72 protein-coding genes and 1 pseudogene (2 of these 73 only partly in view) are annotated in these 115343 nt (G+C 38.3%); 16 read left to right on the top strand and 57 right to left on the bottom strand.

Translation table 11 applies throughout. From position 1 onward, the window contains the following. From uvrA to M028_RS0123000, 7 genes are all read right to left on the bottom strand, one after another. A protein-coding gene (gene uvrA, locus M028_RS0123030; RefSeq protein WP_026575941.1) for an excinuclease ABC subunit UvrA crosses the window boundary here: on the bottom strand, positions 1 to 2479 show its 5' portion. 398 nt of this gene lie to the left of the window's left edge; only the first 2479 of its 2877 coding nucleotides appear in the window; the start codon lies at positions 2477 to 2479; its stop codon lies off the left edge, out of view. A gap of 7 nt (positions 2480 to 2486) precedes the next feature. Beyond that, positions 2487 to 4466, bottom strand: a complete 1980-nt coding sequence (gene uvrB / locus M028_RS0123025) for an excinuclease ABC subunit UvrB (RefSeq protein ID WP_026575940.1) — start codon at positions 4464 to 4466, stop codon at positions 2487 to 2489. Between the two features lie 369 nt (positions 4467 to 4835). After that, positions 4836 to 5069 carry a CsbA family protein gene (locus M028_RS0123020; RefSeq protein WP_026575939.1) on the bottom strand — a complete coding sequence of 78 codons (234 nt, stop codon included), beginning with the start codon at positions 5067 to 5069 and terminating at the stop codon, positions 4836 to 4838. A gap of 145 nt (positions 5070 to 5214) precedes the next feature. Further along, positions 5215 to 7629, bottom strand: coding sequence for a heavy metal translocating P-type ATPase (locus tag M028_RS0123015; RefSeq protein WP_026575938.1), 2415 nt, complete (start codon positions 7627 to 7629; stop codon positions 5215 to 5217). Between the two features lie 85 nt (positions 7630 to 7714). After that, complete coding sequence (gene copZ / locus M028_RS0123010; protein ID WP_026575937.1) at positions 7715 to 7921, bottom strand: copper chaperone CopZ; 207 nt, start codon at positions 7919 to 7921, stop codon at positions 7715 to 7717. Between the two features lie 256 nt (positions 7922 to 8177). Further along, positions 8178 to 9563, bottom strand: a complete 1386-nt coding sequence (locus tag M028_RS0123005; RefSeq protein WP_026575936.1) for a 4Fe-4S binding protein — start codon at positions 9561 to 9563, stop codon at positions 8178 to 8180. Further along, positions 9547 to 9951 (bottom strand): hypothetical protein, encoded by a 405-nt coding sequence (locus M028_RS0123000; protein WP_026575935.1) that lies wholly within the window; start codon positions 9949 to 9951, stop codon positions 9547 to 9549. Before M028_RS0123000 ends, M028_RS0123005 begins: the two co-directional genes overlap by 17 nt. Positions 9952 to 10176: 225 nt before the next feature. On the opposite strand from M028_RS0123000, the gene M028_RS0122995 reads away from it, so the two are divergent. Together M028_RS0122995 and M028_RS0122990 are read left to right on the top strand one after the other, a co-directional pair. Continuing rightward, entirely contained in the window at positions 10177 to 10878 is a 702-nt protein-coding gene (locus tag M028_RS0122995; RefSeq protein ID WP_026575934.1) for a response regulator transcription factor, read from the top strand. 12 nt (positions 10879 to 10890) lie between these two features. Beyond that, positions 10891 to 12255: a sensor histidine kinase gene (locus M028_RS0122990; RefSeq protein WP_035424554.1), complete on the top strand. Its 1365-nt coding sequence runs from the start codon at positions 10891 to 10893 to the stop codon at positions 12253 to 12255. Between the two features lie 45 nt (positions 12256 to 12300). On the opposite strand, the gene M028_RS0122985 is transcribed toward M028_RS0122990, so the two are convergent. The 10 genes from M028_RS0122985 to M028_RS0122940 form a co-directional block, all read right to left on the bottom strand. Beyond that, on the bottom strand, positions 12301 to 13224 hold the full coding sequence (locus M028_RS0122985; RefSeq protein ID WP_026575932.1) for a cation diffusion facilitator family transporter: 924 nt from the start codon (positions 13222 to 13224) through the stop codon (positions 12301 to 12303). 177 nt (positions 13225 to 13401) lie between these two features. Next, on the bottom strand, positions 13402 to 15471 hold the full coding sequence (locus tag M028_RS0122980; protein WP_081810859.1) for a heavy metal translocating P-type ATPase: 2070 nt from the start codon (positions 15469 to 15471) through the stop codon (positions 13402 to 13404). 36 nt (positions 15472 to 15507) lie between these two features. Beyond that, positions 15508 to 15891, bottom strand: a complete 384-nt coding sequence (locus tag M028_RS0122975) for an ArsR/SmtB family transcription factor (protein ID WP_026575930.1) — start codon at positions 15889 to 15891, stop codon at positions 15508 to 15510. Between the two features lie 149 nt (positions 15892 to 16040). Next, positions 16041 to 17237, bottom strand: a complete 1197-nt coding sequence (locus M028_RS0122970; protein WP_026575929.1) for a PDZ domain-containing protein — start codon at positions 17235 to 17237, stop codon at positions 16041 to 16043. A 259-nt stretch (positions 17238 to 17496) separates the two neighbouring features. After that, positions 17497 to 18936: a S41 family peptidase gene (locus tag M028_RS0122965; protein ID WP_026575928.1), complete on the bottom strand. Its 1440-nt coding sequence runs from the start codon at positions 18934 to 18936 to the stop codon at positions 17497 to 17499. A 155-nt stretch (positions 18937 to 19091) separates the two neighbouring features. After that, positions 19092 to 20375, bottom strand: coding sequence for a murein hydrolase activator EnvC family protein (locus M028_RS0122960; protein WP_026575927.1), 1284 nt, complete (start codon positions 20373 to 20375; stop codon positions 19092 to 19094). 91 nt (positions 20376 to 20466) lie between these two features. Continuing rightward, positions 20467 to 21360, bottom strand: a complete 894-nt coding sequence (gene ftsX, locus M028_RS0122955) for a permease-like cell division protein FtsX (RefSeq protein ID WP_026575926.1) — start codon at positions 21358 to 21360, stop codon at positions 20467 to 20469. Then, positions 21350 to 22036 (bottom strand): cell division ATP-binding protein FtsE, encoded by a 687-nt coding sequence (gene ftsE, locus M028_RS0122950; protein ID WP_026575925.1) that lies wholly within the window; start codon positions 22034 to 22036, stop codon positions 21350 to 21352. Before ftsE ends, ftsX begins: the two co-directional genes overlap by 11 nt. A gap of 300 nt (positions 22037 to 22336) precedes the next feature. Continuing rightward, a complete protein-coding gene (gene cccB / locus M028_RS0122945) occupies positions 22337 to 22699 on the bottom strand; it encodes a cytochrome c551 (protein WP_026575924.1) in 363 nt (120 codons plus the stop codon). 51 nt (positions 22700 to 22750) lie between these two features. Further along, positions 22751 to 23617, bottom strand: coding sequence for a YitT family protein (locus M028_RS0122940; protein WP_026575923.1), 867 nt, complete (start codon positions 23615 to 23617; stop codon positions 22751 to 22753). A 251-nt stretch (positions 23618 to 23868) separates the two neighbouring features. Here M028_RS0122940 and M028_RS0122930 point away from each other — a divergent pair, with 251 nt between their 5' ends. Beyond that, positions 23869 to 24624 carry a hypothetical protein gene (locus M028_RS0122930; RefSeq protein ID WP_026575922.1) on the top strand — a complete coding sequence of 252 codons (756 nt, stop codon included), beginning with the start codon at positions 23869 to 23871 and terminating at the stop codon, positions 24622 to 24624. A gap of 137 nt (positions 24625 to 24761) precedes the next feature. Here the strand turns inward: M028_RS0122930 and prfB are convergent. Together prfB and secA are read right to left on the bottom strand one after the other, a co-directional pair. Continuing rightward, positions 24762 to 25863 (bottom strand): peptide chain release factor 2 gene (gene prfB / locus M028_RS0122925; RefSeq protein ID WP_133333946.1). Its coding sequence is split into 2 segments (ribosomal slippage): positions 24762 to 25790 and positions 25792 to 25863, totalling 1101 coding nucleotides; the frame shifts between segments, so codons are not numbered across the junction. Between the two features lie 371 nt (positions 25864 to 26234). Beyond that, entirely contained in the window at positions 26235 to 28748 is a 2514-nt protein-coding gene (gene secA / locus M028_RS0122920) for a preprotein translocase subunit SecA (protein ID WP_026575920.1), read from the bottom strand. A gap of 545 nt (positions 28749 to 29293) precedes the next feature. Here secA and M028_RS0122915 point away from each other — a divergent pair. The 6 genes from M028_RS0122915 (at position 29294) to M028_RS0122890 (ending at position 37488) form a co-directional block, all read left to right on the top strand. Further along, positions 29294 to 30574, top strand: coding sequence for a cytochrome c3 family protein (locus tag M028_RS0122915; RefSeq protein WP_231510878.1), 1281 nt, complete (start codon positions 29294 to 29296; stop codon positions 30572 to 30574). Positions 30575 to 30600: 26 nt separating this feature from the next. Continuing rightward, positions 30601 to 31761, top strand: coding sequence for a cytochrome c3 family protein (locus M028_RS0122910; RefSeq protein WP_026575918.1), 1161 nt, complete (start codon positions 30601 to 30603; stop codon positions 31759 to 31761). 33 nt (positions 31762 to 31794) lie between these two features. After that, positions 31795 to 32502: a tetratricopeptide repeat protein gene (locus tag M028_RS0122905; RefSeq protein ID WP_026575917.1), complete on the top strand. Its 708-nt coding sequence runs from the start codon at positions 31795 to 31797 to the stop codon at positions 32500 to 32502. Positions 32503 to 32519: 17 nt separating this feature from the next. After that, positions 32520 to 33485, top strand: coding sequence for a 6-bladed beta-propeller (locus M028_RS0122900; RefSeq protein WP_026575916.1), 966 nt, complete (start codon positions 32520 to 32522; stop codon positions 33483 to 33485). 108 nt (positions 33486 to 33593) lie between these two features. Continuing rightward, positions 33594 to 35291, top strand: coding sequence for a cytochrome c3 family protein (locus tag M028_RS0122895; RefSeq protein ID WP_026575915.1), 1698 nt, complete (start codon positions 33594 to 33596; stop codon positions 35289 to 35291). A 307-nt stretch (positions 35292 to 35598) separates the two neighbouring features. Then, positions 35599 to 37488: a multiheme c-type cytochrome gene (locus tag M028_RS0122890; protein WP_026575914.1), complete on the top strand. Its 1890-nt coding sequence runs from the start codon at positions 35599 to 35601 to the stop codon at positions 37486 to 37488. A gap of 93 nt (positions 37489 to 37581) precedes the next feature. On the opposite strand, the gene M028_RS0122885 is transcribed toward M028_RS0122890, so the two are convergent. The 3 genes from M028_RS0122885 to hpf all read right to left on the bottom strand — a co-directional run bounded on the left by M028_RS0122885 (position 37582) and on the right by hpf (position 40577). Beyond that, entirely contained in the window at positions 37582 to 38145 is a 564-nt protein-coding gene (locus tag M028_RS0122885; protein ID WP_026575913.1) for a Uma2 family endonuclease, read from the bottom strand. Positions 38146 to 38307: 162 nt separating this feature from the next. Further along, positions 38308 to 39918 carry a gamma-glutamyltransferase family protein gene (locus M028_RS0122880; protein WP_026575912.1) on the bottom strand — a complete coding sequence of 537 codons (1611 nt, stop codon included), beginning with the start codon at positions 39916 to 39918 and terminating at the stop codon, positions 38308 to 38310. A gap of 110 nt (positions 39919 to 40028) precedes the next feature. Continuing rightward, entirely contained in the window at positions 40029 to 40577 is a 549-nt protein-coding gene (gene hpf / locus M028_RS0122875) for a ribosome hibernation-promoting factor, HPF/YfiA family (protein WP_026575911.1), read from the bottom strand. Positions 40578 to 40848: 271 nt separating this feature from the next. Between hpf and M028_RS0122870 the strand changes: the two genes are divergently transcribed. Then, positions 40849 to 41343, top strand: coding sequence for a spore coat protein (locus M028_RS0122870; RefSeq protein WP_026575910.1), 495 nt, complete (start codon positions 40849 to 40851; stop codon positions 41341 to 41343). Between the two features lie 46 nt (positions 41344 to 41389). Here the strand turns inward: M028_RS0122870 and M028_RS0122865 are convergent, their stop codons facing one another. The 5 genes from M028_RS0122865 to M028_RS0122845 form a co-directional block, all read right to left on the bottom strand. After that, positions 41390 to 42106 carry a ComF family protein gene (locus M028_RS0122865; RefSeq protein ID WP_026575909.1) on the bottom strand — a complete coding sequence of 239 codons (717 nt, stop codon included), beginning with the start codon at positions 42104 to 42106 and terminating at the stop codon, positions 41390 to 41392. 16 nt (positions 42107 to 42122) lie between these two features. After that, on the bottom strand, positions 42123 to 43595 hold the full coding sequence (locus M028_RS0122860) for a DEAD/DEAH box helicase (protein ID WP_026575908.1): 1473 nt from the start codon (positions 43593 to 43595) through the stop codon (positions 42123 to 42125). Positions 43596 to 44035: 440 nt separating this feature from the next. Next, complete coding sequence (locus M028_RS0122855; protein WP_026575907.1) at positions 44036 to 44875, bottom strand: DegV family protein; 840 nt, start codon at positions 44873 to 44875, stop codon at positions 44036 to 44038. A gap of 286 nt (positions 44876 to 45161) precedes the next feature. Continuing rightward, complete coding sequence (locus tag M028_RS0122850) at positions 45162 to 45845, bottom strand: response regulator transcription factor (protein ID WP_026575906.1); 684 nt, start codon at positions 45843 to 45845, stop codon at positions 45162 to 45164. 72 nt (positions 45846 to 45917) lie between these two features. Further along, complete coding sequence (locus tag M028_RS0122845) at positions 45918 to 47051, bottom strand: sensor histidine kinase (RefSeq protein ID WP_026575905.1); 1134 nt, start codon at positions 47049 to 47051, stop codon at positions 45918 to 45920. Positions 47052 to 47351: 300 nt separating this feature from the next. Here M028_RS0122845 and M028_RS0122840 point away from each other — a divergent pair, with 300 nt between their 5' ends. Next, on the top strand, positions 47352 to 47984 hold the full coding sequence (locus M028_RS0122840) for a YigZ family protein (protein ID WP_026575904.1): 633 nt from the start codon (positions 47352 to 47354) through the stop codon (positions 47982 to 47984). Positions 47985 to 48174: 190 nt separating this feature from the next. Continuing rightward, positions 48175 to 49179 (top strand): LCP family protein, encoded by a 1005-nt coding sequence (locus M028_RS0122835; protein ID WP_026575903.1) that lies wholly within the window; start codon positions 48175 to 48177, stop codon positions 49177 to 49179. Between the two features lie 86 nt (positions 49180 to 49265). On the opposite strand, the gene M028_RS0122830 is transcribed toward M028_RS0122835, so the two are convergent. The 3 genes from M028_RS0122830 to M028_RS0122820 all read right to left on the bottom strand — a co-directional run bounded on the left by M028_RS0122830 (position 49266) and on the right by M028_RS0122820 (position 52487). After that, positions 49266 to 50318 (bottom strand): glycosyltransferase family 4 protein, encoded by a 1053-nt coding sequence (locus tag M028_RS0122830; RefSeq protein ID WP_026575902.1) that lies wholly within the window; start codon positions 50316 to 50318, stop codon positions 49266 to 49268. Between the two features lie 194 nt (positions 50319 to 50512). Then, positions 50513 to 51619 carry a glycosyltransferase gene (locus tag M028_RS0122825; protein WP_026575901.1) on the bottom strand — a complete coding sequence of 369 codons (1107 nt, stop codon included), beginning with the start codon at positions 51617 to 51619 and terminating at the stop codon, positions 50513 to 50515. Positions 51620 to 51764: 145 nt separating this feature from the next. Then, positions 51765 to 52487, bottom strand: coding sequence for a WecB/TagA/CpsF family glycosyltransferase (locus M028_RS0122820; RefSeq protein ID WP_026575900.1), 723 nt, complete (start codon positions 52485 to 52487; stop codon positions 51765 to 51767). Positions 52488 to 52585: 98 nt separating this feature from the next. Between M028_RS0122820 and murJ the strand changes: the two genes are divergently transcribed. Beyond that, positions 52586 to 54109, top strand: a complete 1524-nt coding sequence (murJ, locus tag M028_RS0122815; protein ID WP_026575899.1) for a murein biosynthesis integral membrane protein MurJ — start codon at positions 52586 to 52588, stop codon at positions 54107 to 54109. A gap of 26 nt (positions 54110 to 54135) precedes the next feature. Here the strand turns inward: murJ and M028_RS0122810 are convergent, their stop codons facing one another. From M028_RS0122810 to galE, 21 genes and pseudogenes are all read right to left on the bottom strand, one after another. Next, entirely contained in the window at positions 54136 to 55452 is a 1317-nt protein-coding gene (locus M028_RS0122810; protein ID WP_051591209.1) for an O-antigen ligase family protein, read from the bottom strand. Positions 55453 to 55563: 111 nt separating this feature from the next. Then, positions 55564 to 56364 (bottom strand): teichoic acids export ABC transporter ATP-binding subunit TagH, encoded by an 801-nt coding sequence (gene tagH, locus M028_RS0122805; RefSeq protein ID WP_026575897.1) that lies wholly within the window; start codon positions 56362 to 56364, stop codon positions 55564 to 55566. Positions 56365 to 56381: 17 nt separating this feature from the next. Further along, the gene (locus M028_RS0122800) at positions 56382 to 57212 is read right to left on the bottom strand and encodes an ABC transporter permease (protein ID WP_026575896.1); all 831 of its coding nucleotides are present in this window, start codon (positions 57210 to 57212) and stop codon (positions 56382 to 56384) included. A gap of 267 nt (positions 57213 to 57479) precedes the next feature. Beyond that, entirely contained in the window at positions 57480 to 58679 is a 1200-nt protein-coding gene (locus tag M028_RS0122795) for a CDP-glycerol glycerophosphotransferase family protein (protein WP_026575895.1), read from the bottom strand. Further along, a complete protein-coding gene (tagD, locus tag M028_RS0122790; protein WP_026575894.1) occupies positions 58672 to 59070 on the bottom strand; it encodes a glycerol-3-phosphate cytidylyltransferase in 399 nt (132 codons plus the stop codon). Before tagD ends, M028_RS0122795 begins: the two co-directional genes overlap by 8 nt. Positions 59071 to 59324: 254 nt before the next feature. Then, positions 59325 to 61544 (bottom strand): SH3 domain-containing protein, encoded by a 2220-nt coding sequence (locus M028_RS0122785; protein WP_026575893.1) that lies wholly within the window; start codon positions 61542 to 61544, stop codon positions 59325 to 59327. A 62-nt stretch (positions 61545 to 61606) separates the two neighbouring features. Then, positions 61607 to 64102 (bottom strand): SH3 domain-containing protein, encoded by a 2496-nt coding sequence (locus M028_RS0122780; RefSeq protein WP_026575892.1) that lies wholly within the window; start codon positions 64100 to 64102, stop codon positions 61607 to 61609. 255 nt (positions 64103 to 64357) lie between these two features. Further along, on the bottom strand, positions 64358 to 66262 hold the full coding sequence (locus M028_RS33705; RefSeq protein ID WP_026575891.1) for a CDP-glycerol glycerophosphotransferase family protein: 1905 nt from the start codon (positions 66260 to 66262) through the stop codon (positions 64358 to 64360). A 78-nt stretch (positions 66263 to 66340) separates the two neighbouring features. Then, positions 66341 to 67501 carry a CDP-glycerol glycerophosphotransferase family protein gene (locus M028_RS0122770; RefSeq protein ID WP_051591208.1) on the bottom strand — a complete coding sequence of 387 codons (1161 nt, stop codon included), beginning with the start codon at positions 67499 to 67501 and terminating at the stop codon, positions 66341 to 66343. A 32-nt stretch (positions 67502 to 67533) separates the two neighbouring features. Continuing rightward, entirely contained in the window at positions 67534 to 68565 is a 1032-nt protein-coding gene (locus tag M028_RS0122765) for a ribitol-5-phosphate dehydrogenase (protein WP_026575889.1), read from the bottom strand. Continuing rightward, positions 68558 to 69274: an IspD/TarI family cytidylyltransferase gene (locus tag M028_RS0122760; protein WP_026575888.1), complete on the bottom strand. Its 717-nt coding sequence runs from the start codon at positions 69272 to 69274 to the stop codon at positions 68558 to 68560. Before M028_RS0122760 ends, M028_RS0122765 begins: the two co-directional genes overlap by 8 nt. 297 nt (positions 69275 to 69571) lie before the next feature. Next, positions 69572 to 70774: pseudogene (locus M028_RS0122755) on the bottom strand (CDP-glycerol glycerophosphotransferase family protein); the annotation flags it as partial. Between the two features lie 178 nt (positions 70775 to 70952). Then, positions 70953 to 72128 carry a glycosyltransferase family 4 protein gene (locus M028_RS30890; RefSeq protein WP_035424551.1) on the bottom strand — a complete coding sequence of 392 codons (1176 nt, stop codon included), beginning with the start codon at positions 72126 to 72128 and terminating at the stop codon, positions 70953 to 70955. A gap of 26 nt (positions 72129 to 72154) precedes the next feature. Then, entirely contained in the window at positions 72155 to 75385 is a 3231-nt protein-coding gene (locus tag M028_RS0122745) for a CDP-glycerol glycerophosphotransferase family protein (RefSeq protein ID WP_026575886.1), read from the bottom strand. 90 nt (positions 75386 to 75475) lie between these two features. Then, the gene (gene galU, locus M028_RS0122740) at positions 75476 to 76375 is read right to left on the bottom strand and encodes a UTP--glucose-1-phosphate uridylyltransferase GalU (RefSeq protein ID WP_026575885.1); all 900 of its coding nucleotides are present in this window, start codon (positions 76373 to 76375) and stop codon (positions 75476 to 75478) included. 246 nt (positions 76376 to 76621) lie between these two features. After that, entirely contained in the window at positions 76622 to 79948 is a 3327-nt protein-coding gene (locus tag M028_RS0122735; protein WP_051591207.1) for a CDP-glycerol glycerophosphotransferase family protein, read from the bottom strand. Positions 79949 to 80234: 286 nt separating this feature from the next. Beyond that, positions 80235 to 81269: an acyltransferase gene (locus tag M028_RS0122730; RefSeq protein ID WP_026575883.1), complete on the bottom strand. Its 1035-nt coding sequence runs from the start codon at positions 81267 to 81269 to the stop codon at positions 80235 to 80237. 368 nt (positions 81270 to 81637) lie between these two features. Then, positions 81638 to 82399 (bottom strand): DHHW family protein, encoded by a 762-nt coding sequence (locus M028_RS0122725; RefSeq protein WP_026575882.1) that lies wholly within the window; start codon positions 82397 to 82399, stop codon positions 81638 to 81640. A gap of 178 nt (positions 82400 to 82577) precedes the next feature. Further along, positions 82578 to 83294 (bottom strand): polysaccharide deacetylase family protein, encoded by a 717-nt coding sequence (locus M028_RS0122720; protein ID WP_026575881.1) that lies wholly within the window; start codon positions 83292 to 83294, stop codon positions 82578 to 82580. 103 nt (positions 83295 to 83397) lie between these two features. Then, positions 83398 to 84672 carry a serine hydrolase gene (locus M028_RS31655; RefSeq protein WP_051591206.1) on the bottom strand — a complete coding sequence of 425 codons (1275 nt, stop codon included), beginning with the start codon at positions 84670 to 84672 and terminating at the stop codon, positions 83398 to 83400. A 185-nt stretch (positions 84673 to 84857) separates the two neighbouring features. Further along, a complete protein-coding gene (gene galE / locus M028_RS0122710; protein WP_026575880.1) occupies positions 84858 to 85871 on the bottom strand; it encodes a UDP-glucose 4-epimerase GalE in 1014 nt (337 codons plus the stop codon). Between the two features lie 483 nt (positions 85872 to 86354). Between galE and M028_RS0122705 the strand changes: the two genes are divergently transcribed. Beyond that, a complete protein-coding gene (locus tag M028_RS0122705) occupies positions 86355 to 89522 on the top strand; it encodes an S-layer homology domain-containing protein (RefSeq protein WP_155925755.1) in 3168 nt (1055 codons plus the stop codon). An 81-nt stretch (positions 89523 to 89603) separates the two neighbouring features. Here the strand turns inward: M028_RS0122705 and M028_RS0122700 are convergent, their stop codons facing one another. The 4 genes from M028_RS0122700 to M028_RS30880 form a co-directional block, all read right to left on the bottom strand. Then, on the bottom strand, positions 89604 to 89852 hold the full coding sequence (locus M028_RS0122700) for a hypothetical protein (protein WP_026575878.1): 249 nt from the start codon (positions 89850 to 89852) through the stop codon (positions 89604 to 89606). Further along, on the bottom strand, positions 89849 to 90028 hold the full coding sequence (locus M028_RS33440; protein WP_026575877.1) for a hypothetical protein: 180 nt from the start codon (positions 90026 to 90028) through the stop codon (positions 89849 to 89851). The genes M028_RS0122700 and M028_RS33440 overlap by 4 nt, the downstream gene beginning before the upstream one ends. Positions 90029 to 90648: 620 nt before the next feature. Next, positions 90649 to 97629, bottom strand: a complete 6981-nt coding sequence (locus tag M028_RS0122680; protein ID WP_026575874.1) for an Ig-like domain-containing protein — start codon at positions 97627 to 97629, stop codon at positions 90649 to 90651. Positions 97630 to 97871: 242 nt separating this feature from the next. Beyond that, on the bottom strand, positions 97872 to 105050 hold the full coding sequence (locus tag M028_RS30880) for an Ig-like domain-containing protein (protein ID WP_197031461.1): 7179 nt from the start codon (positions 105048 to 105050) through the stop codon (positions 97872 to 97874). Between the two features lie 227 nt (positions 105051 to 105277). On the opposite strand from M028_RS30880, the gene M028_RS0122670 reads away from it, so the two are divergent. Next, positions 105278 to 106489, top strand: a complete 1212-nt coding sequence (locus tag M028_RS0122670) for a HupE/UreJ family protein (RefSeq protein WP_231510877.1) — start codon at positions 105278 to 105280, stop codon at positions 106487 to 106489. A gap of 120 nt (positions 106490 to 106609) precedes the next feature. On the opposite strand, the gene M028_RS30875 is transcribed toward M028_RS0122670, so the two are convergent. After that, positions 106610 to 111694, bottom strand: coding sequence for a bifunctional 2',3'-cyclic-nucleotide 2'-phosphodiesterase/3'-nucleotidase (locus M028_RS30875; protein ID WP_197031460.1), 5085 nt, complete (start codon positions 111692 to 111694; stop codon positions 106610 to 106612). Positions 111695 to 112021: 327 nt separating this feature from the next. Between M028_RS30875 and tagU the strand changes: the two genes are divergently transcribed. Beyond that, positions 112022 to 112948 carry a polyisoprenyl-teichoic acid--peptidoglycan teichoic acid transferase TagU gene (gene tagU / locus M028_RS0122660; RefSeq protein ID WP_026575872.1) on the top strand — a complete coding sequence of 309 codons (927 nt, stop codon included), beginning with the start codon at positions 112022 to 112024 and terminating at the stop codon, positions 112946 to 112948. Between the two features lie 42 nt (positions 112949 to 112990). Here the strand turns inward: tagU and M028_RS31650 are convergent, their stop codons facing one another. Next, a protein-coding gene (locus M028_RS31650) for a S8 family serine peptidase (protein WP_051591205.1) crosses the window boundary here: on the bottom strand, positions 112991 to 115343 show its 3' portion. It continues 53 nt past the right edge of the window; the window shows 2353 of its 2406 coding nt (coding positions 54–2406); its start codon lies off the right edge, out of view; its stop codon occupies positions 112991 to 112993.

Genomic DNA, 115343 nt, shown 5'->3' with positions numbered 1-115343 from the left:
TTGTTGCCGGCTGCCCTAATTTGATGTAGCCAAGACCTACATCCAAAATCGTTTGCAGCTTGCGGCTGATTTTTGGAATGTTCTCGAAAAATTGAACGGATGCTTCCACCGTCATATCTAATATATCGGCAATGTTCTTTCCTTTGTACTTAACTTCAAGTGTTTCGCGGTTATAGCGTTTCCCGTGGCACACTTCACAAGGGACATACACATCAGGCAAAAAGTGCATTTCAATTTTGATAATCCCGTCACCACGGCAGGCCTCACAGCGGCCGCCTTTAACATTAAAGCTGAAACGGCCTTTTTTATAGCCGCGGACCTTCGCCTCATTCGTTGTCGCAAAAACATCGCGAACATCATCAAATACACCTGTGTACGTCGCTGGGTTTGAACGCGGTGTTCTGCCGATTGGCGATTGGTCAATATCAATGACCTTTTCTAAGTAGTCAATCCCCTTAATGCTCTTATGTTCACCCGGCTTCGTTTTGGCACGGTTAAGCTTCTGTGCCAAGGATTTATGGAGAATTTCATTAATCAGCGTACTTTTTCCCGACCCGGAGACACCGGTAACCGCGATAAACATTCCAAGAGGAATCTTTAGATTGACATTTTTTAAATTGTTTTCCGACGCCCCTTTAATTTCAAGAAAACGGCCGTCTGATTTTCGACGTTCAAGCGGCAGTGGGATAAATTTCTTGCCAGCTAAATACTGTCCGGTAAGAGAATTAGGGTCAGCCATCACCTCTTCAGGTGTTCCGGCTGAAACCACTTCTCCTCCGTGTATCCCAGCACCCGGTCCAATATCAATTAAATAATCCGCTGCAAGCATGGTATCCTCATCATGTTCGACTACAATCAGAGTATTTCCGATATCGCGCATGTTTTGCAAGGTTCCAATTAAACGGTCATTATCCCGTTGGTGCAGTCCAATGGAAGGCTCATCGAGAATATATAAAACCCCGGTTAACCGTGATCCAATCTGGGTGGCTAAGCGAATCCGCTGGGCCTCACCACCGGAAAGCGTTCCCGCCGTTCGGCTCAATGTTAAATAATCTAGTCCAACATTGATTAAAAAGCCTAACCGCTCGCTAATCTCACGAAATATTAACTTTGCAATTTGCATCTCTTTATCTGAAAGATGCAATTCGGAGAAAAATTGATGCGTTTCTTCTATCGAAAGATCGGTAATCTGGGCAATATGCTTGCCGGAGATTAAGACAGCGAGACTTTCTGGTTTTAACCGATACCCCTTACAAGCCGGGCAGGGCTGCTGCCCCATGTATTTTTCCATCTGTTCACGAATATAATCGGAACTTGTTTCTTTATAACGGCGCTCAACGTTCCGGAGTACGCCTTCAAATTCAATATGTCCTTCACGGATTTGTCCGAAATCATTTTCATAGTGAAAATAAATTTTTTCACGTTCAGATCCATATAAAATTTTATCCATTTGGTGTTTTGGAATATCTATAACCGGAATATTCATGTCGATACCATAATGATCACAGACTGCCTCAAGCAGTTGTGGATAGTATTGCGAACTGGTCGGTTCCCACGGGGCAATTGCATGCTGTTTAAGCGTTAAGTCCTTGTTTGGAATCACAAGGTCAACATCGACCTCAAGCTTCGAGCCGAGCCCGTCACACTGAGGGCACGCACCGAATGGGCTATTAAAAGAAAACATTCGCGGCTCTAATTCCCCAATGGAAAAACCACAGTGCGGACAGGCGTGGTTTTCACTAAATAATAGTTCTTCCTCTCCAATAACGTCGACAATTACTTTTCCAGCGCCTAGTCCTAAGGCCGTTTCAAGGGAGTCAGCTACCCTTGAAGAAACGCCTTCTTTAACGACAATCCGGTCCACAACTACTTCGATGGAATGCTTTTTATTTTTTTCCAGCTCAATTTCATCACTGAGATCGAGCATTTCGCCATCGACCCGGACACGAACAAAGCCTTGCTTTTTAATATCCTCGAACACCTTTACATGTGCTCCCTTACGGCCAGATACAATGGGGGCTAGAATTTGCATTTTTGTGCGTTCCGGATATTCAAGAATTCGGTCCACCATTTGCTCGATCGTTTGTGACGAAATCTCAATTCCGTGAATCGGACAAGTGGGATGACCAACTCTAGCAAACAGCAGTCGTAAATAATCATAAATCTCGGTTACCGTTCCTACTGTTGACCGTGGATTTCGACTTGTGGTTTTTTGATCAATCGAGATTGCCGGGGATAATCCCTCAATCGCATCGACATCCGGCTTATCCATCTGTCCAAGGAATTGCCTTGCATAGGCGGAAAGGGATTCAACATAGCGGCGCTGACCTTCTGCATAAATCGTATCAAAGGCAAGTGAGGACTTTCCTGACCCGGAAAGCCCCGTTAAGACCACTAGTTTATCTCTCGGAATTGTAACATCTATATTTTTAAGATTGTGAGCCCTTGCTCCTTTTACAATAAGTTTTTCCATTGCCATGATAACGTTATCCTTCCGCTTTCAATTCTAAAATTAAATCACGAAGCTCGGCAGCACGCTCGAAGTTAAGCGCCTTGGCCGCTTCCTTCATTTCTTTTTCCATATCGGCAATTAAGCGCTCTTTTTCTTTTTTAGACAGCTTGCCAATTGCTGCTGCTGGTTTGTAGTCTTCCTGCTCCTCAGCCGCATGCGTAGCACGAATAACATCACGAATATCCTTCTGAATCGTCTGTGGTGTTATTCCGTGCTTTTGGTTATATTCCTCCTGGATCTCACGACGGCGCTTCGTTTCACTAATCGCCATTTCCATTGAATTGGTTATCCGATCGGCATACATAATCACTTGTCCGTTTGCGTTCCGGGCCGCACGTCCAATTGTTTGGATTAAAGAGCGTTCCGAACGGAGGAACCCTTCTTTATCCGCATCTAAAATGGCTACAAGCGAAACCTCCGGTATATCGAGACCTTCCCTGAGCAGGTTAATTCCAACGAGGACATCATATTTACCAAGACGCAGCTCGCGAATAATTTCAATCCGCTCAAGCGTTTTGACTTCTGAATGAAGGTATTGGACTTTGATGCCGATTTCTTTTAAGTAATCGGTTAGGTCCTCGGACATTTTTTTCGTTAATGTTGTAATCAGCACACGTTCATTGCGCTTCACCCGATCCTGGATTTCACCGATTAAATCATCAATTTGCCCTTCAATTGGACGAACTTCAATTGGCGGATCGAGTAATCCTGTCGGACGGATAATTTGCTCCACCATCTCTGGTGTGTGCTCTAACTCAAATGGTCCTGGGGTTGCAGAGACAAAAACGATATTGTGAATATGCTTTTCAAATTCATCAAACGTTAATGGCCGGTTGTCTAATGCGGATGGCAGGCGGAATCCGTGTTCAACAAGCACTTCTTTCCGAGCTTTATCCCCATTAAACATTCCTCTGACCTGCGGCAATGTCACGTGTGATTCATCAATAACCATTAAAAAATCCTCTGGAAAATAATCTAATAGGGTATAAGGTGTCGAACCTGGCGGCCGTAATGTTAGATGGCGAGAGTAGTTCTCAATACCTGAACAAAAGCCCATTTCCCGCATCATTTCCAAGTCGTAGCGTGTCCGCTGTTCGATTCGCTGAGCTTCAAGCAATTTATCATTTTCCCGAAGGACCTTTAGGCGTTCCTCGAGTTCTTTTTCAATGTTTTCAATGGCAATGCGCATCTTTTCTTCTCTTGTGACGAAGTGGGAGGCAGGGAAAATAGCAACATGATCCCGTTCTCCGATAATTTCTCCTGTTAAGGCATCTACTTCACGAATCCGGTCGATTTCATCGCCGAAAAATTCAACACGCATACAATGCTCATCCCGTGAAACCGGGAAGATCTCGACCACATCACCGCGGACACGGAATGTTCCCCGTTTGAAATCGATGTCGTTTCGTTCATATTGGATATCGACGAGACGATGGAGCAGCTGGTTGCGTTCAATTTCCATCCCTGTTCGGAGGGAAAGTACCATTTCACGATATTCCTCTGGCGAACCGAGACCATAAATACACGAAACACTTGCAATGATGATGACATCATTCCGCTCGAAAAGCGAAGAGGTTGCTGAATGCCGCAATTTATCAATTTCATCGTTGATGCTTGCATCTTTTTCAATAAATGTATCAGTCTGTGGAACATAGGCTTCCGGCTGATAGTAATCATAGTAGCTGACAAAGTACTCCACAGCATTGTTTGGGAAGAATTCCTTAAACTCACTGTACAGCTGGCCGGCCAAGGTTTTATTGTGAGCAATCACAAGGGTTGGTTTATTTACCTCTTTGATAACATTGGAAATCGTAAACGTCTTACCCGTCCCTGTTGCTCCTAAAAGGGTTTGATAACGTTTATTTTCATGGATTCCTTGCACTAATTGACGGATAGCTTCTGGTTGATCGCCCTGCGGCGAATATTTAGATACTAATTCAAATTGGTCCTTCATAAAAATTTCCCCCTAAATACAATAGGTTCGATTCATTACTTTTCTGCCTTTTTAAGAAAGTCTCGGACCGGTTGCGGCTGAAAAGTGATTCTTTCCATAATATATATTACCATGTTACCACAAAACACCAAAAACAAACCAATAATATGCGAACGAATATTCGTTTTTATTAAGAAATCCGTTATAATCTTATTTTTCAACTTACTTGATTCTCATACATGCGAAACTCCGTGTTTATTTGCAAATTTTATCTACTTATTTGCGAATCAAGCTGTTTTATTTGCGTATCCAGAAGGTTTATTTGCGAATTGCTCACTTTTATTTGCGAATCAAAACAAAAAGCCTGCCAAATCAAGTTTTGGCAGACTTCTAACTTTTTTTTATTATTCTCGGCCTCATTTTTGCAGCCAGCCAAAAACCGGCCGTTAACGATAGAGCATCGGTGATAATAAGCGGTAATGTGTGGGTATAACCTTTATAAGCAGAAGCAGCAATAAGTGCGACGGTTAATGCAAGTCCTATAATCCGATTGTAAGTGACCCGTGTAAAAAATAAAACGAGCAAGCCCGGCAAAATAAGCGCCGACAAAATTTTAATCACCAATGGGTACACCTCATTCATTTGATTCTGTTAATTAATTCTAAAAATTTATTCACAAAATTGCAACAGAAAAATAAATTTAGCTCTTGAAATTCCCTAATTCCTATAAGGATTTCACCATAAAAAGGAATGGATCATATCCACTCCTTTACAATTTAACCTTTTGCAAACGCAATGCATTAAGAACAACCGAGACAGAGCTGAACGCCATAGCTGCACCTGCAAGCCATGGTGCAAGGAACCCAAGTGCAGCGACCGGAATACCCAACGTGTTATAGGCAAGCGCCCAAAAAAGGTTCTGTTTAATATTACGAATCGTCTTTTTACTTATAAAAATGGCATCAGCGATACTATTTAAATCTCCGCGAATTAGTGTAATATCAGCTGCCTCCATCGCCACATCCGTACCAGTCCCAATCGCCATACCGATATCGGCAATAGCAAGAGCTGGTGCATCATTGATTCCATCTCCGACCATGGCAACCTTCTTACCTTGTGCCTGCAGCTTCTTGATTTCATCCGCCTTCCCTTCAGGAAGTACCTCGGCAATTACCTGGTCTACTCCAACCTGAGCTGCAATGGCATTTGCTGTTTGCTGATTATCCCCTGTAATCATGATTACTTCAATTCCCATATTTCTAAGGCGGCTGATCGCTGTTTGGGATGTTTCTTTTATCGTATCCGCCACGGCCACTATTCCTGCAAAATGACCATTTATTGCTGTAAGCATCGCGGTTTTTCCAGCCCTTTCTAATGCATCCATCTGATCAAGAGCATCATCCGCAGATACATTAAACTGTTTCATTAACTTTCTTGTTCCAACCAGCAGCTCTTTTCCTTCGACAATTGCCTTTATACCAAATCCGGGAATCGCTTCAAACTCCGTTACATCCTTTAAGGCAATTCCTTTATCTTTAATTCCTTGAACGATCGCTTGAGCAAGCGGGTGTTCTGATTGTTTCTCAGCAGATCCAACCAGTGATAAAAATTCTCCTTCTGGTTGAGATTTGTCTATGAAAACATCGGTTAAAACCGGCGTTCCATTTGTAACAGTGCCCGTTTTATCGAGGACAACTGTAGAAATCTTATGGGTCATTTCTAAGTGTTCGCCGCCCTTAAACAGAATTCCATATTCGGCGGCACGGCCCGAACCAGCCATGATGGAAGTCGGTGTTGCTAAACCTAGTGCACATGGACAGGCAATAACAAGGACCGCAATCAATTTCTCTAACGCCTCTGCAAAATCCCCAGGTGTGACGAAAAAATACCAAACAACAAAGGCTAGAACGGCAAGTGCAACAACAATAGGGACAAAGATTCCGGAAATTTTATCAGCTAGACGTTGGATTGGCGCTTTTGATCCCTGGGCTTCTTCGACAACTTTAACGATCTGTGCTAAAGCTGTATCCCTGCCAACTTTTGTTGCTTCCACTTTGAGAAATCCATTTTTATTGATGGTAGCTCCAATTACCTCATCACCAGGGCTTTTATCAACAGGCACGCTTTCACCGGTTAACATCGACTCATCAATAGCTGAACGGCCCTCTATTATCTTTCCATCGACTGGGATCTTCTCACCAGGTTTAATATGAAGGATATCCCCAACGATTACTTCCTCAATCGGGACCTCCTGTTCGATTCCTGCTCTCTCAACCATTGCTGTTTTCGCTTGAAGACCCATCAATTTTTTAATCGCTTCGGATGAACGTCCCTTTGCTTTCGCTTCAAACAGCTTTCCAAGAATGATCAATGTAATCAGGATTGAACTTGTTTCATAGTACAGCTCTACCGATTGTGAATGACCTCCAATCGAAGTAAACGATAGATACAAACTATAAAAATAAGCGGCAGAGGTACCTAGTGCAACAAGTACATCCATATTAGCACTCTTATTTTTTAACGCTTTATATGCTCCGATATAAAACTGTTTTCCGATGATAAACTGAACCGGGGTAGCCAAGGCCAATTGAACCCACGGATTCATAAACATTTCCGGAACCCAAATGAATGATGTAAAGCTGAAGTGCCCTACCATTGCCCATAAAAGCGGTAAGGAAAGGATAGCCGAAAAGATAAACTTCCCTGTCTGTTTTTCGATTTCCTTTTGGCGATGGTCAATCGTATCTTTTACATCTTCCTTTATATGAGCACCATAACCGAGTACTTCCACCTTTTTAATGATTTCTCCGGTTGAAAGAACGGCACTATTGTACTCCACTGTGGCTTTCTCAAGCGCTAAATTCACATTTGCTTTTACAACACCAGCTAACTTATAAAGACCTTTTTCAATTCGGGTCGCACAAGCGGCACAAGTCATCCCGGTGATATCAAATTCAGTTTTTTCATTGACAACCTCGTATCCTAAATCCTTAATCTTTTTTTCAATGTCTTCCACCTTGATTTTTTCGGGATTATATTTAACATTAGATTTTTCTAAAGCAAGATTCACATTGGCTCTTTCAACGCCTTCTAATTTATTAAGACCTTTTTCAATTCGAATGGCACATGCAGCACAGGTCATTCTAGAGATTTGTATAGTGGTCTCTTTTATATTTTGACTCATAAAAGCCAGCTCCTTATACCCTATATAGGTATATATTTTTGTGAAAGAGAACGTGCTAGGAGCTAGCACGTCTTTTTCACACTCTTTATTTCACATCATAACCTTGGTCATCAATGGTTTCCTTTATTTTATCCAATGAAACTTCATTTGGATTAAACTCCACATCCACTTTTTCTGCCTTCAAATCGACCTTAACGGAACTGACACCGTTAAGTGCACCGACACTTCCTTCTACCGCGTTTACACAATGACCGCAAGACATTCCTATAACATTTAATGATACCTTTTCCATTATGTTCATTCCCTTCGGATATTTTATTATATTTTCCCTTGTTTCTATAATACTATACCCCCCTACCCTATGTAAAGCCTGTTTTTTAATTTCTTTTATGCTGTTTTCACTTTTTCTAACAAGAATAACTTTATCAGATACATATCAAAAAAATACGCATATTTGATTTCGTCAAGAAATCGCCAAATTCTCAAGTAATTTAGGCAATTAAAAAACCTTAGCCCAATTGATATTACGGCCTAAGGTTTTTAGTGTTTTATACCCTATGCATCATTGGGAGTGAGAACAAATAAATATTTGCGACTGCAAGTATTAGCATTAAAGTATAGTACGGCATCAATGCCTTAAAAGATCCTTTGTTGCCAATTCGATAAGCTGTATAAATGGAACCAATCATTCCAATCACGATAATAATATACTGGAGCATTTGAACAGATGAAGCAGGAGCAAAGGCTAAATCCCCTCTCGTTACTTTCATACCGAATAATGCTGCCGTGTTATACCAGATTGCTTTTCCCTCCGTAATGATATGGAAAAGGTTATGTACAAGGTGACCTGCTAAATCTAATGGAATGATCGCATAACCGAATCGAATAAAGTTTTTCTTTACTTTTTCTGCAGAACCACCGGTTACGGTTGCAATTTTTGCTGTTCCTAATAATAGCGCTACTGGGATAGCCATTGAAATAATAAAGGCAACCGTAAAGTTAACATTATAATTATCTGTCCCGGTTATGGAACCAATTGCATTTAAAATATCCTGCCAGATGGATACCATTGTAATGTTTTGAACAAACACAATTCCCATAATGACGGCTGCCAAGAAGGTATGCTCAATCATCGGTTTTTTGATTCCCCATAATTCCGATGTAGGTACCCTCGGAGAAATCCGAATCGAGTCATTCGGACAAGATTTCACACAGTTTCCGCATAGGTTACAATCAGCCGATGAATCCATTGTCCTTACAAATTGAAACATTGGACAGCCTTCTGCCTTATCGCTTCCTTTAAAACAAGACTGGGTTTTACATGTCTTACATATTTCTAATGTGCCGCGAAGTTCTAATGAACCGGAACGTGAATAGTTACCAGATAATCCTCCTAGGAAACAAAGCGTCTTACAGAATGTTCTTCTTTCATAAAAAACGGATGTCCCAACCACCATCGTCACAAGTAATAGAAGCAAATAACCGGATCCTCTTGGTGATTCAACAATCCCCCAAATATGATCGCTATAGGTAATCGCAATAAAGAAAAGGTCAATCATCCAAAGCCCATATTTTCTTAAAAACTTCGGCATCGGCCGATTGCTGCCAATCGTTTTTCGAACAATATCGCTCAATTTGCCAAATGGACAAATCGCACACCAAAACCTTCCGATGACGAGGAAAAAGATTGGGATGAGCGGCCACCATAAAACCCAGGTTAACGAAGTTCCGACATTTCGTGTTGGGTCAACAGTTCCGGCAACTAATTCATAAACAATAACGGAAAAAACGATGAGGACGATCCATTGAAAAATGCCTGGATACCATCGGCTCTGAATAAATTTTTTTATAATCGGTATGGATAATAGATTATAAGGCTGCTTTTCTTCCATCCGTTTTTCCTCTTTAGTTAATTGATTACTTGGAATTGCCATTGGAACCACCCTTTCTTCTACACCACTTATTCCATATTCCAATCACAATAAACGAAAGATTAACTGCACCATAAGTACCCAACACCTTTAAATTGGCTGGTTTTTCAATTACCGGTCCATGGGAGTGTCCACTGCCCTCCATGTCCATTCCTTCCATATCATGATTGTCAGTGGTGTGTTCCCCGCTCATATCCACTCCTTCCATATCATGGCCGTAAGTGGTGTGTTCCCCGCTCATGTCCATTCCTTCCATGTTGTGCTCGGAATGTTCGTTTCCGTTAAGGCTTGATGTTGATGGCATCTTTTGATCCCCTTCATGTGCCATAGCCATTCTTCCACCGGAAAATACTATAACTAGAATAATCATAAACATCCATTTAGCTTTCAAGCTATTCACCTCATTCCCATAAAGAATAAAATAAGAGTATTGATTAACATGGTTTCACTTTAATGGAAAAGTGTGCAGAAACTATGGTTTTTCCTTGGACAAAGTTTGTCATTTATGAAAGCCGAGCCAATTGACACAAAATCGAAATAATAAAACACTTAATCTGCAAGGTTTCTTCATATTTTTCTTTTATAATGATCGTAACAAGGGTAAGGTGGGAGAGTTATGAGGACAATTTTACTAGTGGATGACGAAACCCGTATGCTCGACCTTTTATGTCTATATTTAACACCCTATGATTATAAATGTTTGAAGGCCGAATCGGGGAAAGATGCTTTAAGTCACCTGAAGAAGGAAAATATCGACATCGTACTCCTTGATGTAATGATGCCTGAAATGGATGGGTGGATGACCTGCCGAAAAATCAGGGAATTTTCAGATATTCCCATTATCATGTTAACGGCTAGAAGTGAAACAGTCGATGTAATCAAAGGATTCAAACATGGCGCCGATGATTATGTAACGAAACCCTTTCACGAAGCCGAACTAATGGCCAGGATTGAAGCATTATTAAGAAGAATAAGTCATTTAAAGAATCATCAACATATGCTTGTTTTCAACGGATTAGAATGGAATGAAGAAACTGTGGAGTTAAAATTTCAAAATCAACATATTCCCCTTACACCAAAGGAATTTGCATTAATTGGATTGTTTTTAAAAAATCCTAAGAAAGTGTACTCCCGAGATCATATAGTTACAGCCATTTGGGGCCTAAATTCAAATATCGATGATCGAACGGTCGATTCGCATATTCGGAATTTAAGAGAAAAATTAAGAAATGCAGGTTTTCCAATAGATAACCATCTTTATACCGTTTGGGGAATAGGATATAAGTGGGTAAAAGTGGGCTCTGAATTAAAATCATAATAGGTGGCAGGTATGAAGATTTCGATTAAATTAGGCATGTGGTTTTTTTTCTGTATTTTGGTGATTGAAATTTTTTCGATGTTTTTTTTACATAATAATTTAGTACATTCGCAGGTTCATCAGGAGCTTGGTTCGCTTCAAGCAAGGGGAAATAGTCATCGGGCTGTCTTGGAAATCAATTCAGATTCAGCCACACTTCATCACATCGGTTTAATGGAATCCCATACAGATACTGAAGTTGTTATCACGAACACAACCGGTGATGTCTTACTTTCCTCTAGTAAAATCAACCAAAGCATGAGGACTATCTTAAATAAACCGATCGATAACCTCCCAAGAAATGGACGGGTGCTGCAATCAGATTGGCAAAAGGAACAATATATTGCAACCGTTACCGCATTTAATAAGGGCGGAGAAAAAGCGGGATATGTATATATGTTCAAGAACACAGATGAGGTTCAGAAGTTAATTTCTCAATTAAATAATCATTTCCTTTTAGCATCTGTTTTAATTCTACTCTTCATGATTATAACGATTTTCTTTTTATCAAAGGCATTAACAAAGCCGCTGATTTCGATGAAAGAAGCAACAAAAAAATTAAGCAAAGGAGATTTTTCCGTTACACTTCCACCGCCCTCCCGAGATGAACTCGGAGAATTAGCACAATCCATACAGACTCTTGCAAATGACTTAAATTATTTAAAACAAGAGCGAAATGAATTTTTGGCAAGTATCTCTCACGAACTTCGAACACCATTAACCTATATCAAAGGATATGCAGATATTGCAAAAAGAAAGGAACTCGCTGAATCAGACCGTGATAAATACCTCGATATTATCCAAGAGGAAGCGGATCATGTCAGCCGATTACTTAAAGAATTATTTGACTTGGCAAAATTGGACCAAAATACGTTTTCTATTTCTAAGCAAAAAGTGAATCTCAGTGATTTTTTACAATCTATCCTCGTAAAGGTTTTACCGGCCTTTAATGAAAAAAAAATACTATTCAAATTAGAATGCTCAAGAAATTTAACTTTTGATCTGGATCCGATTCGTTTCGAGCAAGTTCTCTTAAACCTTTTAGATAACAGCCTTAAATATTCAAAAGAAAATACATGTGTGCATATAAAAGTTTTTGAAGAAAACGAAGCCGTTCATATGGTAATCACTGACCAAGGTATTGGCATTCCAGAGAAAGATCTTTCGCATATTTTTGACCGTTTATACAGAGTGGATAAATCTCGTTCAAGAGCAACTGGTGGGTTTGGATTAGGTCTTGCGATTGTAAAGGAGTTAGTTGAAGCCCATGGTGGGGAAATTTCTGCTGAAAGCGAGGCTGGAAAAGGAACGTGTTTTAGAATCTTTTTAAAGAAATAAGTCAGCAAAAAAACAACGAGTCATTCGTTGTTTTTTGCTGAGCAGTTAAATGGTATCAACCGGGGCTTGGGCACAGTCAAATGTCCCTTTTTCAATTTGAATGGTCGTATGTTCAATTCCAAAATGATCATGCAGCTCTTTTGTTAGCTGTTGCAGTAATTGATCATTATCCGTAATTTCGGAACGCACAAGGTGAACCGTTAAAGCCGGCTCAGTCGTACTCATTCCCCAAACATGCAAATCATGAACCTCTATAACCGTAGGTACGTTTTTTAAATAAGTTCTTATCTTATCTACATCAATTCCATTTGGAACAGCATCAAGAGATAAATTTAATGATTCACTCAATAAGCCCCATGTACCAAGGAAAATGACGATTGCAATAATCAGGCTTACAAGGGGATCAATCCATTGCCAACCGGACCAAAGCATAATGAAACCTGATATGACAACACCCAGTGACACTACCGCATCCGCCATCATGTGTAAATAGGCCCCACGAATATTTAAATCGTTTTTCCTTCCCGACATAAATAATAATGCGGTAACTGTGTTTATCACAATCCCTATAAGAGCAACAATGATCACGGTCTTACCCGCAACAGGAGCGGGAGAAGAAAATCGTTGAATCGCTTCCCAAGCAATCGCACCAATTGCTACAAGTAAGAATACTGCATTAAACAGAGCAGCAAGAATGGAGCTTTTTTTAAATCCATACGTTCGCTTAGCTGTAGGTGCTTTTTTCCCCAGCCAAACAGCAATCCAGGCAATGACAAGTCCGAGTACATCACTTAAATTGTGTCCTGCATCCGCAAGTAATGCTAAAGAGTCGCTTAGTATCCCATAAATGACCTCAATCAAAATAAAAATAACATTTAAGGTAATCCCAAAGCCAAAAGCAAAACCATAATTGGCCGGTTGGTGATGGTGGTGTCCATGGTCATGTCCATGGTGATGGTGATGTCCCAATTTATTCCCCCCTAAGAGCTCTCATTACAGTATGAAGTAAGGGGCTCTTTTGTTATCTATCCATTGAAGAACTTTGTATCCTTGGCTAAAACGGAAAATTCCGATTAAGTTATTTTTTCTCAACTTCCTATTTCGATTCATTGACTAGGGGGCTGGGACTTTTACCCGCAGCCGCCACTAATCTTTCACTCTTAACAACCTTAGTCCGTTTAACGTGACCAAAATCGTTGTCCCCATATCCGCAAATATTGCAATCCATAGGGTAAGCCAGCCAGGGACGACCAATAATAGCGCAACTAGTTTTATTACAATTGAAATTGTGATATTTTGCTTAATAATCTTTAATGTTTTCCGGCTAAGGTGAATCGTGAACGGAAGCTTCGTTAGGTCATCGTTCATTAAGGCAATGTCAGCCGTTTCGAGAGCTGTGTCCGTGCCCGCTCCGCCCATAGCAATCCCGATTGTTGCCGATGCCAATGCTGGTGCATCGTTCACACCATCCCCTACCATGGCAACCCGGCCAAACTGGTGTTTAAGGCTTTTGATCAAATTCAATTTATCCTCTGGAAGCAGTTCAGCTTCCATTTTTTTAATGCCGGTATACTGTCCGATTGCTTCAGCCGATGCATGATTGTCTCCTGTAAGTAAGATCGTCCGTTCGATTCCAAGTTGATGGAGACGTGAAATGACCTCACGGCTGCTGTCACGGACCTCATCTGCTACTGCAATCAAAGCTAAAACTTCTTTTTGAGTCCCGGCAATCATTACCGTTTTACCCTGACGTTGAAGAACTGTGATCTGTGTATGGACTTCATCCGGAATCACATCAAAGAGTTTCGAGTTTCCGAACTTATATTCAATACCCTCAATAGTTCCTGTTACACCTTTTCCAGTGGAGGAGATAAAATTTTCAACAGCAATGTCTTGATACCTTAACTGATCTGCCTTTTTTAAAATAGCGGCTGCAAGCGGGTGCTGGGACCGGCTTTCAAGGGCAGCAATGATGGCGAGCACCTCATTAGGTTCCTTTTCACAATAGTTAATAAAATCGGTAACAGTTGGTGTCCCTTTTGTTAAGGTTCCAGTTTTGTCGAAGGCAATAGCTTTGATGGCTCCAGCTTCTTCTAAAAAGCTTCCCCCTTTAATCAGCACGCCTTTTCTTGCCGCGTTTCCGATGGCGGTCACGATGGAAACAGGGGTCGAGATGACAAGTGCGCACGGGCAGCCGACAACTAATACCGCAAGCCCCTCGTAGATCCACTCTTTCCAATCTGCATGAAATAAAAGTGGAGGAAGAACAGCTGTCAAGGCAGCAATTAGGATAATAACCGGAGTATAGTATTTTGCGAAGCGGTCAACAAATCGCTGAGAAGGTGCCTTTTCTCCCTGCGCTTCTTCGACTAAATGGATGATTTTGGCAATGGTTGTATCTTCGCTTAATTTGGTCACCTTTACTTTTAGAAAACCTTCTTCATTAAGTGTCCCGGCAAACACCTCAGTTCCAACTGTTTTTTCAATCGGAACGGATTCACCGGTGATGGCCGCTTGATTGACGGTAGACAATCCTTCTATAACTACTCCATCCATAGCAATCCTGTCTCCCGGTTTGACGAGCATGATGTCCTCGATTTCTATATCCTCAGCTTGGAGAGTCATTTCCTGGTTGTTACGGATGACCAATGCCTCTGTAGGCGCCATTTGCATAAGCGAGCGAATCGACGCGCGCGCTTTATCCATTGAATAGCTTTCGAGAACTTCGCTGATGGCGAACAGGATCACCACAACCGCCCCTTCCCGCCATTCACCAATAATAGCCGCACCCACGATGGCTATGGTCATAAGGGTTTTCATATCAAAATCAAGCTGGATTAAATTTTTCAAACCTGTTTTAAAAAGGGAAAATCCACCTATTAAAATAGCAGCTGCCAACAGAAGGTTTTCGGAAAAAACAGACCCTGCAATCAGGAACAGCAGTGAAAGGCCAAGAGAAAAATATCGTTTCCAAAATGGGATTTTTGGAGCTGGCTTCTGTTTTTCTTTTTCAGGAAAAAGGTTTAGCTTTTCAAAAGCCCCTGCCTGTTCTAATTCTTCTATGCTGGCATTTCCATAGACTGTTAGCTTTGAAGCACCAAAATTTACACTTGCGTCCGTAACACCATCCAGGTGTTTTACGTTCTTTTCGAACTTTGCGGCACAGCCTGCTCAGGAAAATCCTTGCACACGGTAAATCGTTTTCTCTTCACTCAAAGCTGTCCACCTCTTTTCTCTGTTGTATTCAGGTGTTTACTTAACTGAAACTGATTCACGGTCAGCCACCTCTTCCTGATGGGCAAAGGCAATGTGAATGAGTTGTTTTACATGATCGTCATCAAGGGAATAATAGACAAGTTTTCCCTCTTTTCGATATTTTGCAAGACCTAAACCCTTTAAATTGCGTAGGTGATGTGAAGCAGTCGCGGTGGTTGCTCCGACAATATTCGCCACATCACATACACAAAGTTCTTCTTCCAGGGTCAGGGCATAAGCAATTTTCATTCTCGTTTCATCGGCTAACGCTTTAAAGATTTTCGCTACGTCTGCGATATTTCGATTCTGAAGATGTTGCTGAACACGAGTAGTTTTATCGGAATCAACACAGGTTATTTCACAAACATCCTGTTCTTTCATGCCTTCACCTTCTTATATTCAAATATTCGTTTGATTATATGATATTCAAACCACTGTTTGAATGTCAATCTTTTTCTTGGATGTCATTACCTTAAAAACTTGGACCAATGGCTGTGACACAAAAAAAAGAACCATTTTCAGGTTCTTTTTTAGCTGATTTTCTCATCGTCAAACTTCCGTTCATCCTGAACAAAAAGGATGCCGAGTTCGTGATGATCACCCTCGTATAAAGCTCTCTGGACAAAACGAATCTCTCCATTTGTATCGAGAACCTCGAGTTTACAATGAGCGCGGTTTTTTTGCAGCGCTTCATAAAAGGTCTTTTCGTTATAAGTAGCAACACTATTGACCTTTGTTACAAGTTCTCCCACCTTCAATTCCATTTTACTTGCAGGGGAATCCGGAATAATCCCAAGAATCATCAAACCATTATTCTTTTTTGAAAAATAAAATGGCAGACTATCATCCTTCAATTTTTGGATTAATGCTAATGACTCACGGGAAATCACTGCAAATGCAGCAACAATAATCGACAGAAGCGGATACCACCAGCCCACAATGGAAAGAATCGCGATTATCGATCCAAGTACAATTACACGTCGTCCATAAAGCTGAATGGCTGCTTTTGGAAGCATCCCTTGGATTTGCTGTTGAAAACCGATCGCAAAGGGAACAAGTATGAGCGAGTACTTTTCAGCACCGACATGAAAAACTGGCCACCAATCGAACGGGAGGCTAAGTGCATCCCCCGGCACGAGGAGAAATAACGGTAAAAACCATAATCGTTTTACCTCATGGGCCCCAACACTCTGACCCCGTTTACTTTTTACCAGTTTGGGAGAGGTCCCTTTACTGCCGTTCTTAGCAATCATGACTCCCTCGGCAATAAATAAAAGTGCCAATACTACCACTACTGACGGATATACCTTTTGGTCAAGCGAATGAAACGTTTGTGAAAAAACGGGTATTGACCATTTATTTTCTGTCATGATGATTAAAGCAAAAAATGCCGCACCAACTGTGTAAACGGGTGACATCAACCGAATATTTGCAGTAAAACTCCACAATAACGTAAAGGCAGCAGTGAGAACAATTGCAGCAAACGGAACTACAATGCCCGCCAAAATGGAAACAATCGAAAGTGAAAGACCAACCATGATCCCCAGAGGAAATAGCTGCCGAAGCTCAAAATAAGCATCATGCGCCCGAACATGGAAATTTTTCCGTTCCCGCTTTACTCTCATTACCCCTAAAATTGCTGATAAGAATAGAAGATAATAAAAAATGGGATGTAGAAATAACTTGCCAATTCCTTTTAGCAGTTCTACCAACCATATTTGCGCCAATTTTTTGCCACCTGCCTTTATAAATAAATCTCTCAATCTATTCTGCAAAGTCTCTTAAAATCTATTTTATCAAATTGCCGCTATAAAACCTATTGCTAGTTTCTTGAAATTGGACAAAAAATACAGTTCCGCCCATTAGTAAATATTTTATTTCATTCGGTTCTTACTATTTCCGCGGAAATTCCCTAGGATTCTCCAAAAGTTAATAAAATTGTCAAAAAATGAAAATAAAGAAACAACGACCGAGGTCGTTGTTTCTTTATTTGGCAGCAATCCTTAAAGCAATTTGAAGCTGCAGATCGTTTTTCTCTTTTTTCATTTCCTTAATAGCTGATTCTTCAAGCTTTGCTGCTGTGATGGAATCGATTTTTCCTGTTGCCTGTAAACCATTATATTGTTGGAATCCTTTTACGGCAGCTGTGGTTTCAGCACTAAAATATCCATCGTTACGTCCAGGAGAAAATCCCAGTCCGGTTAATATTTCTTGAGCATTCTTTACTTGTTCATTATTCATATCCTGCGCGAGCGGCTCGGTAACCTGAATCGGATGGGTATGGAATATTTCCGGCTGCTTAATCTCCACATCCGGCTTAATTCCTTTTTTATGAATCCAATTTCCATCTGGAGTCAGCCACTTAAATAGGGTTAATTTAATATTACTGCCATCCCCCATCGAAACGGGCTGCTGAACCGTTCCTTTTCCAAAAGTAGTTTCACCTACCAGTTGATACCCATCTGCCTCTTTTAAAGCCCCAGCCAAGATTTCGGATGCAGATGCGCTGCCTTTATCAACAAGAACAACCACCGGATATTCCTTCTTCTCTTTTAAAGAAGAGAAAAATCGTTCTCTATCGCCATTTCTCTTTTCAATTTGAACCATCGGCTTATCTTTTGGGACAAATTCCTTTAAAATAGTTTCAACACTGTTTAAATATCCGCCCGGGTTTCCGCGAACATCAATAATCAACCCTGCAATATGATTGTCTTCAAGTGAGCCCAATTCCTTTTTAAAATCCGCAGCCGTATTTTCAGAGAAGGAAGTTACCTGAAGGTAGCCAATCTTTTTCCCGTTCTGTTCCTTTGTAGAGGAATGTACGGTTTCAAGCGGAATTTCATCCCTCATGACTTCAATGGTAATCGGGTCTTTAAGCGATGGTCTAGCAATTTCCAATTTTACAGTTGTTCCTTTTTTGCCGCGGATTTTTAAGGTAGCTTTATTTAAGTCAAGCCCCTGCACACTCTTCCCGTCCACCTTCAAAATTTGATCATGCGGTTTTAATCCGGCTTTTTCAGCAGGAGAGCCTTTAAATGGGGAAACAATCACAATTTTCCCATCTTCCATTCCAACCTCCGCACCAATGCCTTCAAAAGAGGAGTCCAATGTTTGAGTAAATTGCTTAGCGGTTTCTTTATCCATATAAACCGAATATGGATCATTTAATGTCGAAAGCATCCCTTGAATGGCTCCTTCAACCAGTTTATTGCGATCCACCTTTTCGACATATCGATTTAAAATTAAATCGTAGGCCTGGTCTACTTTTTCTAGATTTTCTGTATCATTTGCCAGTGATGCATGATCCTTGTTATCAAGGACGGAATTCTCATTTGGCTTTTCTACCCATTGCATCGCAGCATAGGTCCCTCCTGCCCCTGTTAAAAGCGAACCCGTCATCATTAGGGCAATCCATTTTCGATTCAAGCTCTCGTCCCTCCTTTGGCGAAAACTGCCTGTCCATTTACATTTTAAAAGGCGCCACATTTCAGCCTATTTATTAACTTATATGATTCAAGGGGACAAGATATGATTTTAGATAACAAGAAACAAAAAAAATGGAAGAAGCTTAGCTTCTTCCATTAAAGTGGCACGATTCCCACAGGATTGATGGCGTTATGACGATCCGGCACCCATTGCCCTCTATGAAGTTCAAAATGCAAGTGCTGACCGGTAGAATCACCGGTACTTCCCATAATTCCAATTTGCTGCCCCTTCTTCACGACAGCACCTGTCTCGGCCAAACGAGCTTCCATATGGGCATAAACCGTTGTATAAACTTGTCCATTTATTGAATGCGAAATGAAAATACAGTTTCCATAACTGTTAGAATAATAGGAACGAATTACGACTCCATCTGCCGCGGCTAGAATCGGTACATTCGATGCATGATTGGCAATATCGACTCCGTAGTGAAATTCACCTGGGCGGAATCCAGGACGTGTCCCAAATCCGGAGCTTATGATGCCAGAAGCAGGTCTCGTGAAGGTGCCGCCCGAGATTGCCGGTGCTTTACCAGAAGCCCCACCGCCACTAGGCTGTGCAGGAGTTTGCGCTGCTTTGGCTGCTTGTGCTGCAGCTGCTTGGCGATCCTTTTCCAATTGAATAGCTTTTTGAACCGCTGCCTCCTGCCCGGCAAGGATTTGCTCTTCCTCTTCTAATGCTAGTTTTCCTTCATGAACTTCTTTTTCTTTCCGAACGAGTTTTGAAAGCAATTTATCTTTTTCAGCCCTCTGCGTACTCAATTGCTTATTCATTTGTTCTAATTCGCTCTTCATCTCTTGGAGATTGGCCAAATCTTCTTCTACCTTCGTCCGTTTTTCTTCCAATTCTTTTTTGTCCATCTCCGCCTGTTTTAATAATTCCTGGTCGGCTTCCATAATGGTTGCAACGGCATTGGCTCGGTCAATGAAATCGCTGAAGTTTTTTGCACCCATCAGCACATCAATATAATTGATCATCCCGCCCGTTTCTTGATAATTACGTGCACGCTCTTTTAATAAATTATTGCGTTGCTCCATCCGGTTCGCAATGACTTTAATTTCTCCCTGAAGCTGATTGATCTTGCCTTGGGTCTCGCCAATTTTATCCATCTTTTCACGAATCTTTGCATTGGTATCTCCAATGGCAAAATCGAGGCGTTTCATCTCAGACTTTACATTTGCCTGCTGACCTTGTAGATCATTGATTGTTGTATTGGCATCATTGATATCGGACTTTAAATTTGAACGTTTATTGTGAATTTCATTTTGTTTATCTTTTAAATTTGAAATAGAAGCTGCTTCTGTTACAAGGGGATTTCCCGTAAATAAACTGCCTATTCCCATTGAAGCTGCAACTGTAAATGCAACAACTGATTTTTTCATTGTCCTATCCTCTCCTTTCCCTTGCAATCTATGTAAATCTTTTTTTAATAAAGGAAGGAAGGGTGCAGTAAAGAACCCTTCCTCAAAAAATCTAAACCTTCAAGAATTTTCTTACAGACATAACGCTTCCCCAAATACCAATTAACGCACCCATGAGTATCAGCATGCCAGATACTTGGTAGACAAATGGTTTGTAAGGAAGAATTTGCATAAAATTACCGGCAAGTTTTGGAGCCAGATAATCATATGCGTTATAGTAGGCAATCGAAATCAAAATGATAGGCAAAATAGAGCCTAATATTCCCAGCCATAGGCCTTCCAAGAAAAATGGCCAGCGAATAAAATTATTGGTTGCTCCTACTAGTCTCATAATCTTGATTTCTCTTCTTCTCGCAATAATGGTAATTTTTATTGTATTTGAAATTAAGAAGATGGCTGTAAAAAATAGACCAATAATTAAGACGATACCAACGTTTCGGCTTGCCTTAATAAATTTAAATAACTTTTCTACACTGCCTTGTCCATATTTTACTTTTGCAACAAAATTAAATTTTTCAATTTTCTTTGCGACTAACATGGTATCGGTTGGATTTTTCGTTTTGACAATAAAAACATCATTAAGCGGGTTATCTTGTTCAAAAAGCTTAAATGCCTTTCCTTCTTCGCCAAGTCCCTTAATTAAGTCCTTTAATTCCTCTTTTTTTGATGAGAATTTCACACTTTTTACTTCAGGAATGGCCTCGAGTTCGCTCTGTAATTTTTGCTGATCGGCTTTATTTGCGGCAACATCGATGTGAACGCGGATTTGCACGTCTTCTTCAATCGTTTGGGCCACTTTATTGAGATTCATCATAATCACAAAAAAGACACCGACTAAAATGAGGGTAACAGTAACAGCACTAACGGATGCAAATGTCATCCATCCATTCCTGCCGATACTTTTTAAACTTTCGCGGGCATGACGGCCAATGGTTCTAATTTTCATAACCGTATTCACCCCTTTGTTCATCACGAACAATTTTTCCGCCTTCGATGGCGATAACGCGATGTTGGATTGTATTAACAATTTCTTTGTTGTGGGTCGCCATTACAACAGTGGTTCCGCGATTATTAATTTCTTCAAATATTTTCATGATTTCCCATGATGTATCCGGATCCAAGTTACCAGTTGGCTCGTCAGCAATCACAACCTTCGGTGAATTTACAATGGAACGAGCGATTGACACACGCTGCTGTTCCCCACCTGAAAGCTCTGTCGGAAGCATTCTTGCCTTATGCTTTAAATTAACGAGGTCGAGAACCTCCATGACCCGCTTTTTAATATACTTAGGCTGTGCCTCAATCACCTCAAGGGCAAAGGCAATATTTTCATAGACAGTCAAGGTAGGCAGAAGCTTATAGTCTTGGAAGACAACGCCAAGATTTCTGCGAAAAATCGGAACCTTTCTCATCTTTAATTTTGCTAAATTGACACCATTCATCGTGATCGTTCCGGAAGTAGGAACCTCTTCACGGTACATCATTTTAATGAAAGTGGATTTCCCTGCACCGCTGGGTCCTACCACATAGACAAATTCACCTTGATTAATTCGAACATCAATCCCATTAATGGCGGATACACCATTTGGGTATTTCTTGTATACTTCTTGCATTTCTATCATTTAATCACCTGTAGGAAAGTTATTGAGAATGAAGTTAATTCGACAATAATCTTTTATTTTTTGCAAAAGGCCGCAAAATACTATTCAAAACGTGCAAAATTTCGCATAGCCCTATTATAACATCATCAAACACTATTAAAAGCGATAAATATATTACAGTTTCTTTTCAAAGAATACAAGAATAGACGCTTTTCCCGCTAATTCTACAGTTTCAGGTGTAACAAACTTCGACATTTTTCTTCATATTTCTGCATAAAAAAAAACGCTCTGTGATAAAACAGAACGTTTTTCCTCAAATAACTATTTTTTTGACGCAAGCCATGTAGCCACTTTGTCAGCATCATCGCCGGAAATTAAGCCAGCAGGCATTCCGCCGGATTTCCCGTTTTTAAGAATGTCTAAAATTTGATCCTTTGAATACTTAGATCCAATCTTTGTTAAGTTTGGACCCACAGCCCCCTTAAGGTTTTCACCATGGCAGCTTGAGCATTTTTGAGCCGTGATTTTCTCAGCTGCAGCTGCAACATCATTTCCACCGCCACTTGTGTCTGTAGTTTTGGTCGTTGTATCTTTGTCTTTAGATGTGTCCGAACCGCCGCCGCATGCAGCAAGTCCCATTACTAGGGAAGTTCCCAATAATAATGTAAGTAGCTTTTTCTTCACTGCTACTCCCCCTTCAGAAAATTTTACCATTACCTAACTAGTATACCAAGTCTACGCGCGTTTGAAACCCTCTCCCAATACTTCCGCAGCATCCATAACCACGATAAATGCAGATGGATCAAGGGTTTTAACCAATTGTTTCAATTTTGTGAACTCCGTTTGGTCCACCACGCACATGAGAACTGGGCGTTCATGGTCTGTAAATCCACCATATGCTGATAGTTTTGTCACACCACGGTCAATTTTATTCAAAATTCCTGCGCGAACCTCTTCTTGTTTACTAGTAATGATCATGGCCATTTTTGATCGGCCAAAACCAACTTGAATTAAATCGATGGTCCTGCTTGTCACATACAAACCAATAAGGGCATAAAGCCCTTTTTCGATATCAAATACTATCGCAGCGGTTAGGACAATTAACCCGTCAATGAGTACCACACATGTCCCAAGGGTAAATCCCGTGTATTTATTAATAATTTGTGCGGCAAGGTCCGTTCCCCCTGTTGATGCTCTCCCTCTAAAAACAATGCCTAAGCCAAGCCCAACACCAATACCGCCAAACAATGCTCCAAGTAGAGCGTCATGGGTCCAAGGTTCCATATTTTTTGTGAAATAAACAACGAAAGGTAAAAAAATGGTACCAGCCAGTGTTTTTGCGCCAAACTGTTTTCCTAAAAAAATGATGCCCGCAATAAACAACGGGATATTGAAGGCCCATTGAACATACGCTGGCTCCAATCCAAGAACAGCATGTAAAATCGTACTAATGCCGCTTACCCCGCCGGAAGCAATTTGATTGGGCAGTAAAAAAACGTTAAAAGAAATGGCAATAATGGCTGATCCGATGAGAACAAAAATATAGTCAATGGCCACTTCGATTTTCGGATTCGTTTGTGTGAGTTTTAGAACTTTATTCATTTCATATTCCCCTTGTGTTTATCAATTTCGAGTGTGAGTATAGCATGGGTATTTTTTGGTGTAAATGGCATTGAGTTGAAGCGTCGAAGCGGAAATGGGGTAATAGAGATTGGAACATTTTCTTCTTCTTTTAAATCATTTTGTCCTAAAAGGCCCATTTTATAGATGTTTTGCTGGTACGACTGTTGGATTTCGTCCTTAAAATTGGTTTTTGGGACATTTCGCTATTGCTCCTGAAGGCGTGGATATCCTTGAAAACCTCCTTCATCAAGGGGATTGAAGGACGAAATATTGAGGATAGCCCTGAAAACTTCCTTCATCAAGGGGATGAAGGACGAAATACTGTGGATTTCCATGAAAACTTCCTTCATCAAGGGGATGAAGGACGAAATACTGTGGATTTCCATGAAAACGTCCTTCATCAAGGGGATGAAGGACGAAATACTGTGGATAGCCCTGAAAACTTCCTTCATCAAGGGGATGAAGGACGAAATACTGTGGATAGCCCTGAAAACTTCCTTCATCAAGGGAATGAAGGACGAAATATTGAGGATAGCCCTGAAAACCTCCTTCATCAAGGGGATGAAGGACGAAATATTGAGGATAGCCCTGAAAACGTCCTTCATCAAGGGGATGAAGGACGAAATACTATGGATAGCCCTGAAAACTTCCTTCATCAGGGGGATGAAGGACGAAATAACGTGGATTTCCATGAAAACGTCCTTCATCAAGGGATTGAAGGACGAAATACTGTGGATTTCCATGAAAACGTCCTTCATCAAGGGGATGAAGGACGTTTTACCGTGGATAGCCCTGAAAACGTCCTTCATCAAGGGGATGAAGGACGAAATACTGTGGATTTCCATGAAAACTTCCTTCATCAAGGGAATGAAGGACGAAATATTGAGGATAGCCCTGAAAACGTCCTTCATCAAGGGGATGCAGGACGAAATAACGTGGATTTCCATGAAAACATCCTTCATCAAGGGGATGAATTTTATCCTTAAAGTTTTTAGGACATTTCGCTATCGCTTCTGTTGGATTTCGTCCTTGGGGGACAATTTTTTTATTCTACCGCCAGGTTTTGTCCCTTAAAAATGAAAAAACCTTTACCGCATCCTAGGGCAAAGGCTTTTTTCATTGATTATGAAATTCTTGATCTTAAATAAGCATCAATAAACGGATCAATTTCCCCGTCCATTACAGCCTGCACATTTCCTGACTCGGTACTCGTACGATGATCCTTGACCATTGAGTACGGATGGAAAACATAGGAACGGATTTGGCTTCCCCAGCCAATTTCTTTTTGTTCGCCGCGAATTTCCAAAAGTTCTTTTTCCTGCTGCTCAATTTCGCGCTGATACAGCTTTGCTTTTAACATTTTCATCGCTGACTCACGGTTTTTAATTTGCGAACGTTCCGTCTGGCATGTTACTACTACCCCTGTCGGAACATGGGTAATCCGTACAGCTGAATCGGTCGTGTTGATATGCTGACCGCCGGCGCCGCTGGCACGGTACGTGTCAATTTTTAAATCCTCTGTGCGGATATCGATTTGAATTTCATCGTTAAACTCCGGCATAACCTCACATGAAACAAAGGAGGTATGGCGGCGGCCCGAGGAATCAAATGGAGAAATCCGAACAAGGCGGTGTACCCCTTTTTCTGCCTTCAAATAACCGTACGCATTATGCCCTTTGATGGCTAAAGTTACACTCTTAATCCCTGCTTCATCTCCCGGTAGATAATCAAGGGTTTCCACCTTGAAGCCCTTTTTCTCAGCCCATCTTGTATACATCCGAAGAAGCATTGAACCCCAGTCCTGTGATTCTGTACCGCCTGCACCAGGGTGAAGCTCTAAAATCGCATTATTTTTATCATACTCTTCGCTTAACAAAAGCTGTAATTCAAATTGATTTAAGCGTTCTGTCAACTGTCCCAGCTCTTCTTCCAATTCCGCTTGTAATTCCGCATCACTTTCTTCTTTAACGAGCTCATAAGTCAATTCCAAATTTTCATACGTTTCATTTAAATCAGTAAATTCATTCACTTGATCCTTTAAGCCGTTCGCCTCACTGATTACGACCTGCGCTGCCTGCTGATCATTCCAAAAGTCAGGATGAAGCATTTGATCGTCTAATTCGGCGATTCTTGCTTCCTTATTTTCAAGGTCAAAGAGACCCCCTAAAGTCCGCTAAACGTTTAGCTGTTTTTTCTAATTCATTCCGAATTTCTGCTAATTCCATTCTGGTCACCTCTATAAAATATTCATTTTGTATCGTAGTATATGCAAATAATTAAGGTCAGTCCTCATCTATTATAACGGCATACCTTCCAAAAATCCAAATCAAGCCGTTTTTATAAAAAAATGGGGATAACTTTTAAATGAGTAAAAAATAGATTGTGGACAACTCAACAACTTTGATAACTTATCAACAAGATGCACTGTTTTTTCCACATATTCAGTTAGTTACTAACAAATTCACAAAAAATATCAACAATTCAATAAACAATATCCACATTTACCAAAAAGTTATTCATAATATAAATTCACTCTTTAAAAGAAAAGCAAGAAGCGAAATCCAATATGATTTCGCTTCTTATATGAAAAAAACAATTATTTCCCTGCTCCACAGCAATTTTTGTACTTTTTACCGCTGCCGCAAATACATGGATCATTTCGGCCTACATCCATTTGCTTCACTTTTGGCTTCTGCTTAACGGGTTCTCCATCGTCCTTCGGATGAACCGCTTCGCCTTTTGCCACTTCTTGACGCTCTAAATTGTTACGAATCTCTGCCTTCATGATGTACATGGCAGCTTCTTCTTCAATTGAAGTAACCATTGCTTCAAACATTGCGAAGCCTTCTGCCTGGTACTCGCGAAGAGGGTCCGTCTGTCCGTATGCACGTAAATGGATTCCATCACGAAGCTGGTCCATTGCATCAATATGGTCAATCCATTTTGAGTCTACAGAGCGAAGCGTAACGACCTTTTCAAATTCACGCATTTGTTCTGGGAAAAGCAGCTCCTCTTTTTCATCATACCGCACCTTCACCTTGGCAAAAATAGCCTCGGTCATCTCTTCAGGGTCTTTACCGTTTAAATCGTCTAAAGTAATATCCCCTTCAGGAAGAAGATTAGCATGGACAAAGTCCACAACGCCCTGGAGGTTCCAATTTTCTTCATCATCCGCCAGTGACGCATGTGCCTCAACATTCCGCTCGATTGTTCGTAAAATCATGCCTTCGACAATTTCACGCAGGTTTTCAGACTCAAGTAATTCATCGCGCTGCGTATAGATGATTTCACGCTGCTGGCGAAGCACATCATCATATTGCAACAGCTGCTTACGCGCATCAAAGTTATTGCCCTCAACACGTTTTTGCGCTGATTCTACTGCTTTTGAAACCATTTTACTTTGGATCGGCTGGGTATCATCCATCCCAAGGCGCTGCATCATCGATTTCATATTGTCAGAGCCAAAGCGGCGCATCAGCTCATCTTCCATCGATAAATAGAACTGGGTAATCCCCGGGTCTCCTTGACGTCCAGAACGTCCACGGAGCTGGTTGTCAATCCGTCGGCTTTCATGGCGCTCCGTACCAATAACGGCAAGACCGCCCAATTCTTTAACCCCTTCACCAAGTTTAATATCTGTACCACGACCGGCCATATTTGTTGCAATCGTTACTGCACCCTGGTGGCCAGCTTCCGCAATGATTTCTGCTTCCCGTCCATGATTTTTTGCATTCAAGACATTGTGTCGGACGCCTTTTTTCGATAATAGCTTAGAAATTAATTCAGATGTTTCGATCGCAACCGTACCGACAAGTACAGGCTGTCCTTTTTGATGTCGTTCTGCAATATCCTCAACAACAGCTCGAAACTTTCCTTCCATTGTAGAGTAAATTAAATCGGCACGGTCATCCCTGGCAATCGGTCTATTCGTTGGAATCACGATGACATTCATATTATAAATGTTTCGGAATTCCTCTTCTTCCGTCTTAGCCGTACCCGTCATCCCGGCTAATTTCTCATACATCCGGAAGTAGTTTTGGAACGTAATCGTTGCCATTGTCATACTTTCGTTCTGTACCTCTAAGCCTTCCTTTGCTTCAATCGCCTGGTGTAAGCCCTCACTATAGCGGCGTCCCTTCATCAAACGACCGGTAAATTGGTCAACGATCACAATTTCGCCGTCCTGAACGACGTAATCCACATCAAGATGCATGCTGACATTGGCTTTTAACGCTTGATTGATGTGATGATTTAACGACACATGGGACATATCAAACAGGTTTTCAATACCAAAAGCCTTCTCTGCTTTGCTGATCCCTTCTTCAGTCAGCATAACGCCTTTTGTTTTTTCATCATACGTATAATCCTTTTCTTTCGTCAGCGTACGCACAAACGCATTTGCTTGAATATATAAAGCCGTTGATTTTTGTGCAGAACCGGAAATAATTAGCGGTGTACGCGCTTCATCAATTAGGATGGAGTCCACCTCGTCAATGACTGCATAAAAAAGCGGTCGTTGAACCTTTTGTTCCTTATAAAGGACCATGTTATCACGAAGATAGTCAAAACCATATTCGTTGTTAGTTCCGTAGGTAATATCCGCAGCATATGCTTCCTGCTTCTCTTCACTCGTCATACTATTCAGGTTCAACCCAACCGTTAACCCTAAAAATTCATAGAGCTGTCCCATTTCCTGAGCATCACGGCTTGCAAGGTATTCGTTGACCGTTACAACGTGAACTCCTTTACCGGAAAGAGCATTCAAATAAACCGGCATCGTAGCCGTTAACGTTTTACCTTCCCCGGTCTTCATCTCCGAAATGTTTCCCTCATGGAGAGAAATCCCCCCCATTAACTGTACATGATAAGGGTACAATCCAAGGACACGACGGGCCCCTTCACGGACGACTGCAAACGCCTCAACCTGCAAATCATCAAGGGATTCACCATTTTGGTAGCGTTGTTTAAATTCCGCCGTTTTTTCACGGAGTTGATCATCGGTTAATTTTTCAGTATCAGACGCAAGTGCCTCTATTTGATTCGCAAGTTTGTCCAACCGTTTTAACTCACGTTTATTCACATCATACAATTTATTTAAAATCCCCATCATGTGATTGAACTCTCCTTTTTATCGAGATTGCTATTATAAAGAATTCGCAATATTAGGTACTAAATCCTGCCAAAATGAATTGAATATCACTTTCCATCTTACCACTTCCGCTATGTGTGTGACAACAAAGTTCCCATTGAAGAAAAATTGTAACAATATCTTGTTTAATTCTTCTATTAATCGGTAGTTTCTCAGTACTGAAAAAAGGTGAATAAAAGTTCCAAATTACGTATAAAAATTAACACTCATACAACTAATTACTGTCTACAAGTTATTAATAAACCCCTTATTTTACAAGGTATTAACGTTGTTTTTATCATAAAAGTCTTTTAAAAAAATATTCACAAATTGTACATTGGAATATAAACATCCTATGTTAGATACTACCTTTAGAGAGGTTTAGATGGAAAAATAGAGAGATAGCTCAATCAAAAATGGGAAGGGTGAGCAAAATGGGCTTTTGGGGAAAAAAGAAAGATTCCGAGGCCGAACCCGATTCAAGAGAAAATAGAAAAAAATCGGGCCTAATAAAAAGACTCTGGCAAATGTGGAGAAATATAGATTGGAAAAATCCAGTTACCCGCTGGAAATTATTATTTGCATCCCTTGTTGGTTGTATCGTTGTTTTTGGCGGAGGATATGGCGTACTATCCATTACAAACTCGCCATCCTTCTGCTCCAGCTGTCACGAAATGGCACCGGAATATACAACCTATACAGCAAGCGCTCATAACCAAATCTCCTGTGTGCAGTGCCATATTAAGCCCGGGGTGACCAACATGCTGACACACAAGGTGAAATCTATGAAGGAAGTTTACTACCATGTTACTGGTGTGCCAAAACAGATCGTTCAAACGGAGGAAGAAGCTGTTTCAAACGAAAACTGTTTACAGTGTCACTCGAAAAACCGGCTTGTCACCGCATCTGGTGACTTAAAGGTCAACCATAAAGGACATATTGAAAAAGGCATTCCTTGTATCACCTGTCACGCAGGCGTTGTCCACGCGAAGATTGCTGCCCGCGGTTTAAACATTGACAGTGCCCGTGGAGAGTGGACGGAAAAAAATGCGCAAAAATTAATTGAAGAAAAATATGTGCGTCCGAACATGGGAACTTGTATCGATTGTCACGATAAAGTGAACAAAGGTGAAAAGCCTTGGAAAGATGTCGCATACAATGTTCCGCCAAATCCAGAAGAGCTTGAAAAACTTACAGACGGAAAAACCGAAACAGCATCCACAAAACCAGTCAAGGAAGGCGAAAATGCGGCAGAACTTGCAGGCAAACATGACCAAAAGACCCAGGAAATCATTTTACAAGCAATTGGAAAGCAAAAAACAAATGTGAAGGTTTCAATGGAATGTGGAACCTGTCATAAAAAGTTCAAAGTTCCGAAGACCCATAAAGTTGCCCAATGGAACCAGCAACATGGAAGTACAGCGGTTCAAGAGTTAAATAAATGTGTAAACTGCCATCAAGATTCCAAATGGGTCAGAGAAATACCAAAAGAGGACATTATCTCGATCCTTAAATTAGGTACAAAAAAATCACATTATCAACCTGATATCAAAGTGGTAATAGATCAGTCCCGTATTAATAAGTTTTGCAGTACCTGTCACAGTAAACGTCCTCCTGGACATACGAAAAGCGATCAATGGCTGACAGCTCACTCAACGAAAGCACTGACAGCTGAAGCGAAATCCCAATGCTTCGTCTGCCACGACCAGAAAAAACCAAAACCAGGTTCAACCGATACGAAAGCACCTACAGATATATATTGCGAATACTGTCATAGAACAGGCTTTAAAAGTCCTGTTAACAAATAAATTTTTTGAAATGGAGGGACTTATTTATGGAAGAAGAGCAAAATGAGCTGCCGGCCCCTCCCCGTTATCGGTATAAATTAATCAAATATATGACGATCACATTGTTTTTTCTTGCCATCTTGTTCTTTGCAGGTTTTACAGGGCTGGAAGCAACATCTAGCTCCAAGTTTTGCTCAAGTTGTCATGAGATGAAACCGGAGTATTATACGTGGAAAGCATCGACTCACAATGAAGTGGATTGTGTAAACTGTCACACCGACCCTGTATTTAAGAAACTGGCGAAAGATAAAGCGGAGGGGCTAGTTGAACAATTAAAAAACCATAATTCAAGCCTCACCGCTACTCCTATCCGAATGCCAAACGAGGTACCTAACAGTTCATGTGAAAAATGTCACAATTTAAAGACACGGGATGTGACACCATCGGGGGATCTGATCATCCCCCATGATAAGCATTTAAAAGAAGGAGTAGAGTGCGTGCAGTGTCATAGCAGCGTTGCCCACGGGAAAATCGCCGACAGAAAAATGACTTACCAGACAGATTATGCTAAATGGGATCAATCCGTTGGTACACAAGCAATGTCCGATTTAAAATTCACTCGTCCTGACATGGACACATGTATGGAATGCCATAAGGCTAGGAATATTTCAACAGCTTGCGAAACCTGTCATAAAACAGGAATGGAACCAAAGAGCCATAAAAATCCTGATTTTAAAACATTGAAACACGGTTTAAAAGCAGGCAAGGATCTTCAAAAATGTGACTCCTGCCATGGGTATATGTCGAAGGAGAAAATAGAAGGGCTTGAGACGATTTCTTCTGTTGAAAAGGTCCTGCAAAACATTAAAACGTCCAAACCACATATTACCGAATTGGATTATGCAAAGGAAAATACCTTCTGTAAGGATTGTCATAGCAAACGGCCGGCAAGCCATAATAGCAGCTGGATGTTGGAACATAAAATTCAAGCGTCTAAGGATAAGCAGAAATGTTTAGCTTGTCATGATTATCAGCAAACAAGTCAGTATCAAACTACAACAGCAGCCTGCTCTTCTTGTCATCCAGCTATGCACAAAGGATTTGACAAGAAAAGGCACCCTGTTCCTTTAGAATCAAATCAAAAGGTAACAAATTTTTGTTATACCTGTCACGTAAAAAGAACATGCTCTGCGTGTCACAAAGAATAATTGGTTTAAATCTGCTAGATTAGGAGGGTTCGTATGGAAGCGTATGAACAACCACTCAACCATAAGCCAGAGATTCCAACAGAAAAAACACCTGATAAAACATTGAAAAACCCTAAAAACGATAAATTCAAATGGTGGCAAACATTACTTATTTTGACCCTGACACTAGTTGTTGCAGTTGGGGCCGGTTATTTCGTAAGCAATAAGTACCTTTGGCCAAAATACAATACGGATCATTTAAAACAACAATTAGAAAGTGCAAAAGCCGCAGTAGATAGCAAGCCAAATGATCCTAAGTCCCATGTTGACCTCGGATATGCTAATTTCTTAAATAATGATAACGATGAAGCAATTAAAGAATACAAAATAGCTCTTGATTTAGATAAAAATTATTTTAATGCCTATTTCAACTTAGGACTTGTTTATAACGAAGAAAATCGACTTAATGATGCAATAAAAATGGCCCAAAAAGCCACTGATATATCACCAAAAGATTATAAGGGCTGGTTATTGAAAGGTATGTCTTTCCGCAAGCTAAAAATGTATAAAGACTCCATAAAGGCCTTGAATGAAGCAAATCGTTTAATGCCGACAAATACGGATATTATTTACGAAGTTGGCCGGGTTGCAGAGGACCAAGGTGATAAAAAGAATGCAGAAGAAATTTATAAAACAGCATTAAATTATGACCCTATGTACAAGCCAGCCTTGGACGGGCTGAAAAGAGTCGCTAAAAACTAGAAAGGGGTTGAAAACCAATGAAGAAAAAAACAGTGTATCGGTTGATGAGCGGTATTGTTGTTCTTACCATCGCAGCCTTTGCAGCAATTTACTTTTTTAATATGGAATCAGTTGTGAAGATGGTACCGAATGCGGTGAATCCGGATGGACCTCCTTCGTTTAGCCAAGCAATTTACGGTGACTTTGACAATTCACTGGACAAGCCAATGGATGTCGCAAAAATTGGCGAGTTCCTCTATGTTTCTGATACGAATAATAAACGGGTACAAGCTTTTGATACATCTGGAACACCAGTATTTAAGTTTGGTAAAGAAGGTCAAGGAAAAGGCCAATTTAAATTCCCATATGGTATTGCTGGCGATGAGGAAGGAAATGTGTATGTAGCAGATTTATATAATGGAAAAATATCTGTATTTGAACCAAAAGGGAAATTCCTAAAATATTTTGAAGATAAAAAGAAAGTACTGGAATCTCCTGCTGGGATCCGCATCTATGATGAAAAATTGTACGTGACTGATGTTCAAAAAAATAAGGTTTTTATCTTTGACCTTAATGGTAAAAAGCTATTTGAAATTAGTACCGGAGCAAATAAACAAGATACTTTTAAAGCTCCAAATGCAGTGGCAATCGACAAGAAAAATAATGATATCTTTGTTTCCGACTCTGGAAACCAACGGGTTCAAGTGTACGATAAAAACGGTAAATTTATTCGAACTATTAACGGTTCAAAAGATGGAAAAGGTTCCTCTGTTTTTGTAAATCCACGAGGAATTGGCGTAGATTCCCGGGGCATTCTTTACATTGTAAACAACCTTACTCACATGGTTTATGGATTTGACGAAAAAGGTTCCGAGGTTTTCCATTTCGGTACAATGGGTGATCAAAACGAACAATTCTATCTGCCAAACGGATTATACGTAGATGACCAGGATCAGGTTTATATTACAGATACCTTAAATGAACGAATTGCCATGTACAATTAAAAATATCACTTTAAGGAGGTGGTGTCTCAAACTAGCTCGGAAAATTATTAGATTCATCATTTTAAAAACAGAGAGAAAAAAAGAGAAGTAAAAAGGGAGGTTTTTGGAATGAGCAAGGTCAAATTAGGCTTTTCATTCCTGCTTACATTGCTTTTTGTAGGAATGTTTAGCGTCATAGCTTTCGCAGCAGGTAGTAATCCACCAAGCCCATATAATAATGGTGTAACTGCTGAAGGTAAAACAATTCAGGATGGAAAACAAGCAGATGATAAAGGTCTGGACAATAACTACAACACCATTGATAAAAGCAACGCAAATAAAACAGGTTCTGGTGCAGGTGGACAAAACGCTGATTTTAATAATGTTATCAAATCTGATGACATGGTTAAAAATGCAGATGGAACACACGGAACACAACGTACTCACGGATCATATATGAATAACACTAACTCTTGTGCAAGCTGTCACCAAACACATACAGGCGCATCTAAAAACTTATTGTTCAAAGACGGCGAATATGCCACCTGTACTGCATGTCACGATGGTACATTGGGTTTCTATAACGTATTCACTGGTTCTAACTCTGCTGGTACATTCGGCGGAACTCATGATGGCAATATGTCCGTTCACTTAGCAAATGGAACTGTAGAATTAAAAGCAGCTCCAGGTGGAAACAAAGATGGTACAGGCAACTGGGAAGAAGAATTCACTTGCGCAAGCTGTCACGCACCACACGGATCTTACTCTGATCGTTTATTACATGAAAATCCAAACGAAATGGGTAACACCCTAGTAAAAGATGGCGGTAAACGTCTAGAGAATGTTCCTGTTGTAACAGATATTTCAGCTAAAGTTACTTCTGCAGACGTAACTTACACTAATAAAGCAGGCGATTCAAAAACTATTAACTATGTTCTTTATCGATCAACAATTGGAACAACGGTTCCTGCTGCTTATTCTGCAAAAGGATTAACAACAGGTGATACTGTACTTCAATTAATGAAATGGAATGGTACCGCATATGCAAACGATACAGATCCATGGTTACATGGCTATGAATTCGACGATGCTCACGTAAAACACTACTGGACGGCATTTAAAGATAACAATAATAAAGAAGTATTCGATACTGACCAACTTAAAAAAGGAGAAATTTTAGGTAACGGTTTTGCTGGTGTACCTGCATCAAAAACCGCTTTAGTTGATACCGTTAATTCATTAGTAAGTGGTAACATTGCTCGTGGTTATGTGGTTAAGTTAGATGTTAGTCCTTTAGATGCCAACAACGTTGCAACAACAAACGTAGCTTCTCTATGGGCTAGCAAATTAGCTAATGGTTCAAATAACACAGCTTATGTATCAGGTAGAGGGGTTGCAATGTCTAACTTCTGTTCTGCATGTCACACAGATTACCTAGCCTCTTCCGGCTCAAATTCTGGTACATTTGATCATGCATACCGCCACACTACAACATCTGATAGTTACACTTGCGTACGCTGTCACTATGCACACGGTACTGACGTAACTGTTATGCGTGATGCTCGTGGTTTAACTTACCAAAATATCTTAGATGATACTACAAACTACTTCCCAGGTGTAACTGGTGGAGCCCGTACTACAATGGTTAAAGACTATTTACTTGATAAGAACCCATCTTCTGCTCTAAAACGTTATACGAACATGGCTGTATGTTGGGGATGTCATACTTCTTCTCACTCAGAAGGAACAAGAAACACTGACACCTATCAATATAACTCAACACCTGGTATAGATTCTGACCGTAACGGTATAGAGTTTGACTATTAAAAAAGAGCTAACAAATAGCCCCACTATTTGATAGCCCTATACCGAAAATTTAAGTTTTTGAAAGCAGCATACTTAGGTACGCTGTTTTCTTTTTTATTATAGGTGGGTGTTCACAAACCTGTCAATAATGCCTTCACAAAAGAGACAAATATTATTCACAGTTCTGTTATCCATTTACTTTAAGAATAAAAGTATAATAATAATGTAGATTTCTGAAATTTTTATATTAAAATTAATTAATTTGTTTGAATTAATAACTAAAATCTAAAGTAGCATTTATGTCGCAGCCTAAAGGAATGGACCAATTATGAAAGTTCTAAATAACAATAAACATATAAATATCCTTTACATAATGATTTTAGTCCTTATATACTCCCTTATCTTACCGATTAAAACTCATGCCGAAGATCCTCCTCCTAAATCCCCTCCTTCCCTTTTAATTAGCAATGTTAAAGTAGAAGGAGATGAAACTACGATTACTGGGACTGTATCTGATGATCAGACACCCTTAGAAAATATCACAATACAATTATTTGATTCGAAAGATCAACCACAATTTGATTCTCCTATACACCCATCTACAGATGGAAATTGGACAATGAAAAAAGTATTAACGGAAAAAGCAAGCAACTATTATATTAAAGCAAGCGACAACTTAACTGAATCTGACAAATACCCATTAAATGATGCCCGTCTTCATATAAAGTCGCTTTCCATTACAGCTTTTATTACGCAGAAAAAAGTAGTAGTGGATGGAAACGAAAAAATAGAAGAAGTGACAAAACCACTCGATGTCATGAAAAATGATGATTTAACCCATATCTCGTTGAACCCAACCATGACGGTGGAAGTCAGTAATAACGATGCTTTGAATCAGCTTATTCTTGACTATCCAAATCAATATTGTCCAATTACAGTTTTTAATAAAGAAAAGCAAGTTTCCGGTGACATAACAATAAATGCCCAAAACCAAATTGAGCTAAAATTGAAGGACTTATCACCAAGTACAACTTATTATATTCTCTACAATTCCTCCTATGTGGATGACGAGGGTAATCCTCCATATCCGGTTATTAGGAAATTCACTACAGTCAGTAATACAATTAATAATTTATTTTTATATGATCAAAAATACAAATCTGATTCGGGTGATTTTAAGGACTTATCTGATTGGACAGAGCAGCCACATGGATACTACACAAATAATGTAAATAACTGCTCCATTTGCCATAGTCCCCATTATGGGGATAACAAAAGCTTAGAGATTAAAAACAGAAATACCAAAAACTTAGAAAATAGTTATTGTATGGCCTGCCATGATGGTACCTCAGCGCCCGTCTTTGAAAATGTTAGTTCAGATATTAAGTCAAAGCATGAAACTCAGCAATTAAGCGGTCATGAAGAGAAATCAGGTACGTGTACAGCCTGTCATAACCCACATCTTACTTGGAGTGAAGGGAATCCAAATTTATTACAGGATCATTTTGTATATAAACATGAGGATAAAGATGAGGTTAATGCAGGAAAAGTTGGAGAAATTGACAGCAATAATCAGCTTTGCGAGAAATGCCATGAGTTAAACTCTAACTATTTTAAAAATCTAGCAAGACAATTAGCATCTGAAAAAGATCCAAAGGATCCGGATCCATATAAAATTTCTCATTATCAACAGTTTTCAGCCGTTGGGCAAAAGGAAAATTTCGACTTATGTTTCACCTGCCATAATAACGAAAAAGAAACGAAAGTTGGCACAAAGGATATTCTTCAATATTATCAGGATAGCGATTCTAAACACAAAATAACTGCAATTGACGGCAGTCAGCTGAATGGATACTTACCTTGCTCAGAATGTCATGAAACGCATAAATCCACAAATCTCATGCTGTTAAAAACAAAATTAGGTCACGAAGATCAAGATTCTGAACCTTTCTCCTTTATATCTGGAGAATGGAGTGCTAGCAGTGAACGCGAATTCTGTTTGAAATGCCATAATAGCAAAACTGCAATTTTTGGGGTAACGGGTAAAGCACTAGATGATTCAATTCAGGGTCATAAAATAATAAGTGAAGGAACAAAGGAAGAAATTCAAAAAGATATAGAAAGTAAGGCATGTTCAAACTGTCATGGCGGGGAAAGCAAGTCTTTTATCGAGGCTGCCCATGCTCCTAAAAAATCAACAGCACAAATTACACCATAAAAAATAACAAGTTCATATTCCTATACTCCTATTTACAAAAAGGAGGCTGTCATTCACTATGCAAACCATAGCTTTTTGACAGCCTTTTTGCTTTTAAGCAAGTATATCTTTAACGGAAAAAGAAAATTCCTGAAAAATATGCGAGGTGAAATGGTCCTCTTCATTGTATATCACAGGCGTCTTATAAAATTTTTCATCTAGGATATACTGCTCGATTATAATTTCGTTTGGGTATATCAAGAGATATTCTTTTACGCCATGTTTTTGGTATAGATTCATTTTTTCAATTCGGTCTCTTTGCCAAGTAGAAGGAGACAAGACCTCAATTACTAAATCCGGGGCCCCTTTGCAACCTCTATCATCCAATTTTGATTCGTCACATACAACACTAATATCAGGCTGCACAACGTTAAACTCCTCGTCATCCTCCGCTGCGGATAAGCGAATATCAAACGGGGCCGTGTACACTTCACATGTTTTCCCTTTTAAAAACAAATAAAATTCTCCTGCGAGATTTGTCACAATACGTTGGTGTTGGCGCGATGGTGCGGCTTGCATATAGGGAATGCTTTCAATTATTTCATAACGTGGTTCATCTGGCCAAGTTAGATACTCAGCATATGTTACTTTCTTGGGATGAGGTTGATTAATACTCATTCGAGACACCTCCACTTTATACATATAGTTTAACACCAATCCTTAATTGAAAAACATCGGAGAGATGAAAACTCCCATTGATTTTTCATACTGTCCCCTATCCTATCTATTACAGACACTTTCCGCTTGAAACCTCCCCAAACTAGCTTCAAGTGCACAATTCTACCATGCCACAATTGCTCCGTCGGTCCGCGACTCGGTACCTCCCATTAACACACCGGTTTCCGGATCGCGCCAGATGATTTGACCGCGGCCAAATCCCCCTGTATCTAATGCCATCTCGATTTGATGCCCCTTCCGTACCAGAGCATGGGCAAGATGCTGCGGAAAATGCGGCTCAACCTGAACCTTCTTCCCTTCCAACCACTGCCACCTTGGAGCATCCAACGTTGCCTGCGGATTTAGACCGAAATCAATCGTGTTCATAACAACCTGAAGATGCCCCTGCGGCTGCATATAACCGCCCATCACGCCAAATGGCCCGACGGCCTGACCCCCCTTTGTCAAAAATCCCGGGATAATCGTGTGGTATGTCTTTTTCCCCGGCATTAACGCATTTGGGTGTGACGGATCTAACGAAAAATCATGTCCGCGATTTTGCAGGGAAATTCCGGTGCCTGGCACCACTAACCCGGAACCGAAGCCCATGTAGTTGCTCTGAATAAAGGAAACCATGTTTCCTTCACCATCTGCTGTGGCAAGATAGACCGTGCCCCCGCTAGGAGGCTTGTACGGGAGTGGCAGCGAGGCTTCTTCAGCAATTTCACTCCGTCTGATGGACCCGTATTCGTCGGAAAGAACGTCAGCTAGGTTCATTTTCATAAAAGAAGGGTCTGTGATATGTGCCTTTCCATCTGTAAAGGCGAGTTTCATCGCTTCGATTTGTTTATGGTATGTATTGACGTTTTCCTTTTCGGTGAAGTTGAAGCCCTTGACAATATTTAATGCGAGAAGGGCAACAAGTCCCTGTCCGTTTGGCGGTATCTCCCAGACATCGTAACCACGGTAATAAACCCTGATTGGGGTCACCCATTCTGCACGGTAACCGGCAAGATCTTCTTGAGAAATGAACCCATTATAGTGTTCGGAAAAAGCGGCAATTTGTTCCGCGATTTCACCACGATAAAAGCTTTCGCCGGCTGTATCGGCAATAGAGCGTAAGGACGATGCATGACCTTCCGAACGCCAGATTTCCCCCACCTTTGGTGCTCGTCCCTTTGGGGCAAAGGTTTCAAACCAGTGCTGGAACTCGTCTCTTGTTAATATTTGTTTGTAGCGTTTATAGGCATAATCCCAGTATTTTGCCAAAATCGGTGTTAGCGGGTAACCATATTCAGCATACTCGATCGCTGGCTTTAAAACCTCATTTAAGGACAATCTTCCAAATTTTTTTGAAAGCTCCGCCCAGCCGGAAGGAGCACCAGGGACGGTAACAGGCACCCAGCCATAGGCAGGAATTTTGTTATAGCCCTTCGCTTTTACCGCTTCAATGGTCAAGGTTTTTGGGGCAGGACCGCTGGCATTTAAGCCATGCAGCTTATTCTTGGTCCATACGAGCGCAAATGCATCACCGCCAATCCCGTTAGAGGTTGGTTCTAACACGGTTAATGCCGCTGCAGTCGCAATTGCTGCATCAATGGCATTTCCACCTTTTTTGAGGATATCGAGTCCTGCTTGGGCGGCAAGGGGTTGGGAGGTTGCGACCATTCCTCGTCCCGCAAAAACGGTAGTCCGTTGAGATGGATAAGGATGATAATGAAAATCAAAGTCCATTGCCAACACCTCTTTACTTCTATTCACTCTATTATACTGAACATTCTGAAATTGATATATTAAAAAATAAAAACGCAGCCTAAAGATTCGGGGCTGCGTTTCTCTTTTTATTAGTGTGCTTCGATTAATCCATAACGGCCATCTTTACGTTTGTAAACAACGTTTGTACGGTTCGTATCTGCATTGGTGAACACGTAGAAACTATGACCAAGCATGTTCATTTGTAGGATCGCTTCTTCACTGTCCATCGGTTTTAAGTCAAAGCGTTTTGTACGAACCAATTCTAGTTCGTCATCGTCAAAATCGTGAGACTCTGTATTTTCAGCAGTTGCAAAGGTGATTGGAAAATCGCCTTTTTCGCGGAATTTACGGTTCACTTTTGTTTTATGCTTGCGAATTTGACGCTCAAGCTTGTCAGAAATGAGGTCAATCCCCGCATACATATCTAAATTTGTTTCCTCTGCACGAAGGACGAGATGTGGAAGAGGAATCGTAACCTCTACTTTGGAAGTTTTATCTTGATTGAACCTTAGGTTAACATTAACCTTTGCTTCAGGTGCTTCAGTAAAATACCTTTCTAATTTTGAAATTTTCTTTTCAATATACTCGCGAATTGCTGGAGTTACCTCAATGTTTTCACCACGAACGTTATAATTCATAAGTGAACTCCTCCTTTTTTTAAAACTATGTAAATACATTTCTATTTTACCCTATGAATATCCTGCTAAAACAGTACATTATTTTGTCGATTTGATGACAAAAACAATGCATATATAGTAGCAAACATGTGTTTAGCGGAATGTGTGTGGGTAAATTTGGGTAAAATGGATAATTTATTTTAATTAAATTTTAATATTATATAGGACAATTTACCACTTATATGCCCATAGAATAGGTTACAAAGGATAAAAAATGATCGGAGGCATCCAAATGGCTCAGCAAGAAAGAAAATTACTCGCATGGCATGAAACAATGGAATTACATGAAATTGTTGCGTTTCAATCCATTGGGTTAATGAAACTGAAAATGTCTTTTAAAAAGGTTGAAGACCAGGAATTAAGAGAGCTTTACAGAACATGCATTGGGGAGCTTGAAGGAAACTTAAATGAACTTCTTCAATTTTACCCTTCGGCACCGGGATATCAGGGGAGAGAGGCAGAAGCCCGTCAGGATGTCAGCTTTTTTGCAGCCGATTTGCTGGCTCTCTCTAAAGAGTTAGTCCGTTGCCTGGCAGCCGCCATTACGGAAACAGCAACACCTGCGTTAAGAAAAACCTTTACCAATCAGCTGATTGCTGCAATCCACGGGCATGAACGGGCCTATAACTACATGCACAAACACGGCTATTATCCTTCCTATGATTTAGGTCCTTTGCTTGGGCAGGATGTTCACAATGCACAGCACGCGCTTAGAATGAAATATTAGTGTTTTGAGGTGGCGACACACAATGCTTGCCACCTTTATTTGGCAACTATCTTCCAAGAGTCAGCGATTGAATACCGGCTGCTCCTTCTTTTTTAATAAGCTTTGCAGCATGTCTAAGGGTTGAACCGGTTGTGTATACATCATCGATTAATACAATGTTTTTTCCTTGGATATCAATTTGCCGATTAATTGCGAATACTTGTGGAAGATGAATCCGTTCGGATCTGCTTTTTTTTGATTGTTTTTCAGAGTGAACCCTAGTTAACAGCGGTGTTGATGTACAACCAGCCTCTAATAAAAGAGCCTCTGCTTGATTAAAACCTCGTTCATAGAGGCGCTCCTCGCTTAATGGAATTGGTACGACCACATCTGTTTTCATTCTTTGAAGCACTTCATGAATTTGGTTTGCAAATACCTTCGCAATGATATAATCACCGCGAAATTTAAATACAGCAATCACTTCTTTTAAAAAATCATTGTAAAGATATAATGATGTGTTTTTATCGAGATGCCCTTGCCACTCTGGATCCTGCTCCCACCGCATGCAATCATGACAGAGGTCCCCATGACGAAATTTCTCATCCAAATGACGGAATGGCCGGCAGCAAATTCTGCATGTTTCCCCAGCTATTTTTTCAAGTTTGCAGTCACAAACAGGGCACAGGTATTGATCTTTTTCTGGCGAAAAAATCGCCCTCCATCCAATGATCGGAGGGATTGGTTGATGGCAAAGATAACAACGTTCCTGTTGGAAAAGAATCACCGGAATTCACCTCTTTTTAATCGATTAGTCCCTTTTTAACTCCTTCTCGATTCATAAAAACAATTTGTTGCTTTGCTTTTAGCAACTCATCCGTTTTACCATAGTGAAAAAAGGTAACCACCCCTGTTGGATGGGCCGCACTTCTTCCTGCCCTTCCAGCAATCTGGACAAGCGCGCTTTCAGTAAAAATATCATCCTCAGCACCAACAACGGCGACATCGATGTTGGGAAAGGTAACGCCTCGTTCAAGGATCGTTGTCGTTAAAAGTAATGGAATTTCCTTTGCCCGCATTTTTTGTACCTTTTCCTTTCGTTCCGGGTCTTCTGCATGGACGGCTTCAATATTTGGGGCAAACCGGCGTAGGATCGGGAGCGCTTTTTCCATCAAAGGAATATGTGGAAAAAATATGAGTGATTGTTTATTACTTTCAATTCGATGTTTTATCCATTGAAGCACATTTGCGGGTAGTTTGTTATTATGGAGAGTCTTTTGCCAGTTCCCACACCAGACAAATTGCGGGACTGGAAGCGGATGTCTATGGAATCGGGCTGGAATCGTCGTATAGGCTCTTTTTCCCTGCCGGCATTCTTTCTGCCATTTTTGATTAGGGGTGGCAGTTAAATAAATCATCGCTGAAACTGGTTTTCGCGCCAGTACAGCCGCATGCTGGAGTGACTCTTCAACGGTATAAGGAAAAGCATCCACTTCATCAAGTATTAGGGTATCAAAGGCATGGTAGAACCTTAGCAGTTGATGTGTGGTCGCAATGGTGAGCGGTGCGTAAAGATGACGGTCCTTGCTCCCGCCATAGAGGGAGGCAACATCGATACTAGGAAATGCCGCTTGAAGACGGGGAGTAAGTTCGAGAACTACATCTGTTCTGGGGGTAGCAATGCAAACTCTTTTGCTTGAGGCTAGTGCAGTCTCGATCCCATGGAACAAAACTTCGGTTTTCCCCGCCCCGCATACTGCCCATACCAAAAGTTCATGATTTTGCTCAATTGCTTCAACCACCTTGTCGGATGCAGCTTGTTGCCCAGCTGAAAGTTTCCCTTGCCATTCCATGATCTTTCCGGGGAGTTTTATTTCCGGCGGGGGACCATTCCAGCCGATAAGAGGGGTGCATTCACTTATTCTTCCCATCATAATACAGTGGCGACAATAGAGGCATATTTCGCCGCATCGTGCGCATGGAAAGCGGGCGAACCATTGCGGGTCCTTGTTTCCACAACGAGCGCAAATCGGCTGTTTACCGAGGTAATCAATGCCTTTACGGTAGGTTACATAGCCTTGTTCATAGTGAACTTGCAATTCCTTCAATGGGATGTCGTCTGTGAGAAGCTGTTTGCCGGTAAGAAGCAGTTGCAGTTCAGGGTTAAAGTGAAAGTTTGGGTTAGGCGGTGGCTGCGGGATGTTGGGGATGCTGGAAATCGGCAAGGAATCTTCCTTTTGCGGGCAGAGGATATTGTTTTTCAATGCGAAACGCATGTGGGCACCTTCTTTTTGGGGATTTTGTTAAGGTGTTGTTGAGGAGAGTTCGATGAATTCATTTTACAAATTCGACAGGAACTGATTCATTCCTGCTTTTGTCGAACATTTTTTTTGAAGCTCCGAGTGCACTTGTTAAATGTTCCGTTTGACCCGATATATGTTCCAAGTTAAGCAATATATGTTCGCTTTTTTCGATTTTATGATCCAATCTTATTTTTAATAATCAAAAAGCCAGGCGAAAGCCTGGCTCTGGTAATTTCCCCTTCCCTTTAAGACGACGGGGCTCATTTTATGCAGATTCCCGGGTTTATTTATTACCAATTTTAGAAGAGGTGAAACTTTATGTTCCAAGTTGAACGTTTTATGTACCGTTTGACCCTATTTATGTTCCAATTTAACCAATATATGTTCCCATTGACTGATTTTATCTTCCAATCTTACTTCCGCATCCAGCCCATCCCCATTGCACCTTCGCCTAGATGGGTACCGATTACAGCTCCAAAATAGCCAATTAAAAATTCAACATTCGGATACATCGCTGATAACTCCGCTTTCCACTCATGCGCTTCCGCTTCGCGGTTGGCATGGATAATGACAGCCCGATAGGATGCACCCGTGGCCGCATCCTCCCCTAGCAAGTCAGCAATCCGCTTCATCGCTTTTTTGCGTGTACGGATTTTTTCAAAAGGCACAATAACCTTATTTTCAAAATGGAGCAGCGGTTTCACCTGAAGCAGGCTGCCGATAAAGGCTTGAGCGCTTGTAAGGCGTCCCCCTCGCTGCAAATGGGAAAGATCATCGACCATAAAATAAGCCTGGGCTGATTGCTTCAGGTCTTCAAGGCGAGCTATGATTGTATCCGCATCAGCACCTTTTGACGCCATTTCCGCAGCTTCAATCGCATAAAAGCCTTGAACCATACAGCTGATCTCTGAATCAAACGGATAAACCCTTATCCCTTCTACCATCGTTCCTGCCGTGACAGCCCCCTGGATGGTTCCGCTGATGCCACTTGAAAGATGGATGCTGATGACCGCATCATACTCCTTCGCTAGTTGTTCAAATAGCTCGACAAACTGGCCGACTGGCGGTTGTGAAGTAGTTGGCAAACCTTTTTCCTTTACTTCTTGGTAAAATTCCTCTGCGGTTATGTCAACCTCTTCCTGGTAAGCCTCATTTCTGAAAATAACGTTTAACGGGACCATATGTATATTCCATTTATCACGTAATTCCTTTGGGATGTATGCAGTACTATCCGTGACAACTGCTGTTTTCATAACAAAATACCATCCTTGTCTAGACTATTGTTTTTCCATTTTATCCGAAATCCGGCTATTTTGCATTAATTATCTAGGTATTAGAATGGCACAATGTGTAAATTTACACTTCAACCGCTATGGATCGGACTTTATCCGCGAATGTAGCCCTTTTATCCGCGAATCCAACTACTTTATCCGCGAATTGAAGCCCTTTATCCGCGTATCAAATATTTTGATATGAAACCCAAAAAAGAACACGCCCGAAAGCGTGCCCTCTCCAAATGTATTTTAACGCATCTATGCGTTATCGAACTTCTACCCAGCCATTTTTAATGGCAACGACAACGGCCTGTGTACGGTCGTTTACGTTCATTTTTTGCAGGATATTGCTGACATGGTTTTTAACGGTCTTTTCACTGATGAAAAGGGCTTCCCCGATTCCGCGGTTACTTTTTCCATCAGCAAGCATTTGCAGCACTTCACATTCACGGCGCGTTAACAAATGAAGCGGCCGGCGGATTTCTACCGTTTGAACGTATGAGCCTCCAAATACCTTTCCCGCTGTTAAACGGCGGTATTCATTCACTAGATTATGCGTAACCTTTGGGTGTAAATAGGAGCCGCCGTCAGCAACGACGCGAACTGCATCGATGAGGGCATCGGCATCCATTTCCTTTAAAAGATACCCTTGCGCACCAGTTTGAAGTGCATGTGTAACATAATTTTCATCGTCATGAATCGATAAAATAATGACCTTTGTCTCCGGGTATTTTTCTACAAGCTCTTTGGTTGCTTCCACTCCGTTCTTTTGTGGCATATTTATATCCATGATGACCACATCTGGACTGAACTCTTGGACAATACGAACCGCTTCGTTGCCGTCATCCCCCTCGGCTACAACCTGGAACGTTTTTTCGAATTCGAGAATCCTTTTTACTCCTTCTCTAAACAATTGATGATCGTCGATAATGGCAATTTTAGTCGTCAATTTCTTCGCCTCCCTAATCCTTGTAATAAGATTTTGTTGTTTAAATCGCTTTAAGTTCTGGTTAATTGATTCCTATTCAGGCAGCGGAACATGAATGGTAACAGCGGTTCCCTTACCAATTTTTGATTCAATCATAATTTCGCCATCCAGCAAGTCGACCCGTTCCTTCATACCCATAATACCAAAGGATTCAGGTTTCTTCTGACTCGTATCAAATCCAGCACCATTGTCCTTAATAAGTACTTTAATGGCTGTCTGAGTCATTTCTAATTTTACTTTTATTTCGCAGGCATTGGCGTGTTTTAAAGCATTCTGCACTGACTCTTGGATCATTCGGAATAATGCGACCTCGTACTTAGCTGGAAGACGATGTTCTAGTCCAATATTCACAAAATGAATTTTGGAGTGATTATGATATTCTTCGATAGTAAGCAGGTATTTTCTGAGGGTAGGAACTAATCCTAAATCATCCAACGCCATAGGACGAAGGTCGTAAATTATCCTGCGAACCTCGTAAAGTGCTGAACGGACCATTTTTTTAAAACTATGAATCTCTGAAAAAGCATCCTCGGGTCCGCTCTCCCGATACACCCGCTCAATTAAATCCGAGCGCATAATCACATTGGCAAGCATTTGCGCGGGACCATCATGGATTTCCCGTGACATCCTCTTCCGCTCTTCTTCCTGAGCCTCAATTATCTTTAAGCCGAAATCCTGCTTCGCTTTCGCATCCTCGAGCGCAACGCCCATTTCACTCATTAAATAATTCATTACAACGGAGATTTGCGATATCAGATGCTCGGCCCGGTCAATGGTATCATCCAGTGCCAGCAGTCTTCGTTCAAGATCATCTCGTTTATCCAATAGCTGCTTCTTGTATTGCCAATTAATAGTGAGGTCCATTTGAAGCTGGTGCGCTTTTTCGTACGCCTCCCTGACTTCGCCCTCCGAATAATGTTTAATGTTCATACTCACTTCAGAAAGCCTTGAACGCGCCTGCCTAACCTGTTCCTCAAGGGAGTCGCCTTCACCCGAGAGCTTCTCCACCATATGCTTAATGGCTTGGAGCTCATCCCTCATGCTGTCGTAATCCTGGCGGCACTGCTCTTCAATTTGAAATATATCCGTTTTACTGGAAGTAACGGTTTCAATCATTTTTTCACGAATCTCATCAATCGACTTCATATTAAGTTTTTTTATCTTCATAAAAATGCCTCCATTAAGAAGCTTTGTGTACCCTGTTATTTGTCCTTAGAACAAAGGCTATTTAACATATTTTACCTTGAATTGTATTAATATAGAAATTTAAAGGTAACTAACCCCTCAAATTTCGTAAAAAAGTTGTATAATAAGAATACTATTTCTAAAACTTTTTTACTATTAAAAATAAGCCCTAATCAGGTTTACACTATCAAACATGTCTTATTATACCATGCTAAGGTTACACATATATTAAAGTTATATTACACAAGTCATTTTTTCAGAAAAATTGAAGGAGGCTCACGTATGCTGTCCCGCTACTATACAGTAAAAGAGTCCGAAGAACATGAAATTGTTATTCAAAAGTCCCGTTTTATTGCCCATATAAAAAGAGTTGAAACAGAAGGAGCTGCACAGGATTTTATCCAGACGATTAAGAAAAAACATTGGGATGCAACCCATAATTGTTCCGCCTATCTAATTGGCGAAAACGATCAAATACAAAAAGCCAATGATGATGGCGAACCCAGCGGCACGGCTGGTGTACCGATCCTCGAAGTATTAAAGAAAAAGAATTTGAAGGATACAGCGGTTGTCGTCACCCGTTATTTTGGAGGAATTAAATTAGGAGCTGGCGGACTGATTCGTGCGTATGGAAAAGCAACTTCAGAAGGAATTGCTGCAACTGGTGTGGTTGAGCGGAAATTAATGAAAGTCATGCATGTTACTGTCGATTATACATGGCTTGGTAAATTGGAAAATGAACTGCGTTCTTCTGTTTATACGCTCAAAGAAATTCATTATTTAGATACAGTAGAATTTGAAGTTTTTGTTGAGGAAGGCGAAATTGAGCAATTCAGCACTTGGATAACAGAAATGACCAATGGACAAGGTAAAATTAGCGAAGGGGAAATACTTTACCTGGAGGAAGATATTTAAACGGCTGACCAATACTGGATTGGCCTTTTTTTCATCTGAAGTACATCTTTTTTACAAATTTCAACAATATACAACATTAAATTTACGATTTACAAAAAATTTCATTTTACCAATCTCCTAAAATATTATAGAATTAATCATGGTTCTGTATGTTTTCATACAGTATTTTACAATGAAAAGGAGATCATCTATGTCTGCAAATAGACAAGACCGTATAAATAAAAAATCTAAGAAGAAAAGAAAAAGACTTTTAGCCTGGATCTTATTGCCTATATTAGTCATTGGACTCGGCGGTGCAGCTTATGCCACTTTCCTTTATAACAAAGCAGAATCGGTAATGAATAAATCATATAAGCCGATTGATCGGGAATCAAAACGTGTATTTAAAAATGTGCCGGTAGAAAACACTTCGATCCTTTTTATTGGAGTCGATGACAGCAGTAAACGGAAAGAAGGAAACCCTCGTTCGGATGCTTTGATGGTAGCAACTTTTAACAAAAAAGATAAATCCATTAAGCTACTAAGCATCCCCCGTGATTCTTATGTTTATATTCCAGAAAAGAATATCTACACAAAAATCACGCATGCACATGCCTATGGCGGGGTAAAGCTTACACTTGATACCGTTGAAGAATTACTTGATATGCCAATTAATTACTATGTAAAAATGAATTTCAATGCGTTTATGGATATCATTAATGCCCTAGGCGGAATTGATGTTAATGTTCCATATACCTTTACGGAACAGGATTCTCAGGATCATAAGGGTGCCATTACCTTACAAAAAGGAATGCAACATCTGAACGGGGAACAAGCATTAGCTTTAGCAAGAACAAGACATTATGACAGCGATATTTATCGTGGAAAACGACAACAGGAAATTATGAAGTCAATTCTCTCACAGGCAACTTCCGTTAAAAATGTAACCAGTTATTCAAAGGTAATCGATGCAGTTGGTAAAAATATGACAACAGATTTAACATTTGATCAAATGTTATCGTTCCTAAACTATATTAAAGCAGGCGGTTTAGATACTGAGTCACTTACCTTAAAAGGTCAAGATTCACGGATTAACGGGATTTATTATTATCGATTAGATCAAACTTCATTAGATGAAACAAAGTTAATCTTGAAAAACCATCTATTAGGAAAAACTACTACGTCTTCAAGTGATACTACTGGAACAAGTCAATAATAGAAAAAACCCGGCTGACACCCTCAGCCGGGTTTTTTCTATTTAATTTCTCCAAAATAAAAAGGACCCGCTTAAAGGCCCTTTCATTATTGACGATTTCTTGCTAATACCTGGACAATTTTTAGTAAGGGTTTATAATTTGCATTGATTAAGCCAATGCTTTCAACGATCAATTCAATTGCCAGCAAAATGATAATCAGCATTAAAATTGATCCCCATACCGTTGTCATCGTAAAGATGACTGCGGCTAAGCCGAACATTGCACTCATGGCATAAATCAACAATACCGTTTGTCGGTGGGTGAAGCCCAGATTAAGTAAACAATGGTGTAAATGGGATTTATCCGGAGCCGATAACGGATTTTTATTGTAAAGGCGACGCACAATTGCAAAAAATGTATCTGAAATTGGAACGCCTAAAATAATAACAGGAACAACAAAGGAGATAAACGCTACGTTTTTAAAACCTAATAAGGAAAGAACAGCGATCATATACCCAAGGAAAAGAGCTCCTGTATCTCCCATGAAAATCTTCGCGGGATGGAAATTAAAAATAAGAAATCCTAATGTACTTGCTAATAATATAGCACCCATCGTCATGACGTACGGATCGCCCATGACAATCGCCATTGCAGAAATCGTGATTAATGCAATTGATGAAACACCAGCGGCTAAACCATCAAGTCCGTCAATCAGATTAATTGCATTGGTAACACCGACAATCCATATGACGGTAATCGGTACGCTCATGGCACCAAAATATAAATTCCCGCCGAATGGCAAGTTAATAAAATCAACTTGGACGCCGCCCCAATAGACAACAATGAGGGCTGCTGCAATTTGTAACAAAAACTTTAATTTTGCCGATAATTCATAGATATCGTCTAAAACACCCGTAGCTAATATGATCACACTCCCTACCACAATGGCTGCGTGATATTGACTATCTGGATGCATGAGGAGAAGCCCTAGAAGGAAGCTTACAAATATCGCCAAACCACCTAACCGCGGCATAATCTTCTGATGGACTTTTCGTTGGTTCGGGTTGTCTGTTGCTCCTACCTTAAAGGCCAATTTCTTAATAATTGGTGTGATAAGAATGGAGCATAAAAAACATAATAAAAAGGTCAAATAAAGCATAAAGACCCTCCTTATGAATATAATGCCCCTTTCTGAATTTTAGAACCAAGGCATATTTTTCTATTGATACAACGTGTATATTATAGCACATAGATTTTAGTTTGGTCTAAAAAAATCGTATTGTAAAAATAATGTCAAATAACCAGTTTTTTGAGCGATTTTTGTAACATAGGGTCCGTAATGGATCCTTTTTTTTATCCAAGATTTTTATATACAGCAAGGACGCTATTACGAAAATTTTCAATGGTGAATTGTGTGGAAGCATGGTTGTAAAGATTCATACCTATTTCCTTTAGCTTACCCTTTTCACGGAAGTGAATGGCTTCTTTTATCGAATAAAGCAATGGTTCCTTTTGATTAACCGGAACAATCCAGCCAAACTCTTTTGAAGGGATTAATTCACGAACACCGCCGACATCGGAGGTGATGATGGGTTTTTTAGCCCGAGCGGCCTCCAGCAAAACAAGTGGAAAGCTTTCACTAAAGGAAGCAAGTAATTTAACATCACAGATTTCGTATAAAGCATGAACATCCTGACGTTGTCCTAAAAAAAGAATATGGTTCTCAATTCCCAGCTGCGAAACAAGATGTTTTAGTTCTGTTTCTAAGCTGCCCGTACCCACAACGAGCAATTTGACATTGTCATGCAGACGGATTAATTCCTTGATAACCTCAAAAACAGTAGAATGTCCTTTTACCGGGCATAATCTAGCAACCATAATGATTAAGAAGTCATTGTCCACGAGGTTTAATTCATAACGCGAGATCTTTTCTGTCCAAAAGGTTTTTTTAAAATCAATACCATTAAAAATGGGGGTGATTTTATTTTCATTAATACCTTCGGCGACTAATAAATTTTTAAATCTTTCGGAAATGGCTAAAAAATGATCTGGTTTTTTTAATGCCCATAAATGAAGTGCTGTAAACATCACACCTGGCAATCCTCGGCCAAGAAAGTCATGGCGTGGGTTGCTATGGAGAGTAGTGACCCAGCGTAAGGCTTGCCTTTTTCTTTTTAAAAAGCAGCCGTAAAAATTAGCCCGCGGCCCATGGGTGTGAACAATATCAATCATCTCTCGATCAATTAATGATATGATTTTTTTAAGAAGGGTAAGATCCCATTTTGATTTTTGGTGAAATAGAACGACATTAATTCCTTTATTGATTGCTTTCTCATACATAAGGCCCTTTTCAAAAAGACCTAAAATGATTTCGGGTTCTTGATCATTTTCAAGCAAATCAAGAATATGAACCATTCCCCCGCCGGTTTCCACCCCAGCATTTAAATGAAGCACCTTCACCCTTCTCACCTTCTGGTTCAATAAATTGACGACTTTTTTCGATAAAAAGTTTCATCTATTATTGTTTATTACCATAATGGCGGAAAATCATGTACGTTAGATTTATCCAAGAGGATGATGCCTATAAAAGTCTTTCCAGTACCAATTACCTTTTTACCTTCAAAATCTCCACCAAGAACCTTGGTAAAGCCAGCATTCTTCTCCAACGGGATGGCTGTTTCACGAGCCGGTAAAACCATTCCAGGTTTAGCTTCTGCCAAACAAGAGGGGCACGCTTAACCTCCCCCGCAAGGACATCAATGCTTCCGCCAACCCCCATAAATATCCCCTTTGAAAACGTCGCATAATGAGCGGAAATCCACTTTTCCTGCCGCGGAAAGCCTAATGCCACAAAAACAATATCCGCATTGGCTGCTTTGATTTCGTCTGCAATCTTGTTCTCTTTCCCTTTAAAATACCCATTGTGGAAGCCGGCCATCACCAAATGAGGGTACCGCTCACAGATCGTAGCAACTGCCTTCTTATTCGTTTCCTCCTTGCCGCCCAATAGGTAAATACGCCAGCCATTCTGGTTGGCTAACTCCAAAAGCCTTATGGTTAAATCATAGCCAGTGACCCGTTCCTGAATCGGCGAATTTAAGATTTTAGCGGCTAAAATAATCCCAGATCCATCCGGAACAACATAATCGGCCTCCTGGACAATTTTCCAATAATCCTTGTCCTCTCTAGCATACATCACAATTTCAGGATTGGCGGTTACGACGAACGTTTTAACACCCTTAGCAATCCGCTCCGTTAGCAAATGAACAACCTCATTAAAGCCTTTATTTAAAAAATTGATTCCCAAGATATTTACGTTATTTTTCATATGTAATCCTCATTCTTTCATATCCTTACATATAACCTGTTCCATTATTGACCATAATGGCTAATGAACCATTTGGCAAGTCAAAGACGGTGACTTTTATGAAAATGATTAAATCAGTTGGAATTATAACGTTAATCGCGATTGTCAGCAAGATTCTCGGGTTCGGCCGTGACCTATTGATGGCGGCTTATTTTGGCGCATCAACCGTTACTGACGCCTTTTTTGTTGCCTCAGTTATTCCTGTCCTGCTATTTGCCGCTGTCGGAATGGCGATTACCAGCGGAATTGCACCGATTTATGCTGAAGCAAAGGAAAAAGGCAAGGAGGAAGCTAGCAACATCATTAGCGTCTTGGCAACACTGTTTATCACGTTGTCCGTTTTTCTAACGTTCGTATTCTATTTAGTGACACCCTTAATAACAAAAATGATTGCGCCAGGCTTCAGTATCCAACAAGCTGAACTTACCAACCAACTAACAATGATTATGCTGCCGAGTTTTTGTTTTTTTGTCCTATCAGCGATTATGACCGGGATCCTTGAATATGAAAAAGTCTTTGCACCACCAGCGTTTATTGCGATACCACAAAATTTATTTGTGATCATTACGATTATATTTTTAACCAAACAATATGGGATTTACGGTGTCGCAGTTGCAACGCTTCTTGGTGCCGTCAGTCAATTTTTCATTCTTTATCCTTTTATAAAAAAATATCAGGTTTTTTACGTTAATTTCGCCTTTAAAACGTATCAGAAACAAATCTTTAATACCCTTAAATTATTTTCACCTATTATCATTGCCTCTGGGGCCTATCAAATCAATGCAGTGGTAGACCGAATGGTGGCATCCCGACTTCCCGAGGGCAGCGTTTCGGCATTAAATTACGCCAATAAATTAATGTACCTGCCCCTTAGTATACTCCTATTATCCCTGATTACCGTGATCTTTCCATCGGTCGTTGATTCTGCAGTTAATAGGGGTGTGGAGTTTGTCCAATGGGTATTCAAAGGAATTTCATTAATCACCTTTGCAGCAATTCCAATTGCGGTTGTGATGCTTGTCGAGAGCGGAATCCTAGTGGAACTCGCCTTTAAAAGGGGAGCTTTTGATGAAACCGCAGCTATGATGACCAAACAGGCCTTTTTCTTTTATACCTTTGGAATGGTCTTTATGGCATTAAAGGAGTATTTGAACCGCTGTTTTGTCGCCCTAAAAGAAACAAAGGTGACGATGACATGCAGTATCCTCTCGGTTGCATTAAACATCGTTTTGAGCGTCATTTTGGCTCATTTTATTGGCGTTGGCGGGATTGCCCTGGCCACCGCGATTGCCATGCTGTTTCAAACTTTATTATTATTTTCCAGCCTTTCTAGTCATGTCCCAATTGAAAAAACCGCAAAGGTATCCTTTGGGAATGGCTTGTGGAAATTACTCATCCTTTTCGGGATTGTCTTTATGATTTCAAGGCTAACAGCGTTTATTCTACCGGTAACAAATTCAATTCTCCATCTAAGTCTCGTTACAATGGTTACATTTGCTGTATTTACAGCCTTTGCGCTTCTCCTAAAACCACAAGAAATTCTCGGATTGATTGCCATTGTAAAAAGGAGAAAACAAAAATAAAGGGAATCCGCTCCATGGCGGTTCCCTTACATTCCCTTCTCTCCACTCTGATCCTTAAGAATCGTCAATAAATAAGCCAGCAGCAGTCCTAAATAGATACTTACCCCGGGGGCCGTTAAAACGTGTCCCGCAGTAAAAGCAATCCCTAATCCCAAAACGGCACCTGACGCGATTAATACATTTCTTAACATAAAGCTTTCCGGAAGATTACGCAGGGCGTAACGTCCTGTTTGAACCATTATCCAAGCAAGCGGGGTAAAGTATAAAATAAACCCGAATATTCCCAACGAATAAAACACATCGTGGAAATCCATTTCAATCAGCTTTGGTTGTTGCGGATAATTTCCCCCATACCCCATTCCAAACAGCTTTTGCACGATGGGAGCGTCTCTAAAGTATTGTTTCTGTATGGATAGGAAATGTTCCCTGCCGCTCAGCACCAAATTTTCCATTTGGATAACAGGGGTTCCTGTGGTTCCAGGAGTCTCTGATTTAACCTTCTCCACATCCTTCGATTGATTCGCTTCAACCAAATTCAAATGCATATTCATATTTCTAGCGATAGAGGAAAACGGAAAATAACAAGAGATTCCAGCGAATAGTGCTATGAGCATAATTGGCTGTAACCAACCGGAACGATTTTTGACTAATCCAAACAGGGACATCACCAGGGCCAAAAGCAAGACGATAAGGATTGCCCCAAAACCAACCTTCGTCCCTAAGGCAAACAACGAGTATATGACAAGCAACACCGAAATCCAGGCCCAGTTTGTTTTTTGGAGGGCAGCCAACACCACTACAGGAAAACCCATCGCCAAGATCGCTCCGATTTCATTCCCGGCATAAAACCAGCCCACATGCCCTTCTTTTCCCCATGAATAACTGTTAAATGCGGTTCCGGTTAGTCCGGAAACAATCATGATTACTCCCACCATTGTCATCGCGATCACAATTACATCAATCGCCTTATGCCTTCGGATTCCTCCTTCCCGGCTAAATAGAACAAAAGAAAAGAGCAGTGCCATATTAAAATAAACAAGTTTAATTATGTATTTAACTTCAACTGAAACCGAAAATATGGGCTTATCATATTGATTGATGAGTAGGTGAATCACTAAAAACCCTGCTAGCAGGAGGAAGTAATATCTCACTCCTTTCGAAAAAAACATTGCATACAACCCCATAAATACAAGAAAAGCCAAACGAATCAATATTCCCGTGGTAAAGTCCTGTCCCCGCAGCCGTAGCGATAACGATGTAAATAGATCAAGGATGGGCTGTAAAACAATATAAATAAGGGTAATCGTGATAACAATTGAATTCTTTGAAGGATTGATTTTCAATCGCCCCCCTTTGCTAAGAAGTATTACTTTTAATATTTACATTTAGAAAAAGAAAAAACCTAAAACGGAAGCTAATCCCAGCTAACCATTTTAGGCTTTATGAAATATATTTTATACTGTTGCCAAGCCGCTTTGTTTTCGCATTACTTCTTCGCGGAATTTCTTTTGTTCTTCATTGGTCATCGCTTTATATTTTTTTAGGAACTTTTCGTAATTGGCTATAACCTCTGTTACCGTACCATATTCCTTAATTTCCCCGTACTCTAGCCAAATGGCTTTATTACAAAATTCCTTTATTTGTTTCATTGAGTGGCTGACAAAGAAAATCGTTTTGCCTTTCTCCTTAAATTCAAACATTTTGTTCTTTGATTTTTCCGCGAAGGCCTGATCCCCTACGGACAATGCCTCATCGACAATGAGAATATCGGGGTCAACGGTAACAGAAATAGCGAAACCGAGACGTGATTTCATTCCGCTTGAATATTTTTTTACCGGCTGATCAATAAATTTCCCAAGGTCCGCAAATTCAATGATTTGAGGCTCAAGTTCTAAAATTTCTTTCTTTTTAAAGCCAAGCATTAAACATTTTAATTCAATGTTTTCTCTTCCAGTTAATTGGTTATCCAACCCTGAGGAAATCGCAATAATTGAAGTAGTACCGTGCGATTGCACTGTTCCTGTAGTAGGCGGGATAACGCCGGCAATGATATTCGAAAGGGTTGATTTCCCAGAACCGTTCACCCCAACCAAACCAATTACATCACCTTGATTGGCTCTAAAAGAGATATCTTGAAGTGCATAAAAATCTTCACCGTAGCCTCCTGGTAAAATTACATCCAGCAGTTTTTCCTTTGGTGATTTATGCATTTTATATTTTTTAAAAACATTTTTGACAATTACCGTTTCTGTCATGTAGAGTCACCCCAATATTACAAGTAATCAACAAAGCGGTTTCTGAATTTCAGGTGTAGAACAGAACCTATTAGGAACAAAACAAGCGTAATGATCCAAAAATATAAGGTATATTGCGGATATTCCACCGGATACCAAGCCGTTCCAATTAATGAAGCCCTGTACCCTTCCACAATATAATACAAGGGATTTAATTTTAATAAAAAGGCATAGTCGACGCCTTTAATGATTAAATGGTCCGTATGCCACAATAAAGGTGTTAAATAAAGCAGCATTTTTAAAACGGATTGAACAACTTGCTGAACGTCCCTTACAATCGTCGAAAGTGTCGAGGTGATTAATCCTAGTGCCAGTAAAAACACCAGTGTCGCAATCATAAAATAAGGAAGTTGAAGAAAATACAGCGACAATTTAAATTTTGTAAACTGTAGAAAAATCGTAACAACAGCAACTAGCATTAAATGAGTATAAAAATTTGCCATAATAACAAAAGAGGGAATCGCGCTCATTGGAAAGCTCATTTTTGAAATAAGCTGGATTCTAGAATAGATCGACCTCGATGAAGCTGAAATCGCTGGGTTAATAAAGAACCAAACAATCATCCCCGTTACTAACCAAATAAAAAAAGGAACGAGTTCGCCATTATCCATTTTAACCTGTTGTCCTTGGCGTACCCCTACACCAAAAACGACCCAATAAATTGCAAGCTGAATGGTTGGATTTAGTACCTCCCACAGCCGACCAAGATAGTTATTCGTATTGGCGCTTTTCATTTCAAATGCAGATAGTCTCAAAATCAGATAAAAGGAACTTATTTGCTCCTTTATTATTGTAATCATTGACTTCATCAAAATTGTCCTTCCTTTTAAACAATAATAACCTTGTTCATTATACATTAATTTCCCCAAATGGGCATTATAAAATGAAACTCAATCAGTGGGGAATTTTTTCATCCCCACTGATTGTTAGTTGAATCAATCGGGCATTTACGAGCAGTTGACTAATCTTACCTTATTGTACCCTTAAATTGATAAATTAGGGGTCTTACTGCCCGTTAATGCGGGATAAAAACATAAAGCTCCGAGCAATAAATCTACCCGAAGCTGGTATCAATATTATTGTGCTCTTCGTTGTTGGATTTGCACACCTTTTTCACCAAATAAATAATGAACCAAATTTTGGCTTGAACGGCCATTGGAGAATTTGTTCCACTTTTCAGCATAATGATCAACAACTTTTTGATCAAAGCGATTATTTTGAACCAAATCAATAATTGAGTCAGTATCTTTCACAATCGGACCAGGAAGATTTTCTTCGAAGCCATTTAAAACACCGCGGTCCTTTTTGTATTCTTCTAAATCGTAAGCGAAAAAGATAATGGGTTTTCGTAATAAGGAAAATTCAAATGGAATGGAAGAATAGTCTGTAATCAAATAATCAGCCACCGCAAGTAACTCATTGATATCATACTGACTGGAGGAGAAATCAACGACAAAATCCGAGTGTAATTTAGAGAAATCAACCGAGTTTTTAATTGCTGGATGTAAACGCAAAGCTAAAATGTACTCATTTCCAAGTTCTTTGCTCATTTTTTCTACGTTTAGCTGAAGTGAGAAATTCTCCAGCTCATGGTCACGATAGGTTGGTGCATAAAGAATTACTTTTTTATCTTTTAAGACACGATGCGTGCGAGTCAGCTTTTGAATCGCTTTTTGTTTCTCCTTTTCGTTAAAAAAGAAATCCGTCCTTGGAACCCCTGTTGTTAAAATGTTTTCTTTTTTTAGATTAAAGGATTTCATAAAAGTAGCTGCCATAACATCTGAACCGACAACGACTTTATCAAATTGTTGGTAGACTTGTAAAAAACGTTGTTTTGCTCGTTCACTTCTGTTTTTAACGGACCCATCCTCAAGGCCAAATTTTTTAATCGCACCAGAGGCATGCCATAGCTGAACGCAAGTAACCTCTTGCTTGAATGTAACACTGGCAAGAAAACCAAAATAGTTATCTATAAAAATATGTCGGGATGTCGCTAAATGATAAATAGACTTTAACCAATTCATAAGGTTGTTGGTTTCAAATGGAACACAGGTAACATCCTTATAGTCCTTAAAAATGGCGATACTTTTACCTTTGCATAGGAAAACCACTTCATTTTGGACGTTTTGGCGGCGCATTTCCTCAAAGACATATTGGCTGTTATCACCAAAGCTGATGACAAAGGTAGTTTTGTCTTTAAGCGGCATTAAATTGAAAACAGAAAACACACACTTAAAGACAAACAGATACAAAGAAATGGCTAGTTCCCTAACCATTTGTCACCATTCCTAAGTCGTTTTTTATTTGAGATGTCGAAATCCCAATTGTTCTTGGTAAGTATATTACTTCACAATAGTCTTTAAGGAAATCGAATTTGCCTTTCCAATCGTCGCCCATAACGAAGATATCAACATCATGCTTGATTACATCCTGGATTTTCTGATCCCAAGTGTTCTCAGGAATCACTTCATCAACAAAACGAATCGATTCTAAGATTAATTTTCTATTTTCAAAGCTGTGATAAGCTTGTTTGTTTTTCCCTTTGTTGAATTCATCCGTAGAAAGACCAACAATTAAATGGTCACCTAAATCTTTTGCACGGCTAAGTAAATTGATATGTCCAAAGTGTAGTAAATCAAATGTTCCGTATGTTAGTACTTTTTTCATATATTATTTCCTCCTTATAATTAGAAAGAATTAGTTTCAATGTTTGTCATCTATCAAAAGTCGTCAATTATTTACAAAAAAAACAACTTAAATTTACATAAAATTAACTTACCAACTCATTATAAGACTATCAATCTTAAATTTCAATGCATATTCGTGATGTTTCCATCAAAATACCAGAATTGGATTAGGGTTTGTGATCACACATTAAAAAAGCTGACCACATCAATATATGATGCATGTCAGCATTTTGATTATTTAAGTTCTCTTGCAATATAGGCTGAACTTGCCCAGCCGATTTTTCCATTCGATAATTTGACTTTGTACCACTTGATATCATCTTTCGTCTCCGAAATAACTTTCTTATCTTTATCCAATTCCAATTCTACATAATTATTTAAATGCAAATAACCGATGATTTCTTTTCCTGGCTCTTTGCGCACATTCAATGTAGATATGGTAACTCGACCTAAATTTAATACAGAAATATAATCCTTATAGACGGAAAAACGAATATTATCAACCCAATATTGCTTGCCCTCTACAAGAACTTTTACCCAAAAATCATTTGTTTTTTCAAGCATGATAAAGTTGGTTCCCTTTTTAACCACACTAGATAAATCCTTTTTTGCAACCACTTGAATATTAGCAGGCAATTTATCGCTTCCGACTGGAATTCCAGGAGTTGCAGGAACAGAGGTATTGATAGCAGCTTTGCTATAATAGCTCTTATCAAAGGCCAATATGTTATTCATATGGCGTGCAATTCCATTCCCCCAGTTTGGGTCGCTTGCATACCAGTAGTTCATCCCAATACTTTTGCTTGTAATCCGTGTTCCGTTTTTATCATTCGTTCTAAATCCTAGGAAGGCCCCTTCAAAATGCGTTCCATTAGGATTTAAATAATCAGCTTTCATTTTTTGGGCAACATAATTGATGCAGGCCTCGACGGAAGAAAAACGATATGCGCCAAAGAACGGTGCAGCATCATAGGCACCATAACCAAATAAATTATTTTTACCTAAGGAAATGCTTGATGTCCCGAATGCACTTTCGTGGATCGCATGTGCGGCTAAATAAAGAGCATTTACACCATATTTATTCCCAGCGTCAATAAAAGCCTGCCCTTTACCTAAAAGCACACTAGGTCTTCCATTGACATTAGCAGCGATGTAATTATTAATTTGCCCTGCTGTTACAGAAGATTTGGAGCGTAAATCAATAAACCGGTAATCCGCATTTTGCGTATATTCCTTTAGGTAAGAGCCGTACACATAGCCCGTATTCCCTTTATACGTTACATTGTACCATTCGGACCCTGTTTTCGTTGTGGATTGTACCGTTGAACCATTTGGAATTACTGAAAGCCGATCAGATGATGAATTCTCTGATTTTCGTAAATTTAAATCAGCTGTTACCAAATAAGTTTTTGCAGCCTCGGTTACATTTTCCTCTTTAATACTGTTATTTACCTTTGGTGGTGTTTGCACAGCTGAGGCAGGAACATAACCCTTTTTCCCCTTATAGGTTACAGCATACCAAGAACCAACACTTTGCATGGTAGAGATCATAGCTCCTTTTGGAAGACTGACAAGATGTTTATAAGCACTTCCATAAGATGAATAAACATATGTACTTGTCTTCACCTGGTAATTCTTTTTCGCAAAGGTCTTGGTGGATGATTTACTCACATCACCACTATAGACATAAAGATTCTTGCCATTATACGAAACACGGTACCAAGTTTGTCCAATACTATTGACCACTTTTTGCGACGAATAAAAACCGTTATAAGCAGGAATGATATACATATACTTGTTCTTTTTATCTGCATGGGAATAAAGCTTCGTTGTTTTATTCGTAAAGTAATATGTTCCGCTTGTTTTTGTATAACGATAGTATTCCTTTAAATAGCTTCCACTTACCCAACCAGACTTGGTCACATGCTTCCCATAAGCATAGGATACTTTATACCACTTGCCACTTTTCTCATTTGATGTTACAGTTTTTCCTTTTTTAAGGGTCATGATCAGCTTTTTGCTCGTACTAGCACCAGTGCGCATATTTACATTGGCAGATGTATAGAAGGTTGTTTTTGTAAATTTAACAGTCTTAGGAACAGAGGTCTTTGCTAAGCTGACAGTTTTTTTCTTTAAATATGACCCGCTTGACCAACCTGTTTTCGTAACCGTCTTACCCTTGGATTTGTATGTGTAGCTTACTTTATACCAGTTCCCTAATTTTTGAGATGATAGAACCATTTTTCCTTTTGGAATGGTTATAATCGTTTTATACTTGGTTCCTGCACCAGACCGCATTTTTAAATTAGCAGTCGTTTGATAGGTTGATGTTTTGAAATGGACAAGGCTTGCAGCTTCAGCATGTCCCATACCGATCGGTGCTACTGGGGCAAATACTTCACCCCCTAATAACAGCCCCGTTGATAAAATAATCGCTTTCCCCATATTTTTCATTTACTACACTTCCTCATTACTTTTCTATAATTCTTTTTTATATCATCTACGTAACTATGATTCTATTTAAAATCCTTTGTATAGACGTAGCCTGCACTAACCCATCCAGTGGTTCCATTTGCCAATACTATCTGGTACCAGCCTTTAGTTGAGTCCATCGTTAAAGTCCCATCTTTTTTCAAAACAATTTGAACTAGATCGTTCAAAGATAAGGTCGCGATTGGCGTATTGTTCGTTGTCGCAGCAGGACGAACATTTAGTTTTGCTGTTGTCACTCTGCCTAGATTTTGCACAGATAGATAGCTTGCATAGGAACTAAATTTTATATCATCTGTCCAATACTCTTTGCCATCAACCTTTACTCTTAACCAGAAGTCATTTGTTTTTTCCAATACGTAGAACAATGTGCCTTTACTGATGGTTTTAACCGCATCATTCATTCCTTTTTTACTATCAAGAACAAGATTACTCTGGGCAATGGCCAGGATATTGCTAGGAAAAACGTCACTGCCCGCAGGGATGGACGGTCTTGTTGGGATCGTTGTATCTTTGCTTGCTTTTACATAAAAAGTTTTATCATACTGGAGAATATTCTCCATATGCTGAGCAATCGCTTTGCCCCAGTTTGGATCACTGGCATAGTAAAAGTTCATACCTTCACTGGCCTCATCAATTCTTGTGTTTGATAAGGTTTTCGTACTAAAACCAAGATAGGCACCATTATATTTCCAATTGGATGGATTCAAATAGGTAGCTTTGATCTCACGGGCAATATAGTCAATACATAAATCAACGCTTGTAAACCGGTAAGCGGACATAAATGGTGCTGCATCATAGGCACCAAAGCCAAACAGATTATTTTTTGCAATTGAAATGGCTGAGGTTCCAAACGCACTCTCATGAATCGCATGGGCAGCCAAGTATAAAGCATTTACCCCATATTCTTTACCAGTCTCAATAAACACGTTTCCTTTTCCATGAAGGATGCTTGTCTTTCCGCTTGTTTTTTCATAACTGGCAATATAGTTGTCAATTTGACTTGGGGTTACCGAGGATTGCGTCCTTAAATCAATGAATTGATAGCTGTTCCGATTTCCCATTGGATCTCCTGTAATCACTTGTTGAAGATATTTGCCAAATACATATCCTGTTTTTCCATCATAGGAAACCTTATACCATCCATCAGAAGTAAGGCTTATCGGAGTTACAATTGTTCCTTTCGGAATAACGTCAAGACTTTTAGACGCCGTATCATTGGACTCCCGAAGATTTAGCTCTGCCAAAACAACATAGGTTGCCTTGGCAATTGGGACCTCGCTTGAATCTTCTTTTACAGGAGGAAGATCCTCGGCCTTTTGGATAGAGCCTTCATTGATATAACCTGTCATCCCGTTATACGTAACCTTAAACCAGCCATTGGATGTTTTTGCGCTTGGAGAAAGCTTAGTCCCTTTTGGAATCGTCGACAATAGATTAGAGGAGTCATCGGGACCGACTCTTAATACCCCATCTGTAATCGCAAGGTAATCATCCGCTTCATTTAGCTTTTCCTCAGTGGGCAGGCTGTATTTAGTAAAATCCTTCGAATCAGCATAGCCGGACTTCCCGTTATATTTTATTACATACCAATCTCCCACTTTTTTACTTGTGGAAATAATCGTCCCTTTTGGTATTTGCCCTGCTTTTGAAAAAGCCTTGCCAACTGAAGTGAAAAGATTGGTATCTTTATTTGCTTGATAATTTGCCGCCGTAAAAGACTGAACCGTGGCTTTCGTAACATCTTTGCTATTAAGGTATAGCGTTTTTCCACTATAGGAGACCTTATACCATGTTTCGCTCAAACTGTTTACAACCTTACTGGTGATGAAAAAGCCATTCCCTGAGGCTAGACTATATACTGCTTTTTTCTTCGTGTCAGCACTTGGATAAAGACTGACCAACTTATTTGTAAAGTAGTAAGCACCCGTGAGGCTGGAAGTTTTGTAATATTCCTTTAAGTATGTTCCGCTTACCCAGCCTGTCGCTTTTACGGACTTCCCATTATTGATATATGTATAAACAACCTTATACCACGTTCCTGTCCTCTCAGTACTTGTGATTGTTTTTCCTTTAGAAATGGATTGTAAAACTTTATATTTCGTTCCTGCTCCGGAACGAAGATTGAGACTAGCTGTCGTTTGATATGTTGTTTGTTTAAACTTGACTGTATTGATTTTTGGCACAGCCGAAGTGATTTTCTTGATATAGGAGCCGCTTACCCAGCCCGTTTTCGTAATTGTTTTTCCCTTAGAACTATACCGATAGGAAACCTTAAACCAATTTCCTGTTTGTTCAAAAGCAGTGATTGTTTTCGCCTTTGGAATTGTTATAACAACTTTATTTTTGGTACTTGGGCCCGTCCTTAGGTTTACATTTGCAGTCGTTTGAAAGCTAATATTGGCAAGCTTTAAGGTGCTTGCTGCTTCAGCCTTATCTAAACTATATGGAGATAAAGGAGTTATTGCCCCGCTAAAAACCAAACTTGTCGATAAAAGAACGATTTTCCCGAATTCTTTCATTAAAATACACCCCTGTAGTATTTCTGAGCCTTTTTTACTACAAATCCTTCTATTAAACAGCAATTTTCTACAATACTATTATTATCGCTTATTAATAAAGGTTTTTAAATAGTTTCATGGAAATACTTGCTTAAAAATAGAATAAAAGGAAGAGTGCTGTAGGAAAATTCAAATATTTCACAGATTGCTGTTGACTAAAGGAATATCTAAATTCATAAAAAACACCCAAAGCTAAAATGCTTGGGTGTTTTCTCTTTATTCCTTATTGTCTTCGTTTGTTTCATCTTGTAATAATATATCATCAACAACTCGGGTACTTGATTTTCCGTCTATCTCGTCAAAGAAATAGCGAACAAAAGGTTCAACTTTTTCCATCTTGAAGTCTTTTTCTTCAATTGTTTTAATAATTTCCTCAGCGGAGCGGACCAGCGGACCAGGTATAAAGGAATGGAACTCATAATAAAAGTCACGGGTCCGAACATATTCTTCCACGTCAAAGGCGAAAAATAGCATCGGTTTATTCAATAAAGCATATTCAAAGCAAACTGATGAGTAATCGGTAATAAGAATATCCGAGATAAAGAGCAGGTCATTAATTTCCCGATAGGACGAAAAATCATAGTAAAAATCACTGTATTGATAAGGAATCGTTATATCGTTTTTCACAAATGGGTGAATCTTAAATAAGAATACATATTCATCATGAAGATCCTCATAAAGCTTTGCAAGGTCTAGAACTTCCATCGGATAATGGGCCGATTGCTGGCCGTTACCGCGGAAGGTCGGTGCAAACATAATTACTTTTTTGCCTTTTAAGAACGGATACTCTTCGTAAAGCCGTTCACGAACATTCTCTTGGTATTCCTGATCAAAAAAGACATCTGTACGCGGAATTCCGGTTGGAATAACTTTATCCAAATCAATCCCAAATCCTTCTGCATAATGCTTGGCAACATTTTTCGAGCTGACAATCGCCTTTGTATAGTTACGGTGATTAATCGATTTAGGTGACGGACCGCCCGGTCGGCCAAGTCGGCTGAAGCCAAAGGTTTTAAAGGCCCCGACTGCATGCCAGAGTTGAACCAAATCGGAACCTTCGCGGATTTTCAACGGATAAATCATTGGGTAAAAATCATCCAAAATTACGAATCGGGAAGTTGCAATCAGTTTGGCTAGTTGAACGATTTCACGGTAGGTTTTCTTCTCGTCCACTCCACGCTTTAACATAAAATGAATATCAAAATCTAAATTACGGCGGATAATTTCATCATAAACAAATTGGAAGTTACCGCTCATATCACTGCGGCTGTCAGAAGCAAATAGGATTTGCTTTTGTTTGATTGGCCGCATGCAATAGAAACGATATAGGAATTGAAAGACCGTTTTCGAAAAGAAACGGTAGAAGACCCCTCTTTGATAATCCTCTGCATCAAGCGCCATTTCTCTCGGATCCATATCCTTCAGTTTGCTCGATGTAATCTTTAATGTCTTCCTCGGTAAATCATAGGTGGCCAATAAATTAAATTTCATTTCCCTTTTCGCTGTGAAATACTCCATTTTTGCTGAATGGAAGCCTTTATCAAGGAATTTCTCGATATTTCCAAGTGGAAAGCTCTTACGATAGACCTTATCCCCTAATACATGAACTTCGGTCTCGATATAGACTTTGTATTCTCCCTGTGGAAGCGGAGCATTTTGATTTAATGTCGCAAAATTAATTTTCCCGTGGAATCCAGACCAATAATATAAATCACTAATCTCTTCATCATGTTCGATGTCTTCTTTTGAAATATCATATAGAGGAATGGTTACTTTAATCCCCGCTCCATCTAACAGCACAAGCCGTTTTTTTACGAGGTCCTCATCCTTAAGCGGCAGATTCTCGATGTAAAAATACCCGGCAATTTCTAAAATCGGACCATTCCATTTTAATGTCGTCACTTTTCTGCGGGGAATGAGACTTTCTTCCACCCCAGCCATTTCCGCAATCAACGGAAGCGACTCACCCAGGTTTTGTTTATTAATAATTATTTTTTCATCATCGACAATCATCGGCTGATCGGAAAACTTTCCGTACTCGATAACAGCCTCATTACTGTTTTGGGCCGTTTTTTTTCTAAACATGGCCCTTCTGATAAGCCTCTTCGCTCTTCTCAGCATGCTGTATCTCCAATCTGTAATTTATGTCCAAATATAAATATATAAGAAAAAAGAAGAGTTCGAAACCCTCCTTCAAATCTACTCTACTTTCCTTAACAAGTGGTCAACGATACGTTTCGATGCTTTCCCATCGGAGTAATCAAAGAAACGGTCACGAAACGCTTTAATTTTTTCTAAATCAAAGCTCCCCTGCTTCATCCACTCAGCCAATGATGTTGTATCATAAAAGATTGGCCCCGGTACCATCGATTGATAATCAAGGTAAAAGTCCCTTTCCTTAATGTAATCTTCTACATCATGGGCGAAAAAAGCCATTGGCCTGACCAATAAACTATAATCAAAAATAACGGAGGAATAATCAGTAACCAGAAGATCCGTTAATGTCAGCAATTCTTCAATCGTAAACTCATTACGAATATGGTAAAGAAATTCATGATCTGTTAAATCAGGAGCGCACATATACGGATGCAAATGGATAAGCATCGCAAAATCGCCGCCTAATTTTTCCTTCAACTGGCTAAAATCAATTGGACTTTTCCAATCTTCCTGATAATGACTTTTACCCCGATAGGTTGGAGCGTATAAGACTAACTGTTTTCCCTTTAATTCAGGATACTGCGAATAAAAGCGTTCTTTTATTTGGGCCATTTTTTCTCTGTCATAAAAATAATCCGTTCTTGGGACTCCTAATGGAAACACATTTTTTTCAGCCATTCCAAATGCTTCCGCAAAATGGGGTACGGCCACTTTTGAACTCACATAAACCCTTGAATAATTTGAGTGAAGCTTAATATGCTTTAAATATTCCTGGCTTGGACCAAATGGTTTTCCAACCGTGCTTAAACCAAATTTTTTAAAGATCCCTGCTGCATGCCATAACTGGATAATTTCTGTTCCATTTCTAGGGTGAATGGCGTAGACAGGGAAATAAAAATCATCAATGATAAAGAATCGAGATGTTGCGAGATAATATATCGCCTTAACAAGATGAAGAAAATATGCAATTTTTCCGCTTAATGAACTATCAAACTTTTTAAATAAGAGGTGATAGTTTTTATTCGGAAATTCTGCCTTCATTTCGTTATAAATATATAAAAGATTCCCTGTCATTTGATTAGACCGATAAGAAGCAAAGGTAATTCTTTGTGAATCCACTTTGAAAAGGAGGCAGCACAGGGAATATAGAGTGTTAATGACGAATTTCGTCAAGATAGTCGGTGCAAATTTTAAATACTGCACGTATAATGCCTTCCTTTCACAATACAGATCACTTATATCTTCCACTCCATGACGGTCTTGCCCCAAGATGAGGTCAAATCCTTTTCAAACGAGTTAACGATATCCTGAATTGTTTTTACTTCACAGACTTCTCCAATTAAAACACTGAAATATTCAAGAACATCCGGATGTTCCATCATAAAATTAACGGTGTTAACAAAGTCCTCACGACCACTCCGGCTTGAGCCAATCATCGTGATTCCTTTTTCTAAAATCATTCTTGTGTTCACTTCAACCGGGTATTCGGACACACCCATAATCGAAATGGAGCCCTCAGGTTGAATATGATCAATCATTTGATCAATTGCATACTGGCTGCCCTTGCCGCCAACACATTCAAATGTATGATCGACAAGAACATCTCCGGGAATATCGTTAATCAAATAGCTCTCATCGACAAACGAGAAATTCGCCAGCTTGTGCTCATTTTTACCAAAAGCAATGATTTTACTGTCTTTATATTTTTTCTTAAGAATCAATGACGTTATAAAACCAAGATTCCCATCTCCCCAGACACCGAGAACATCGCGGCGGGTATGGGACCTTCGTTCAAATCTTGATATCGAATGCATTGCAATCGTGATCAGCTCTGTAAAGGCGGCAACATGTGGGTTCATTTCCTCCGGTAGTGGAACAACCCGATCCCGATCTAAAAAAATATAGTCCTGCATGAAGCCGTCATAGCCGCTTGAACGGAAACGACTCGAACGCAAATAGTTCTCTGCAATAAATTGATCCTCTTCGGAAGGAGTGTTTGGAACCATGACTACTTTCGTTCCAGTTGGAAACTCACCTTTCGGATCGTACACAACTTTGCCGATTCCTTCGTGAATCAACGCCATCGGAAGTTTTTTGGCCATCGCTTCCTTCCCGCGTGAGCCTGTATAATAACGTTGGTCAGCTGCACAAATCGATAAATGAGTAGGGCGGATGACAATCGAATCTTTCTCAAATTTTAATGATTTGTCTTTGTAGGTTACTTCGAATTGTCTTGGAGACACTAATCGATAGACTTGATTAATCATTGTTAATTTTCTCCGTTATAATGGCATTTGCTACTTTTAGGTCATATGGAGTGGTAACCTTGATATTAAATACTTCACCGCGAACCAAACGCACTTTTTCTCCATTTAATGCAAAAATCTTTGCTGCATCAGTGAGAATCTCCTTTTGTTCATCAGTAAGGGCCTCATAATAGCCAACCAATTTTTGAATATTGAAGCTTTGCGGTGTCTGTCCTTGATACATGGTGTTACGAACCGGAATATCAGAAATGGATTCACCATCCACAGATTGAATAATCGTATCAATCGCTTCAATAACCGTATCCACAGCTCCATATTTGAGAGCAGCGTCAATATTTTCATCTATAATTCGATGGGTAAGGAATGGCCTGACTGAATCATGGGTAATAATCACATCTTCGTCAAAAATGCCATGGTTTTCTTTAATATAGCGGACACCATTCATAATCGATTCATTACGGTCGGATCCGCCTTCGAGGACGACAATTCGATCATGTTCTCCAATATTTTTTTTAATAATATCTTTCGTATGGTTGATCCATTCTTTTGGGGACATCACAAGAATTTTATCGAATCGATCATTTAATAAAAATTTTTCAATCGTGTGTATAATAATCGGCTTTCCGTTTAATGTTAAAAACTGTTTCGGCATATGGATATTTCCCATCCGGGTACCTTTACCGCCGGCAAGAATTTCTGCATAAATCATCTTTTTCAACACCTCTTATTTTTTGAGAAAGAATTTCTGTCAAAACTCAACAAAAACTTAACAAAAACTCATATAAAACTATACACTCTTTCATTTTTTCTATCAATAAAGAGCTGTATCTTTTAATATTCCGGACATAATCTTGTAATGTTTTATTTATGTTTTATTTATTTTTTATCCTATAGTCCTTATTTATTCCTAAATTTAACAACCATTTAACCTACAATCATAATTTGATTATTAAACCAATCTCAAAAAAAGACCATCAAACAAATTTGATGGCAAACCCTTTGTGACTTATCGATTCTTTAAAATCACTTCTTTTACAACACGTTCAGCTGCATAGCCGTCTTCTAAATAACAAAAGCGCTGATAAAACTCATTAAACTTCTCGGTTGAAATTTGATCTTTACCCATGTTTTTAATTGCGATAATGACTTCATCAGTCGTTTTAACTAACGGACCTGGAGCTTTTTTCTCAAAATCAAAATAAAATCCTCTAATATCTTCTTTATATTCATCTAAATCATAAGTAAAAAAAATCATTGGCCTCTTTAAGTTAGCATAATCAAAAAAGACAGAAGAATAATCAGTAATCAATAAATCGCTAATCAAGTAAAGCTCTTGAATGTCTTCATGCTTAGAAAAATCATAGGCAAACCCTTTATATGACTCAAGATTAAAGTTTTCAGCAACTAAATAGTGCATTCTTAAAATAATAATGTATTCATTTCCTAATTCTTTATTTAATTTGTCTAAATCCAAATGCAACTCAAATTTATATTTACCAATTTGATAATACTGATTATCCCTCCAGGTTGGGGCATAAAGAATAATTTTTTTATCATCAGGTATTCCATGTATTTGCTTAAATTCCCTAGCTATTTGGTATCGTTCCTGTTTATAGAAAATATCATTTCTAGGATAACCGGACTCGATAACCTCTTTATCAAATTGAAAGGCACGCTTAAAAATTTCAGTTGAATACCCATTGGGGGAGATTAAGTAATCCCAATTTCTAGATTCTATATAAAAATTTTGTTTATATTTTTCAGTGGTTGTTCCCGGCATCAGAACTTCCCTCATATCATTTGCAAGTTTCTTCAACGGTGTACCGTGCCATGTTTGCAAATAAATTGTATTTTTGGGTTTTGGAATCCATAACGGCATCCGACTATTTGTTACCCAAAACTTGGCTCTTGCCATCAAAAACAGCCATTTAAATGAAAAACGAATTGCATATGGAACCTTCTTATCAATGAATCCTTTTTCAAATCGGGGATCAACGCTCCAGACCATTTTATATTCTGGATGATGGTTCTTAAGGTATTCATAAATTGCCCTTGGATTGCAACTATATTGCTTGCCCAGAAAACTTTCAAATATAATAAGATTTTCCTTTGGTGGAAATAAAGAGACGAATAAAAACAACCATTTATATGTAATTTTAGTGAAAGATAATTTTTTTAGTGATGAAATCAATTCTTGGTATTCACCTCTTTAAAATCAAAGCAATTGTTTTATTTACTTGGCACTCATTTATTTATGATAATATAACTGTCATTATTCGACAACTACTTGTATAAAATGACTCTGGTATACCAGAGTCATTAGCAATCGCGTATAATAATGAAAGATTATTAAACGACTATTTCCTGTTTTGTTTCTTCCAATACATTTAAACAGATTTTAATTTCAATTGTTCTTTAATCAAACGCTCCCATTTTCCGCCAACAACATTAAAAGTATATCGTTCAACATTCTCTTTTGCGTTTTTGCCCATCCCTTTTCTTAATGTATCATTTTCAATAAGGGTTAGTAGTCCTTCAGCAAGCTTTTCAACGTCACCTTCTTCAATAAGCAAACCATCTACTTTATCCAAAATAACTTCTTTTGGCCCTGTACAGGCAAAACTTACACACGGAACGCCGACCGACATTGCCTCTATTAAAACCATACCAAAAGATTCCCTTCTCGAACTTAACGCATAAATTGATGAATTAATCATTTCCTTAATAATATTATCTGTTTTTGGCATTAAATAGATATTATTATATGCTTTTAGGTCAAAGATGAGATTTCGATATGCTTCCCCTTCAGAACCGACACCAAATATCTTCAATTTCCAATCTGGATGTTTACTAATCACTTTGGAAAATGCTTCGATTAACAAATCATAACCCTTTTCATAAGAATACCGCCCTGCAGCAATAACAACCTTCTTGTCTAATTCTGCAGTTTCTTCAGGTATATGAGTTGCATTTTCTATTTTATAGATTTTAACCTGACTACCACTTAGAACACCTTCATAGTCTGCTTTATCAGCACTAGTTAGACAAGTTAAACCATCGAGTTTTCGGTAGTACTTTTTAATTTTTCTTTGCAGACTTTCATCATGAGCTTCAAAAAATTTATGTTCTTGGCCTATTTTGATCACATTCTGATTCGAATACTTTGCAGATAAAATATTAAAAGATGGGATCGTTGTTATTAGAACACCACTACTGATTTTTTTTATTACAGATAATAACTTTAAGTCAATAAATAAGTTAAACATTTGATACAAATCTTCACTTTTATCCATTAGGAAGCTTGGCATTTTTAAAAGCATCTGTTTTAAAAATCTTTTGTAGCCTGGAGTATTCTTTGTAAACAACATACCTCTTCTAGCATCAAATAATGGGGTGAGCTTTATTTTAGGATCAAGAATAAATAGTGGTGTTTCACTCGTTCTTCTTATACTAATAATTTCTACCTTGTAGTCTTTGGAAGCAAAGTAATTAGCTGTATTTGCAACAGTCCTTACTGTACCACCCATCCCATAAATATTATAAACCAAAAATGTAATTTTCAAATCTTTCGCCTCTACTCTTCAGTGAATCATTTGTTCTTAAGTTTTTTAATCTCATTATAGATCCGTTTGGAATTTTGCCGATCTCGATATGAGTAGTATTTCTTAGATTTAATTTGATAAATCGGTTTGTATTTAAAATCATTATTAACATAATCAGTTATTAAATTTAATAACTCTGCCTTTGTATAAGCTACGTCACCTATTAAATCTTTTGTTAAATCTACATACGAGCCTCTGCGTTTTAAGTATTCAAAAATGTCAAATTGATAAAAAACAATTGGTTTTTTCAAATAGTTAAAGTCAAAAACAACACTCGAATAGTCAGTAACTAGTAACGAACTTTCCTGAATAAGATCTTTAACACTTTTCTCGTTGATATTAACAACTTTTATCCTTTCATTAAACGAGGAGAAATAATGCATATATTTCTTTTGAATTTCAATATGTGGGAAAAACTTTAATATAGCATTATTTTGTTCTAAAAGTTTATGCAAATGCTGATCATTCAATAAATCACTATAATGTAAATAAAAATCTGAAGTAAGAAAGTCCGCTTCAGAATCAATAATCCATTCTCTCCAAGTTGGCATTAGTAAAATTTCTTTTAATGTTTTTTTATTACTTTTATCACTTAAAGAGTCAAATCTTGCTAATCCTGTTACCATAATCTGTTTTGGCTTAAAATTCATTTTTTTAATTAAAATTTCTTTTTCATGCACCGATGAGACAACAAATTTTTTAATCTTTCCATTGTATGAATCCTTATTAAATTTCAACTTCTTCATGGCAATAATTCCATGTTGTAGGTAAATCATATTTTTCGGATTACTATTCATTTTATTGTGAACAATACTTGGAGTTACATCACGAATTCCATGGCTTACAATTAAATATTGACAAGCCCAATATAAAAAGTAATGTTTAAAACTATCATACAATAGGATATTCTCTTGATAAGGCTTCAGATTTTCTGCATTTTTATTTTCTTCCTTACTTACATAGTAATAACTTTCGCTCTTTTTGTTTTCTAAACAATACTGAAAGAATGCGAAGCCATTATCTTGAGCAATTTCTCCTAGGTTCTCTCCAATTAACCATACAGGCTTTTTAATAAACCTTCTTGTAGCTTTTGCAAGTCCCCTCGCTAAAAAGAATTTAATTTTTTCTCCAAATTTTTCATTTGCCCTTAAATCCCTTATCTCAAAATTTAGATTTTCACTTTTTCGGTCAAAATAAAGAGAAAAATATAACCCTTCATTCAATTTTATAGCCTTATTCTTAAAGGTGGAGTTAGCTTCAATTAACTCTGAAACGTGTCCTTTCACTCTTGTAATTATTATTTGTCCATTGAAAAGCACTTCAAAAAATATATCATAGTTACTAGCTGTTAGATCAAAATCCCCAAATTTACTTTTACTAATCCTAAAGAAATATGTTTTGCTTGGACTGATTTCCTCAGGCGAAATTTTAATTTCCTTTGCAGTACTTTTATTTTTTAAAACTAATTTCACATCATTGGAATTAATTAAAACCTTATCAATTTCAGCAGATACTTTAATTAAAAAGTCATTATATTTTCGATCCAAATCAATGCAATTTGCATTCAATGAATTATCAAGAGAAACTAGCAAATTGTTTTTTCTGTTATAAGAATGTTTAACAACAAGGGGATAACCATTATTAGAGACATATAATGGTGGATAAATAAAGATTTTCGATTTATTTGGAATATCATCGAAATTTGAAACTAATTCAAATAAATATTCCTTATCTTTAATAAGGATTTTAATCATAAATTGTAGGTTGGATTCTTGAATTTGACCAATATCGAATATTGACCAATCTATAAGTGCTGTAAAATTAAAAAGATTGTTCTCCTCTTTAAATTCGCTAATACAAGGAATCTGTTCATCCCCGTTAATTCTTTTAACATATATAAGTTTAGGGACGAAATCCAGTTCGTTAGTAAAAATGAAACCACTAACTTTGGTCTTCCCATTGTCTAACTCTAACCTTGTAATGTCACAGGTAAGAATGTCATCAGTTACGTGAAAAGCTAAATTATCATCGATTGTAATGTAGGACCTCATATTTTTTACAATACCGTATTTTTGATTAAAGAAAGGTTTTGAAAAACCAGAGAATTCTTCTCTATCTTCATTCGAATTCATTTTTATACGAATCAATTCAGTAATACCACTAATTTGAAGTGAAACGAAGGCGTCCCAAATTCCTGTTTCTTTAATAATGTTTTTTTCATCATCGAAGTGAATTCTAGCTAAAAATTCTCCGTTAAGATTCGTTTCAATTGGGAAACTGATTTGTTCCTTTGTGTTTCTGTTAATGAGAATAATTTGAGTTGCCCTGTCTTCTTTACTAGTTACTAGATAAAACTGAAGAAACCCCTTAATTATTAATAAATTTCTCTCTAAAGCAACATCTTTAATTTCAAACAAAACAAATTTATGTTTATTTTTCTTTATATGTAAAATAATTTGGGATTTTTTATTTTCATATATTTCATAAAAATAAAGTGAATTATTATATTCTAGGTAGTCCCCTTGAAGCTTAGGCTGATCAATAAAATAAGTGACATCCATTACTTTATCTACACCATTGAAATTCACTAGACAAAATAATTGCCAATCACCTTCATAAAAAGTAAAATTCCATAAATTGATTACCAGTTTGAATCCATTACCATTAGTTGTAAAATACTCAAAAAATATTTTTTCATTTGTATCTATGTTTTCTAAATAGAAACTTTTTATTTTAAGATTATTATTATGAAGCCCCTTATAGAGAAAACCACTAATTTCAAACCTTTTTCCCTTATAAGATTGAATTATATTTGCTTCTATCCTAGCCTCTTCCGAAAGTCTTCTATTAATTATTATATCTTCGGTACTTTTATCAATAAAAATAATTTCTTCACTAATTTGCAGAGAAAAGCTCTTTTTTAACTTACTAATAATTTTAAAATATTGATAATTATCTTCTGACTTTAAGACGAAATCCATTAAAGCTCCGTCACGAATTTTATTAAGTTCATTGTATGAAATAATTACCTCAATACTTTTATCTACAACTTGAATCTTGGTTTTTAACATAACGGGCTGCAAACTGTCAGTTCGGTAGGCAATGCCAAAATAATATTGTGCTATATCATTAATCTCTTGTGACTCAACATTTAAAATCATTTTAATACGTTTACTTTTTAAACGGTAAATTTTATCTAAAAACACATTAAACTTCAATTACCTCATCTCACATTTCTAAATGAATTCAAAGGGTTATATTCCGACAATAAATACACCCCTGAATTTTGCACGGGTGTAAACTTATTACTAAGGTTTAACGTTCGAAGGAGAAGGGTTCAGATGGTAAACAATTTCTTGCAAATATTTTAAAATATCCTCTTTTAGCTCGTCGTTTTGTAATGCGAACTCAATAGTCGTTTTAACAAATCCTAGCTTTTCCCCAACGTCATAACGCTTTCCTTCAAATTCATAACCAAATACGCGTTGAATCTGATTTAATTTTTGAATTGCATCCGTTAATTGTATTTCTCCCCCAGCACCCGTTTCCTGTTCATCTAAAAACATAAAAATTTCAGGTGTAAAAACGTAACGTCCGATTATGGCTAAATTTGAAGGAGCTTCGTTTTGTTTTGGTTTTTCAACAAATTGATTTACCTGGTATCGTCTCCCCATCTTTGAGGCAGGATCTATTATTCCATACTTTGAAACCTCCTCTTGAGGAACTTGTTGTACCCCTATAACCGAGGAAAGTGTTTCCTCATATTGACTTATTAATTGACTTAAACACGGAATATCACTTTGAACAATGTCATCCCCCAATAGGACAGCAAAAGGTTCATCACCAATAAAATTACGTGCGCACCAAACAGCATGTCCTAACCCTTTTGGTTCTTTTTGTCGAATGTAATGCACATCGGCAAGATTGGTTGAATAACGTACTTTTTCAAGAAGATCAAATTTTTCTTTTTCAATTAAGTTCTTTTCTAATTCAGGTGCAAAGTCAAAATGATCCTCAATAGCGCGCTTTCCCTTTCCAGTTACAATAATAATATCTTCAATTCCAGAAGATACTGCTTCTTCAACAATATATTGGATGGTTGGTTTATCTAATATTGGGAGCATCTCCTTAGGCATCGCCTTTGTAGCGGGCAAAAACCTTGTCCCTAAACCCGCTGCTGGTATTATAGCTTTCCTCACCTTTTTCAAAATACTAACGCCTCCGAACAAATGGATATATGGTTTCTTTTATCTTATTCTTTAAATATCATGGGATTTTATACCTTTTTGTTTTATCGGATAAAATTCTTTCGTTTTCCCGAAATTCCGACAATATTCATATTAGATTTTAGCAATTTTTTATCTATATGTATAGAATTTGAAAAATAGTTATAAAAAAAAACAAGATGTTGGATGGATTCCAACATCTTGTTTATTATTAATTTTTGTTCACCCCTAATTGTTAGTATCAAAAATCCGATTTACTACTCGTTCCGCAGCATATCCATCCTCTAACTGACAGAATTTATTGTAAAAGGTGTTATATTTTACTTGGTACCGTTCTTGAACTTTATCAATATTTTGAAGAGCATTTATTAACTCTTCATTTGTTTTAATCAATGGTCCTGGTGCTTCCTCTTCAAGGTCCATATAAAATCCACGTAATTGATCACGATAAAACTCCAAATCGTAGGTATAAAATAAAATTGGTCGTTTTAGGTTTACAAAATCAAACATGACCGAAGAGTAATCTGTGATTAGGACGTCTGTAATTAAATACAGTTCTTGTATGTCAGGGTATTTAGATACATCAAAAACAAAATCCTTATATTCTTCAGGAATCGTCACTTTATTCTTAATCACAACATGCATTCTTAGCAACAGTACATATTCATTCCCCAGCTTTTCTTTCATCAGTTCAAAGTCAAAAGGAATGTCGAAGGTAAACTGATTTGTTCCGTTCGTTTGGTTATCCCTGAAAGTTGGTGCATAGAGGATAACCTTTTTATTTTCTGGTAACTTTAAACTATTACGTATTTTACCTGCTAGCACTTTTCTTTCTTCACGGTAAAAAATATCATTACGGGGATATCCTATTTCAAGAATATTCCCTTCATAACGAAATGCACTTTTAAACGCATTGGTTGCATATGGGCTGGGTGATATCAAATAATCCCAAGTTTTTGTAGCTGCTGAGACACGCTCCACATAATCATCCGTTCTTCCCTGGACATTTTCTATATCAAAAAGCATTTTTTTTAATGGTGTCCCATGCCAAGTTTGAACATAGGTGGTACCCGGTCTTTTTTTGATATAAGTTGGGAAGTTTTGATTGTTAACCCAATATCCGGCTTTTGCTAAATAATAATAGTATTTAACACTTAGTCTTTTTACATATATAGTGTTACGATCTTTAAAGCGTTTCTGCTTATTATAGACCCACACCTTCTTATATTTTAAACCTCTTCGAACAATTTCCTCATAAATATATCGAGGACTATCAGCATATTGTTTTCCTAATCCACTTTCGAAAAGGATTAAATTCTTATCAATAGGAACCACCGTCTTAGCTGCTTTATAGAAAATCTTCATTGTTGGAAAATAAAGTTTACTTTTCCTAAACTTACGATAAGCGGCTTTAACAAATTCATTTTTAAACAAGGATAAATAAAGTGGTTTTCTACGAATTTTAAGTGTTCTCTCGTAAATTCTTTTACAAGAGTTTAAATCGTGGTATTTTAAAAATTTCCCCGCACGTTTTTTATATTCTGGTTCCATTTCAAAATCAGTTCTTGCATATTTTTCAACACAATTAAGCACTTCATCAAGATCATATACAATATCTCCCGGAAGATCATTATCTAAATCAAGATGGGATGGCTGTTTTCCGATAAATCGGTCACGATCGAACTGATAATAAATGATTGGTTTATGTAAGAAACTTATGTCAAAGGCGACACTGGAATAATCAGTAATCATAAGGGAACTTTCTTTTAATAAAAATTGAACATCTACTTCGCCCTGACTCACGATTCTAACAGGTGCGTCACTAAAAAAAGGCGTAAATCTTTGCATATTAGGATGTAAACAAAGGACAATTTCAAAATGATATTTTCTTGCATATTCATGAAGATTGGGATGATTAACTAACGAGCGATACCGCTCAAAATACTCACTTTCTAAGAAAATTTCATCGTTAACGATCCATTCACGCCATGTCGGTATTATTAATAATTGTCTTTTTACTTCAACATCATTTCGAAAAAGGCTGTCAAATCTAGATAAACCTGTAACCGCTACATCAGCTGGGTTATATCCGAAATCTTGGACAATATAACTTTTTTCATATTCAGAACTAACAATAAACAGGTCTGTATCAAAGCTTGGGGATTTAATTCCATAAAAATGGACAGTGTTTTTAGTTCCCATAACCCCATGCTGTAAAAATACCTTCTTTGCCTTTACGACCTTTTTAAAATTATCTGTTCTTAAAGGATAGAGATAATCAGCATGATGAGAACCTATTACTCTTCTTGCCATAATTGTATGCCAAATATGTTCTTTAGACCCATAAAACAATATGTTACCAAGTTCTTTTACGTTCTCTAATTCTGGAGAATCCTTTTCAATAACATAATTTACATTTAACTCCGGATGCTCTGTTCGCATATATTTAAAAAAACGATATCCGGTATCTTGCGCTTTATAAGGACGTTCTCCAACAATCCATATATTTCGATATGCGTACAAGGGTCTTAAAAGCCATGCCCATTTCATCATTCGTTTCAGATAGACAAGGATATCCCTTTCAAACTTATTAATTTGAAGGGAAAGATTAAAATATTTAATGGTATAGTATGGAGTTGCAATATACATCATATCTCCCCCATCTGCATATGCAGGTTGAGAGTACCCTTTTGCTCGAATAGATGGATGCCCCATTCTTACTGACGTATTTGCTATACTATAATTTAAATTAAGATCTAAAAAGAAGTCATATATATCCTCTTCTAAGGGTTTACCATTTAATACTGTATTTAGATTGACTGTTGATTGATAACGATAAAAACTATTTCCATACGATTGAATAGTTTTTTTGGGCAAAAAGTCTAATTCAACTGGGATTCGAACCTTAATTCCTGTTTCACGGCCAGAAAGTAAAATAAATGCCTCAACAATACGGAGACTATTTGTTGACACCTCACCACTAATAAAAAATTGATGCCCTGTTGATTTGATTTTATTAATTTTAACCTTTGGCTTGTTGTTAACTTCCTTATCAAATGCAACCGATACGAAATTGTTCTTAGTCAGATAGATAATTCCCGATTTTTCTCCTAATGTAAATTCATGTAACCCTTTAAAATCCGTCTTTTCGAATTTCCCAACCCTAATAAAGTACTCTAAAATAAGACTACCATCAGGACTTTGAATTGTTTTCGCAGTAGATTGAATCTTATTATATTGACTTTCCGTTAATCGATCCTTCGGAACTTGTACTAAAATGAAAAATTTATAAATCTCCTCCTGAATCAGTTCCTCGTATTTTGTTATATCAGTTTCAAAAGAGAATGTTGATGAAAGATTAGTTTCAGCAATTTTGAACTTTGATTCTTCACTATTTGATATAAGCCAAAGTTCCTTTGCCTTGTAATTCTCATTTAATTCACCACTTATGTACAGCATTTGATTTTCTTGTTGAATACGTAATAGTTTTTTTAATCGATTTTTATTTGAATTTGTTAAAAATCGTTTCAACTTTCTCAGCGATTGTAATACCATCTTTTATTGATCACCTACGATAGATATTTTTAAATAAAACCATACTTAATTCAAATTCATTAAGTAGGCAAGTAACTTTTCTTATTTCTAGCCTCATGCTACTTTTTTCGAGCTTTTAAAATTCGACAAGTTTCTTATTAGATTTTAACAATTTATAGCTATTATGTATAGAAAATGAAGAAACTTGCTAATTAGAAAGGCTAACCCATAATATGAATTAGCCTCAATAAACATTAAATATTCCTAACGGAGATTTTACAATATTATTTAAGTTGATACGAATCTTTTATCTAATACTTATTATCTTTTGCCTAATCAAAGAAATTACATATGCCATAGTAAAAGTAGAGATCACAATAGCAGGTGCATATAAAATAGCTGTGTCCTGTTTCTCATAAATATTATTCATAAAATAACGATAAACAAACCTGTCCGTTACATATGAGACTAAGTAGATATCCAAAGTTAAGGTAGAGATTGAATGGATCGGAACTTTAATCCATGAAAATAATTTATTTTTAGGAGGGTTGATTTGATATAAAAATAAAAATAAAAAGGTAGTTTGAAGCATAATTAAAGCAGAACCATATCCCCCGACAAAATTTATAAATTTTGTGCCTTTATTAAATCCAATAAGAATAGCTACTTCTAGTAGAGTAATGATCAAAAATAAACTAAAGCTTTTTAATCTTCCCATATTGATATTGTATTCTCTAATATAAACGCCCATAAAATAATAAAAAAGCGGATATACTGTCATCCAAAAATAAGGGAAAGTAATTAATTTCCCTTCCCCAAAAAGGGCAGGTACTCCATTCCAAAACATTGGAATCCCCGTAACAAAAAATAAAACAAGTAAAAAAATCTCAAATTGCCTCTTAGTTTTTAATCCTTGCCATAAAACATTTAAAAACGGAATAATTAACGCAAGGCCGATATACATATTCACATACCAAGAATAACTCACTGCTTTAAAGGAAAATATCATGGAAATCCATTTTGCTATAGTCGCTTGCTCTCCAAATTGATATACGCGGATGATAATGGCAAATACTGAATAAATAACATAAATTAGGAATATATTTAAGACTCCTCTTAAATATTTTTTATTCCACTCTTTTTTCCATTGCAAAAAACCTGTAGCCATTATGAATAGCGGAACACAAACAATAAAAATTTGTCTGTAAAATGTTTGAATATATAACAGTGGACTATTTAATTTTACACTGTAGTAATGAGTGTTAAGTAAAAAATGAACACTTGGAACCGCTATAATTGCAATCATCTTTAATAAATCAATACCAAAAAAAACTTTTTTCATTCACTATACTCCCTTATTAATACTACTCAATTTTTCTCATAAATTAGGATGACAAAATACTTCAATCATATTTTTATTTTGTTTCCTATTAATATTCCGACAATATACCTATTAAATTTTATCAATAAATAGAAATTAAGTATATAATTTGAAATTATTTATTATACTATTACCTGTTTTTAAATAAATATTTAATTTTACTTTTTTATTTAAACTCAAAAAGGTGTCTAAAATTCTATGCTTTTAGATACCCTCTTTTTTCTTTTTGCAGCTACAATTGGAAAAATCGCAAAAATGGATTAGCAAAGATAACTTCATTAAATATCTATCGATATTGCACTAAAGCTATATTTAATCGCTGAACAATCTTACTGGTTTTCGCCTTTCCCAGGATGTTTAAAATTGGTTAATGCCGGAGTTACGTAAATTGAATTCACGTTATTGATAATAATTACTTGGTCAATTTTATATTTTGTAACATATTGTTCAATTGGCATTGTAGAATAATGTCGTAAATCCAAAATGTGTGTTTCTTTATAGTGTGGAACAAGGAATTGTATAAATGCATTTGCATAAGAGTCTTTTATAACTAAAACCTTTTTTCCTTTAGTACGATTTGGATTGGATATTACCATATGTGCATAATCCCCGCCTAAATAAGCACGATATCGATTTGTATATCGGTCTTCCATGCTTAAAAAACCCATATTATAAAGACCTTTACTAATATGAATCCCTCTCTTAATCGTAAAAGGTTTATGTTTACCTTTAAGGTTTGCAACAAGGATTCGGTCTGCCATTTTAGCATTGACACTTGTTGTTTTTCTCGCATCTGAACCATAGAACGATTTCCCTTTTAAATTCCAAGAATAATCACTATATTTACTGACTTTATCATTCATTTTTTCATGTTTAATAATATATTTCATTACATTTTGATAGGCATAAAATGCAGCCTTTTCCTGCCAATGATGGTCAGTATAGAAAAACATATTCTTCTCATTCATATGTTTTTCGAGGACACTGCGGGAATCAATTGGATGTGTATTCTTTGTTAATTCATTAAATAAAAGATCTAAATCCTTTTGCCCAAAGCTAGGATAATAATTTGGGTATTTATTTTCCATCATAGTTGATTATTTGGCATTAATGCAGTATAAACATTGATTTTCTTTTTCGCCATTTGCGTAGCAAATTAACTTATGCGACCTGAAATCCTTTTTGCACCTAAAGGTGTCATTTCCAAATAATTGCACAAAAAAAGCTAACCTTAGGTCAGCTTTTTTTGTCTGGTTCCTGATTAATTTACTAGAATCTCTTATCCCCCCAGAAGTTCATCACAACATGGTGCTTTGGATTATAAACAGCTAATGTATAGCCTTTTTTTCGCAGATAATCGATAATGATCGGCAGCTGCTGTGCAGTCCCTCTCGAATCGTGGAACAGGATGACAATCGGACCCTTTTTCCCCACGAGTCCTGATTTTACTCTTGATGTGATGGTGCCAGGACTGGTTCTATTATACTTCCAATCTAGCGTATCAATATTCCAATCCCACATTTTAAAGCCTTTATTAGCCAAGGCATCCCGGAACGGCCTTGTCATATAAGGCTTGCTTCCATATGGGACTCTTGTAAGATGGCTATTAAAATGGGCAACGTTAAGCAATGTCTGTCTTGTCTTTTCCATTTCGATCGCAACATTTTTAGAACTGCCGCGATAGAGTTTTGTTATGCTATGGGATACACTGTGCAGCCCCGGATAATTGCCTTCGTTAATGATGCGTTTTACCGTTTTAGGGTTCCGTTTAATATTTCCTTCAATCATAAAGAAAGTGGCATGAGCTTTTTTCCTTTTTAAAATATCAAGAATTTTTGGAGTATACTGGTTGGGTCCATCATCAAAGGTTAGATAGACAACCTTACTAGAATGATGTTCAGCTGCATAAGAAACTGGAGTAGAAAAATATCCCGTACTCAATATCAGTAGCATGGCAAACAGAACGGTTGCAGACTTTTTAACCATGGTCCTTCCCCCTCATAAGTCATATACTCCTATTTTTATGTTCTTGATTCCACTATTAGCAGTGCCTGCTTGCTTCTTTTTCAAAGAAATACTAGGACTGGTTTCATTTTCCAATCGTTGGAACAACAGTTACATCTTTGCTGGCCACATACCCCACTCTTCCGCCTAGGTCAAGCATGTAAACATTGTTTTCTAGTCTAGAAAAATAGCATTCTTGACCCTTTTTCAGGACACCGATAACCTTGCCGCCAGTTGGCTGACTGAGAACATTTGCATCTTGATTCATTTCAATGGCCCCTTCCTTTTGGGAAGATGTGGTCCAATTCAATTTAATTGGACTTTTGATTGCTGTTACTGACTCTTTCTCGATATATCCTGTTCCCGTGCCAATTTTGATTCCGTACCAAGAACCTTGATTAGAAGTAATCTTAAAGGTTTCAGCTTTTTTCAGTTTGCCGATTGCAGTTGTTTTTGATCTCTTTTGATAGACCGTAACATCTGTTTTACTCTTAAAATATTTCACAGCTGTTTTTGCTTTGTGATACTTATAAACAATTTTGGCAAGATCGGCTATTACTCTTTGAGATTTTTCATAGGAAATATTTTTTGTCATTACGGCTAACGTAAACGGCTGCTGATGATAGACAATTGCTACATCGTTATATACCTTGTATATCGGAATCATGCCTACTTTATGGGCAATTGAAACTCCCTTTATCCCGCGTGGAATCGTTGTATTGTAAATCGTCTTTTTCAAATATCCGACAAGCTCCTTGCCATATTTACTCTTATTCGAGAATTGGTAGAGCTTTTTGGCATAAATGGTTAAATCATTAGCAGAGGTTAAATTTTGTCCATTTGGATAGGTATATTTACCGCCAACGCTTTTCATAAAATTTATAAAATTCGTCTGGCCGACCCGTTCCTTTAACATAATAAAAGCAATATTATCGCTGTAGATAATTGCCTTTTTAACTAAGTCACGAATCGTGTAACGGGTTCCCACCTTTTGATATTGAATTACGCCACTCCCGCCATAATAATGATGCTTTTTGTAAGTCAGCTTTTGATTTAAGTTGATTTTTCCTTTAGATGCCTGCTCCATAATATAGAGGGTGAGCGGAAGTTTAATCGTACTTGCGGCACGGCCGCTTGATTTCCCTCTTATTTGCAAGCTGTCACCTGTTATTAAATCTTGGTATTGAAGGGTAACCGTCCCTCCAGCCTTTTTTATGTATCGATTTAATTCTGCGGCTGCCTTTTTTGAAAAATCCTTCTGGGCAGTTAATTCTGCGGCACTTGCGCTTTGAGTTGGCATCATCAAAGCGGCAATCATGAAAATCGCTAAAATTCCTTTTAATAATCGTCCTGCCTTCAATCTTTTCCCCATCCTTTTAATAGTCTATTTACACTATAATTCTATCAAAAATATCCATATATTCGTATAGTCTACTTATAATCAATTCGAAGGCAGACAAAAACGGCAGTAAAAAAGGGCGTCCCAAAACGATCATTTTGGAACACCCTAATTTTGAGTTAGTAATAAAAATTCAACTTAACTAATTAGATATCATACCCATTGGGATTTTTCGATTGCCAATTCCAAGTATCTCGACACATTTCTTCTAAGTCTTTTTCTGCTGTCCACCCAAGTACTTTTTCTGCTTTTTCAGGATTTGCATAACAAACCCCAATATCGCCTGGACGCCTGTCGGCAATTGAATAGGGAATCTCTTGGGAGGTAACCTCTTTAAAAGTATTCACGATATCTAAAACACTGTATCCGGTACCTGTACCTAAATTGAAGGTTTCGATTCCTTCATTGTGATCCAAGTATTGTAGAGCCTTCAGATGCCCCTTTACTAGATCAACCACATGGATATAGTCTCTAACCCCTGTGCCATCGTGCGTTTCATAATCATTACCGAATACGGAAAGCCTATCTCTTTTTCCTACAGCAACCTGTGAAATATACGGCATTAAATTATTCGGAATTCCACTTGGATTTTCTCCAATTCTACCGCTTTCATGTGCACCAATTGGGTTAAAGTAACGCAATAAAGCAATTCTCCAGGTAGAATCAGAAACATATAAATCCCTTAAAATCTCTTCAATCATTAATTTGGTCCGCCCATATGGGTTGGTTGCATTCAAACGAGCGGTTTCATCAATCGGTACCATCTCCGGGTCCCCATAGACTGTGGCGGATGAGCTAAAAACTAGTTTTTTCACATTATGTTTAGCCATTGTTTCACACAAATTAATTGTGCCGACTATATTATTGTTGTAATACTTTAATGGAATTTCGACTGATTCTCCAACTGCTTTTAACCCGGCAAAATGCATAACTGCATCAAAATCGTACTGGCTAAATAGACGATCTAGAGCATCGCGATCCAAAATGTCAACCTCACAAAAAGGAAAATCCCTTCCAGTTAATTCTTTGATACGATTGATTGATTCCCTTTGACTGTTTGACAAATTGTCCAAAATAACAATATCATATCCGTTTTCCAAAAGTTCAACAGCAGCGTGACTTCCTATATATCCCGCTCCTCCGGTAACTAAAATCGTCATAAAAAACACCTCACTCGTAAAAAATATCGACCCTTATTATTAAATTATCATAAAAAGGGTTCTTTTATCCATTAAATTCAAATTACTATATTTTAACTTTAATAGATTTAGAATGGCAATTACGTTTGTTCATCTCCTAACTTTTCCAATCATAAAGAAGCTGCTTGTCCCAAATGCCCGGACAGGTTTTTCATTGATTGAAAATTTATATTGTAAACCTGGCTTACTCGCCTTCGCTGAAAAAGTTATAATTTTCCCCGGCAAGTTAGGCGCTATCACATTCGGTGTCTAGGACGTAATTGTAAAAATATTATTTAAGTCACAAGCTTTAATCGATATTATGACCCTCATGAATGCGTAATTCACCTTTCCACATGAAATCATCTTTTGTCAAGAAATATCATTACCTATAGATAATCCTCAATCCAGGATATATAATGATAGTAAAATAGAATTATATGGAGGAAGGGGAAAATTTTGGTTTTGTATGATAAAAGACCTAGTGATACTGAAAGTTCACAACTGCTTTCACGTGTTTTTTCAGTCATTGCACTTATCTTTATGATCGGCTTCTGGAATTTTAATGCTGATGATACTTTGGCAAAAGGAACAGATCGAGCCACAAGGGAATACAACGCAGCGTTAAATTCCTATAATTCAGCTGTTTCAAGACTTAATGCTGCCGAAAGGAAAACACCCAGCTTTTATATTAGCGGGGAAATTACACATCGCTACTCAAAAGAAATCTTAATTTGGGGCTATGCTACGGATAGTACTGCTTCGCCAAGTCATCCTGGATGGCTAACAGAATCTGGGAATATTATCATTAAAAACTATAAAGCTTCTAATATTAGTTATAACAAATATTATGGAAGAAATTATTTTATTAAGCAAACGACTGGGGTAGGACTATTTGGTCAAGAAGTACCTGTAAATATTTACGGCCCTAAACCAAAAAAAATCGCTCAGCTTGAGAGAGAAGTAAATGATGCAGCAAAAAAATTACACGAGAAAAAATTAAAACTGCCTGCAGAATTTTCAATTCAGTACAAAGGGAAAAATGTAACCGATAATCATAAACATCCATTAAAGCTGGATCGAGTGCCCTATACCGTTTCGCTCATCAACAAATCCAAAGGGGCAGAGTCTAGTTCTTGGTATATTTCAACCGGAAAAAACAAATGGAAATTAATATCAAGTAGTAAAAACACAAAGGTCGATATCAAGACTGAAAAGGCTACAATTAAACTGGTCATCAATCATAATAAAAAGAATTATAAAATACATAAGGTCTATATCTCATTACCGGCGACTGGTTTTACAGATATCCCAAAGACACATTGGGCTGCCCACTCTATTATTAAAGTGACCAAGGCAGGGTTAATGAAAGCTTTTAATGATAAGAAGTTTCATCCTAATACCGCTGTCACCCGAGGTCAATTTGCGAAGCTTATTGTTCAAGCTTACAAGATTAAACCAGTAAATCCAGCAGTTGCTTCGTTTTCAGATGTATCAAAGGAGAATCAATATTACCCCTGCATCGAAGCAACAAAATACTATTTTAAGGGAACATTCTCTTTTAGTAAAAATGAGAAATTCAATCCAAATTCAAAAATTAGAAGAGACGAAGCCGCCGCCGTTATAACAAGATTAACCTTATTAGATCGTCAAAGTTTGAATGGGGAATCCTTTTTAAAATCAAGATTTACGGATTATAAAAAGATTTCACCAAGTCTTTACAAACTGGTTGCTATTGCTGTTGATAAAAATCTAATGATTGGCTATGAAAATAATACATTCAAAGGAAGCAGTTCATTAGACAGAGCTACAGCTGCTTATTTGCTAAATCAAACATCTGAGAAATACTACGGTAAATCAAATAATGTGAAATTTAGTTCTTCCATACCAGGAACTACTTTTAAAAAAGCAATTCCTATATCTATGAAATTGAGCGGCAATGCAAAAGTTTATCTTAATAATAAACAAGTAACCTTTTATTATGGAGAATATGATCAGAACTACAATTTGGTACACGGAGAAGGTACTTATCATTTTAATATTAAATTGGTTCAGCCCTTTAGAATACTGGAGTCGAATAAAAAGGTAGTTTATAGTATTCCGGCGCCTTTATTAAAACTGAACTCTTTACCCGTATCAACCGATATACAGTCTTTAACAATCAGCGGTTCTGTGACCGATAAAACCGATGACCATCCAAGTATTTACATCAATAATCAAGAGGTTTATATCGACTATTCCGGAGAATGGTCGGAAAGCTTTGATTTATCGGAAGGAAATAATACGTTCGTGATCAAGGCTGTAAACAGTTCAGGAAAAGTGACAAAAGTGACAAAGGTAGTGAAGTTCACTCCTGCTATTCCAGCCTTATCAGTTCATTCAATCCCTGTTACCACTTCGCTTGATACTGTAACTATAAGTGGAAAAGTAACAGACAAAAATGATGACCGTCCTAGGGTCTATGTAAATGATCGGGAGGTTTACGTCTCCTATGATGGAACTTGGTCAGACAGCTTTGATTTATCGGAAGGGGTCAATAGTTTTGTCATTAAAGCTGAAAATACTTTAGGGAAAACCACGAAGGTAACGAGAAAGATTTTATTTGCATCTGATTCCCCTGTTCTTACGGTAAATTCAGTTGCTGAGACAACCAATCTTGACTCCGTTACAATTAGCGGGAAGGTGTCAGACAAAAATGATGACCGGCCTAAGGTTTATGTAAATGATCAAGAGGTTTACGTTTCCTATGATGGATCTTGGTATGACAGTTTTGATTTATCAGAGGGGGATAATACTTTTGTCATCAAGGCTGAAAATAGCCTTGGCAAAATCTCTTCTGTTACCAAAAAAGTTGAATTTTCGCCGCCTGTCCCTGTCCTTACTGTAAATTCGGTTCTTTCCTCAACAGAATATGACTCGATTACAATTAGCGGGAAGGTTTCCGATAAAAATGATGATCGTCCTAGAGTTTATGTAAATGATCAAGAGGTTTACGTTTCCTATGATGGAACTTGGTCAGACAGCTTTGATTTATCGGAAGGGGATAATACTTTTGTTATCAAGGCTGAAAATAGTCTTGGTAAAACCTCTTCTGTTACCAAGACAGTTAAATTTTCGCCGCCTGTCCCTGTCCTTACAGTAAATTCGGTTCTTTCCTCAACGGAATATGACTCGATTACAATTAGCGGGAAGGTTTCCGATAAAAATGATGATCGTCCTAAAGTTTATGTAAATGATCAAGAGGTTTATGTCTCCTATGATGGAACTTGGTCAGACAGCTTTGATTTATCGGAAGGGGACAACACTTTTGTCATTAAGGCTGAAAATAGCCTTGGCAAGATCTCTTCCGTTACTAAAGTCGTCAAATTTATACCGCCTTCACCTACACTTACCGTAAATACGGTACCTTCTACAACGACCTATAATACAATTACGATAAGTGGAAAGGTTTCCGATAAAAATGATGACCGGCCTAAAGTTTATATTAACAATCAAGAGGTTTATGTTTCCTACGATGGGCCTTGGTCAAAGGCATTCTCACTTATGTCCGGTTTAAATACTTTTGAAATAAAAGCTACTAATAGTCTCGGAAAGATCACCAGCATAACACGAACCATCACATATGCAAAATAAGTCATTAACAGATAAAAGGCTGCCAAAGGTAGCCTTTTATCTGTTCCTTCTATTTTTGTACTAACGCCTTAATCGTCGTTTTCATTTTCTTTGTCTTTTTAGCTTGATACGGAATTTGAAGGTAGACGGTTGAAGTTTTTTCATTTGCGACAGCCATTGCCCGTCGCTGCCACTCATGCTGTATTTCCAATTTTGCTTTCCATTACTAGAATAAGCATATAAATACTGATCCCCCAAAATCATAAGCTGCTTTTTAAACTCAAAGTTATATCCCTTTTCCGGTATTTTCTTTTCCAAGCGCTTCTTAACTGAGAAATCATAATTAATCATTGTTTTTGAATCCGTTGCGACATAAAGTCCGTCTGTTGAAGGCAGCCTATAGGTGTAAACTTGACTTCTCCCCATGCATATGAGGTGATTTTACCGTTGGAAAGCGTAATGGCGTGAATGATACCTAAATCCCCGCCAGCATTGTTATAACCTGTTACTTTTTCTTTTTTTGCCAATTTTCCACACCCAAGTGCAGCCAATATTCATTTCGGTGCCAACGATCTCTCCATTCTTAATCGAACCGAAATCAATATGCTTCGTTTTTTTAACATACAACGTTTTTTCTTTTCCGCCATTACTAAATTTTAAGTACCCATTTGATTCTAGACTTAGGGCTGATTTTTTGTATTTCACAAAGAAGAAACGCTTATAATTCCATGGATACTTCCAATTTTTATTTCCACCGTCCCGTTGTTTATTTGTACAGATTGGCAAGATAAGGAAAAGCTGGACTCTAAGCGTCTCTTTCCATTTGCCTCTGAGACAGACGTATAGTATGTAAAGTCCTAATAGAATGGTCAGGTGATGAAGATCGGATATAGGTTTTCTGGAAAATATAAACCGTTTGCGATGAGACTCCAACAAAGGAGGATCAATATGATCATCGGAAACAAAAAAATACATCCTTTCAGTTTGCAAGACTTTTTTCCTATATTCATATTGATTTTACCGCTAATTTTTTCTCGTGTGGAGGTGGTGAATTTCGACAATTTATTAAGGGAACGTATTTTGATGAAAGTGGAAGTAACCAATACAAAAATGCCCCGAATGAAACCGGGGGCATTCTCTTAAACTATTACTTCTTAACAGTTACTGTTGTACCCTTACTTACGTTTCCAGCCTTATCTTGAGCCGTAACAGTTAGGGTTTTACCAGCTTTTTGCTTAGAAATTTTAGCGGAGAAATAACCGTGCTTGTCCGCATAATCTTTACCAAGCACCTTGCTACCGGCTTTCACAACTACATAGGAGTAAGCTTCTGCCTTACCTGTTACTCTTGTAGACGTTGAAGTCACCTTGTCCACTTTTGGTTTTGCCGGAGCCGTTTTATCAATAGTAAATGTAACAGTCGTTTTGTTACCTGCTGCATCTTTTACCACTAATATGTGTTTTCCTTCTTTTGATACAACAGTGCCGCTTGTTACGGGTTTTCCATCTAATAATGCAGCCCTTTCATTGAAGCTGATTTTGACAGACTTGTTGTAAAGAACATTATTTTTTACACCGGATACAACTGGAGCAGTCTTGTCAATCGTGAACTTTACTGTTGTCTTATTGCCTGCTGCATCAGTCACAACCACAGTGTAAGAGCCTTCAGCTTTAACAACCTTGCCATTTGTAATCTTTGTACCATTTAATGTTGCAGTTCCTTCAGTGAAGCCGATCTTAACATCATGGTTGTAGCTTCCACCATTGCTAACCCCATATACAACTGGAGCTGTCTTATCGATGGTAAAGCTTACTGATGTTACGTTGCCTGCTTCGTCCTTAACAACAAGCGTATGAGATCCTTCTTTAGAAACCTTACCACCTTTGAAGACTTTATTGTCTAATGTTGCGGTTCCTTCAGAGAAGCTGATTGTAACATCATGATTGTATAAACCTTTGTTTACTACTCCAGTTACCTTTGGAGCTGTCTTATCAATGGCAAAGTTCACAGTTGCTTCATTTCCTGCTTGATCTTTAACCACTAATTTGTAAGTTCCTTCAGCGCTTACTTTGTAACCGCTGGTGATTTCCTTACCGTTTAATGTAGCAGTTGTATCTTTTTCAAACTCGATGGTTACATCGTGATTGTAAAGACCCTTGTCGGCAACACCAGTAACTTTCGGAGCAGTCAGGTCGATTCTAAAGTTTACAGTCGTTACGTTGCCTGCTTTGTCCGTTACTTCCAATTTGTAAGTTCCTTCTTTAGTTACTTCTGTACCATTCTCGATTTCTTCACCATTTAATGTCGCAGTTCCTTCATTAAAGGAAATGGTTACTTTGCCATTATAGAAGCCGTCTTCCACACCTTCTACAACTGGAGCTGTTTGGTCAATCGTGAATCTAACCTTTGTATCATTACCCGCTGCATCTGTAACAACTAAAGTATAATCTCCATCTTCATGAACAACTTTTGCATTTTCAATTGGCTCATCATTCAATGTAGCAGTTCCTTCATTGAAGTCGACTGTTACATTATGATTATAGAGACCCTTGTCCACTACTCCACTTATTACAGGTGCAGTTTCATCACTAATGATTAGTTCCGTCCCAGCACTTTCATTTCCTGCTGAGTCTGTTGCAGTAACAATCATTTTTGTTCCTGCTATAAGTTTTGAGTATAGTTTGATTTCAAAAATACCTTCATCATTTGCTAAGGAGATTCCAATTTCCTGTCCGTCAATCTTTGCGGAGATTTGTGAGCCTGGTTCAGCTTTTCCCAAGACAAATAGGTCTTTGTCCGAAACTGGATTTACAATAGGTGCATCTGGAATTGATGTATCTGTACCTATTAATTCTTTTGTATTGCGGACACGAATACGGTTTTCCCCTAAATTTTTGGTGGCGATGCCAATCGCTTCTAGTGTATCTCCTACCTTAAGTATTGGAACAGGACCGCTTTGATTAATAATATAATCATCAACATATACGAGAGCAGGTCCAGAGCTATCATCAATTTCATAGGAGTTCTCTCCAATTATCGAAATAACTTTACCGGTAACCTTTATTAAAAGTCCTTGATTTTCTTCAGCATTAGAATCTAGTGTACTTACAACCTTGGGCTCAATCAGTTTTCCTGAACCTATTTTTACAATATCATTTATAAATCTATCAAATTCTAAAACAGGTTCATTTTCAATCATCTTTAATTTTCCATATACACGGATTTTATCTCCAACGTTCAAGCTTCCTTCAGGAAGTTCACCGATTGCCTTTATACCACCTGTATCGTCTTGGATATTAACTGAATTATTGAAAGAAGTGGCAGTTACAGTGCCTTCTATAACTAAATTCTTTCCTTCAATAGTATTACGCGCATCTTCGATAGAGCTATTCTTATAAATTTCAAACACTTGGTTATTTTCATTGTTCCCAAGGTAATAGTCATTATCATCAGATAGAGTAACTATAATTTTATGTGTACCCGCAACAGGATTTCCCCACACTATACTTGCACTTCCACTATTATTAGCTTCCAGTGCATCAATTTTTGTTTCACCAATAAAGTGATTACTATCAATTTGATCGTAATAGAAGTTTGCTGAAATATCATTTACATTGATTTTAGCTTTGTTACTAATTTCAGCAGTAAGTTTCGTAGATTCACCTTCGACAATTTTCCCATCCGAATTTATTTTATTAACATTAACAGCTACTTCATCTTCTTTTGACCAAATAGGTGAAGAGTAAATCCGGTCTCCATCTTTTTGGGTAACTTTTACAACAAACCATTGTTGTCCATCTGCAACTGTAATGCGGTCTGGCTTCCAATCAAAAGAAGTTAAATCTTCTGAAGGGATATAGGTTTGGACAACCTTCATTTGATTTGTAATCAATTCTACTTTTTCTATTGCATCATTAGATTCTGTTTTAAGATAGTTATATTCTGGATCTGAGGCTTTTTCTAAATGAGAATCACTTCCTTCAACAGTAAAGTCTAATTGATTCGTATCAACTGTTGATCCCATATAAAATCTATTCGCTGAGAAATTCAATGTAAAGTTAGGGTCTTCACTCATATAAACACGTCTATTTTTCATTGAATCCAGGAGTGATGCCTCCGTTAAATCATCTGCCACAATTACCGTACGTTTTTTCGTTTGTCCCCATGTACCAGTATGATTATCTTCACCATAAGTAGGAGCCACATGCCAGCCTAGGTCAAGTGCATTAAAATACTTTTTTTCTGAATTTGTATAAGAAATTTCTGGACCATTTCCAATTTCAAACATCGTAAATACTCGATCAACCTCTTTGTTATACGGTATAAAATTACTAAACGCATTAGCAGGTGAGTTGGGATGATTGAATTGACCGACAATATTTTCCTTGGTTAAGGCCCAGGCGTAGAAATTTTGAAGATTTTGATACTTACCACCATCTACAATTCTATCAATAAAATTGTTAGAACCTAATACATTCGAATGACCCCAAGTTGTAGATGACATTTCAAACCCAGGGAATACAACAAAATTGCCGTTATTTGTATATTTTCCAGCTAGCGTCTTAGTTAATTGCCACTGTTCGCCGCCAGTTCTTTCCTTCATTCCATTTTGAATAACCGTGTCTTGGTTTATTAATGTATTATCAATATCATGAGAATGATCTGAAAAAGCAAAGAAGTCATATTTGTAATTTTTTGCTGCTATTAAGGCTTCTTCTGGTGTACCAGACCCTTGAGCTTTGGCATCATGGGATATGTTGGTATGGTTATGGGTAGTCCCTCGATAGTGATGTCCACCGGAAAACCTTTTTTTAACTGTAAATGACCATTCATATGGTGCTGATAAATTCCCTAACCTATCCTTTGCGGATACTCTAATAGTATGGGCGCCTTCTTGCAATGGAACACTATCTCTTGAAAGTACTAGTTTAATTTCACTATCACTGATTATTGCATTAGAGGAATAATCTTTATCATCAATTGAAATTGTTGCTGTTGAAGGATCTACCCCATCTGGATCATTCATATTTACCGAAATAGTAGGATATTGGGTTTCTATTTCTTCCTTATCCATCGGTAGCATTTTGGTGAATTCTGGACCTTCGTGATCTTCAACCACTTTTACCTCATTAGGAGTATCTGAACTCCCAACTGATTTTGTTTCTTCGTTATTTTTTGCCTGAATATAATAAAAGAATTTCCCTCGCGGCACATCCTCTTTATCTATTTTTGCATTATAGTTTTTCTCGTCAGTAGTATTCATCTTGATAGATTTGTAAGATTCGTCATTTTCACCTTTGTAATAAAGAGAAACAGTATCTGCGTATTTGGCACTTGCTATAAAATTGGCATCCAGACCAGAATATTGATTCTTAATTACAGTATGATTCAACTCTAACTGACCTTTTATATCATTAAAGGACCTAGGCAATAAAAAATAACCACTATTATATGGAGAAACCTTTGCATACTGTTCAACTATTCCTGTAAAAGAATAAGTTAATCCTTGTTTTATTTCTCCAAGAGAAAATGGGATCCGAACAATGCTTAGATTGCCATCATTATCGCTAACAGTAAGATCAGATTGAGAATCGTCCGACGCAATATTTAATACTTTTCCAGTAATGGTAACTAGCTTGCTCTCGTTTTTTTCATTCTCTTCATTTAAATTTTCAATAGAAATCCTATTCGGAATCGGTACACCCTCTGCTCCTAAGTCGTTGATGGTTGTAGGAATAAACTGGGTCATCCCTGCGGTAAATACCTCTTGACCAGTAATACTATACTTATTTCCTACTTTAATTGGTGCGGAAAAAACCCGATTACTAATCACATTGATACCACCTGTTTCATCCTGAATAAAGAAATTCGATTTTACATTTTCCCCCGGATTATTAATGGTGGTGGCTATTCCTTCAATGGTTGTAGTATAGCCAATATTGAGTGGCAACTCAGTTGAATCATTCTTTCTTAGTTCACCAATTGGTATAATAGTAGATTTGGAACCTTCCAAATTAATTTTTGTATAGACACTTTCTTTTTCTGTTGGCTGAGATGTATCTGTGTAGGTTAAATATACTACTGTTGGCTTCCTTATATCTGATAAAAATAATTCAAATGAACCCCCTGATGTAGCCTTGACCTCCTGTGGTGGATTGTTTTTTGGATCTGATATGGAATCCTCATCATACATTTTAATCATTGAGTCTCCTGGAACTGACCCATCATGTCCAACAATCGAAGAGGTCGATTCATCGAATGTTATTTTAGATGCATCTGGGTAGAGAATGTAGGCTGAATTATGAATAACCATCTCTTCCGCATCACTTGCTTCTACTGGTATGTTTAAAACAAAATCCTTTGAAGGATCTGAAACGGGTGGAGGAAACCAACCATTCCCCATTCCCAGAGCAGAACGAGGATCGGAACCGACATTTGTCCTTCGTAAAATTGTCCCCCTTGCGATATTAGGATTAATAATTGGACTATCCCAATACTCCTTGTGAAGAAACTTTTCAGTACCGTCCGTATATGCAACTAAATCAACCACATCTGGATCATTAACACCAGTTACTGCGGTATCCTTTTTTGCAAGAACTAAGGCACCACCCTTTGATCCATTTGGGTTTAAAGAAGTGGTAGAATCTGCATTTACAGGCAGTGATTGTCCGTTATCACCTGTAACACCTTGAACTAAGTAATACCCGTGTGCTTTAATAATACTTTTGTTTTTTTGCTTAGAATTAAGGACATCTATTGGTCTTCCTGGGCAAAAGCTCATAGTAGAATAAATCGTTGAAGCAATAGACCATCCTGTTAAATCAATATCTTTATCTGTAGTATTATATAACTCAAAGAACTTTGTTTTAAAGAATGCTCCTGGGTTTCCACCGTTAGCATATACTTGGCTAAATACAACATCTCCAGGGGAAATATCTGAGCTAGGGCTTGCGTAATTTACGATTACTTTTTCACTAGGAACTTTTCCTATTTCTTGTGCGGTAATGTAAACAACTGATTTGGATTGGGGGTTGGAGAAGAAATCAAAACTAAATGATCCTTCTCCATCTGCTATTGTAGACGCTATTTCACTACCATCCTCAAAATATAATTTTACAATTGCGTTATTAGCTACTGCGTGAACATTACCACTCAATTTGGTATATGACGAATATGTAATCTTTGGAACTAGAGGTAAGGCTGTCCTTTCAATATTGGTCCCTGTATAATTTACAGATGTTTTGTCTGAAGGATCTTTCCCATCCTCCTGAGCAGATAAATAAATTACTTTTCTATCCTGAGGGTTCTGAATGGGTAAAGAGAATGAACCGTCACCTTTTGCTGTTGTGGATCCGGCTAAGGTGTTATCATCATTAAAAACCTTTACGATAGAATTGCTTGCAACTGCCCCAGCCGTTCCTTCTACACTTGATACTGAAGAAAACGTAATCTTTGTTGCATCAGGTACATTTGTTTTTTCAAGAGTTGAGGATCCAAATTGATTACCTTGAATCAGAATATCCGTAATTCGACTGGATCCAGTCCCAGTTGTATCTTTAAAAGTACTACCGTTGGCTCTAATGTTTGAATTGACGAGCCATCTAACATAAACAAGGTCTCTATTATTCACCTGATTAGGTAATTGTAATTCCGCCAACTGCCCACCTGTTTCCCATGTTGCATTTCCTATTTTCACATTCCCATTCGGAACATCTGTCCAATTAATATTATCTAAACTATATTGAAGCTTAAAATCTCTTGGACCGTCTGAAGAGCTATATTGTTTTGAAGACAATTTAATATTTTGATAGCCCTTTGTGGAAAATGGTACCAGCCAGTAAGATGCTTTATTGTAGGACCATGTATCAGCATTAATCACATTAATTCCAGAAGTCGGTCCAGAATTATAACAAATTACTTTTGAACCAACTGAAGATAATACTCGGTCAAGATTTTCGCTTATTCCAATAGATGGAGTAGTAATATATCCTTTTTTGAAATCCCAATTCGCCAATGGAATAAGTTGTTCTGCCGCCCTACTTATCCGTGGACTTACTATTGAAAATACTAAAAGAACCGTTAAAAGAATACTTATCACCTTTTTGTAATTTTCCACCTTTAAATACACTACCTACTTCCCCCCTGTCTAATACTCTATTAATAAACGGTTAGTTCTATTAACGCTTTTCAATTTAAGAAAAAACCTATTCTAATTCTAGTATGTAAAGCAAATTTATTCTATAATTTTCCTTCATATAAATATATTAGTGTAGATGTTATAAAGAAAATTACTCCCTAATAGACATTTATCGATTAATCTCTAAACAAAAAACATCCCTGAAGATATTCTTCAGGGATGTTTTTATTAACCTATTTCTTTACCGTAACGCTCTTAGCTGCACTAACATTTCCAGCTTTATCTTTAGCCGTAACTGTCAGTGATTTACCAGCTTTTTGCTTAGAAATTTTAGCGGAGAAATAACCGTGCTTGTCCGCATAATCTTTACCAAGCACCTTGCTACCAGCTTTCACAACTACATAGGAGTAAGCTTCTGCCTTACCTGTTACTCTTGTAGACGTTGAAGTCACCTTGTCCACTTTTGGTTTTGCCGGAGCCGTTTTATCAATAGTAAATGTAACAGTCGTTTTGTTACCTGCTGCATCTTTTACCACTAATATGTGTTTTCCTTCTTTTGATACAACAATACCGCTTGTTACTGATTTCCCATCTAATAACGCAGCTCTTTCATTGAAGCTGATTTTTACTGACTTGTTGTAAAGAACATTATTTTTTACACCGGATACAACTGGAGCAGTCTTGTCAATCGTGAACTTAACAGTTGTCTTATTGCCTGCTGCATCAGTCACAACAACAGTGTAAGAGCCTTCAGCTTTAACAACCTTGCCATTTGCAATCTTTGCACCATTTAATGTTGCAGTTCCTTCAGTGAAGCCGATCTTAACATCATGGTTGTAGCTTCCACCATTGCTAACCCCATATACAACTGGAGCTGTCTTATCGATGGTAAAGCTTACTGATGTCACGTTGCCTGCTTCGTCCTTAACAACAAGCGTATGAGATCCTTCTTTAGAAACCTTACCACCTTTGAAGACTTTATTGTCTAATGTTGCGGTTCCTTCAGAGAAGCTGATTGTAACATCATGATTGTAAAGACCTTTGTTAACTACTCCAGTTACCTTTGGAGCAGTCTTATCAATGGTAAAGTTCACAGTTGCTTCATTTCCTGCTTGATCTTTAACCACTAATTTGTAAGTTCCTTCAGTGCTTACTTTGTAACCGCTGGTGATTTCCTTACCGTTTAATGTAGCAGTTGCATCTTTTTCAACTTCGATGGTTACATCGTGATTGTAAAGACCCTTATCCGCAACACCATTAACTTTCGGAGCAGTCTGATCGATGGTAAAGTTTACAGTTGTTACGTTGCCTGCTTTGTCCGTTACTACTAACTTGTAAGTTCCTTCTTTACTTACTTCTGTTCCATTTTCGATTGCTTCATCATTTATTGTTGCGGTTCCTTCGTTGAAGGAAATGGTCACTTTGCCATTGTAGAAGCCATCTTCCACACCTGTAACAACTGGAGCTGTTTGGTCAATCGTGAAGGTTACAGTTGTTTTATTATTAGCTGCATCAGTAACGACTAAAGTATAGTCTCCATCTTCATGAACAACTGTTGCATTTTCAATCGGCTCATCATTTAATGTAGCATTTCCTTCATTGAAGCTGACCATTACATCACGGTTATAAAGCCCGTTGTTTTTAACTCCTGTTACAACTGGAGCTGTTACGTCGCTAACCGTAATTTCCGCAGCAGCACTCTCATTATTTGATGCATCTGTTGCTGTTACAGAGACGGTTGAACCTGCTAATAACTTCGCATCAAGCTTGATTTCAAAGCTTCCATTTTCATCCGCTGTCGCTGTACCAACTACATAATCGTCAACTTTTGCTGTTACTGAAGCTAAAGCTTCTGTTGAACCAGTAATCACTTGATCTGCATCTGTTACAGGGTTAACAGTTGGTGCATCCGGAGCTGTTGTATCGCTTACTTTTACTACCGTTGCATCACTTACATGGCCTAGAGCATCTGCAGCTGTTACACTGATTTCAACTCCAGCAGCTTGTTTCTCAATTGTAATGGAGAAGGTTCCTGCATCATCAGCCTGTGTGCTGCCAAGTTCTTTATCACCGGCTTTTGCCACTACTTGAGCAGAAGCTTCCGTTTTACCAGTAATCACTGTATCTTTATCCGTTACAGTATTTACAACTGGTGCATCCGGAGCAGATTCATCTGTTCCTTTTAGTTCTTTCGTATTTCGTACGCGGATACGATCACCTTCAGCAAATTCACCTGATAGTCCGATTGCCTCTAAGGTATCGCCTTTATGAAGTGCTGGAACAGCACCGCTTTGGTTCACGATGTATCCGTCCGTAAATACTAATACATCACCAGAGCCATCGTTGATTACATATGAATTCTCATCGTATTGTTTTACAACTTTACCTGTTACCTTCACTAGAAGTCCTTGGTTTTCAGCTGAAGTTGCATCACCTGTTGAAACTACTTTTGGTTCAATCGGTGTACCTTTTCCAATTTTAATAACATCCATTGCATAGCTATTAAACTCGAACTCTTTGTTATTTTCATAGGTTTTAAGGTGACCGTAAATACGAACTTTGTCCCCTGCTTTTAATGTCTCGTCTGGCGTTTCTTTAAATGCCATGATTCCGCCAGTTTCATCTTGAACATAGAACGCATCGAAGAATACGCCGGCGCCGGTTGTTACCGTTCCTTCAATTACTGCTTCTTGATCGTCATCTAATTTTCTTACATCGGCAATCTTCGTAACCTTAGTATCGCGATGTGCAAGCCAGTTCACAGCGTTGAGTGCTAACTCATTATTTCCTTTTGGCTCATATGACTCATCCATTTGCTTATCGTTAAAGAAGTTCATACCAGTGACAACCACACGACCCTTGTTATCGCCGATTTCATCAGAAGCGATTAATGGTATCTGCGATCCGCCTGTACTGTCAGAAACAGCATCATACGTATTGCCACCCTTAATATTACCTTGATAAGTCGTTTCATTACCTTTTGCAAGAATCGTAACATTGCCGGTTTGAGTTAACGGCTGATTATCTGGGCCAGACAAGCTTGTACCGCTGTAGTAATCAACAAACGATACTCGGTCCGTAATATAATTAGAAACAAGACCTGGGTGAACCCTTACAGCCCATGGGCTTACAGCAGGATCAGACCAGAAGTTTCCTGTCTTACTATCATCAAAGACTCCGTCGTTACCCATGCGGATTGCTGTACCAATGTCGCTTAGTAAACCATTATTAATAGATGGGTCAGAGCTATTGTTACTCTTACCAGCCATCAATAATGAGCCGCCATTTTTCACAAATTTCGCAACTGCAGCCTGTTCATCTGCTGTAAGTGCTGTTCTTGGGGCAGTCATTACTAAAACTTTTACATTGCTTAAAACATCATCGGTAATTGCTGCTGTATTTTCAGTAACTGTATAGCCTTCTTTTTGAAGCTGTAATGTGAATGCTTTTAAATTGTCTTTATACGAACCGCTGTCACCTGATGTGTTTTCGTTGCCATGTTTCGCATCGATTAACACTTTAATGCCTAGCGGCTGCTTAATTTTTACTGCTAAATGATACTGAACATCCCCAATATCCAGTCCTTCTTTTGATGTTACTACTGCTATAATCTCATGATCTCCTGTTAAAGGATTCGTCCATGTTGTTGATGCAGTCGAAGAACCTTTGCTTAAAATGGATGCAATATCATTTGTTCCAATGAAATGACCCTGATCTACTGAATCATAGTAAAAATCTACCTTAAGGTCATTGATTGGCTGTGTACCATTATTGGCAACCGTTGCAGTTAATTTTGAAGGGTTTCCGCCGATCACAACACCGCCGTCGATATCAATACCATTTACTTTTACATCAACCGGTTGTTCTTTTGACCAGATTGGAGCAGAATAAATTCTTTCGCCATCCGCTTGTGTAACTTTTACCACAAACCATTGCTGGCCGCTTGAAACGGTATAAGTTGGATTCCATGTAAAATCTTTTGTCATTGGTGCAATAGAATCCACTACCTTGCCTCCACTTGTAATCAGTTCAACCTTTGCAATTCTATCGTCTGATTTATAAGAGGTTGGAAGGTAGCTGTAATCTGTGCTGTTATGAGCTTCTGCCACAGGGTCGCTTCCTTTGATATCAAACTTTAATGTTTTGCTATCAACGGTTGAACCCATGTAGTAGCCATTTGCTAAAACATCTAAAGTGAAGTTTGGATCTTCTTCCATGTACACACGCATATTGCGCATAGAACGCATTAATGAATCCTGGGAAAGATCATCCGCAACGATAACCGTACGTTGGTTTGTTTGACCCCAAGTTCCTTCATGGTTATCTTCACCGTAAGTAGGGGCAACATGCCAACCTAAATCTAGTGCGGAGAAGAACTTAGCTTCAGCATTCGCATAACCATAGTGACCGGAACCATTACCAACTTCAAGCATTGTAAATAATCGATCTACATCTTTATTGTACGGCTTGAAGTTATTGAATGCATTTGCAGACATGTCAGGGTGATTAAATTGACCAACGATATCATCATAGGTCATAACCCATGCATAGTACTGATTTAAATCTTGGTATTGCTTTCCATTAATATTTCGGTCGATAAAATTGTCCGTTCCAAAAATATTTGAGTGTCCCCATGTAGTAGAAGTCATTTCAAACGCAGGAAAGACAACATATTCACCATTTTTTGTATATTCCTTCGCAAGGTCTTTCGTCATTTGCCACTGTGTTCCACCTGTACGTTCCTGCATACCTTTATGGTCAACAGTATCTTTACCAAGCAGATCAGGATCAATATCATGGGAGTGGTCAGAGAACGCAAACCAATCATAGTGGTGGTATTTACCAGCCTTTAACGCATCTTCTGGAGTTCCAGCACCATCATGTGAAATGTTCGTATGGTTATGTGTTGTACCACGGTAGTGATGGCCGCCCGTGAATCGCGGAACGATTTCAAACGTCCATTCTTTTAAGCTTGTATTTCCTTTTGCATCCTTTGCTTCGACTTTCACTGTATGAGTTCCAAGGGCAAGGTCTTCACCAGGAGTATATTTAACTTGTGTTTTACTAATCACTGCATCTGGAGCCGTTATTTCCTTACCATCAAAAGTAAATTTAACGGAAGTTTCATCCACTCCGCTAGGGTCGTTAATTAATACAGAAATTTCAGGATGAGGTGTTTCAATCTTATCTCCATTTTGTGGAGTTTCACCGCTGAATTCTGGTCCGACTGTGTCCTTAATTACTTTAACAGTATAAGGCTTATCACTTGTACCAGCTGTTTTTACCTGTTCCCCTGCTTTTGCTTCAATATAATACTCAAAGCCATTTTGAGTGATATCTGCTTTATCTAATGTTGCTGTATAGCGGCTTTCACTGCCTTTTGTCATTGGCAAAGCTGCATAATCTGTTTTTCCTGTTTCTCTGTAGTAGACAGTTACAGATTCTGCGCCATCAGCGTTTGCTTCAAATAATACATTGGTATCTTCATATACTTCTGTCAAAGCTGTATGCGTAATACCTAAAATTGGAGCAATATCTTTTACATTTCGTGGATAAATTTGATATCCGGAAGTTAATTGTGTTTTATTGGTAGTATATTGACCTAATACACCAGTTACCGTGTAGCTTTTACCTGTTACTAAATCTGTATCAGGAACAATACCTGTTGTACCCATAACCCTTAATGTTGTTGCTTTGTTGTTTTCATCTACAAAGGTTACATTGTAGTTAGGAGGAGTACTTGCAGTTGCAGATACCTTTCCAGTTACAGTTACAAGGCTACCTTCAAGCGGCTCTGCTGTCGCAAAGGTAGTTGAGTCAACGATCGACATAACCTTTGGTTCTGGAATTGGCTCACCTTCACTGATTTTTTCAATGGAGGTAGTATCAAATTCTAGAAGTCCGTTGTAAACAATAACCTTACCAGTAACCCTTAATTTATCACCTTTTGTAACTTTAAAAGGAGTTTCATAGGTTGTGCTAAAAATATTGATTCCGCCAGAAGCATCTTGTAAGTAGAAGTTTTGCTTTTGTGTACCAAGAATTTGGTTATCTACAGTTGCGACACCTTCAATCGTAAATGTCTTATTTAGATTTTTAGGCTGTCCATTTGTATTATCATAGTCTCTTACATCTTTAATGGATGTAATAACAGACGTATCTGCTTTTGTAACGGAGACAGGAACGCTTTCCAGCATAATTCCCTTAGCAGAGTTGGAAATCTGCGTTACATATACAGTATTTGGAGCATTACTTATTATTGCGGTAAAATCTCCTGCCGAACCGGCTTTAATCTCTTGCGTGTTTAATTTTGCGCTTGAAGATACAGTGTTATCTGAATAAACATTAATGCTTGCAATGGCAGAGGCACTGCCTGCGTTTCCGATTAATGTACCAGTTCCATTGGAAACTGTGAAGCTAAGCTTGGTCTGATCCACTGATGTACTTTGTGTTGCAACCTTAACTTCAATTGCCGCACTCTCAGCAAGATCCGTCTGTGTTGAAGCCACAAATACGGATGCAAGGGTTTTATCAGTTGTAAAGCTGATATTAAAGCTTCCATCTTCCCCAGCGGTAGCTGTTCCAAGAGCAGTTCCCTTGGTTGCGTTTTCATAAACATTAACAGTAGAATTTGGTTCAACAGCATCTGCATTACCTTTTACTGTAATGGATGTGCCATCTTGTAAAAATTGAATATTTGTTCCTTTAGGTTGCAAGCTGATTTGCGGAACCATTGGATCTTCCGTTGGGCTTGCAGTGTTTCTTGGTGCTACAACAGGTCCTGTAAAAAAGTCTGCTTTGTTATCATCCGTATCCCACGCGTTGCCTTTACCAGGTGCAGGGTCAACGTTTGCATATGGGCGACGTTGAACACTTGTTGTGTTAGATGGGGCTTTTGCTGCTCCAGTTCCTTCAAAGGCGTCCGCAATACCCACTCCTAGAAAATCAATTGCATCAGCAGGTTTTGACCCAGAGGCCGCATTCGTTTTATCTTTAAATAAAGCAACTTTCGCATCTGAACCGGACATCGTTAAAGCACCAGTTGCATCTGCCGTCCCTATATCTACACCATTTGCTCCGCCTGCTTCGGCAATGAGGTAATAACCGTGTGATTTAATGGTTCCCCCTAATTTCGTTACGCCCCAAGACGTTCCAGTTTTGGCAGCATATTGGACAGACCATCCATCAAGAACAACATCCTGATCTGTAGGATTGTATAATTCTATGAAGTCCTTATTGTATGGAGCCCCTGAATTACCTCCACCACCAAAATACTGGGAAATAACGACGTGGTCAGCCATCTCGGCATGTGCCCTGCCAATCAAACCGCTTGGCAAAAACGTGCTGATTAGGAGTAAAACAGCCAGAAACGAGCTTGTCCAGCGCTTAAAATTTTTATTTCTAAAATCCACTTTCTAACCTCCCTTTAATATCATTCTAATACTCTTTAATTCTACAAAATTTTTGAAATTATGGATACTAGTAAATGAATTTTTTATTATATAAATAATATGATAATTTGCTTCCCAGAGTATACAAATCCAGGTAAAATGTGATTATATTAAGGTAATTTGATTTTTAATAAAAAATTGGTACATTCAGGAAATTATTTCAATATAGTAATTCAGGAGGTTTTTAAGTGAACGTTTTTCCAGTAAAAATTCGACGAGGTCAGACGTCTACCATATATAGATTTTCTCTTGCCATTTTTCTATTCGGAGTGTTTATATCTAGTGTTTACCACCCATTGACCGCACAAGCGCATGCCTATAGTGCTAGTTATACGCAAATAACAATGGATCAAAACAAAACAGAAGTGGTTTTTTCAATTGATACCCTTTCGATTATGGAATTAATCGAAGGAATTGATAAAAACAAAGACTGGGTTCTTCAACAATCGGAGATTGATCAAGAAAAGCATCATATTGAAGAGCTGCTTACCGAGGGAATTGCACTTGATAAAGACAACAAGGAGCAGACTCCAGAACTAGAAAAAATGAAGATCGTAAAAAAATCAAACAAAATATTTCTTTCTATCTATTTAAAGTACCCTGACTTTTCTCCTGGGGAAACGATTAGCTTTAATGATGGTTTTTATGCCAACGACCCGACAACGAATTATGTAAATCTGATTTCCGCTAATTATAATGGTGAAACAAGTGAAGCAGCTTTACAAGGGGATAACCGGACATGGACAATGCTGTTAACCGAGGTTCAACAGGAGCAACAATCTGATAGCGGGCAATCGGTACAACCGGATCAAAATCAACAACAGCAGCCTCCTGCTCCACATGTTCAGACAACAACATCAACCTGGTTTTCGTTTTTTAAGCTAGGGATGATGCATATCTTAACCGGTTACGATCATTTGTTATTTCTGCTAGCGTTATTATTTAGAAAACAAACGTTTAAACAATATGCGGCCATTGTCACCTCGTTCACGCTTGCACATAGTATTACACTAACGCTGTCGGTTTTAGGTGTGGTCACCCTACCTTCAAGATTTGTTGAAGCGGCGATTGCCTTTAGTATTTGTTATGTAGCAGCAGAGAATATTTTTCGAAAGGAAATCCGTCACCGCTGGACGATTACCTTCTTATTCGGTTTAATTCACGGACTTGGCTTCGCAACCCTTTTACGAGAAATGGCGATTCCTAAAAAGGACCTTGCCGTTGCTTTAGTAAATTTTAATCTTGGGATTGAAGCTGTTCAATTATCTATTGTCCTTTTGCTACTTCCGCTATTGACCTATATGTTCAAGCAAAAGGTTTCTGGAAAAATTGTTCGCTACGGATCAGTTGCCATTGTGATTTTGGGAGCCATTTGGCTCGTTCAAAGATTATTCCTTTAACTAAATAAAAAAACTGGTTTTGCGCTTGCAAAACCAGTTTTTGTTTACTCCACTACGGACGGCCCCCTATCTTTTCAAAAAAAGGCCCCTGAAGCAACATCAGGGGCCTTCCTCATAATTTTATTTCTTTACAGTTACCTTTTTGACGTCACTTACGTTTCCAGCTTTATCTTTCGCTGTAACAGAAAGAACAGTACCAGCTTTTTGCTTCTTTATATTAACAGAAAATTTACCGTGTTTGTCAGCTGTATCTGAACCAAGTTCCTTCTTGCCAACTTTAACAGTTACTTTTGAACCAGCCTCAGCCTTACCAGTTACCTTCGTTGACTTAGCTGTTACATTATCAACAGAAGGAATCGCCGGATTCGTATCATCTACTACGGTTACGGTAGCAACAGGGCTCTCGTTTTTACCTTTATCAGTTGCAGTTAACGTTAGGACGGTCCCAGCCTTTTGCGTTGCCTTTAATGTAACAGTAAAACCACTGTTCTTATCTGCAACACCATAACCTAATACAGTTTTTCCAGTCTTAACTGTAATTTTTGAACCTGCTTCTGCTTTACCAGTTACCTTTTTGTCATTGTCATCTACGGTATTTACAACAGGCTTCTTAGGAGCTGTTTTGTCTAATACCGTTACAGTTGTTGCTGAGCTTGTGTTACCAGCTTTGTCAACAGCGACTACTGTTAAGACAGTTTCTGCTTTTTGAGTTGCCGTTAATGTAACACTAAAGATACCATTTTTATCGACAACGTCTGATCCTAATTCCTTCGTGCCAGCTTTTACTATGACTTTGAAAGCATCTGTTGCTTTACCAGTAACCTTCTTATCAAATTCAGTTACATCATTTACAACAGGAGCTGCAGGTGGTGTATTGTCACCAACAGTTATAGTAGTAGGATCACTCTTATTGCCGGATGCATCTGCTGCAACAATAGTAAGCACTGTACCTTCTTTTTGTGCTGATTTCAATGAAACTGAGAATTTTCCATCATTACCAGCAGCAGCACTGCCAAGAACTTCCTTACTATTGGATACAGTGACAGTAGAACCAGCTTCAGCCGTTCCTGTTACCTTTTTATCAGCATTTTTCACATCATTTACTACCGGTGCGCTAGGCGCAATAACATCCTTAACAATAGTATATGCGATAGGACTTAGGTTTTTACCTTCATCAACAGAGAATGCATATACAGGAGTTCCCGCCGGTAGTGTAGCGAATAATGGAGCACTGAATTTACCCTCTTCATCTGCTACGGTATGGAACTTAAAGACTCCATTTGTGATATAAACATCTACTCCAGGTTCTGCACCATGACCAGTGATTTGAAGATCTTTATTTGTGATAGTATCAAAAATAGGTGCTGCCGGATCCGTTACATCTTTAACAATGACTTTTGCATCAAAACTTACATTTGATCTATCATCTATTACAACCACAGTTAGGGATGTTCCAGCCTTTTGAACTGGAATATCTATTGTAAAGTTTCCTTCTTCGGATGCAGTAGTTGAACCAATTATTTTTCCATTTGCAGTTACTCTAACTAGTGCTTTTGCAACGGTGCTGCCTGTTACCTTTTTATCTTGGTCATTTACTGAATCGACCACTGGAGCAGCAGGAGTTATATCAATATTTCTTACTCGTCCCTCGATTTGTGAATTAACTGGACCTGTAAAGGATTTAAAGTAGTCAACAAATGCATCTAAATCTACCTTATTTGTAACACGGTTTTTACCAGACTTAAGGACTGCAAATCCGTCGCCGCCATCAGCCATAAAGTTATTAACCGTAATAGTGTATTCCCCAATTGGGTCAATTTTCGATCCATCTGGAAGATAGATATCACGGACTTTTTGTCCATATGGTAATTTATCGGACCAGGTGTAACGTAAGCCAGAGATTGCCATAATTTTGTTATAGCTTGGAGGTGCCTGGAATTGTTGATTTAATAATGTTCTGACTTGGTCTCCATTAATAGTCATCGTAACTAAATCATTACCGAATGGCTGAACTTTAAATAAATCTCCCCATGTAATCGTTCCTTTTGGAAGCGGGTTACGAATACCACCGGAGTTCATGAATCCAAAATCAGTACCTGTCGTTGCTTTCATTCCGTCCGCAATAAAATTACCTAGCACAGACTCTCCACTTGCATTAGCCGCATTACTCATTACATCAGTTGTTTCACCCATTACTTGACTTGTGATTGGTCTGATATCCTCTTGATAACCGGCAAGCTCAGCTTCAATGTGCTTATCAGGAGTAATTTTGCTATGTAGTGTATCCACTACTTCAGCCTTTTTGTCAACGATATCCTGTGTTACTGGGTCAATTGTTAAATCAATATCAGAGAAAGCCGTACCATATGACCAGGATTGAACTAAAATCTTGCCATTAACATTTGTATTTAAGTATTTATGGTCATGTGCCCCATAAATAACGTCAACAGTAGAATCAATTGCTTTGGCCATGTCGACGACTTTTCCAGTCGCATTCGTTCCATCCGTTTTAGATGTACCCGGATCATGGGCTAGAACAACAATCGTCTTAACGCCTTCATCCGTTAATTTTTTTGCGTATTTGTTAACAGCTTCAACCTCATCAGTAAACTCAACACCCTCAACACCCTTTGGTGTAACAATAGTTGGTGTTTCAGTTGTTACAACCCCAATAAAGCCAATTTTTACACCATCCACTTCTTTAACCGTATACGGAGGTAAAATAGGTTCTTTGGTTTTTTCATCTACTACGTTTGCCACTACATAATCCATAGTTGAACCTGTAAATTTGCCATACTTTTCTTCGTATTTCTCTGTTCTTGGATTGCTGCCGCCATCAATTAGACGTTTCATTTCAGCAACGCCTTCATCAAATTCATGGTTACCGATTGTACCTACGTCAAAGCCAAGTTCATTCATAAAACGAATCGTCGGCTCATCTTGTAATAGGGCAGATACTGGCGGACTTGCTCCTACTAAATCTCCCGCTTGAAGCATAAGCGTATTAGCAGGGTTTGCAGCTTCTCTTTGCTCTAAATAACCTGCAAGCCATTCAATACCGCCTGAGTAGTCAGTAATATTGCCATTTGTATCTTTAATCGCTTTCCATGTATCAAGCTGACCATGGTAGTCATTGATTCCCAATAATTGAACATGTACGTTTTGATCTAATGTATATTGTTCGAATCCAGAACCATCTGATAAGGCCCCTACATCCTTTACATTTGGTGTAGAATCTAACACATTTTTTGCTGCTGGTGATGATTTAAATGTTAACGTTTTTGCAGCACCATCAATCGGAGCAATCTTCCAGTTATTATCAGCTGATGGATTTACTACTCCTTTTTCTTTGATATAATCCATCAAGATTTGACGGTTTTCATAAGGAGAATCAACAACAATTGTTGCCTTACCACCTTTTGTCCCTGGGAAGTTACCTCCTCCGCTTGCACGGTAGTTGTTTGTTGCCACTATGAACTTCTTATCAGGGTCAATTGGTTTTCCATCCATATCAGTAAAATGAATAATACGGTGAGCATCAGCGTTTTTAATTGTGCCATCGCTATAATTATATCTTGCTGGCTGTGTTACATCGATTTGATATTTGACTCCGTCAATCACATCAAAGTTATAAGGCTGGAATCCGTAGTCAATCAATTCTTGAGCATCCGGATTATTTGCATCGATCTTATTAAATTGGGACGCAGACATTTCTAACCATTCTTTTACTTCTGCACCGGTTAATTCCACGGCTTTTAGCGTATTGTTATACAAATAAAGGTCATTAGCACTCTTAATCGAAAGGGGACCCTTATCAATTTTGGTATAATCTAAAGCCCCTTGCCGGCCAGCTTTAAATGGAGCACCCGCAGAAATTACAGGAATATCTTTAAGGTCAGGACGATTGGTTTTAATCCAATTTTTCACATAATCAGTTTGTGCATTGTTTACGATTTGAATTGTAGGGTCGTCCATTACACGTGAGAAATAGCTGTTCATTGGTGAAGTAGTTTCACCAATTTTCCCCCGTACATAGGCTAGTGTCCCTTCATGTTCAGCTTTTACAGCATTAACAATTTCATCATCAACAGCTGTAGCATCTGTTACGGGGCGGTCGACTGATTTTGATTTCGTTTTATCAACAGTCCATGATCCATCTTCTTTTTGAACTAATGCTAGGTCTAAGACACCTAGATTATTACCCCAAAATCCTGCTTCTACTGCAGGTGTACCGTTGATTGTACCTTGCGTGGTATCAAGTCCCGGAAGATCTGGGTTCTCTGACTTTCCACCTTGATGGAACTCTTTTCCGGCAGGGAAATTTAAGTGCGCATGACCAAAAAGAAGCGCATCAATACCAGGTACCTTTGCAAGAGAATAAACAGCATTTTCAGCATCCTGCTGCCCATCATTTGTCACATCACAGCCTGAGTGAGCAATAGCAACAATGACATCCGCACCTTGATCTTTCATTTCCTTCACATATTTGTTAGCGGTTTCAACAATGTCCTTCACAATCACTTTACCTTCAAGATTGTCTTTATCCCACTGAAGGATTTGTGGCGGAGCAAAACCTACAACTCCAACCTTAACCGTTTTCTCGTTTCCAGCATCATCTTTAATTTTTTTGTCAAGGATTTGATAAGGTGTGAAATAGTTTTTATCATTCGTAGGATCTTGGTCGTGATCATCCACATAAATATTCGCATTAACAATTGGATATGGTGCATTTTTTAATGCAGTTTGGAGAAAATCTAATCCGTAGTTAAATTCATGGTTTCCTACGATACCACCATCATAGTGGAGTAGGCCCATTGCTTTAAACATCGGATGAACATCATTTTCAGTAATAGGATGGACTTTTGCTACATAATCTGCCATGGGATTTCCTTGAAGTAAATCACCAGCATCAAACAACATCGAGTTATCTTTTTCTGCCCTCGCTTGTTGAATCAAAGTAGCTGTTTTCGATAAACCATAGTTAATTCCTTTATCTGTATCCTGGTAATAATCATAGGCCATCACGCTATCATGAAGGTCTGTAGTTTCGAGGATACGAAGTGTCGCAGTATTTCCTGTTGCAGTCGTTTCCGCTTTAGCAGAATGTGGAAAAATATTCAGTGGAACTGTTGTAAGAGCTAGTGCCGTTGCCAGAGAACTGTTTAACAACCGCCTCTTCATGTTTCTTTTTATCTTTCTCTTCACACATCTTCCGCCCTTCGACATAATATTTTGTATTGCAAGACTATTCTACTAGGATTTAAGCGAGAATAATAGAGTTTTTTGTAAATATTTACTCGATTTTCATATTATTTTAATAAGATATTTTTTATTTTTTTAGTTTAAAAGTGTTATAATAAAAGGTTACAATTCAGCGAGGATATCCTTTACATATATGGGGGCTATTGGTGCCTGCTTCCCCTTAAAAAAACGCGTCTATCTCTCTCTAATTTCAATTATTTGTATATTAATCCTTAGGAATCTGTTATTCTAGTAGTTGTTTTAAATATTAAATACTGGAGGAAATTTTAAATGAGAGCTAGAAAGCATAAAAAGAAGAATAAATGGCTCCTTGTCACTGGAATTGTGTTTTTGGTCCTCTTATTCGGTATTGGTATCTATGGATTTTCAGTATATAAATCATTAACGAATGCTGTCGAAACGATGCATCAGCCTTTGGATCGAAAGTCGGATAAACGGGAAGCAGAGGTTTCACTTACAGATAAGCAACCCTTCTCCGTACTTATGCTCGGTGTTGACCAACGCAAAGGTGATAAAGGCCGTTCCGATACAATGATTGTTTTAACAGTAAACCCTAGCAATAATTCAGTTAAAATGCTAAGTATCCCACGTGATACGAGAACAGAAATTGTCGGCCATAACACAGTGGATAAAATCAACCATGCCTATGCTTTCGGAAACGAAGAAATGGCGATGAATACTGTTGAAAACTTTTTGGATATTCCGATTGATTACTATATAAAAGTAAACATGGAAGCTTTCAAGGATATTATTGATGCTGTTGGCGGGATCACCGTAAACAATGACTTGGACTTTCGCCAAGGCGGATATCATTTCCCTAAAGGCCCAGTAACCTTAGATGGTAAAAAGGCGTTGGCCTATACCCGAATGAGACATGATGACCCTCGTGGGGATTTTGGTCGTCAGATTCGCCAACGTGAAATTATTCAAGGAATTTTACGAGAAGGGGCAAGTCTTTCCTCGCTTACAAAATATCAAGATATTTTTTCTGCACTTGGCAGCAATGTAAGAACAAATCTTTCGTTCGATCAAATGATGGATATTCAAAAAAATTATAAAAGTGCCGCAGCAAAAGTGAATCAAATGAGTATAAAAGGGAATGGCGCAAAAATAAATGGAATCTATTATTTCATTGTTTCCGCTCAGGAAAAACAAAGACTTCAAAAAGAACTAAGAGCACAATTAGAATTAAAATAGCATCAAAAAAACGAGGGCTCCTATACGGAGACCCTCGTTTTTTTATTTGATATGAATGGTTCCTGTAAAGATTTGCGTCAACCCATATTTGTCTACAACCGTGATTTTAAACTGGTAATCACCACTGATAACCGGTTGGTTAATTCCATCGGTTCCATCCCATCGGAATGATTGGGTTCCGGTGGTTTCTTGTGCATTCGTTTTAATAGATTTGATGAATGTGGTCCCTTGAGAAACATCAATCGTTACTTTTCCCGCTTTGCTTAAGGTGTAAGCAATGGGTTTCATATCTTGTAAAATTGAATAAACATCTTTTTCCGATTGAACAGTTGGAACACGCCAATCCTGCAGTGTAAAGAACTTGCTTTTAATGGTCGAAGAATTCCCCGCCTCATCCTTTAACTGGATAAGGTAGCGGTAGCGTCCTTCAGGAGAAAATTGCTTCTTAACATTGATTCCATTCCAGGTAAAGGTGGCTGTTTTCGCTTGTTTATATAATACCTGTTTCACAATATTTCCTTTTGCATCGATTACCAATACATGGACTCTGGCTGTTTCCGTTCCTTTTAATGTGGCGCTGGTACGGTTTTTCGTGTCCATTTTAAACATAGTTGATGCCAGGGCTAGCTCTCCGGATGGACGAATCGTATCTATTTTAATAGAAACCTTTTTCGTTTTTCCTTTTTTCTTATGCATATCAATCAGAGACATTTTTAAGGAATACGCAGCATCCTTCACTTGTTTCCCTTTTTCATTTTTACCGTCCCATTTGAACGAGTGCTTTCCTGTTGATACGGTTTTCGCTGTCATGATTTTTTTGATGACGTTGCCATTTTTATCCTGCACTTCAGCTGTAACATTTGCCTTCTGAGTTAACTCATATGGAATCTTAACGGTTTTTCCAGCCTTAGGTGAAAAAGTATAAAAGCCTTTTACCAAAATAGCCGCATAGGTATGATTCACAACCTGAATCGAGGTTGTTTTTGAAAGGGATGCTCGTCTGTTTGAGGCTTTTACCACAGCCTTATAATCGCCTGTTGGAACAAATTTTCCATTCGCTGCTTTCCCGTCCCAAACAACGGTTTGCTTCGTTCCGGATACTTTTTGGTTCAACACTTCCCTCACGGTTTGACCGCTTGCATTTTGGATCGTCACGGTAACCTTCGCATGACCCGGAAGCTTTAGAGAGAGTGCCGCTTTATTTTTCCCCGTCATCGTAAAAGTTTTTGGTGCCGTTATTTTTGCCTTTGGGGAAGATGTATTCGAGACAGCTTTATAGGCGTCAATCCTGCCATATCCATAATAGTCATCCCTTCCCTTCGTCCCTAGGTCAACGACTGAATGCTTCATAACACTTTCAACCTGATCGGGAGTTAAAAACGGATTCCTTGAACGAATAAGAGCAGCAACACCTGACACAACAGGCGATGCCATTGATGTACCTGTTAAGTGTGCATAAGAGCTTCCATTGATGGAGGAAAAAATATTACTCCCAGGCGCAGTGAAATCAACAAAACTTCCTTTATTGGAATAAAAGGCAACATGGTCGGAGCTTGTTGTTGCCCCCACTCCTACAACAGAACCAAGTGCGGCGGGATACGTTTTTGTAAAAGTTCCATCATTTCCCGCTGCAGCAATAAGGATAACCCCTTTAGATTTTGCATAGTTCGCATAATAGTCTAAAAGAACGCTATAGTTTGGACTTCCCAGGCTCATATTAATGACATCTGCATGGTGCTCCACGGCGTATTTAATCCCAAGGGCGACAGCGTAATCACTTGCTTCTTCTCCGTCAAACACATTAATCGGCATGATTTTTACATTAGGAGCAATTCCGGCAATTCCTGTCTTATTAAAACTGGCGGCGATAATACCCGCCACATGTGTTGCATGCTCATGAGGTGTATACCGTGCGTTTCCTGTGACCGCATTAAACGGGCTGACGATTTTCCCCTTCAGATCCGGATGGTCCTGCTGCACACCATCGTCAATGACAGCGACTTTGATTTGTGATGATCCTTTTGTAATATCCCACGCTTTCGGCATTTGAATTTTATTTAAATACCATTGTTTTGAGTAGTCAGGTTCTTGCGGAATATAGGTGCTTTTCACCTTATAGTTTGGTTCTGCCCATACGATCTTTTTCTGCGCTAATAACCTCTGGGCAGCTTTGGTTAAATCGGTCCCTTTAGGAAATTTGATAAAAGAAAAGGCTCCATCCCCTAAATGGGCTTCTTCCGTTCCATTCACTTGATTAAGGATGGCATTTCTTTCTGTTTTTGAAAGATTCGAGCTGAATTTAACAATTAATTCCTGGTCATGAAATGCATTTGTTTCCATATTTGTATTTGCTAGGTCCATGTTGGTGTTTAACCCGTCGGCCGAAGCAGCCGTT

The organism is Bacillus sp. UNC438CL73TsuS30 (assembly GCF_000482325.1).
In the GTDB taxonomy this organism is placed as follows: domain Bacteria; phylum Bacillota; class Bacilli; order Bacillales; family Cytobacillaceae; genus Neobacillus.
The sequence above is the reverse complement of the archived record's forward strand: the minus strand, read 5'-3'. Positions and strand labels throughout refer to the sequence as shown.

Bases quoted from the DNA above. Each gene is read 5' to 3' on its own strand.
- secA (WP_026575920.1), bottom strand. From the start codon at position 28,748: ATGATGGGGATTTTAAATAAATTGTATGATGTGAATAAACGTGAGTTA.
- M028_RS0122765 (WP_026575889.1), bottom strand. From the start codon at position 68,565: ATGATTAATCAAGTCTATCGATTAGTGTCTCCAAGACAATTCGAAGTA.
- M028_RS0122725 (WP_026575882.1), bottom strand. From the start codon at position 82,399: ATGATGGAAAATAAATACCCAAATTATTATCCTAGCTTTGGGCAAAAG.
- M028_RS33705 (WP_026575891.1), bottom strand. From the start codon at position 66,262: ATGCTGAGAAGAGCGAAGAGGCTTATCAGAAGGGCCATGTTTAGAAAA.
- M028_RS0122990 (WP_035424554.1), top strand. From the start codon at position 10,891: ATGAAGATTTCGATTAAATTAGGCATGTGGTTTTTTTTCTGTATTTTG.
- M028_RS0122700 (WP_026575878.1), bottom strand. From the start codon at position 89,852: ATGATTAATTATGATTTCTCAGTTAAGAAGCGCTTGGAAAAGAAAATA.
- M028_RS0122780 (WP_026575892.1), bottom strand. From the start codon at position 64,102: ATGAAAGAATTCGGGAAAATCGTTCTTTTATCGACAAGTTTGGTTTTT.
- M028_RS0122855 (WP_026575907.1), bottom strand. From the start codon at position 44,875: ATGAAAACAGCAGTTGTCACGGATAGTACTGCATACATCCCAAAGGAA.
- copZ (WP_026575937.1), bottom strand. From the start codon at position 7,921: ATGGAAAAGGTATCATTAAATGTTATAGGAATGTCTTGCGGTCATTGT.
- M028_RS0122860 (WP_026575908.1), bottom strand. From the start codon at position 43,595: ATGCGTTTCGCATTGAAAAACAATATCCTCTGCCCGCAAAAGGAAGAT.
- M028_RS0122890 (WP_026575914.1), top strand. From the start codon at position 35,599: ATGAAAGTTCTAAATAACAATAAACATATAAATATCCTTTACATAATG.
- M028_RS0122895 (WP_026575915.1), top strand. From the start codon at position 33,594: ATGAGCAAGGTCAAATTAGGCTTTTCATTCCTGCTTACATTGCTTTTT.
- M028_RS0122885 (WP_026575913.1), bottom strand. From the start codon at position 38,145: ATGAGTATTAATCAACCTCATCCCAAGAAAGTAACATATGCTGAGTAT.
- M028_RS0122720 (WP_026575881.1), bottom strand. From the start codon at position 83,294: ATGGTTAAAAAGTCTGCAACCGTTCTGTTTGCCATGCTACTGATATTG.
- tagH (WP_026575897.1), bottom strand. From the start codon at position 56,364: ATGACAGAAACGGTAATTGTCAAAAATGTTTTTAAAAAATATAAAATG.
- M028_RS0122840 (WP_026575904.1), top strand. From the start codon at position 47,352: ATGCTGTCCCGCTACTATACAGTAAAAGAGTCCGAAGAACATGAAATT.
- M028_RS0122730 (WP_026575883.1), bottom strand. From the start codon at position 81,269: ATGAAAAAAGTTTTTTTTGGTATTGATTTATTAAAGATGATTGCAATT.
- M028_RS0122975 (WP_026575930.1), bottom strand. From the start codon at position 15,891: ATGAAAGAACAGGATGTTTGTGAAATAACCTGTGTTGATTCCGATAAA.
- M028_RS0122795 (WP_026575895.1), bottom strand. From the start codon at position 58,679: ATGGTTAGGGAACTAGCCATTTCTTTGTATCTGTTTGTCTTTAAGTGT.
- M028_RS0122940 (WP_026575923.1), bottom strand. From the start codon at position 23,617: ATGAATAAAGTTCTAAAACTCACACAAACGAATCCGAAAATCGAAGTG.
- M028_RS0122880 (WP_026575912.1), bottom strand. From the start codon at position 39,918: ATGGACTTTGATTTTCATTATCATCCTTATCCATCTCAACGGACTACC.
- tagD (WP_026575894.1), bottom strand. From the start codon at position 59,070: ATGAAAAAAGTACTAACATACGGAACATTTGATTTACTACACTTTGGA.
- M028_RS0122820 (WP_026575900.1), bottom strand. From the start codon at position 52,487: ATGAAAAATAACGTAAATATCTTGGGAATCAATTTTTTAAATAAAGGC.
- M028_RS0123015 (WP_026575938.1), bottom strand. From the start codon at position 7,629: ATGAGTCAAAATATAAAAGAGACCACTATACAAATCTCTAGAATGACC.
- galE (WP_026575880.1), bottom strand. From the start codon at position 85,871: ATGACGATTTTAGTTACCGGAGGAGCGGGATATATAGGAAGTCACGCT.
- M028_RS0123005 (WP_026575936.1), bottom strand. From the start codon at position 9,563: ATGGCAATTCCAAGTAATCAATTAACTAAAGAGGAAAAACGGATGGAA.
- M028_RS0122735 (WP_051591207.1), bottom strand. From the start codon at position 79,948: ATGGTATTACAATCGCTGAGAAAGTTGAAACGATTTTTAACAAATTCA.
- ftsE (WP_026575925.1), bottom strand. From the start codon at position 22,036: ATGATAGAAATGCAAGAAGTATACAAGAAATACCCAAATGGTGTATCC.
- hpf (WP_026575911.1), bottom strand. From the start codon at position 40,577: ATGAATTATAACGTTCGTGGTGAAAACATTGAGGTAACTCCAGCAATT.
- M028_RS0122960 (WP_026575927.1), bottom strand. From the start codon at position 20,375: ATGAAAAAATCAGTTGTTGCATTTACAGTTGCAGCTTCAATGGGAATA.
- uvrB (WP_026575940.1), bottom strand. From the start codon at position 4,466: ATGAAGGACCAATTTGAATTAGTATCTAAATATTCGCCGCAGGGCGAT.
- M028_RS0122915 (WP_231510878.1), top strand. From the start codon at position 29,294: ATGTGGAGAAATATAGATTGGAAAAATCCAGTTACCCGCTGGAAATTA.
- tagU (WP_026575872.1), top strand. From the start codon at position 112,022: ATGAGAGCTAGAAAGCATAAAAAGAAGAATAAATGGCTCCTTGTCACT.
- murJ (WP_026575899.1), top strand. From the start codon at position 52,586: ATGAAAATGATTAAATCAGTTGGAATTATAACGTTAATCGCGATTGTC.
- M028_RS0122995 (WP_026575934.1), top strand. From the start codon at position 10,177: ATGAGGACAATTTTACTAGTGGATGACGAAACCCGTATGCTCGACCTT.
- ftsX (WP_026575926.1), bottom strand. From the start codon at position 21,360: ATGAAAATTAGAACCATTGGCCGTCATGCCCGCGAAAGTTTAAAAAGT.
- M028_RS0122910 (WP_026575918.1), top strand. From the start codon at position 30,601: ATGGAAGAAGAGCAAAATGAGCTGCCGGCCCCTCCCCGTTATCGGTAT.
- M028_RS0122905 (WP_026575917.1), top strand. From the start codon at position 31,795: ATGGAAGCGTATGAACAACCACTCAACCATAAGCCAGAGATTCCAACA.
- M028_RS0122830 (WP_026575902.1), bottom strand. From the start codon at position 50,318: ATGCTTTATTTGACCTTTTTATTATGTTTTTTATGCTCCATTCTTATC.
- M028_RS0122900 (WP_026575916.1), top strand. From the start codon at position 32,520: ATGAAGAAAAAAACAGTGTATCGGTTGATGAGCGGTATTGTTGTTCTT.
- M028_RS0122845 (WP_026575905.1), bottom strand. From the start codon at position 47,051: ATGAAGATAAAAAAACTTAATATGAAGTCGATTGATGAGATTCGTGAA.
- M028_RS0122800 (WP_026575896.1), bottom strand. From the start codon at position 57,212: ATGAAGTCAATGATTACAATAATAAAGGAGCAAATAAGTTCCTTTTAT.
- M028_RS0122870 (WP_026575910.1), top strand. From the start codon at position 40,849: ATGGCTCAGCAAGAAAGAAAATTACTCGCATGGCATGAAACAATGGAA.
- M028_RS0122785 (WP_026575893.1), bottom strand. From the start codon at position 61,544: ATGAAAAATATGGGGAAAGCGATTATTTTATCAACGGGGCTGTTATTA.
- M028_RS0122760 (WP_026575888.1), bottom strand. From the start codon at position 69,274: ATGATTTATGCAGAAATTCTTGCCGGCGGTAAAGGTACCCGGATGGGA.
- M028_RS0122835 (WP_026575903.1), top strand. From the start codon at position 48,175: ATGTCTGCAAATAGACAAGACCGTATAAATAAAAAATCTAAGAAGAAA.